The sequence below is a fragment of the Dietzia sp. MNB45 genome, assembly GCF_051994785.1.
Taxonomy (GTDB): domain Bacteria; phylum Actinomycetota; class Actinomycetes; order Mycobacteriales; family Mycobacteriaceae; genus Dietzia; species Dietzia kunjamensis.
The window spans coordinates 618,748-730,260 of record NZ_CP163397.1; the positions used below are offsets into that span (position 1 = coordinate 618,748).

The window sequence follows — 111,513 nt, forward strand, 5'->3', positions numbered from 1 at the left end:
GGTGAACTGCCCGCCGCGGTCACCCGGGGCTGGTTAAGTGAGGCGGATGACAGAGAGCCTGAGTGACAAGACCATCGTGATCGTGGGAGCGGGTCCGGGATTCGGCCGCACGCTCGCCCTGCAGGCCGCCGCACAGGGGGCGACGGTGGTCGTCGCCGCCCGCACGGAGTCGCGGGTCGTCGAGATCGCCGAGGAGGTCCGTGCGGCTGGCGGAAGCGCGATCGCCGCGGCCGTGGACGCCACCGACCCGGAGTCGGTGCGAGCGTTGCGGGAGACGGTGGAGGGTCACACCGATGCGGTGCACGGTCTGGTCTACAGCGCGTTCGCGGTGCCCAGCATGAAGCCGCTCGCGCAGACAGACCACGACCAGATCTCCCGCGGGATCGACCTGTCGGTGCTCGGCGCCCTGCGCACCACGCAGGAGTTCACCCCGCTGCTCGAGGCCGGCGCCGCTCCTGCCACCGGCACCGCTCCCGCCACCGGCACCGCAGCCGGCTCCGCTGCCGCCGCCGACTCCGCCACAGGCGCGGCCCCCGCCAGCGCGTCCGTCGTCATGATGGCCTCAGCGGTGATCCACCACTCCCGCGAGCGCTACGCGGGCTACAAGATCGCCAAGACCGCCCTCGTCGCGCTGGGCCATTCCCTGGCCACCGAGCTCGGCCCGCGGGGCATCCGCGTCAACACCGTGGCGCCCGGGTACATCTACGGCGAGACGCTCAAGGCGTACTTCGAGCACCTGGCCACCAAGTACGGCGGCACGGTCGACGACGTCTACGCCCACACCGCCGAGAAGATGGATCTGCGGCGCCTGCCCTCCGAGCGCGAGATCGTCGACCCGGTGCTGTTCCTGCTCTCCGACGCCGCCTCGGCGGTCACGGGCCAGACCCTTACGGTGGACTGCGGCGAGTTCCACACCTGAACCGGGCGGACCGCACCCCGACGCCGGATCAGGGTCTGAGAATCGGGTCTTTCCCCGATGCGGAGCGGGTGCTCGGGGAGGAGAGTGGAGGTCACCGGGGAGAGGTCCCCGATCCCCCTTTCCCGACGACGACGAGGTGTGACGTCATGACCTACTCCCCAGATTCCGGGCCCAAGCGACTGATGCGGTCGGAGGACCGCTGGATCGGCGGCGTGTGCGGTGGGCTCGCCGACTACTTCGGGCTGGACCCGGCGTTGGTCCGCATCCTGTTCGTTGCCTCGATCCTGCTGCCGGGTCCGCAGCTGCTCATCTACGTGATCCTGTGGTTCGTCATGCCCGATTCCCGTGCCTCGCGAGCCCGCGCCTGAGGGGCCCGTGGCAGGCTGGGGTCATGAGCACTCCAGACACCTCAGCCGCTCCCGGCGAGTACGCCTCCGTCCGCATCGAGAAGGGTGCCCGTCACCCGCACGTCGCCCAGGTGACGCTGATCGGCCCGGGGCGCAACAACGCGATGGGCCCGGACTTCTGGGCCGAGATGCCCCGCGTGATGGCCGAGCTCGACGCCGACCCCGAGGTCCGCGCCGTCGTGCTCGCCGGCGAGGGCCGCAACTTCACGTACGGCCTGGACCTGATGGCGATGATGCCGCAGTTCATGGAGTTCCTGCCCGAGGACACGACCCCGGACGCCTCGCGTAACGAGCGCATCCTGGACTTCGTGGAGAACATGCGCCGCGCCGTCGACGCCGTCGCGTCGGCCAGGACGCCCACCGTCGCCGCGATCCAGGGCCGCTGCATCGGCGGCGGCATGGACCTCATCTCGGCCTGCGACGTCCGCCACGGTTCGGCGGACTCGAGCTACTCGGTCCGCGAGGTCAAGGTGGGCATCGTCGCCGACATGGGCTCGCTGGGGCGGCTGCCGTACATCATCGGCTCCGGGCTGACCCGCGAGCTGGCGCTGACCGGGCGCGACATCGACGCGGAGACCGCGCTGCGCTACGGACTGGTCACGCACGTCGCCGACGACGCCGCCGGCGTTCTGGACTCGGCCCACGCCACGGCCGCCGAGATCGCGGACAACCCGCCGCTGGTGGTCCGCGGCACCCGCGAGGTCCTCAACCGGGCGATCGAGGGGCCGATCTACGAGTCCAACCGCTACGTCGCCACGTGGAACGCCGGCTTCCTGGCCTCGGCGGACATGATGGAGGCCATCGGCTCCACGTTGGAGAAGCGCGAGGCGAGGTACACCGGCCGCTGACCGAGGACCGCCGGCCGCCGGCCGCTGACCGCGCGCCCCACAGAGGAGCCAGCCCCGCCGAGAAGAGTGTTTCGCACATCGCTACTCGGGCGACACGAGCGAAATGCTCTTCTCGGCGTCCCGGCACGGCACGGCACGGCACGGCACGGCACGGCACGGCACGGCACGGCCCGGCACGGCACGGCCCGGCAGGCGGCCGGTGCCGGGCCAGACGGTGTCAGCCGCGGAAGGGCTCGGCCTTCTCCTCGGGGTGCTCGGTGAAGTTCTCGAGGCCCTCGGCGATGAGCTTCTCGCCATGGGCCTTGTCCCGCCACTCGCCCGGGGTGACGTGCTTGCCCGGCTCGAGGTCCTTGTAGTGCAGGAAGAAGTGCTCGATCGCCTTGAGTTCGAAGTCCGGGACGTCGTCGACGTCCTGGATGTGCTCCCAGCGCGGGTCCAGGGCGGGGACGCACAGCAGCTTGTCGTCGCCACCGGCCTCGTCGGACATGGTGTAGACGCCCACGACGCGCGACTTGACGATCACGCCGGGGAAGACGGACTCGTCGAGCAGGACCAGGGCGTCACAGGGGTCACCGTCGTCGGCGAGGGTCTTGTCGATGTAGCCGTAGTCGGCCGGGTAGCCCATCGAGGTGAAGAGGAAACGGTCGAGATAGATCTTGCCGGTCTCGTGGTGGATCTCGTACTTGTTACGCGAACCCTTGGGGATCTCGATGGTCACTTCGACGGTCACGGGCTACCTCACAAATCGTCATTCTCCGGACCCGGGACGGCTCTCCCGGACAATCCGGGCCGATTCTAGTAGGCGGCCCCGGCGCCGGGGGTGGCCGCCGTCACGCGGGCCGCTAGCGTGGGTCCGACGCACGGCAGGCGAGGGTAGCGTCGGCAGCCGCCGGTGGCGACCGGTGGCGGTGACAGTGGAGGCGACAGCGTCCGGGAGGGTGGGCACGAGTGACCGAGCGCGGAGTGTGGCGCGGGCGTGGGCTCGTGTGGCGGGCGGGGGTCGTGTTCGTCGTCGTCGTACTCCTGGTCGCGGGGCTCGTCGCGGCGGCGCTGTTCACCGACGTGGAGGACGACGTCCGCGCGGTCGTCGGCGCCCCCGCGCAGACCACGGCGGAACTGAACCCCGGACTGCACGCGGCGGACGACTCGGCGCCCCTGCCGGACCCCGCCGCCCTCGAGGAGATCCTCGGCCCCCTCGCGGCGTCCCCGGCGGTCGGCGACCTCACCGCCAGCGTGGTCGACGACGCGACCGGACAGGTCCTGTGGGGGCGCCGCCCTCGCGACGCCAAGGTCCCCGCGTCCACGACCAAGCTGCTCACCGCGGTCGCCGCGCTGAGCAGACTGCCCGGCGACACCCGCGTCGACACGGTCCTCGCCCGCGGCGCCGAGCCGGACACGCTCGTCGTGGTCCCCGGCGGCGACCCCACCATGTCCGGCGGCGCCGAGCCCGGTCCGCTCTTCCCCGGCGCGGCCACGCTCACACAGGCCGCCGACGTCGTCCGCGATGCCGGGCTCACCCCGGCGCGCATCGTCGTGGACCCGGGCCCGTACACGGGGCCGCGACTGGGCCCCGGCTGGCCCCCGTCGGAGATCCCGGCCGGCAACATCGCGCCCATCGAGGCGTGGATGCTCGACTCCGGCCGCCTCGACCCGGCTGACGAGTACTCGCCCCGCACGACCGAACCCGCCCTCGCGGCCGGGAGGGCCCTGGCCCGCGAACTGGGCGTGGACCCGGAGCGCGTGCGGGTCGCCTCCGACCCGGTGGAGACGACCGAGGAGCTGGGCAGGGTGTCGTCGGCGGAGCTCACCGATCGCCTCCGCTCGATGCTCGTGCACTCCGACAACGTGCTGGCCGAGGCGATCTGCCGCGAGGTGGCCCTGGACCGCGACCCGGACGGTCCGGCCGACTTCGCCGCCGGGACCGCCGCCGTGCTCGACACGCTCACCGAGCGCGGTCTCGACATGTCCGGGGTGCGCCTGGACGACTGCTCCGGGATGAGCAACGGCAACCGCATCTCGGCGGCCGTCCTCACCGACGTCCTGCGCACCGCCTCCGCGCCCGACGCGACCCGCGAGATGCGCGACCTGCTCGACACCCTGCCCGTGGCCGCCGGGTCGGGGACGCTGGTCGACCGGTTCACCGGCCCCGCCGCCGCCGGCGCCGGCTGGGTGCGCGCCAAGACCGGCACCCTCGCCGGGACGAGCACCCTCGCGGGCTCGGTGACCAGCACCGACGGCCGCACCATGAGCTTCGCCCTGCTGTCCTCCGGCACCGACCCCGCCGTCGCGCGCCCGGTCCTCGACCGGATCGCCGCCGAGATCAGCGCCTGTGGCTGCCGCTGACCCCGCTCGCCGGCACCCCGCCCGGCCCGGTGGGGACCGGCCCGGCCCGGCCTGGACCGGCCCGGCCTGGACCGGCCCGGCCTGGACCGTGCGCGCGGCGCTGCGGGCGTTCCGCCGCGCCCACCCCGAGCTCGGCGACGAGGTGTGCGTCGGACTGTCCGGGGGAGCGGACTCGCTGGCGCTGACCGCCGCGGCCGCCGTCGAGTTCGCCGCCGTGACCGCCCTCGTGGTGGACCACGGTCTGCAGGAGGGGTCGGACGCCGTGGCCCGGGACGCGGCCGCCGCGGCCCGCGGGCTCGGCGCAGAGGCGGAGGTCCTCGTCGTCGTCGTGGATCAGAGGGGTTCCGGCCCCGAGGCCGCCGCCCGCGCGGCGCGCTACACCGCGCTCGACACCGCGCGCCGCGGACGGCCCGTGCTGCTCGCCCACACCCTCGACGACCAGGCCGAGACCGTCCTGCTGGGGCTGGGCCGCGGCTCCGGCGCCCGCTCGCTGCGCGGGATGGCGCCGTGGGACGCACCGTGGGGGCGCCCGCTGCTGGGGGTCCGCGCCGCCGACACCCGCGCCGCGTGCCGCGACCTCGGCCTGGGGTTCTGGGAGGACCCGCACAACACCGACCCGGCGTTCACCCGGGTGCGCCTGCGGCACGAGGTCCTGCCGCTGCTCGAGGACGTGCTGGGTGGCGGTGTCGCGGAGGGGTTGGCGCGCACCGCGTCGCTGTTGGGGGTCGACGACGACGAGCTGGACCGTCTCGCGGCGGCCGTGCCCGTCGGCTCCGATGGCGCTCTGGAGGTGAGCCGATTGGAACCCCTGCCGACGGCCGTGCTGACCCGGGTCCTGCGCCGCTGGCTGCTGGCGCGGGGAGTCACCTCACCCACGTACGCGCACCTGACGGCGGTGGCCGCGCTCGTCACCGACTGGCGCGGGCAGGGCGGGGTGGCGGTCGGTGGCACCGGGCCCGCGGGCGCGGGTGGGGCGGGGCCCTCGGCCAGGTTGGTCGCCCGGCGCCGACGTGGAAAGGTGGTCCTGGAGAACGACCGGGCGAGCGGAGCGGGGACGTAGATGACCACGGACAAGTACGCGGACGAGATCGAATCGGTCCTGCTCGACGAGGAGTCGATCCGCGAGCGGATCGCCGAGATGGCCGCCACCGTCGGCGAGCGCTACGCGGACGTCGAGAAGGAGGTCGTGCTGGTCGCCGTCCTCAAGGGCGCCGCGATCTTCGTCTCCGACTTCGCCCGGGCCCTGCCCATCCCGTCCGAGATGGAGTTCATGGCCGTCAGCTCGTACGGCTCCTCCACCAGTTCCTCCGGTGTGGTGCGGATCCTCAAGGACCTCGACCGCGACATCGCCGACCGTGACGTGATCATCGTCGAGGACATCATCGACTCCGGGCTGACCCTGTCCTGGCTCATGCGCAACCTGCGCACCCGCAACCCGCGGTCGCTGGAGATCGTCACCCTGCTGCGCAAGCCCGACGCGGTGAAGGCGGACCTGGACATCCTCGAGATCGGGTTCGACATCCCCAACGAGTTCGTCGTGGGCTACGGCCTCGACTTCGCCGAGCGCTACCGCGATCTGCCGTACATCGGCAGGCTGCACCCGCGCATGTACTCCTGACGCGAGGACTGCTGGACACGTGTCTGTCTAATTCGTGATCCAGATCACATTCGGCGGTTAGCCTGGCAGCATGTTTCCAGGAACCTTCGCCGCCACCACTCCCGACAAGCCCGCGGCCATCCGCCCGGCGACGGGGGAGCAGATCACGTACGCCGAGCTCGAGGCGCGTTCCGCGCAGCTCGCGCATCTCCTGACCGACGACTGGGGGCTGCGTCCCGGCGACACGATCGCCGTGGTCTCGGACAACACCCTGGAGATGCTGGAGATCTACTGGGGGGCGCTGCGCTGCGGCCTGTACATCGCGGCCATCAACCACCACCTCACTGCGGACGAGTCGTCGTACATCATCGGCGACTGCGGGGCCCGGGCGCTGTTCGTCTCCGCCCCGGTCGCCGACCACGTCGACGTCTCCCCGGAGGCGCATCCGGGCGTGGAGCACCGCGTGGTGTTCGGCGGCGCGCTGGAGGGGTTCGAGGACTACCGGACGCTGCTCGAGGGCAGGTCGACCGAGCCGCCCGCCGACCAGCCCCGCGGCCACGACTTCCTCTACTCCTCCGGCACGACCGGCCGGCCGAAGGGCGTGCGCGTCGACCCGCCCGAAGGGCAGATCGACGAGGTGCCGGACAGCTACACGCCGGTGTTCAGCTTCCTGTACGCCTTCGACGCCGACAGCGTCTACCTGTGCCCGGCACCGCTGTACCACGCGGCCCCGCTGCGGTTCTGCGGCGTGGTCAACTCCGTCGGCGGGACCGTGATCCTCATGGACCGCTTCGACGCGGAGGAGGCGCTGCGGCTCATCCAGGAGTACCGGGTGACGCACTCGCAGTGGGTGCCGACGATGTTCGTGCGCATGCTCAAGCTGCCGGAGGAGACGCGGGCGCGCTACGACGTGTCCAGCATGACCCACGCGATCCACGCCGCCGCGCCGTGCCCGCCCGAGGTCAAACGACGGATGATCGAGTGGTGGGGCCCGGTGATCCACGAGTACTACTCGGCCACCGAGGGCATGGGCATCACGTTCATCAACTCGCAGGAGGCGCTCGAACGCCCCGGTTCGGTGGGTCGCGACGGACTCAAGGGCATCGCGCACATCTGCGACGAGGAGGGCAACGAGGTGCCCACCGGCGAGATCGGCACCATCTACTGGCAGCAGGACGAGGGCACCTTCTCGTACCACGGTGACCCGGAGAAGACGGCGTCCGTCTTCCACCCCGAGCACCCCAACTGGTCCACCTTCGGCGACGTGGGCTACCTCGACGAGGACCGCTTCCTCTACCTCACCGACCGCAAGGCGTTCACCATCATCTCGGGCGGGGTGAACATCTACCCGCAGGAGATCGAGAACGCCCTGGTCCTGCACCCGGCGGTCGAGGACGTCGCCGTGATCGGGATCCCGGACGAGGAAATGGGCGAGAGGGTGCACGCCGTGGTGGTACCGGCCGCCGACCGTGCGGGCGACCCCGGCCTCGCCGACGAGATCCTCGGCGCCCTGCGCGGGCGGATCTCCGACTTCAAGATCCCGCGGGGCCTGGACTTCGTGGACGAACTGCCCCGCACCCCCACCGGCAAGCTGGTCAAGCGCCGGATCGTGCAGCAGTACACGAGCGTCTAGCGAGGGGTATGGACCGGACCTCCGAATTCGAGAGTGAACGACCCCGGCTCGTCCGGATTGCCGCCCGCGTGCTCGGTGACCCGGCGGAGGCGGAGGACGTGGTCCAGCAGGCGTGGCTCCGGCTGGCGCGGGCCGACACCCGGGCGGTCGACTCACTCCCGGCGTGGCTCACCAGCGTCGTGACCCGCCTCTGCCTGGATCGGCTCAAGGCCGTCGTCCCGCCCCCGACGGAGCCCGTCGACGGTCCGGCACCGGATCCGGACCCGTCTGACGAGGTGCTCCTCGTGGATTCGATGGGCGCGGCACTGCACGTCGTGCTCGACCGCCTCGCCCCGGCCGAGCGGGTGGCGTTCGTGTTGCACGAGTCGTTCTCGGTGGACTTCGCCACGATCGCTGATGTGCTGGACTGCTCACCGGCCGCGGCCCGCAAACTCGCGTCGAGGGCGCGAGCGAAGATCGCGGGGGCGGGACCCGGCGTGGAGCAGGCGGACTGGCTCGTCGTCGACGCCTTCCTCGACGCGCGCGCAACGGCGAGTTCGCCCGTCTCCTCGGGCTCCTCGCGCCGGACGTCGTCGTGGTCGGTGACCCGATCGCCGTCGGGCTCGGTACCCCGGTCGGCATCGAGGGGAGCGACGCGGTGGCGGAGTTCTTCGACGGCGCCGCCGCCGCGGCGTTGCCGGTGTTCGTCCACGGGCGGCCGGGCGCGGCCTGGTTCGATCGCGGAGTGGCCCGGGTGGCGTTCGACTTCCGGATCGCCGGCGGCGTGGTCAGCCGCATCGACTTCCGTGCGGACCCGGCCGTGCTCTCCGAGATCCGCCGCCGCAGCGACGGCGAGCCGAGATGAGCGGGGCGGTCACACTTCCGGCCGCCTGCTCGTCATCAGGGTGAGGCGACGCGCTCCGGCGTCGCCCGGACAGGGAGGATCGACCCCATGAAGACCATGACCTGCAAGGACCTGGGTGGGCCCTGCGATCTGCCGCACCGCGGTGACACCGCGGACGACGTGATCAACGCCCAGGACGCCCACCTCAAGGAGCGCGTCGGGGCCGGCGACGACGCCCACGTGCCGGCGCGCGAGGACATGAAGAGCCGGTGGCGGCGGCCGCGGCAGTCACTCGGGTGGTACCGGGACGTCAAGAAGAGGTTCGCCGACCTGCCGGAGGACTGACGCCACGCGGCCCGCCGACCCGCCCCTGCCGGCCGGAGTCAGCGACCGCCGCTCTCGATCACCGCCGCCAGCGCGAGCAGCGTCGCCTCCGAACCGGGCCGCCCGACGAGCTGGACCGAGGTGGGCAGGACCCGGCCGAGGGGGGTGTGGGTGGTGCCGCACGGGACGGACACGGCGGGCCAACCGAGCACGTTGGCCAGCGGGGTGAACGGGGAGAACCTCATCGACGCCCACAATGACCGGCCCCAGGAGCGTCGGTGCCAGTCGGTCGCCTCGGGTGGCACGTCCGCCAGCGACGGGGTGAGCCACACGTCGATCCCCGCCGAGTCCATCGCCCGTTCGACCTCCGCGCGGAGCGTCTCCACGCCACGGTTCCAGCGGGTGTCCCCGTCTCCCGCGCCGCCGCGACGGAAGACCGTCCGGCCGAGCAGTGCGTGGTGCCGGGTGCGTCGCTCCATCGCGGACAGGGGCAGGTTCTCGTCCTCCGCCGCCCGTGCGACGCCGGTGGTCCAGCGCGCGAGATAGAGGACGGGGTCGGTGGGGGAGGGCAGGGTGGTGTCGACGACGACGAGGTCGGCCCCCCGCAGCACCTCCGCGGCCTCCCGGGCCGCGCGCGTCCAGGGGGCGTGGATGCGTACCAGATCGCGGCGCAGCCGGATCGGGCTGGCCACGGACATGCCGATACGCGTCCCGCCGGGGACGGGTCCGACGTCCGCGAGTTCCGGACGACCGGCCATCACCGACAGGGCCAGCGCGACGTCGCCGACGGTCCTGGCCAGCGGACCGGATTCGGCCAGGCCGCCCCAGTTGTCGCCGGCCAGGCGGGTGGGGACGACGCCGGGCCCCGGCTTGATGGTGACGATCCCGCACGCCGCGGCGGGGATGCGCAGGGACCCCATCCCGTCGTCACCCACCGCGAGCGGGACCATGCCCGAGGCCACCGCCGCCGCGGACCCCCCGGAGGACCCGCCGGCGGACAGGGCGAGGTCGCGCGGATTGCGGGTGATGCCGTGGGCGTCGGAATCGGTCATCCCCCAGGCGCACAACTGGGGTGCCGCGGTGATGCCCACCGGCACCGCGCCCGCGGTCAACAGGGGGGCGACGACCGGGTTGTCCAGGGTGACGGTGCTCTTGACGGCCAGCGGTACCCCGGCCAGGGGCAGTGCCGCACGGTCGGCCGGGCTCGCGGCGTCGACGGCGGCCCCGGCCGCGCGGCCGTCCGCTCGCAGCAGGGAGGTGAAGGCGTGCAGCGAGGGGTCGAGGTCGCCCACCCGGTCGAAAGCCGCGTCGAGGGTGGCCAGCGCGCCGACGGCACCGGTGCGTACGGCCTCGGCGGTCTCGGCGGCGGAGAGGGGGTCGGTGGTCACGGCCATGATCGTACGACCCCGGCGGTGTCCGCCCATGGCGATCATCACGGTGGGAGGCCCCGCTCGGCGGGTAGCCTGGGGCGATACCGACGAAGTCGGATGCACGACCGGGCCCGTCGACCGGCTGGGCCGTCCTTCCACACGAGGACCGAATGGAACGCAAGAGCAATACCGTCTTCCGCAACGTCGCGATCGCGGGCGTGATCATCCTGGCGATCGTCGGCTTCTCGTTCTTCACGGGCGATGACCGCGACTACGCCGAGGTCGACACGTCGGTGGCGTTGGCGCAGGTCGACGCGGGGAACGTGAAAGAGGCGCTGATCGAGGACCGGGAGCAGCAGCTCCGGCTCACGCTCGAGACCCCGATCGCCCCGGAGGACGGTGCGGACGAGACCGACAAGCTCCTCGCCAAGTACCCGGAGCGGGCGGCGGACCAGGTCTTCGACCGGGTGGCCGCGGCGGAGCCGGAGAAGTACGACACCGCGGTCAACCAGCAGGGTTTCCTGTCGCAGATGCTCTCGTTCCTGCTGCCGATGCTCATCCTGTTCGGGTTGTTGTTCTACTTCATGTCCCGCATGCAGGGCGGCAAGGGCGGACTGTTCGGCGTGGGCAAGTCGCGCGCCGTGGAGTTCACCAAGGACATGCCCCAGACCACGTTCTCCGACGTCGCGGGCGAGGATGAGGCGGTCGAGGAACTCAACGAGATCAAGGACTTCCTCCAGAACCCGGCGCGCTACGAGCGTCTCGGCGCCAAGATCCCGCGCGGTGTGCTGCTCTACGGCCCGCCCGGAACGGGCAAGACCCTGCTGGCCCGCGCGGTCGCGGGTGAGGCCGGGGTGCCGTTCTACTCGATCTCGGGTTCGGATTTCGTCGAGATGTTCGTCGGTGTCGGCGCCTCGCGGGTGCGCGACCTGTTCGAGAAGGCCAAGCAGAACGCGCCCTGCATCGTGTTCGTCGACGAGATCGACGCGGTGGGTCGGCACCGTGGCTCGGGCACCGGGGGCGGCCACGACGAGCGCGAGCAGACGCTCAACCAGCTCCTCGTCGAGATGGACGGATTCAGCGACCGCGAGACCGTCATCATGATCGCCGCGACCAACCGTCCGGACGTCCTCGACCCGGCGTTGCTGCGGCCGGGCCGTTTCGACCGCCAGGTCCCGGTGACCAATCCCGACCTCAAGGGTCGCGAGGCGATCCTCGCCGTCCACTCCGCGGGCAAGCCGCTGGCCGAGAACGTCAACATGACCTCGCTGGCCAGGCGCACGATCGGGATGTCGGGCGCGGACCTGGCCAACGTGCTCAACGAGGGCGCCCTGCTCGCGGCCCGGCTGGGTCGCGACGAGATCGACATCGACATCCTCGAGGAGGCCACCGACCGGGTGGTGGGCGGACCCCGCCGCAAGCACCGTGTGATCAGCGAGCACGAGAAGAAGGTCACCGCGTACCACGAGTCCGGCCACGCGCTGGCGGCGTGGGCGATGGAGGACCTCGAGCCCGTCCACAAGGTCACCATCCTCGCGCGTGGCCGTACCGGTGGTCACGCACTGGTGGTCCCCGAGGACGACAAGTCCTTGATGACCCGGGCGGACATGATCGCCCGCGTCGTCATGGCGATGGGTGGCCGCGCCGCCGAGGAGTACGTCTTCGGTGAGCCCACCTCGGGCGCCAGCTCGGATATCGAGCAGGCCACCCGGATCGCGCGGACGATGGTCGCCGAGTACGGCATGAGCGCGAAGCTCGGTGCGGTGAAGTACGGCGGCGAGGGCGGGGACCCGTTCCTCGGCCGCGGCGGTTCCGCGGCGGGGGAGTACTCGCCCGAGGTCGCCAAGATCATCGACGACGAGGTGCGCCGCATCATCGACTCCGCCCACACCGAGGCCTGGCAGGTCCTCGAGTCCAACCGCGACATCCTCGACGCGGTCGCGGGCGAGCTCCTCGAGAAGGAGACCCTGCGGCAGGACGACCTCGAGAGGCTGTTCGCCGACGTGGTCAAGCGGCCGCGGATCACCGAGTTCGACGACTTCGGTGGACGCATCCCGTCGGCCCGTCCGCCCATCAAGACCCCGGGGGAACTGGCCAGGGAGCGTGGCGAGCCGTGGCCCCCGCCGGTGACCGATCCGTTCGCCATGCCGGTCCTCCCGGCCGGCCGCGACGCCGAGGACGCCCGTGATCCGGGCGAGGCGGACGGCCCCGGCGACCACGGGGGTGACCGCAACGGCGTGGGCGCCCCTGTGGGGATGCCCGGTGGCGGTTCGGGCCGCGGCGCGACCGCCGGCGGCGGGCAACGTCCGACCGGTATCCCGGCCTACGGCACGCCGCCGCCCCCGGGCTGGTCGGCGCCGGGCTGGCCCCCGCGTCAGCCCGCGCACCACGGTGACCGGGGGCCGAGCGGGGCCGAGACCACCCGCCTGCCGGCCGCGCCGGAGGGCCTGCAGAGCAACGACGGCTCCGAGAGCACCAACGGCTCCGGGACCACCAACGGCAGCGGGAGCACGGACCGATCCGGGAGCGCTGACGGTCCGGAACGGGCCGGTCGGAGCGAGGGGCCGTCCGAGGCCCCGACCCGGGCGTGGTCGGCGGTGGGTGACGGCGGTGACGGCGACGCGTCCGGCGGGTCGACCCGGGGCCCCGTGGACCGCGGTTCGCACCGCCGTGAGGACAAGGACGCCGACTGGCGTGCGCCGTGGGAACGTGAGGACTGACCGCACGGTCGACTCCGTGCGAGAAGAGGAATGAATGACGACGCCTGACCACATACCCGCCGCCGATGCCCGGTCGCTCCCCACGGGGCGGGTCTTCGATGCCGAGCGCGCCGAGGCCGCGGTCCGCGAGCTGTTGATCGCCGTGGGCGAGGACCCGGAGCGCGAGGGGCTGCAGGACACACCCGCGCGGGTGGCCAGGGCCTACCGCGAGGTCTTCTCCGGGCTGTACACCGACCCGTCGGAGGTGCTGTCCAGGACCTTCGACGAGGACCACCGCGAGCTCGTGTTGGTGCGGGACATCCCCATCTACTCGACCTGCGAACACCACCTGGTGCCCTTCCACGGCGTCGCCCACATCGGCTACATCCCGGGACAGTCCGGGGCGGTCACCGGTCTGAGCAAGCTCGCCAGACTGGTGGATCTCTACGCCAAGCGGCCGCAGGTCCAGGAACGGCTCACCAGTCAGGTCGCCGACGCGCTGGTCGACAGGCTCGCACCCTCGGGCGTGCTCGTGGTGATCGAGTGCGAGCACCTGTGCATGTCGATGCGGGGGATCCGGAAGGCGGGGGCGGTCACCACGACCTCGGCCGTCCGCGGCAACATGCGAACCAACGCCTCCACCAGGGCGGAGGCGCTCGGCCTCCTGCGCGGGACGTGAGCGCGCCCGGTCTGCTGCCCCGCCCGGACCGGTGCGCGGTGATGGGCGTCCTCAACGTCACGGCCGACTCCTTCTCCGACGGTGGGCGCCACCTCGCGCATCACGACGCCGTCGCGCACGCTCGGCGCATGGTCTCCGACGGCGCCGACCTCATCGACATCGGTGGGGAGTCCACCCGGCCCGGCGCCCTCCGCGTCGAACAGCCGGACGAGGAGCAGCGGGTCGTCCCGCTGGTCCGTGCGGTGTCCGGCCTCGCGCCGGTCTCGGTGGACACCATGCGCGCCGGGGTGGCGTCGCGTGCCCTCGAGGAGGGCGCGGCGATCGTCAACGACGTCTCGGGCGGGCTCGCCGACCCCGACATGTTGAGGGTCGTGGCCGATCACCGAGCGTCCGTCATCCTCATGCACTGGGTGTCTCCGGACGAGTACCGCGCCGGCGCGGGAGGCCGATCCGACTACGGCGGGGACGTCGTGGGTGCGGTGCGCGACCACCTGGCCCGCCGCGCCGACGCCGCGATCGCCGCGGGGGTCGACGCCGCCGGCATCGTGCTCGACCCGGGCCTCGGCTTCGCCAAGGACGCCGACGACAACTGGGCGCTCCTGCACGGGCTGGACCGACTGATCGAGCTGGGGTTCCCGGTACTCGTCGCCGCGTCCCGCAAACGGTTCCTCGGGTCGCTGCTGCCCGGATCGGACGCCCGGCCGCGTGAGGTGGCGGGCCGCGATCCGGCGACGGCCGCGATCACGTCGCTCTCCGCCGCCGCCGGCGCGTGGGCGGTCCGGGTCCATGACGTGGCCCCCAGTGCGGACGCGGTGCGAGTGGCCGCCGCGTGGGCGGCCGGACGGGCGGGGGTGAACTGATGGCGGATCGCAGCGAACTCGACCGGATCGAACTGCGGGGCCTGAAGGTGCGCGGCACGCACGGGGTCTTCGAGCACGAGAAGCGGGACGGCCAGGACTTCCTGGTCGACCTCGTCCTATGGACCGACTTCACGGCCGCCGCCGCGTCCGACGACCTGGCCGACACCGTCGACTACGGGGCGCTGGCCCTGTTCGCCCGTGATGTGGTGGCCGGACCATCGCTCGACCTGATCGAGACCGTCGCCTCGCGGATCGCCGACGGGATCATGGAGATGGCCCCTGGTGCGGACGCGGTGGAGGTGACCCTGCACAAGCCCCAGGCGCCGATCCCGGCGGAGTTCGCCGACGTCGCCGTCGTGGCCCACCGCTCGCGCGCGGGCGGGAGCGCCGCGGGGGGAGCGCGGTGAGCTGCCGGGCGGTGCTGTCGATCGGCGGCAACCAGGGGGACGCTCTCTCGCTGCTGCGGGGGGTCGTCGACGCCGCGGCCGCGGACGGCATCCTGCGCGCGGTCTCGTCGGTGTACGCCACCCCGCCGTGGGGCGGCGTCGAGCAGGACGACTTCCTCAACGCCGTCCTCGTCGTCGACCATCCCGGTTCCCCGACCGACGTCCTCGAGTGGGGTTTCGCCCGCGAGAGGGCCGCAGGCCGGACCCGCGAGGTGCGCTGGGGTCCGCGCACCCTCGACGTGGACGTGGTGACCGCCGAGCTGGGCGGTGAGCCGGTGGCGTCCGACGACCCGAGGCTCACGCTGCCGCACCCCCGCGCGGCCGAGCGGGCCTTCGTGATGGTCCCGTGGCTGGAGATCGACCCGGCCGCCCGGCTGGACGGGGTGCCGGTCCGGGAGTGTCTCGACGCGCTCGATCCCGGGGACGTCGCCGCGGTGCGCCGGCTGCCCGATCCGTTGGCTCCCGGCGGCCCGGGGGGAGTGACATGACGCGTGTCGCGAAGTCCACCCTCGTCCTGGTGGCGCTCGTCGCGGCGGTGGCCGCCTACGTTCTCACCGGGTCCTTCCTCGGCGCTGTGACCCCGATCGGCTTCGGCTGGGTGACCCTCGTGGCGATCGCGGTGGTCGACGTGCTGCTGTCCCTGCGGATCCGCGCCGCGATCTCCGACGGCGGCGTCGGGCAGGACCGCAGCCAGATGCACCCGCTCACCATCGCCCGCAGCGCCGCTCTCGGACAGGCCTCCGCCGTGCTCGGCGCCGCGGGCGCCGGGGCAGGGGCCGGGCTGACGCTGTACTTCCTGTCACGGCTCGGCGACCTCGCGGTGGCGGGCGCGGAGCTGCCCGCATCAGTCGCTGTCCTGGTGTCCGGCGCGGTGTTGGTGGCGGGGGGACTCTTCCTCGAATCGGCGTGTGAGACGCCCCCCGACGACGACGAGAACGGCGGCCTCGCCGACCCCGCCTGAGGGGCCCGAGCCGGACCGGTCCTCTCATGCCCGCCCCCGTTACTGCAGACACGCGCTGGTTACCCGTGTGACCCGTGATTCTCCGCGTATCATGCGGGGCATGAGTTCCGACGGCGCGATGGACAAGCCCCGGTCAGCTCGCCCCGCGCGAGGCGACGATCGTGGACTGGCGAACATCGCCCTGGGGGTGCTGCTCCTCCTGGCGATCATCGCCACGGTCGTGATGGTCTTCTCCGACAATCCCGTCTGGATGCGCATCGGGACACTCTCCGCACTGTGGGCCGCGTTCATCGGCGCGTTCCTCGTCGCCCGGTACCGGCGGCAGGCCGCCACCGAGGCCGCCCGGGTCCGCGACCTGCACACCGTCTACGAACTGCAGCTCGAGAGGGAGATCTCCGCCCGCCGGGAGCACGAGCTCGTCGTGGAGCGGGACCTGCGGGCCTCGGTGCGCGCCGAGACCAGTGACTCGATCGTCGCACTGCGGCAGGAGATCGCGGCGCTGCGCGAGCAGCTCGGCGCACTGGGCGTCAGTCTCCCCGAGGACCGCTTCGCGGTCGGTGGGCTCGGTCCCGCCGGGCAGCTGGGTGCGGGATCGTCGCTGCCGTCCGTCCCGTCCGAGCGGGTGGCGCCCCGTCGGCGTGCCCCGGGATCGGACTCCGGCCCGGTCGCGGGTCCCCGTTCCGCTTCCGGCGCGACGCGGTCCCCCGCATCATCGGCCTCCGGCGTCGGTCCGGACGTCACCCCGAGCACCGAGCGCACCGAGCGACTGTCCCCGGTCTCCGATCGGGAGTCCCGGTCCGACACGCCGGCGGGGGGCCCCCGTCGCCCGGCGGTGCGCCCCACGTCCGGCGCGCGCGATGCGCGTTCCGCTGCCGGCAGCAGCGCCGCCAGCAGCGCCGCCGGCAGCAGCTCCGGCTTCGGCTCCGGCGCCACCTCGCGACCGGAGGCACGGCCCGAGCCCGCGCGTACGCCCGCGAGTACGAGCACGAGCTCCCGGCCCGCGGCGTCGGCCGTCGAGGGCGCCACGTCGGACAAGACCGCCGCGTCGGGATCCCCGGCGGCGTCCGGGGGCGCGGCCGCGCCCGGCTCCTCGGAGAAGGTCGGCAAGCACGAGTCGCCCACCCCTTCCGAGAAGGCCGGCAAGCACGAGTCGCCCGCCACGGCCGGCGAGACGGCCACGCAGCCGCGGTCGCAGTCGACGCCGGCCCCGGCCACCGAGTCGGCTTCGCCGAGTCGCCACGGCGAGGGCTCGGGTCTGTCGGTGGCAGAACTCATGGCGCGGCTGGGGGAGGGGTCCGAATCCACTTCGGGCCGCCGCCGCCGTCGCGCGGAGGACTGAGCCGCGCCGACGGTGGCGCCGCCCCTCGCACCGGTTGTGTGAAGTACGCCACTCGATGCTGCTCGTGGCCGCAGCCGCGACTAGTCTCGCCTGCGAGATGTCCGGGACCCACCATCAGTGAGTGGGCCTGGAACGGATCGAGCACTGGAGCACCCTGAGATGTCCGACCACGGCGTCACCGGAACACCCCCTGCCCGCCTGTCCATCGGCCTCGTGTCCGCGGGTCGCGTGGGCACCGCTGTGGGCGCCGCGCTCGAGCGGCGGGGACACGTCGTCTCCGCCCTCGTCGCACGCTCGTCGCAGTCGCGGGACCTCGCTGCCCGCCGCCTCCCCGAGGCCCGCATCACCGATCCCGCCGACGCGGCGGCGGCGGGCGAACTCCTCATCCTCGCGGTGCCGGACTCGGCCCTACCCGGGGTCGTGGCCGAGCTCGCCGACGCGAACGCCTTCCGTCCGGGCCACATCGTCGTCCACGTGGCCGGCGCAGTGGGCGCGGAAGTCCTGCGCCCCGCCGCCGACGCCGGTGCCGTGGTCGTCGCCGCGCACCCGGCCATGACCTTCACCGGGGGAGCGGCCGATATCGACCGCATGGAGGGGTGCTCGTGGGCGCTCACCTCCCCGGACGAGATCGGACTGGTCGTCGGCCAGATGCTGGTCATGGAGACCGGTGGCCTACCCGTCACCGTCGCCGAATCCCACCGGGCCCTCTACCACGCGGCCCTCGCGCACGGCGCCAACCACCTCGTCACCCTCGTCAACGACGCCGCCGAGGCGCTCGCCGCGTCGTTCGCCGTCCTGCCCGGGGGCGGAGTCGAGGGCGATCCCGACGGCATGCTCGGGCAGGACGCGGAGGCGCTCGCGCGCCGCACCCTGGAGCCGCTCCTGCGGGCCGCCCTCGACAACGTCCTGGCCTCCGGGGACTCGGCCCTGACCGGTCCGGTGATGCGCGGTGACGCCGTCACGGTCTCCCGCCACCTCGATGCCCTCGAGGACGTCGACGGGGGAATCGCCGCCGGCTACCGGGCGCTCGCGTTGCGCACCGCCGACCGCGTCGGGGCCGGAGCCGACGTGACCGACCTCTTGGCCCCCGACCTCACGGAGCAGCTTCGATGACCCCCGCCACCTTCGCGGTCCGGACCGCGGTCCCCGGTCGCCCGAACACCGGATACAACCGGGGTGAGCTGACCATCCACCACGACCCGTCCTCGCTGCGCGCGGTCACCGAGTCGCTGCGCAAGGTCGGCAAGCAGATCACGTTCGTCCCCACCATGGGCGCCCTCCACGAGGGGCATCTCGCGCTGGTCGAGGCGGCCCGCCGCACGCCGGGGTCGGTCGTGGTGGTGTCGATCTTCGTCAACCCGCTGCAGTTCGGGCCCGGCGAGGACCTCGACGCCTACCCCCGCACCCTCGACGAGGACGTGGCCCGGCTCGCCGACGCCGGCGTGGAACTCGTCTTCGCGCCCAGCGCGGCCGCAATGTACCCGGACGGCCCCCGCACGACGGTGCAGCCCGGCCCGACCGGTGAGATCCTCGACGGGGCCGCGCGACCCGGCCACTTCGCCGGGATGCTCACCGTGGTGAACAAGTTGTTCAACATCGTCTCCCCCCACCAGGCGTTCTTCGGGGAGAAGGACTACCAGCAGTTGGTGCTCATCCGCCAGATGGTGGCGGACCTGGACATGGACGTGCGTGTGGTCGGCGTCCCGACCATCCGGGAGTCGGACGGGCTGGCGATGAGCTCCCGCAACCGCTACCTGTCCGCCGAGGAGCGGGAACTGGCCACCGTCCTCAACGCCGCCCTCGTGGCGGGGACGTTCGCCGCGAAGGGCGGACGCCGGGCCGTCGTCGACGCCGCCCGCGCGGTCCTGGACGAGCGGCCGCAGATCTCGATCGACTACCTCGAGCTGCGCGCCGGGGACCTCGGGGAACCGCCGGAGGAGGGTCCCGGCAGGCTTCTCGTCGCGGCCCGCATCGGGACCACCAGACTCATCGACAACGTCGGCGTGGCGATCGGTACCGGCTTCGTCGCCGCCGCCGAGGCCACCGTCGCCGCCCAACAGGCCGAGATGGCCCGAGACCTCGAGGAAGGCCAGTAGATGCAGCGCACCATGCTCCACTCCAAGATCCACCGTGCCACCGTCACCCAGGCCGACCTGCACTACGTCGGCTCCTGCACGATCGACGCCGACCTCATGGATGCCGCCGACCTGCTCGAGGGCCAGCAGATCGACATCGTCGACATCGACAACGGCGCCCGCCTGACCACCTACGCCATCACCGGCGAGCGCGGCTCCGGCGTGATCAGCATCAACGGCGCCGCCGCCCACCTCGTGCACCCCGGCGACCTGGTCATCATCATCGCCTACGCCCAGATGTCCGACGCCGCGGCGCGGGCCTACTCCCCCCGCGTGGTGTTCGTCGACGGCGACAACCGCATGCTCACCGAGGGCACCGACCCCGCGGACGTGCCCGAGGGCTCGGGTCTGAAGAACCCCCGCGTGCCGGAGCCCGCCGCCGTCTAGGCAGCGCGGACAGAAGATGCTGCTCACCGTCGACGTCGGCAACACCCACATCCGGCTCGGCATCTTCCCCCCGGGCGGCGGGCCGCTCGTGCGCACCTGGAGTATGCGCACGTCACCGGCGGTGACCTCGGACGAACTCGCCCTGACCATCCGCGGCCTGCTGGGGGACTGCTCGCAGCAGCTCACCGGAATCTCCGCGATGTCCGTGGTCCCGTCTGTCACCGGGGAACTGCGCCGGATGGCCGCCGACTACTGGCCGGGACTTCCGGCCGTCGTCGTCGCGCCCGGGGTGAAGACCGGGGTGCCGCTCAAGGTCGACAACCCGCGGGAGGTGGGCTCGGACCGCGTGGTCAACGCGTTGGCCGCCCACACGCTGTTCGAGGGGCCCGTCGTCGTCGTCGACGTCGACACGGCGACCACCGTCGACGCCGTCTCCGCCCGCGGCGAGCTGCTCGGTGGGGCGATCGCGCCCGGCATCGACATCTCCGTCGACGCCCTCGCCGAGCGCGCCGCCGCCCTGCGCAAGATCGAGGTCGTGCGGCCGAAGGGAGCCCTGGGCAAGAACACCGTCGCGGCACTGCAGGCCGGCATCGTGATCGGGTTCGCCGGCCAGATCGACGCACTCGTGGACCGGCTGCGCACCGACGTCCCCGAGCTCGCCGACGCCTCCGTCGTCCTCACGGGGCTGCGCGCGGACGTCGTGGCGGAGGAATCCCGGACCATCACCGACGTCGAGCCCGAACTGGCGCTGGAGGGCCTGCGGTTGGTGTTCGAGCGCAATTCCTGAGCTGAGCAGCTCGCCGAGGTTCTCCCTCACACGCAGGGGCTCCCGCGCATGGACTCTCGCTCGCGCCCCTGTCCGCCGGAAACGCAGCCGCCCGCGGCGATGGCGTCTGGCCTGCACCGCGGGGCGCGCGAGACGCCGTCGAGAGAAGCGACTGTCGGGGGGCGAGCAGGCGGCCGAGCGGATGCCGGGGCCGTGGCTCAGGCCCGCCCGGCCGCCGGACGCGGGAGGGAGGCTGGGCCCGGGGCTCAGGGCTCAGGCCGCTGAGCGGTAGCTGGTCATGGAGACCGAACCCCAGGCGTAGCCCCTGGTGAACGCGTCGAGCGTCTCGCCGGAGCCCGCCGCCATTCCCGCCGTGTACAGCAGCGGCAGGAAGTGGTCCGCCGTGGGCACGGCCAGCCGGGCGTCCGGGTGCTCGGTCAGCGCGAGGGCGTCCTCGGGGCGCGTGGTGAGCAACTCCCGGGCGTGGTCGTCGAACCTGTGGGCCCAGTCGGTGCCCGCGTCGCCGAGCGACGGGTCCACCGCCGCGAGGTTGTGCACCACGTTGCCGCTGGCCAGCACGAGGACGCCCGAATCCCGCAGGGCGGCCAGCCGGGTGCCCAGGTCGAAGTGGTAACCCGCCGGCTTGGACGCGTCCACGGACAACTGGGCCACCGGCACGTCCGCGTCGGGGAACACGTGCGTGAGAACGGACCACGTCCCGTGGTCGAGGCCCCAGGAGTCCTGGTCGGCGCCGACCCAGGTGGGCTTGACGGCTTCGGCCACCTCGTCCACGAGTTCCGGGGCGCCCGCGGCGGGGTACTCGAACTCGTTGAGCTCGCGGGGGAAGCCGTAGAAGTCGTGGATGGTGCGCGGCGCCGACATCGCGGTGACGGCGGTGGCGCCTATGTACCAGTGCGCGGACACGGCCAGTACGGCCCGCGGCCGCTCGGGGAGCGAATCGCCGAGGGCCGCCCACTGGCGCGTCCACTCGTTCTCCTCGAGGGCGTTGAGGGGAACGCCGTGTCCGATGAAGACGGCGGGCTGCCGGGCGGTCGAGGGGGACGGGGCGGTCATGGTTCTCCTTCTCTCACCTACATGATGCATCAACTACCCGGTCGGGCGCCAGCGCCAACTGCCACGCCGGCCCCGGGTGCCCACCCCGTGCGCGAGCGATCCTTGCGGTAGATAGACCGGTCTGTCTACTATGGCCGCATGACAACGCGACGAATGCCCCCGGCCGGTCCGGTGGCCTCCGCGCGCGTCCAGCACAGGTGTCCCCGACCGGCAGGCCCCCGCCACACCCCAGCCGCCCTCACCTCTCCCGGGAGCACCGCATGACCACCAGCTTCAGCACCACCTCCGCCACGGCGGGAACCCCCGCCACGGCGACGTCGTCCAGCACGGGCGCCGCGACCAGCCTCGCCGCCGGCGACTACCCCGCGGCGGTCCGTGCGGGCGCCCTCGTCGTCGACATCCGGTCCCGGGCCCAGCGTGAGCGCCAGGGAGTGCTCGCGGGCGCCGTCGCGGTGGAGGCCCGGCCCGTCGTCGACCTCCTCGACCCCCGATCGGCCGCGCCGCTCGCCGCCGTCACCGACGGCAGGGCGGTCGTCCTCGTCAGCGATGACGGCCTCGACGCCGAACTGTTCGCCCTGGAGCTCCATTCGCGCGGCGTCCGCGGGGTCCGCGCGGTGGACGGCGGCCACGACGCACTCCGGGCCGCCCGGGCGCTGGCCCTGCTCTCCGGGGCCGACCACCTGCTGCGGGAGCGCTCGGCCATCTCGGCACACTGAGCTTGGTCGACCGGGGGCGTCGGCACGCCGGCGCCGGTACGGTCGCACCATGACGGACATCTCCGCGGACCTGCTGGCCGAGATCCTCGACGAGGTGCGGGAGGACGCCTCCGGCGACGTGGTCCCCCACCTCGGCGATTACGAGCACCCCCACCCCGACGCCCTCGCGCTGGCGGTCTGCGACCTGGACGGCCACGTCGTCTCGGCCGGTAATGACGAGACGCTCTTCGACCTGCAGTCCGCGTCCAAACCGTTCGTCTACGCGCTCGCGCTGGACCAGAAGGGCGTCGACGTGGTCGCGAAGCGGATCGGGGTGGAACCCTCCGGGGACCCGTTCAACGAGATCTCCCTCGAGGCCGGCACCGGCCGCGCCCCCAACGCCCTCGTCAACGCCGGCGCGCTGGCCGCGCACGCGCTTGTGGGGGAGGAGGACGACGACGAGGACACCCGTTTCGAACAGATCCGCGTGATGTTCTCCCGCCTCGTGGGCCGGGAGGTCGAGGTCGACCAGCAGATCATCGACATCGAGGCCCGGAGCGCCCACCGGAACCAGGCGCTCGCGCATCTGCTGGCGGAGGAGGGCACCCTGGCCGACGACCCCCACCAGGTGGTGTCCGGGTACGGCCGGCAGTGCGCGATCCGGGTGGACACCCGCGAGCTGGCGCACATGGCCGCGATGTTCGCGGGCGGCGGGCGGCTGCCGGGTGACGGTGAGCAGGTCCTGGGTCGACGGGCGGTGCGCTACGCCAACAGTGTGATGTTCACGTGCGGCATGTACGACGCGGCCGGGGACTGGGTCTACCAGGTGGGTCTGCCCGCCAAGAGCGGCGTCTCGGGGTGCCTGTTCGCCGTGGTGCCCGGCCGGCTCGGGGTGGCCGCGTACTCGCCCCGGTTGGACGAGCACGGCAACAGTGTGCGCGCCGCCGCCGCGATCGAGGCGCTGTCCGACCGACTGGAGCTGCACGTCCTCGACATGGCCTGAGGCCGATGGGTCGCAGCCCACGGGTTCGGTCCCCGGGCCGGTCACGACTATCCTCGACAGTCGTGACCGATTCGACTCCCGCCGCGCCCGGGGCCGCCACCGGTGAGCCCGCCGACGACACCCCTGAGCAGCTGCGCATCCGCCGCGACAAGCGGCAGCGCATCCTCGACTCCGGGGCGCAGGCCTACCCGGTGGAGGTCCCCCGTACCCACGGGCTCGCCGAGATCACCTCGGACCCCCGCTTCCTCGCGCTGGAGCCGGGTGAGGAGACCGACGCCCGGGTCTCGGTGGCGGGCCGGGTCCTGTTCATCCGCAACACCGGCAAGCTGTGCTTCGTGCGCCTGCAGGACGGTCTCGACCCGTCGGCGGACCTGTCCGCCCCGGTGGCGGAGGGGGAGGTGGGACCGCTCACGCCGCAGCTGCAGGTGATGCTCTCGCTGGCAGCCGTCGGCCAGGAGCGGCTCGACGCGTGGAAGCAGGACGTCGACCTGGGTGACCACGTCTCGGTGACCGGCCGGGTCGTCCGGTCCAAGCGCGGTGAGCTGTCCGTCATGGCCGATTCCTGGGTGCTGGCGGCCAAGTCGCTGCGCCCGCTGCCGGTGGCGCACAAGGAGCTGAGCGAGGACACGCGCGTCCGCCAGCGCTACACCGACCTGATCATGCGGGACGCCGCCCGCCGCAACGCCATCACCCGCATCAAGGTGGTCCGCGCCCTGCGTGACGCGCTGGAGAGGCGCGGCTTCCTCGAGGTGGAGACGCCGATGCTGCAGACGCTGCACGGCGGCGCGGCGGCCCGGCCGTTCATCACCCATTCCAACGCGCTCGATCTGGACTTGTACCTGCGCATCGCCCCCGAGCTGTTCCTCAAGCGGTGCGTGGTGGGCGGGATCGAGCGGGTCTTCGAGATCAACCGCAACTTCCGCAACGAGGGCGTGGACTCCTCCCACAGTCCCGAGTTCGCGATGCTCGAGACCTATCAGGCCTACGGGGACTACGACACCTCGGCCACAATGATCCGCGAGGTCATCCAGGAGGTCGCGCACGCGGTGTTCGGCTCCACGACGGTCACGCTCGCCGACGGCACCGAGTACGACCTCGGCGGGCAGTGGCGCGAGATGCGGATGTACCCGTCCCTCAACGAGGCGCTGCGCGCCAAGCACCCCGGGGTGGTGGGGGACGACGACGAGGACCCCGTCACGGTCGACTCGACGGTCGACGAGCTCACCGAACTGGCGGGGAAGGTCGGTCTCGAGGTCCCCAGTGGCCAGGGGTGGCTGCACGGCAAGCTCGTCGAGGAGCTCTGGGAGCACCTGTGCGGCGATCAGCTCGACGGACCGGTCTTCGTGCGGGACTTCCCCGTGGAGACCTCGCCGTTGACCCGCGATCACCGCACCGACCGCGGGGTCACCGAGAAGTGGGACCTGTACGTCCGCGGCTTCGAGCTGGCGACCGGCTACTCGGAGCTCGTCGATCCCGTCATCCAGCGTCAGCGCTTCGAGGACCAGGCACGGCTCGCGGCGGCGGGTGACGACGAGGCGATGGTGCTCGACGAGGAGTTCCTCGCCGCGATGGAGCAGGGCATGCCGCCGACCACCGGGCTCGGGATGGGGATCGACCGACTGCTCATGGCGCTGACCGGCCTGGGCATCCGCGAGACCATCCTGTTCCCGATGGTCAAGCCGCTGCCGCGCGACTGACGGCGGCGGCCGGGTGGGGCTGCGGCCCGGTCGGCGCTCGGGTCGCCGGTCAAGGCGCCCCCGCGCCGGCCGCCCGCCGGTCCCACGCGCTGGCGACCATGTCGCGCAGCGCGCGGGCGTCGATCCGGTCGGGCCTGGTCACGTAGAGGCAGCCCTTTCCGGTCTTGTGGGGGCCGAGACGGTCGAGCAGCTCCGCCTCGCCGGGCCCGCCCAGGAGCCCGTAGAGGGATGTCGCCGACGACCTCGGGCTGAAGCCCACCACGAAGGTGTCGCCCTCCCGGCCGCTGTCGTAGACGTAGTGGCTGTGTCCGTATCCGACGATCGAACCGGCCCACATCGAGGCCGGCTCCCCGGTGATCTCGTCGAACATCGCGAGCAGCCGCAGGCCGTCGTCGACGCGCCGAGCGGTGGGAAGGCCCTCGATCCACTGCCTCGGCGGCGCCCCGGTGGGTAGTAGCGCGGTGTTGTCGTTGCGGCCGGTGGCCGCGGGCCGGGACACGGGGGCGGAGAACGCGAGCCCGGCGGCGGTCAGCGCCTCGCGCAGGACGCCGAGCTGGGACGGTCCGACCCCGTGGAGCGCGAGGACGTCCTTCTCCGGGGTGCCGTCGAGGTGCCGCAGGTCGGTGATTCCCGCGGTGGCCAGGGCGCGCGTCGCCGGGGCCGAGAGCCGTGGCAGCGGCAGCGGGGGACCTGTCATGCCCACGACGCTAGACCGACACGCACGGCCGGGCCAGGTTCAGGTGCACAACGATCGCCCCGCCCCGTGGTCAGAATGCGACGATCTCGTCCCCGACCCTCAGCTGCTCGAAGAAGTGTGCGGCCGCCTGCTGGCCCAGGTGGACGCACCCGTGGGACGGTTCGTCCAGCCGACCCTGGTGGAATGCCATGCCGTCCACGGTGAAGTAGGTCGAGTACGGCATCGGGGAGTCGAAGACCCGGCTGTGGTCGTGGCGCACGTGCCGCAGGATCCGGTGCGCGCCCCGCGCGGTCTCGTAGCCGGGCATGCCGGTGGTCACGGGGACGGGACCGTAGGTGATCTCCCCGTCGTCGACCATCCAGGCCCGCTTGCCGTCGACGTCGACGCACGCCCGGGCGGTCGGTGGGCACCGGGACGGCGCGGGTTCGCCGACGGCGTCCGGGGCGCCGGGACCGTTCCCGAGCAGGATCTGACGCGTCAGTTCGTCCACCTCTCCGGCCTCGACGGGGCCGCCGGCCAGCACGTCGCGGGCGACGAGGTCCACGTCGGTCAGGTGGGCCGGCCGCCCCTGTTCCTCCAGGACCCGGTGGGCGACCGAGCGGACCATCTGCTCGTCGACGGCCACCGGCTGCGGGGGCGCATCGGTCACGATCCGGGTGTCCGTCTCCGTGACACCGGCGGCGTCGGCGGGCGGGGTGGCCGAGGGCGACACCCCGGACGCGGTCCCGGCGGCGGAGGCGCCGAGCAGCGCGGCGGCGCCGAGGGCCAGCAGGCGGACCCGGCCGGTGGTACTACTCCGAGAGGCCATGCCGCGACCCTATCCATTCCCCGCCCGCGGGTCAGCTGGCCCGCGAACTCCCGGACCCCGCTCGGCACCCTCCCGCCGCGGGCCCGTCCGTGGGGACGAGACCGGAACGTGATTGCGAGTCGCCCGTCCGGGCGATCCGGGTGAGCGATAATCCGGGTATGGACACACTCTTATCGCGCGCGGGAGCGGTGGTGGCCGCCGCGCTGATCGCCGTCGGAGGGGCGGCCCCGGTAGCGTCCGCGCAGTTACCGGTCGGCCTCCCGGCAGAGGTGCAGCAGGTGGTGGACCAGGCACAGGCGGGCTCGGCGCAGGCGGAGGAGCAGGTGCGAACCTCGGTGGGCGGCTCGCTCGCCGCCGCCGGCATCACCCCGCCACCCGGCCTCGCCCCGTCCCAGGCCCGCTCACCGCAGCCCGCCCCGCTTCCGCCTCCGGACCCGACCCCGCAGAGCCCGTGCCCGCGTACCGCCGCGGCGTGTGTGGACCTGGACGGGAACCGGACGTGGCTGCAGTCCGGGGAGCGTCTGAGCTACGGGCCGGTGCGGATGTCCCACGGCATGGCCGGTTGGGAGACCCCCAGGGGGACCTATCAGGTCACGCGAAAGGTGCGGCACGAGGTGAGCCGGTTGTTCGACAACGCGCCCATGCCCTACGCGGTGTACTTCGTCGGGGGGATCGCGTTCCACGAGGGCGACCCCACGGTCGAGTCGCACGGCTGCATCCGCCTGGACCAGCCCGCGGCCGCCACCTTCTTCGATCGGCTGCAGGTCGGCGACACGGTGGTGGTCTTCTAGATCACCCGTACTAGATCACCCGCGCGTCCATCGTCCGGTGGCCCGAACCGGGGTCGGGGTGGACGTACTCGGCGGTGAAGGCGGCCCACGCCGACACCGCCGCCACCGTGACGAAGCCCAGGGCCGCCACGTAGGGCCCGAAGGTGACCGACGCGTCCGCCGGCAGGCCGGACAGCATGGGTTCCGCCTCCCCCGTGGAGGCGATGAGGATCCACACGAACGCGAGGTGTCCGACCAGGGCGCCCGCCGCCACCACCGCGGCGGCCAGCGCGAACGCGCCCAGTCGCGTCACCGCGGTCGCCGCCACCAACAGGAGCATTCCCACCAGGCCCAGGTAGAGCACGGGTGCCACGCTGCGGACGTCGATGAGGTCGGTGATCCCCAGCGCGGTGATCTGCTCGCCCCGCCCGGTGCTCAACCAGGGCAGGTAGAGGCTGAGCAGAGCGACGGCCAGGCCTCCGACCTCCACCAGTGCGCAGAGTCGACTCCGTCCGCGGGATATGACCTTGGTCCGGGTGGGGGTCCTCGTGGGGAGGGGGATCCGGTGGGGTGGGGGAGGTGTGTACGCGGCCATGAGGATCGCCTTTCGGCGACGCCGGGCCGCCTGTGTGGTCCTGACCTGATGATATGCCCGAACCGTCAGTGCATCCACCCGATGCGGCGGGCCCGCGTCGGCCGGTGTCGCTCAGTCGCGGAGGTGTCGCCCCGCCTCGACGTCCGGGAAGAGGTAGTCGGCGGCGCGGGCCGCCCATACGGACCCGGCAGCCACGAGGACGAACCCCAGCGCGGCCACGTAGGGGCCGAACGTCACGGATGCGTCGGACGGCAGCCCCGCCAGGATCGGGTCCGCGCTGCCGGTGGAGGAGCCGAGCGTCCACACGAATGCGAGGTGGGCGGCGAGCACGGCCAGCGCCACGATCGCGCTCGCGTAGGCGAAGGCGCCGAGTCGGGTCACCGTGGTCACCGCCACCAGGAAGGACATCAGGACCAGCCCGAGGAAGAGGGCCGGGGCGACGCCGCGGACGTCGATGATCTCGGTGATGCCGATGGCCGTGATCTGTCCGCCCCCGGCGGCGGAGAGCCAGGGGAGGTACAGGCTGAGCAGCGCCGATCCGAGTCCCGCCACCGCGATGAGGGCGCCGATCCGGTTCCGCACGTGCGGGATGAGCCCGTCGGGGGAGGGGGACGTCGCGGAGCGGTCCTCGCGGTGGGGCGCGCGAGGCGTGTACGCGGTCATGTCGATCACCCTTCCGGCACGGATGTGCACTTGTGGTGTACATCACATCCTAGCCCCGGATCGCCCCGGCAACCACCGACGATCACCACCGACGATCACCGCCGCCGGTTCGTCCGGCGGGTCGGCTCCGCGGACATGGGATCCTCCGGCCACGGGTGCCTGGGGTACCGCCCCCGCATCTCCGCGCGCACCCCGGGATAGGCCTCGCGCCAGAAGAACGCCAGGTCCCGCGTCACGGCGAGCGGCCGGCCGGCGGGCGAGAGCAGGTGGACGGTCACGGGCACCCGGCCGTCGCAGACGCGGGGGGAGGTGGTCCAGCCGAAGCACTCCTGCAACTTCACCGCCAGCACCGGCGGGCCATCGGACCCGATCTCGGGGTAGTCGACGCGGTACGACGACGAAGAGGGCACCTGCAGGCGGTCGGGCACCAGCTCGTCGAACCGACCGGCCTCGGGCCAGGGCAGCAGTCGGCGCAGCGCCGGTCCGAGGTCCCGTCCCGCCAGCCGGGAACCGTGGGCGAGGGCGTCGATCTCCGGACCGAGCCAGTCGTCCAGCCGCTCCGCCAGCCCGTCGGCGGACACGTCCGGCCATGGCAGGCCCAGCTCCCGGTGCGCGAGCCCGAGACGGCGCCACAGCCGGACCGCGTCGTCGTCGGGCCCCAGCGCGGCGAGTCCGCCGGCCCGGACCGCCGCCGCCACCGCCCGCCCGGCGGCCGCGGGGGAGGGCCGGACCGGTGTGGAGGAGAGCTCGATCGCGCCGAGCCGCCGGATGCGTCGCCCTGCCACCGAACCACTGTCGAAGACGGCCGTCTCGTCGTCGTCGAGGAGGTGTGACGCCGCACGTTCCGCGGTCGGCCGGTCCACAGCGGCGCCCGCGCGGATCACCGCGCCGGCCTCTCCCGCCGCACGCCCGGAGGCGCGACCGACCTCGGCGACCGCGAGCCATTCGTGGCCCGCCAGCGCGGAACCCGGCGGCACCACTGCGCCGGTCCCGGAGGCGAACGTGTACTGGTCGCCGCGTCGGCGCGCGATGCGGTCCGGGTGGGCGAGCGCCACGACCGTCCCGACGGCGTCCGCCAGCGGGATCCCTCCTCCCGACTGGCCGCGCCCGCCGCTCCCGCGCCCGCCGCTCCCGCGCCCGCCATTCCCGCCCCGGCCGTCGGCCCGACCGTCGGCCCGGCCGGCACCGCGGTCGCCCCGCACGATCCGCTCGAGGCGGCGGACCTCCTGCTCCCACGACGAGGCGTCCGGCGCGCGTCCCGACCGCAGCGCCCGCAGGTCCGCCACCAGGTCACCGCCGGGCGAGCGCCGACCCGAGGCCAACAACGCGACCACCTCGGCGGCCGTCGTCGCCCCGACGAGCCCCGCGCCGTCGAGCAGCGCCCGGGCGTGACGCGGATCGGCCGGCACCCGTGCCAGGTCGCGGCCGCGGTCGGTCACGCGGCCGTCGTCGTCGACCCCGCCCAGGCCGTGCAGCACCCCCTCGGCGCGGGCGATCTCCCCGGACGGCGGCGGATCGGGCAGCGCCAGCCCCTCGCCGCGGGGCGCACCCCAGCAGGCCACATCGAGCGCGAACGTCGTCAGGTCGGACGTCGCGATCGCCGGGGTGCGGTGGTCGGGCAGGTGTGAGTACTCCTGCTCCGTCAGGCAGCGCACCGCCACACCGGGGCCGAGACGGGCGGCCCGTCCCGAGCGTTGGACGCACGAGTCCCGCGACGCCGAGACCGTCACCAGCCCGGTCATGTCCCGCGCGGTGTCCCGGCGCGGTTCACGGCTGAGGCACGCGTCCACCACCAGCCGTACCCCGGGCACCGTCAGCGAGGACTCCGCCAGGTCGGTCGACACCACGATCCGCGGCAGCGCCGTGTCGCCCGCCCCGGTCCGTCTCCCGGAACCCGAGACCGCCCGGTCCTGGGCCGCGGCTTCCAGCCCGCCGTGCAGGGGCAGGACCTCGACCGCGTCGCCCGACCTCACCGACAGCGCGCGCACGACCCGCTCGATCTCGCGCACACCCGGCAGGAATACCAGTGCGTCGACGCCACTCGCGGCGACCTCGCGCGCGGTCACCGCGGCCACGTGGTCGAGGAAGGCGTCGGTGACCCCGCGGGCGTCCAGGCGGGCGGTCGGCGGCGGGGCGTACCGGATCTCCAGGGGGTGCGGTTCCGCGGGGACGTCGACGACCGGCGCCGCGGTGTCCCCGGCCGCGGTCCCGCCGCCGAGCAGCCGGGCGAAGCGCCCTGCCTCCACCGTCGCGGACATCGCCACCACCGGCAGATCGTCGCGCAGCTGCCGCACCTCACACAGCAGTGCGAAGGCCAGGTCGGACTCGACGTCGCGTTCGTGGACCTCGTCGAGCACCACGGCCCCGACACCGGGCAGGTCGGGATCGGCGAGCAGTCGGCGCACCAGCACCCCCGGCGTCACGAACTCGACGAGGGTGTCCCTGCCGACACGCGAGTCCCCACGGACCGTGTAGCCCGCCACGTCACCGGTCCCGGTCCCCGTGAGCGCGGCCAGCCGCCGGGCCGCCGAGCGGGCGGCGACCCGTCGGGGCTGGGTGACGACGACCCGCCCCGACACCGCGTCGGCGACCGCGGGCGGGACGAGTGTCGTCTTGCCGGTGCCGGGTGGTGCCTGGACCACCGCGGTGCCCGACGTGGCGAGGGCGTCCCGCAGGGCGGGCAGGGCCCGGGCGAACGGCAGCCCGCGGCCGATGCGGTCGAGATCGAACGCGCTCACGGCGCCCGGCCGCCGATCGCGTAGCTCATGGCGACGACCCTAGTGGCCGGGGATCCGGCCCGTTGCGGGGCGTTCGCTGACGGCGTACACGATTATGCAATCGATCCCCGACCTGCCGCGTTGAACACTGGTGACGGGCCTCGTGCTGCTCCTGCGGTGCAGAGCGTCAGAACCGGCCACTACAGTGGTGAAAAACCGAGGAATGTGAGGTAGCACGATGTTCGAACGGTTTACCGACCGCGCGCGTCGCGTCGTCGTCCTGGCCCAGGAAGAGGCCAGGATGCTCAACCACAATTACATCGGCACCGAGCACATCCTGCTGGGTCTCATCCATGAGGGCGAGGGAGTGGCCGCCAAGGCCCTCGAGTCCCTCGGGATCTCGCTGGAAGCGGTGCGGAGTCAGGTCGAGGAGATCATCGGCCAGGGCCAGCAAGCGCCCAGCGGGCACATCCCGTTCACGCCGCGGGCCAAGAAGGTCCTGGAGCTGAGCCTGCGCGAGGCGCTGCAGCTCGGCCACAACTACATCGGCACAGAGCACATCCTGCTCGGCCTCATCCGTGAGGGCGAGGGCGTCGCCGCCCAGGTGCTGGTCAAGCTCGGCGCGGACCTCACACGGGTGCGCCAGCAGGTCATCCAGCTGCTGTCCGGGTACCAGGGCAAGGAGGCCGAGGCCTCGGGTACGCCCGCCGGCTCCGGTGGCCGCGAGGCCGGGACCCCGTCGTCGTCGACGGTCCTGGACCAGTTCGGTCGCAACCTCACCCAGGCCGCCATGGAGGGCAAGCTCGACCCGGTCGTCGGTCGCGCCAAGGAGGTGGAGCGCATCATGCAGGTGCTCTCCCGGCGTACCAAGAACAACCCGGTGCTCATCGGTGAGCCCGGCGTGGGCAAGACCGCCGTCGTCGAGGGCCTGGCGCAGGCCATCGTCAACAACGAGGTCCCCGAGACCCTCAAGGACAAGCAGCTGTACTCGCTGGACCTCGGCTCGCTCGTGGCCGGGTCCCGGTACCGCGGTGACTTCGAGGAACGCCTGAAGAAGGTCCTCAAGGAGATCAACCAGCGCGGCGACATCATCCTGTTCATCGACGAGATCCACACCCTCGTCGGGGCCGGTGCCGCCGAGGGCGCGATCGACGCGGCGTCGATCCTCAAGCCCAAGCTGGCCCGCGGTGAGCTGCAGACCATCGGTGCCACCACGCTCGAGGAGTACCGCAAGCACATCGAGAAGGACGCGGCGCTCGAGCGTCGTTTCCAGCCGGTGCAGGTGCCCGAGCCGAGCGTCGAGCTGTCCATCGAGATCCTCAAGGGACTCCGGGACCGCTACGAGGCCCACCACCGGGTCACCATCACGGATTCGGCCCTGGCCGCGGCGGCCCAGCTGGCGGATCGCTACATCAACGACCGCTTCCTGCCGGACAAGGCCATCGACCTCATCGACGAGGCCGGTGCTCGCATGCGCATCAAGCGGATGACCGCGCCGCCGGACCTGCGCGAGTTCGACGAGAAGATCGCCGACGCGCGCCGTGAGAAGGAGTCCGCGATCGACGCGCAGGACTTCGAGAAGGCCGCCGGACTGCGGGACACGGAGAAGAAGCTCATCGCCGAGCGTGCCGAGCGCGAGAAGCAGTGGCGCGCGGGCGACATGGACGTGGCCGCCGTGGTCGACGAGGAGCAGATCGCCGAGATCCTGGGCAACTGGACCGGTATCCCCGTCTTCAAGCTCACCGAGGAGGAGACCACCCGTCTGCTCCGGATGGAGGACGAGCTGCACAAGCGGATCATCGGCCAGGAGGACGCCATCAAGGCGGTCTCGCGGGCGATCCGCCGCACGCGTGCGGGGCTCAAGGACCCCAAGCGTCCCTCGGGCTCGTTCATCTTCGCCGGCCCGTCCGGTGTCGGTAAGACGGAGCTGTCCAAGGCCCTGGCCAACTTCCTGTTCGGCGAGGACGACGCGCTCATCCAGATCGACATGGGTGAGTACCACGACCGCTTCACCGCCTCGCGGCTCTTCGGCGCGCCCCCCGGGTACGTCGGTTACGAGGAGGGTGGCCAGCTCACGGAGAAGGTGCGGCGCAAGCCGTTCTCGGTGGTCCTGTTCGACGAGATCGAGAAGGCCCACTCCGAGATCTACAACACCCTTCTCCAGGTGCTGGAGGACGGCCGTCTCACCGACGGTCAGGGACGCATGGTGGACTTCAAGAACACCGTGCTGATCTTCACCTCGAACCTCGGGACCAGGGACATCTCCAAGGCCGTCGGGATGGGCTTCCAGTCCTCCGACAACACCGAGGACGCCTACGAGCGGATGAAGCAGAAGGTCAACGACGAGCTGAAGAAGCACTTCCGCCCGGAGTTCCTCAACCGCATCGACGAGATCGTCGTGTTCCACCAGCTCACGCAGGAGCAGATCGTCCAGATGGTCGACCTCATGGTCAGCCGTGTCGGCGTGGCGCTCAAGGCCAAGGACATGACCATCGAGGTCACCGACCGGGCCAAGCAGCTGCTGGCCAAGCGGGGCTTCGATCCGGTCCTGGGTGCGCGGCCGCTGCGTCGCACCATCCAGCGCGAGATCGAGGACACGCTCTCGGAGAAGATCCTCTTCGGCGAGGTCGCGGCCGGCGAGCTGGTCACGGTCGACGTCGAGGGCTGGGACGGTGAGTCCGACAAGACCGAGGACGCGAAGTTCACCTTCTCGGGCGCCCCGCGTCCCGACGCCCCCACGGACCGCGAGGGCGAGGAGATCACGGCCAGTGTCGCGCCCACCGGCGAGGCCGGCCCGGGTGACTCGCTGCCGCCGACGTCCGGTGGCTTCGGTGGCGGCTCCACCGGCGGGCCCTCGGGCTCGGGCGGCGGGGCGGCTCCCGCCACCACCTGACCGGACGCCGGTCCGCCCCGAGCGGCTGACGCAGAACCCGAGCGGCTGACGCAGAGAACGACCCCCGCCATGAGGCGGGGGTCGTTCTCGTTCTCCCCGCTCGGGAACGGGGCGGCGGTGTCGGGCGAAGGGTGTCGGGCGAAGGGTGTCAGGCGGAGGGCTTGACGTCCATCACGACGTCGAACTCCAGCAGGTTCGCGCCCTCGGCGACGGGCTTGCCGTGCTCGCCGGCGTGGGCGGCCCGGGCGTCCCCGTCGCGCCACGCGGCAAAGGACTCCTCGTCCTCCCAGGTGGTCACCACGAAGTAGCGGGTCTCGCCGCCGGTGGGGCGCAGCAGCTGGAAACCGAGGAATCCGGGCGAGTTCTCGACGGTGTGCGCCCGCTCGGAGAAGCGGCGCTCGAGCTCGGCGCCGGCCTGCGGCGGGACGTTCAGGGCATTGATCTTCACGACGGCCATGGGCCGAGCCTACCCAGGCGGGCCTACGCGGGAAGTGAGTAGTGCTCGCCGACGCGGACGACGAGCCCGTCGCCGAGCAGCGAGTCCAGTGCCCGGTCGCGCTGGGTCGCGTCGGGCCACACCGCGTCCAGGGCGCTGCGGGCGGCGGTACCGTCGCCGTCGCGCAGGACGTCCAGCAGCAGCCCCCGCACCTGCCGGTCGGTGCCGGCGAACGTCTGCACCTTGCGCCGCGGGCCGTCCCACTCGGGTCGGCCCGCGGCCAGCCACGCGCAGGTGGGGGCGAGGGGGCAGTCGTCGCAGCGGGGGGCCCGGGCAGTGCACACGAGCGCACCGAGCTCCATGACGGCCACGGAGAACGCCACGGCTCGCTCGCGGTCGTCCGGCAGCAGCGCCTCGACGGCGGCCAGGTCGCGTCGCGTCGACGGGGGCCCGGCCTCCGCGGCGCCGTGCACGGCGCGCGCGACGACCCGCCGGACGTTGGTGTCGACCACGGGGACGCGCCGCCCGTACGCGAAGCAGGCGACCGCGCGCGCGGTGTAGTCGCCGACGCCCGGCAGCGCGAGTAGTTGGTCGACGTCGTGGGGGACCCGACCGTCGTGGAGGTCGACGACGGCGAGGGCGCACTCGCGGAGCCGTAGCGCGCGGCGGGGGTAGCCGAGCTTGCCCCACATGCGGATCACGTCGGCCGGGGCGGCGGCGGCGAGTTCCGCGGGGCCGGGCCAGCGGTCGAGCCAGGCCCGCCAGACGGGCTCGACCCGGGCGACGGGCGTCTGCTGGCTCATGACCTCGCAGAGCAGGATCTCCCATGCGCCGACCTGCCCACCGCGCCACGGCAGTGGGCGGCCGGCGCGGGCGAACCAGGAGAGGAGTGCGGAGGTGTCGAGAGAGGTCAACGCGAGTCTTCCTGGGTCGGCGGGGCACAATATGAGCCATGCCTCATACCAACCCGATCAGCGCATGGGCCTCGCTCCGTGACGGCAACCACCGCTTCGTCGATTGCGAGATGCGTCATCCCAGCCAGAATACCCAGCGTCGCGAGCAGCTCGTCGCCGCGCAGCACCCGAAGGCGGTCCTGTTCGGGTGTTCGGACTCCCGGGTGGCGGCCGAGATCATCTTCGATCAGGGGCTCGGTGACCTCTTCGTCATCCGCACGGCCGGCCACATCATCGACACCGCGGTGCTCGGGTCGATCGAGTACGCCGTTCACGTGCTGGACACGCCACTGATCGTGGTCCTCGGTCACGACAGCTGCGGCGCCGTCAAGGCGACGGTGGACGCGCTGGCGACCGGGGAGATCCCGCCCGGCTTCCTCCGGGACGTGGTGGAGAAGGTGTCGCCGTCGATCCTCAACGGGCGTCGCGAGGGGCTCAGCAGCATCGACGATTTCGAGGCGCGCCACGTGCTCGAGACCGGCGAGCTGCTGCAGCAGCGTTCCAAGATTATCAGCGAGCGGATCGACAGCGGCGAGCTCGCGATCGTCGGGGTGACCTACAAGCTCTCCGACGGCCGCGCCTACCTGCGCAGCGTCCTCGGCGATGTGGAGGACGTCGCGCGCGGTCCCGGCGAGGAGATGGTCGCGATCTGACGCCCTCCGGCGGCCCGGCCGCCCGGCGGCCACCCGGTCTGAGGGACACGCCGCGCCGACGGGCAGGTGGGGCACCCGCGCGGCTCTAGAGTTGGACCCGTGCAGGAACCCCAGGGCCCCCTACCGCGCGAAGTCTATGTGCGTCGCCGCGTCGCCGCGGTCGTCGTCGCCGTCGTCGCCGTGGTCGTGGTGGTGCTCGCGCTGTTCCTCGCCTCCCGCGACAGCGGGACCGACACCCAGGAGACCGCCGCGGGCGGGGAGAACGGCACGACCGGGGCCGTCGAGACCTCGGAGACGTCCACCTCCGCGACCACCGAGCGGGACGACGACGGAGGCGCCTCGCGGGGCCGGTGCGCGGACGAGGATCTCCGTCTGGACGTGTGGCCGGCCGAGCCCAACGTGCCCGTGGGCTCCGACGTGCGCTTCTTCGTCAACATCGTCAACGTCTCGGACACCACGTGCGACCGGGACCTGTCGGAGGCGCCGCTGTCGTTCGAGGTCTACCGGCTCGACGACAACTCCAAGGTGTGGTCGAGCATCGACTGCACCACGCCGCGCGAGGAGGACCAGGTCGAGCTGCGCCCCGATGAGCCGGAGCCGCGTCAGATCGACTGGACCGGCCGACGGTCCGCCGAGGGCGCGTGTTCCGAGTCGGACCGGACGCCGGTCGAGGTCGGCGCCTACCAGGTGTACGCACTGGTCGGGAACGTCTTCAGCCCGGCCTCCACCTTCAACGTGGTCGAGGCCCCCGAGTCCTGACCGGGTCCTGACCGGGCCCGCGCCGAGCGATGGGGCGCCGCGGTGGTCGTCAGCCGGTGCCCAGGCCGGTGAGGCGCTGCCGGACGTGGCGGGCCCACAGCGCGCCGACGCCCTCGACGTCGGCGAAGTCCGACTGCTCGGCCGCCAGCAGTGCGGGCACCGATCCGAAACGTTCGACCAGCGCCGTGATCTGCACCGGCCGCAGACGAGGGATGTGCGCGAGCATGCGGTGTCCGCGGGCGGTGACGTGCTCGTCCAGGTCCTCGGGCTCGGCCGGTAGCCCCAGGCAGCGGGCGACGGGCGCGGGCAGGAGCAGGTCGGCGTCGGTCAACGCGGCCAGTCGCTCGAGCCCGGCGGTGACCTGCTCCGGTGTCGGTATCGGGCGTGCATCGCCGTCGACGGCCTCCACGCGGAGGTGGTCCGCGACCAGGCCCCACAGTTCATCGGGGGTGTCGGAGAGCAGCTCCTCGAGCTGCAGGGTGGTCTGGCGCCCGTATTCGCCCATCTCCACCGTGAGCTCGGCGAGTTCGGCGCCCAGGCGTTCGAGCCTGAGCAGGCGCTGGGCCATGGTCACGACGTCGCGCACCGAGGCGTAGTCGCCCATCTCCGCCCGGTCGAGCCGGGCGCGGGCACGGGCGGTGCGGGCGCCGTGCCGCTCCATCGTGGCGACCGTCTGGTCGGCCCGGGCCAGCAGGACCACCGGGTCGGCCAGCACCCGGGCCAGTCCGCCGGCGTAGACGGTCACCGTGGTCATCGACGCCGACACGGCCACCGTGGGGACGCCGGTGTGCAGCGCCGTGCGCTCGGCGGCGCGATGACGGGTGCCCGTCTCGACGGCCGGCAGTGACGGGTCGGGGACCAGGTGGACGTTGGCGCGGGTGATCCGGGAGCCATCGGTGGACAGCACCACGGCGCCGTCCATCTTGCTCAGTTCCCGCAGTCGGGCGGGTGCGAACTCGACGTCGAGGTCGACACCGCCGTCGCAGATGGCCCGGACGGCGGGATCGTCACCGAGCACCACGAGCCCCCCGGTGCCGCTACGGCGGATCCGGTCGAGTGCGTCACGCAGCGGGGTGCCCGGGGCGAGTCGCCGCAGGACGGCCCGCATGTCGGGGTCGACCGGTGAACCGTCGGCCGAGCGGGCGGAGAGGGCGGACGTGTCAGTGCTCCTCGGACTCGCCGGCGTACTCCGTCGGACGGGTGTACTCGCCGGCCTCGACGAGCTCGCCCACGACGGCGGCCTCGGTCTCGATCCGGTCGCCGTTGGAGAAGCTCACGGTGGCGGGCACGGAGCCCCCGACGTCGAGGTCGTCGGCCGAGGGGAGGGTCGCGGTGGTCTGCTCGACACAGACGCCCTCCGGTGCGGGGGCGGGCTCTGCGCCCTCGGTCGCGTCGACGACGATCGTGCAGCCACGCTGCAGCGGCCGGGTCTCGCCGAGCTGGACCGGGGTGCCGTCGATCTCGACCCGGTCGAGGGAGACCGCCTCGCCGAGGCCGTAGCCGGTGAACGAGGCGACGAATCCGACGCGGGCCTCGCCACCGTTCTCGGGGACGACCACCTGCAGGTCGTTGACGTGCAGGTCGCCCGCGGAACCCCGTCCACCGTCGACCGCGGCGACCTGGTTGGCGGTCTGGGAGACCTGGCCGGCGCTGCAGGCCGACGCCCCGAGGGCGGCGCCCACGGCCAGGACTACGAGCGCGGTGCGGCGCAGGCCGGTGTTCGATGAAGTCACGTCAGGCTCCTCGGGGATGGTCGTCTCTCAGGCCGGTCTCATCGTAGTCCACGGCCCGTCCAGACCGGCGTTCCAGTGGCCCCCTCACACCCGTGGGATTCCCTCGTCAGCCTGTACACGTTGCTGACCTGCGCAAACGGAAAACGCCTGCACTGAGGGCGTGCTAAGATAGGGCGGTCGAAAGGGGAAAGCCACTCATGGAGTTCAAGGTCGGCGACACCGTCGTCTACCCGCATCACGGCGCCGCCACCATCCAGGCGATCGAGATGCGGACGGTCAAGGGCACCGAGAAGGAATACCTCGTCCTCAAGGTTTCACAGGGCGACCTCACGGTGAAGGTACCGGCCGAGAACGCCGAGTACGTGGGCGTGCGCGACGTGGTGGACCAGGCGGGCCTGGACAAGGTCTTCGAGGTCCTGCGCACCGAGCACGCGGAGGAGCCCACCAACTGGTCGCGTCGTTACAAGGCCAACGGCGAGAAGCTCGCCTCCGGTGACGTCAACAAGGTCGCCGAGGTCGTGCGCGACCTCTGGCGCCGCGATCTCGATCGTGGCCTGTCCGCGGGCGAGAAGCGCATGCTCGCCAAGGCGCGCCAGGTGCTCGTCGGCGAGCTCGCGCTCGCCGAGCGCTCGGACGAGGAACGCGCTGACGCCCTCCTCGGTGAGGTCCTCGGCTCCGCCGCACCGGCGTGACGCGACCGTCGGAGTGATAGGACACGGTCCGGACGGCCACCCCGCCCCCACGGGCAGGGTGGCCGCCGTCGTTCCCGCGGCCGGTTCCGGGCTCCGGCTCGGCGCGGGACTGCCCAAGGCCTTCGTCGAACTCCACGGCCGGACGATGCTGGAGCGGGCCGTCGCCGGCCTGCTGGACTCGGGGGCCGTCGACGATGTGGTGGTGGTGGTCCCGTCGGACCGCGTCCGGGAAGCCGAGTCGATGCTCGCCCGGCTCCGGGACGATGACCACCTCGTCGTCGTCGCCACCGGCGGCGCGGAGCGCACCGACTCCGTGCGCAACGGGCTCGCGGCGCTGACCGCCACCCACGGTGATGCCGGCGCGGCGGTGTACGACGTCCTGCTGGTGCACGACGCGGCGCGGTGCCTCACCCCCGCCGCACCGACGCGGCGCGTCGTCGAGGCCGTGCGCTCCGGCGAGGTCGCCGTGGTGCCGGTGCTCCCGGTCGTCGACACCGTCAAACAGGTCGACGACGACGGCTACGTCGTGGGCACCCCCGACCGTTCCGGGCTGCGCGCCGTCCAGACACCCCAGGGATTCGCTCCCGACGTCCTGCTCGCCGCCTATGACGCGGCCGGGGACATCGCCACCGACGACGCCGGCCTGGTCGAACGGATCGGGCAGCGGGTCGCGACCGTCGAGGGAGACGCGCTCGCGTTCAAGATCACCACCGCCACCGACCATGCCCGCGCGCTGACGGAACTCGCCGGATCCCGTCCCGGCTCGGCGCCCCCCGTCCCCGCGGGCCGAATCCAGGAGGACCCGTGACCGGACCCGTCATCCCCCGCGTGGGGATCGGCACCGACGCCCACCGCGTGGATCCCGGAAAGCGCTGCATGATGGCGTGTCTGCACTTCCCCGAGGACAACGGGTGCGAGGGGCACTCCGACGGGGACGTGGTCGCCCACTCCCTGGTCGACGCCCTGCTCTCGGCGGCGGGCCTCGGTGACCTCGGCGCGCTGGTGGGCACCGGACGACCCGAGTACGACGACGTCTCGGGCGAGCGCCTGCTGCGGGAAGCGGTGGCCGAGCTGGACGAGCACGGGTGGGTGATCGGCAACGCCGCCGTGCAGATGGTGGGCAACCGGCCCAAGATGGGGCCGCGCCGTGCCGAGGCCGAGCAGCGATTGTCCGAGATCATCGGCGCCCCGGTCTCCGTCTCCGCCACCACCACCGACGGCATGGGCTTCACCGGCCGCGGTGAGGGGGTCTCCGCCGTGGCCACGGCACTGGTGTACCGGGCCTGACGGCCCGACACCGGTAGACTCGGCACCCGTGACGCTCCATCTGTACGACACCGCCGCCCGCTCCCTGAGGGAGTTCACCCCCGTCCGGGAAGGGCACGCGTCCGTCTACCTCTGTGGAGCCACCCCCCAGTCGGTCCCGCACATCGGCCACGTCCGCTCCGGCGTCGCGTTCGACATCCTGCGCCGCTGGCTGCTCGCCAACGGCTACGACGTGGCGTTCGTGCGCAACGTCACCGACATCGACGACAAGATCCTCACCAAGGCCGCCGAGAACGGGCGCCCGTGGTGGGAATGGGCGGCCACCCACGAGCGCGAGTTCACCCGCGCCTACGACGCGCTCGGCGTGCTGCCGCCGTCCACCGAGCCACGCGCGACCGGGCACGTGACCCAGATGATCGACTACATGGAGAGGCTCATCGAGCGGGGTTTCGCGTATCCGGCCGAGGGCAGCGTCTACTTCGACGTCGCCGCCTGGTCGGCCGCGCCCGAGGGCGACTACGGGCACCTGTCCGGACACCGACTCGACGAGGTCGACCAGGGCGAGTCCGCCGACCTGCGCGGTAAGCGCGACACGCGGGACTTCGCCCTCTGGAAGGCCGCCAAGCCCGGCGAGCCCGCCTGGCCCACCCCGTGGGGCGACGGTCGGCCCGGGTGGCACCTCGAGTGCTCGGCCATGGCCACCTGGTATCTCGGCCACACCTTCGACATCCACGGCGGCGGCCTCGACCTGCAGTTCCCGCACCACGAGAACGAGGCGGCCCAGTCCCATGCCGCCGGCGACGGGTTCGCCCGCTTCTGGCTGCACAACGGCTGGGTGACGATGGCCGGCGAGAAGATGAGCAAGTCACTGGGCAACGTGCTCAGCGTGCCCAACATCCTCACCGCCGTCCGCCCCGTGGAACTGCGCTACTACCTCGGAAGTGCGCATTACCGGTCGATGCTGGAATACTCTCCCGAGGCACTGCAGGAGGCGGCCGCGGCCTATCGCCGGATCGAGGCGCTCGTGCACCGGGTGAACGAGGCCATCGGGTCGGGAACGGCACCGGGGGGCGACGTCCCGGTCGGCGAGTGGACCGACGGGTTCGCCGCCGCGATGGACGACGATCTCGGGGTCCCCGCCGCGCTGGCGGAGATCCACGGCCGGGTCCGCGCCGGCAACACCGCGTTGTCGTCGGGGGATCTCGACGCGGCGCTCGCGGCGGCGTCGTCCGTCCGGGCGATGGCCGCGGTGCTGGGCGTCGACCCGCTGGACCCGCAGTGGACCTCCGCCGGGGGTGGGGAGGACGCGGCGTTGGCAGCACTCGATCTCCTCGTGCGCGCAGAACTCGAGGCCCGCGCCGACGCGCGGGCGAACAAGGACTTCGCCACCGCCGACGCCATCCGTGACCGACTGGTCGCGGCGGGTATCGAGGTGGTCGACACCGCGGACGGCCAGAAGTGGTCGCTCGCCAACCGGAAGGACTGACATGGCGGGCAATTCGAGCCGGCGCGGAGCGATCCGCAAATCCGGCACCAAGAAGGGACAGGTCGTCGGCTCCGGCGGCCAGCGCCGTCGCGGGCTCGAGGCGCGCGGCGCCACCCCCAAGGCCGAGGACCGGACCTACCACCCGGCGCACCGCAAGGCCAAGGCCGCGTCGCGCAAGTCGGACGGTGCCCAGCAGCGCCGCCAGTACGCCCAGAAGAAGGCCGACGGGCCCGAACTCGTGGTGGGCCGCAACCCGGTCGTGGAGTGCCTGCGTGCCGGGGTCCCGGCCACGGCGTTGTTCGTGGCCGTGGGGGCCGACAACGACGAGCGGCTCACCGAGGCCGTGCGGTTCGCCGCCGACAAGGGGATCTCGATCCTCGAGGTGCCCCGCCACGATCTCGACCGGATGACCTCCAACGGCATGCACCAGGGGATCGGTCTCCAGGTGCCTCCCTACGAGTACGCCGACCCGGACGACCTCATCCAGAGCGCCATGCACTCCTCGAAGCCGGCCCTGCTGGTGGCGCTCGACAACATCACCGACACGCGCAACCTCGGCGCCGTCATCCGGTCGGTCGCGGCCTTCGGTGGGCACGGCGTGCTGATCCCCGAGCGGCGCAGCGCGTCCATCACCGCGGTGGCGTGGCGCACCTCGGCCGGCGCCGCGGCCCGCCTGCCCGTGGCCAAGGCGACCAACCTCAACCGGACGCTGCTCGACTGGGCCAAGCAGGGCGCGCAGCTCGTCGGCCTGGACGCCGGGGGCGACGTCTCGCTGGACGACTACGACGGCACCGGCCCCACGGTCATCGTCGTGGGCTCCGAGGGCAAGGGCCTGTCCCGCCTCGTCCGCGAGAACTGCGACTCGATCCTGTCCATCCCGATCGCGTCCGAGGTCGAGAGCCTCAACGCCTCGGTGGCGGCGGGCGTGGTGCTCTCGGAGTTCGCGCGGCAGCGGCGCGTCAAGCGCTGACCCGCCGAGGCGGGAGCCCGGTCCGCCCGGCCCGCGGCATCCGCCCGGCCCGCCAGCGCGCTGGTCCGCGGCATCCGCTACCGCCTCTGGCGTCTCGCACACGCGCCTGAACGTTCGCTCGCCGGCATGGCGTCTGGCCTGCCCCGATGCGCGCGCGAGACGCCATGCCGACGAGCGGCTGTGGGCTGGCCGAGCAGGCGCGTGAGCGAGACGCCAGGCGCGGGAGCGGCTGTAGATGCGGGCGCAGGGGCCGTCCCGCGGAGGGTGTCAGGCCCGCGGCCGGCGCGGGGAGCGGCACCGGTCGAACGCCGACCGGGCGTGCTCCCAGGACTCCACCCCGTAGTACAGGTGGCCGGCGATCATGTAGAGCGCGGCGAACCGCTGGTAGGTCCACGCCCGGTCGAGGAAGGTCTCGTCGGCCCGCCCGGTGTAGTGGGCCAGCACGTCCTCGACGAAGCGCGGGCCGTATTCGTACAGCTCGGCGAAGTCGACGGCCGGGTCGCCCAGGCACATGTCGGTGAAGTCGATGAGGCCGATCCTGCCGGGTCCGCCGAGCCTGCCGGGTCCGCCGAGCCTGCCGGGCCCACTGACCCCACCGGCCCCGCCGAGCCCGCCGGCCGCGCCGAGCCCGCCGGCCGCTTGCCCGGCCGCCTGCCCGCGGTCCCAGTACAGGTGTCGGACGTAGACGTCGTTGTGCAGCAGCACCCGCGGTAGCAGGGTGGACTGCAGCGCCCCGACCTCGTCGCAGATCTCCCGGGCCGTGGCCATCTCGGCGTCGGTGAACACCGCCGGCAGGTTGTTGTCCACGATCCCGCGGACGAAGTCCAGGTTCTCCGGCTGGTAGGAGTGGGGCACCCGGTCGATCGGGGGCGCCGAGGTGTCCTGGATGTGCAGCGCGGCCAGCAGCGCGCCGAGTTGGGCGACGAGCGTCGTCCTCTCGGTGGCGGGCAGGCTGTCGAACAGCTCCGGGGTGAGGCGCTGCCCGCGCACCAGCGGGTACCCGGCGAAGCGACCGTGCGCGGGTACGTGGGAGTAGTGGGGGAGCGCGGCGTCGACGCCACCCGCCAGGTGGTCGAGGACCGCGATCTCGGTCGGCAGCTGCGCGAGCGCCTGATCGTCGGCGGGGAACCGGAAGACCAGCTCGCGGTGGCCGTGCGAATCCGGCCCGGAGCACCCGCGGCAGATCATCACGACGTGGTCCCAGCCCTCGTCGATCCGCTCGGCGGAGTCCCAGGTCAGGGTGGGGTAGGCGGCGCGAATGGCCTCGAGTTCGGCGGCATCGTCGGGCGCTACGGCAGCACCGTCCGCCCCGGCACCGTCCGCCCCAGTACCGTCCGGCTCAGCACCGTCCGGCTCAGCACCGTCCGGCCCGGCACCCCCGGTCATCGCCGCACCGCCGCGACACCGCGGCACGCGAGGTAGATGACGAACGAGATGGTGGTGACGAACACCGAGACCGGCACGCCGGGCGCGAGGGAGAGCAGCATCCCCCCGACGGCCGCGATCTCGGCGAACAGGATCGTCAGCCCGATCGCCCGCAACGGGCTGGAGGTGACGGCGGCCGCGGCGGCGGCCGGCGTGATGAGGAGGGACAGGACCAACAGCGCGCCGACGACCTGCACGGCCTGCGCGGCGGCCAGCCCCACGAGCACGGCGAAGACCATGTTGATGGCCCGCACCGGGACGCCCCGCGCCTCGGCGACCTCGGGGTCGGCGGAGGAGAACACGAGCGGCCGGTACAGCACGATCAGCGCGCTCACGATGATGGCCGCGACCACCGCCATCTGCACCAGCCCGTGCTCGGACACACCCACGATCTGCCCGGTGAGCAGGGAGAAGCTCGTCCCCGAGCGGCCGGGGTAGAGATGGATGAACAACACTGCCAGGCCGAGTCCGAACGCCAGCACCACGCCGATGGAGCTGTCGCGTTGGGACGCCCGGGAGCCCATGAGGCCGAACATGAGGGCGGCGATCACCGACCCCACGATCGCACCGAGCCCCAGGTTCAGCCCGAACAACAGGGCGGCGGCGGCACCGGTGAGGGCGAGCTCGCTGGCGCCGTGCACGGAGAACGACATCTGCCGCATCACGATGAACGGCCCGATCGCCCCGGAGAGAAGGCCGAGCAGTGCGATCGCGGCGAGGCCGAAGAGCACGAAGTCCTGCTCCAGCAGGTACGCGGTGGTCTCGGTGTCGGCGATGGACCCGAGGATCTCGAGCAGTCGGTCCATCAGTGCGCTCCATGTCCGTGGTCGTGGCCGCCTGCGGCGTCGTCATCGTGGTGGTGGTGCCCGCTCGACCAGGGTTCGGCGACGAGGTGCTGGGTGTCGCCCACCACGACGATCTGTCCGCGCACGCGCAGGACCTCGACGGGGGAGGAGTACAACTCGGACATGACCTCGGTGGTGAAGACCTCGTCCGGGGTGCCGATGCGGTGCCGGCCGTCGACCAGGTAGACGATCCGGTCGACCATCGGCAGCACCGGGTTGATCTCGTGGGTGACGAACACGACCGCGGTGTCGTGCTCGCGGCGTCGGTGGTCGAGTACGGAGGCGACGGTGCGTTGACCGGTGAGGTCGAGGCTGAGCAGCGGTTCGTCACAGAGCATGACGCACGGGTCGCACGCGATGGCTTGGGCGACCCGTACGCGTTGTTGTTCGCCGCCGGACATCCGGCCGAGTGGCTTGTCGGCGAGCTTTCCGGCCGCGAGCCTGGTGAGGGCGTCGTCGACGATCCGGCGTTTGCCCGCGCGCCGTGACGGCCAACCGGGGCCCCAGCGGGTGCCGTCGATCCCGAGGGACACGAGGTCGCGTCCGCGCAGGGTGATGCCGGGGTCGAAGGCGCGCTGCTGCGGTACGTAGCCGAGGTGGGTGCCGCGGTCGCCGGGGGCGCGTCCGTCGACGAGGACGGTGCCGGAGTCGGGCCGGTGTTCGCCGAGCAGCACCTTGAGCAGGGTGGTCTTGCCGGCGCCGTTGGGTCCGAGGACGGCCACGAACTCGCCGGGGGCGATCTCCAGGTCGAGGTCGCGGATGAGGGTGCGACCGCCGCGGGAGACCGTCACGCCCTGCAGCGAGACGACCGGTCCGGGGCCGGGGGCGCCGCGGGTGTGGCCCCCCGCCGGTTCAGTGGCCACCGTCGCCCACCGGGGTCGCGTCGGCCAGTGCGCCGGAGACGTCGTCGACGATCCCCGTCATCCAGCCGATGTAGTCGGCGCCCTCGGGGAGGGTCTCGGTGAGGTCGACGACGACGAGGTCGGCGTCCTCGGCCGCGTCGCGGACGCGGGCGGTCACGGAGGTCTCGGTCTGGGTGTTGAAGGCCAGGAACGCGACCCGTCGCTCGGCCAGCAGGTCGAGCATGGCGGCGAGGTCGGCGGCGGACGGATCGGTGTCGTCCTCGACGGAGGCGAGGAACCCGCGCGGCGTCAGGTCGGTCAGGTGCGCGGCCTCAAACAGCTGCGCGCCGACCCGCTCGGTCTGGGCGTAGGGGAAGTGTCCGCGGTCGTGGATCTCGTCGAGCCGGGCCTCGAGCGGGGTCAGGGCGTCGGCGAAAGCGCGGGCGTTGTCGCGGTACTGCTCGGCGTTGCCGGAGTCGATCGCGGCGAGTTCCTCGGCTACCCGCTCGGCCACCGCGGCGGCGGTCGGCAGGCTGAACCAGACGTGTTCGTTCTCGGCCGCCTCGTGCGAGTGGTCGCCGTCGGCATGGTCGTCGCTGTCGGCATGGTCCTCCTCCGCGTGGTCGTGCCCGTCCACGGAGGCACCGGTGACCCGCTCGAACTCGTCGACCCCCCGAACGACGGGGACGTCTCCGGCGTTGTCCAGGGCCATGTCCACGAACGCGTCGTAACCGGCACCGTTGTAGACGACCAGGTCGGCGCCCGCGACCGCGGCGGCATCCGCAGGGCTGGCCTCGTAGGAGTGCGGGTCGGCGGCCGGGTCGGAGATCACCGATTCCACCGAGGCGTTGCCGCCGGCGACCTGCTCGGCGATGTCCGCGTAGACGGTCGTCGAGGCGACCACGGTGGGCCCGTCGTCGCCCGCGCCGGCGTCGCCGTCGGTGCCGCAGGCGGTGAGCACGCCCCCGCCCAGGAGGGCGGCCGCGGCGAGGGCCAGCGCGCGGGGCGTGCGGGCGGGGGAGGTGCGGGCGGGTGAGGAGGACGACATCGTGTGGACCACTCTCGTAGTAATGAGAACCGTTGTCGTTAAGTGTAGATCCGCGACGCGGCGCGCGTGCACATCCGGGGGTGTCAGCCCCGCAGATCGGCGAGAGTGTCGAGCAGCTCCACGACGGCGGGGATGTCCGCGACGCGGTGCGCGGCCGCCGTCTCGCCCTCGCCGACCTTGACGCCGACGTCCTGCGGTCGCAGGTGCGCGAAGCCGCGCTCATCGGTGACGTCGTCGCCAATGAACAGCGCCACCTCCGCTCCGGTCTGCTCGACCATCGTCTCGATGGCCGCGCCCTTGCTCGCCTCCCGCACGGCGATCTCCACGACGTTCTTGCCCTCGGTGACGAACACCCCGTCGAGTGTGGCCGGCCCGGCCATCGCCTCGGCCTGCGCACGTTCCCGCTCCGCGGGATCGGCCACCGGGCGGACGTGCAGGACGGCGGCCGTCGGCTTGGTCTCGACGTGCGCCCCGGGGGTGCGGGAGACGATCTCCTCGAGGGCGGACCGCACCCGGGACAGCAGCGCCACCTCGTCGTCGTCGAGGGGGGAGTCGAAACCACCCTCCCACTCCGACCCGTGGCTGCCCACCAGGACCACCGGGGCGTCGGCGCCGCTCACCTCCGCCAGCGCCGCGCGGTTACGGCCGGACAGCAGGGCGACGGTGGTCCGGGGCAGCCCCGCCAGTCTCGCCAGGGCGTCCGCGGCACCGGGGGCGGGCACGGCCTTCGTGGGGTCGTCGACGAACGGGGCGAGCGTGCCGTCGTAGTCGCACGCCACCACGAGGGTGGGGGCGTCGGCGGCGCGGCGCAGCGCCTCGTCCAGGGTCTCGGCGGTGGTCATGGACGTCAGGATAAGCGCGCCGCCCGGACCCGGGCACCGCGAAAGCCCCCGGCGCGTCATGTGACGCGTGTTACGTTAAGGAGACTCAAAGGCTGAAGTCGGGCGTCTGAAGGACGTACCGGTGAGCGCAGAGGATCGGGCACCGGGTGCGCCCAGTGTCCGACCGCGACCGGAAGGTGAGAAGACCATGGCATCATCAGTGCTGAGGACATCCGTACGCCGTCGTCCGATGAGCGTGATCGCCGCCGCCGCGGTGATCGGCCTGGGGCTCACGGGCTGTACATCGACGAATTCCGACGACGACTCGAGCCTGCTGGAGACCCTGCAGGACCGCGGCAGCGTGACGGTCGGCTTCGCCGGCGAGGCGCCCTACTCGTTCCAGGAGAACGGCGAGCTCACCGGCGCCACCGTCGCCCTCCACCGCGAGATCTTCGGGAATCTGGGCATCGACACCGTCGAGGGCGTGAACGCGGACTTCGGTGCCCTCATCCCCGGTCTCCAGGCCAACCGCTTCGACGTGGTCAGCGCGGGCATGTCGATCCTCCCGGAGCGCTGCGAGCAAGCCGCGTTCAGCGAGCCCGAGTTCAACTACACCACCGCCCTCATGGTCGAGGAGGGCAACCCGATGAACCTCACGGACATGCAGTCCGTCGCCGAGAGCGGTGCGCGGCTCGCGACGATGACGGGCGCGATCGAGTCCGACTACGCCTCCGAGCTGGGTATCGACAGCATGCAGGTCGCCACCCCCCAGGACGGGATGGACGCGGTCACCTCCGGGCGCGCCGACGTCTTCGCCCTGACCGGCATCTCGCTGAACTGGATGAAGAACAACAACCCCGACGCCCCCGTCGAGGTGACCGAGTCGTTCGTCGCGGAGATCAACGGCGAGCCGCAGGTCGGCGCGGGCGGTACCGTGTTCCGCACTGACGACCAGGAGCTCCTCGACGCCTACAACGAGGAACTGGCCAAGATCACCTCCGATCCGGAGAAGTACCTCTCCATCGTGGGTGAGTTCGGGTTCACCGAGGGGGAGCTCCCCGACCCCGCGCTGACGACCGCCGACCTCTGCGCCGGCGAGTGACGGTGCACGGAGTCCGGTGACGAACGACCGTGGAAAGTAACATCGAGGCCTTCCTGGAGGCGTGGCCCCGCTTCCAGGAAGGCATCGTCACCACCATCTATCTGACACTGGGAGGTGCGGCGCTGGGCTTCGCCATGGCGCTGGTCCTCGGCGTGGCGGCCGGGTCCCGCCTCATGGTGATCCGCGGGGTGTCGAGGACGATCGTCGAGTTCTTCCGGGGCACCTCGTTGCTGGTGCAGCTGTTCTGGCTGTTCTTCGTGCTGCCGCTGCTCGGCTACGAACTCGATCCGCTCTTCTGCGGGATCCTGGCGCTGGGACTCAACTACGGCGCGTACGCCGCCGAGGTGGTCCGTGGTTCGCTGGCCTCCGTCCCGACCCCGCAGAAGGAGGCCGCGGTCGCCCTGAACTTCTCGCCCTGGCATCGCATGTCCAAGGTCGTCTTCCCGCAGGCGTGGGTGCAGATGATCCCGCCGCTGAACAACCTCCTGGTCCAGCTCCTCAAGGGGAGTGCCCTGGCCAGCTTCATCCTGCTGCAGGACCTGACCTTCCACATCGGGGAGCTGCGCCGGGTGACCGGCGATACGGTGTTCGCCTTCGGCGTCGGGCTGATCCTCTACTTCGTCATCGCGTACGTCCTCACCCTGTTCATGAACCTCCTCGAGGTCCGGGCGAAGTCCCGCCTTGGGGCGGGGCCGTCGCTCCGTGAGGTGCTCAGCCTGCGACCCGAACGGGTCAACGAAGCAGTGGGGGTGGGCCGATGAGCGTCAACTGGAGCTGGGAACGCGCAATCGAGAGCATCCCGATCCTGCTGGAGGGGTTCCGGATCACCCTGCTGGCCACCGTCGTCGGCTTCCTCATCGCGGCGGTGCTGGGTCTGCTCGTCGCGGTGGTGCGTCGCGCCGCGCCCGCCGTGATCACCGTGCCCCTGCGCCTGGTCACCGAGTTCATCCGCCTGACCCCGCTCGTCGTCCAACTGTTGTTCGCGTACTTCCTGCTCCCGCAGTTCACCGGCCTGCAGATCGGTATCGCCGTGATCGGCGTCCACTACGCGACCTATATGGCTGAGGTGTACCGCGCGGGCATCGACGCGGTCCCGACCGGGCAGTGGGAGGCCGCCCGGGCGCTGTCACTCCCCGCGGGGCGCACGTGGCGTGCCGTCGTCCTGCCCCAGGCGATCCGCAACACGGTCCCGGCGCTCGGCAACTACGCGATCTCCCTGTTCAAGGACACCCCGTTCCTGTTCGCGATCACGGTGGTGGAGATGGTGACCGCCGCGCAGCAGTACGGCGCCCGCAACTTCCAGTACCTCGAGCCGATCACCCTCGCCGGGGTGATCTTCCTGCTCGCGAGCTACCCGACCTCGATCCTCATCCGGAGACTGGAGAAGTCCCTTGTCTACTGACCCCAGCACGCCGACGCGGCCGAGCACGCCGACAGGCGGCGAGTCGCCGATGGTGGTGTTCGAGAAGGTGGTCAAGCAGTTCGGCGACCACGTGGTCCTGGACCACCTCGACTTCACCGTGCGGCGGGGCGAGCGGGTCGCGCTGATCGGCCCCAGCGGGTCGGGCAAGACGACGATCCTGCGCCTGCTGATGACCCTCGAGGAGGCGAACGACGGCGTGATCTGGGTGGAGGGCGAACCCCTGACCCACCAATTCAAGGGCGACACGCTGGTCAAGGCCTCCCAGAAGCACCTGCGCGCCGTCCGCTCGAAGATCGGGATGGTGTTCCAGCAGTTCAACCTGTTCCCCAACATGACGGTGCTCGAGAACATCACCGAGGCGCAGATCCACGTCCTGGGGCGGTCCAAGGGGGAGGCGGTGGAGCGGGCACGCGAACTCCTCGACACCGTCGGTCTCGCGGACAAGGAGAACGCCCACCCGACCACGCTGTCGGGCGGGCAGCAGCAGCGGGTCGCCATCGCCCGGGCGCTGGCGATGGATCCCGATATCCTGCTCCTCGACGAGGTCACCTCGGCTCTCGATCCCGAGCTGGTCGCCGACGTGCTCGGGGTGCTGCGGATGATCGCCGAGTCCACCGACATCACGATGCTCATCGTGACCCACGAGATGGGGTTCGCCCGCGACGTGGCCGACCGCGTGCTGGTGTTCGATCAGGGCAAGATCGTGGAGGAGGGTACTCCCGAGGCCATCTTCACCGATCCCAAGCAGGACCGGACACGCACGTTCCTCAAGGCCGTCCTCGAACGGTGACCCGCGCCGTGTGGCGTGACGCTTGACCGTGACCCGGCCGCCTGTAGGATTGTCGACAATCAGACGGTTCCATGGAAGGCGCGCCGATGACCCTGTCGCACACGGCCCTCGAACTGGCCGACGGCTACCGCCGGGGCGAACTCTCCCCGGTCGATGCCGCCGAGGAGGTGCTCACCGCGATCGATCGGGTCGACGGCGAGATCAACGCCTTCTGTCACGTCGATCGTGACGCGACGCTGACGGCCGCGCGGTCGTCCGAGGAGCGGTACCACCGTGGTGAACCGCTGAGCCCGCTGGACGGCGTCCCCACCACGATCAAGGACATCTTCTACACCCGCGGCGTCCCGACGCTCCGGGGTTCCCGGCTCCTGGCCGACAAGCCCGGTGCGTCCGATCCCGCCTCGTGGCCCGACGACGCCCCCGTCACATCGGCGGTCGGTGAGGCCGGGTGCGTGGTGATCGGCAAGACCACCACCCCGGAGTTCGCGTGGAAGGGGGTCACGGACAACACGCTCACCGGGATCACCCGTAATCCGCACGACCCGGGCCTCACCCCGGGCGGATCCAGCGGCGGGGCGGCGGCCGCGGTCGCCGCCGGGCTCGGCCAGCTCGCACTGGGCACCGACGGCGGCGGGTCGGTGCGCATCCCCGCCGCGTTCTGCGGGATCGTGGCGCTCAAGCCCACCTACGGCGTGATCCCCATGTTCCCGTCCAGCCCGTTCGGCACGCTCGCGCACGCCGGGCCGATGACCCGCACGGTCGCCGACACGGCCGCGTTCATGGACACCCTCCTGCGTCCGGACCCCCGCGACTGGTCGGCGGTGCCGGCGCGCGCGACGACCCCCGGTCCGGGCGGGTACCTCGCCGCGGCCGTCGACGGCTCACGCGGGGACCGCCCACTCGAGGGACTGCGCGTCGCGTACAGCCCCGACCTCGGTTTCGGCACCACCGACCCGGAGGTCGAGCGGGAGGTCGGACGCGCGGTCGCCGTACTGGAATCGCTGGGAGCGCGGGTCGAGACGGTCGACCCCGGGATCACCGACCCGGTCGACGCGTTCCACGTCCTGTGGTTCGCCGGACTCGCCGCGGTCCTCGCGCCCCACGGGCCGGGCGCCGTCGACCACGTCGACCCGTCGATGCGCGAGGCGCTGGAGCGGTACCACGACTACTCCGCCGCCGACTATCTCGACGCCGTGGCGGTGCGGATGGCCCTGGGCGCGCGGATGGCCGACTTCCACCAAGCCCACGACATCCTCATCACGCCCACCACGCCGATCGCCGCCTTCGCGGCGGGATCGGACGTGCCGCCGGGCTGGGGCAGTCCCGACTGGACGTCGTGGACGCCGTACACCTATCCGTTCAACATGACCCAGCAGCCGGCGCTGAGCGTCCCCTGCGGGACGACCGACGCGGGCCTCCCGGTGGGGCTGCAGGTGGTGGGTGCGCGGTTCGAGGACCGACTGGTGGTCCGGGTCGGTGCCGCACTCGAAGCCGCGCTCGGTCAGGTCGTGCCCACCCCGCGGGTCCACGCGGCGGAGCGGCCGGGGGACGGTCGGCCGTGATCGACTCGACCGCGGGACTGGAACCCGTCGTCCAGGAGTCGACGCCGTCCCTCATCGCGCGCGCTCTGCGGAGGGGCATCGCGGACGGCTCGCTGGCCCCCGGGACACAACTGGGCGAGGCCGCTCTCGCACGCTCGCTCGGCGTGAGTCGCGGCCCGCTGCGCGAGGCGATGCAGCGGCTCACCCAGGAGGGGTTGCTCGTCTCGCACCGCAATCGCGGACTGTTCGTCGCCGACCTGACGCCCGACGCCGTCGAGGACATGTACCTGCTGCGGACGACCATCGAGACCGGTGCTCTGGAGCGGGTGCTCGATCTGGGTCTGGGGGAGGCCACTGCCGACGCCCTCGACGCGGCCGTCGACGCCATGGCGGCGCTGGCCGACGAACCCCGGTCCGCGGCCATGGTGGCGGCGGATCTGGACTTCCACCACGCGCTGGTGGAGGCCGCGCGGAGCCCGCGGTTGTCGCGGGTGCACGAGACCGTGGTGGTGGAGACGAGTATGTGCCTCCACGCGATGCGCAGCACCTATACCGACGCCGCGTCCAGGCTCACGGAGCACCGCGCGATCGCGGACGCGGTGCGCTCGGGCGACCGACTCCGGGCCCGGACGTTGCTCGTCGACCACATGCGGGACGGGCTGGCCAGGGTCAGCGAGGGCGCGTAGCTCGGGGGACGGCGGTCAGGGCACGGAGCTCAGTGGCTCGACCCGAGGCCGTTCCGCAGTGCCCACGCCACGGCCTGCGGCCGGGTCGTCACCCCTATCTTGCGGTAGGCGTCCCGGATGTAGGACTTCACGGTGTTGATCGACAGGTAGCAGGCCGCGGTGATCTCCTCGTTCGACCGACCCTGGGTGATGAGCGCCAACATCTCCGCCTCCCGGGGGGTCAGGCCCACACCGCCAGTGGGCCACGGCGCGGCCGGCCCGGAGTCCTCCCGGTCGATCACCGTGACGCGCCCACCGGCCGCGATGCGTTCGATCCCGCTGACCAGCTCGTCCCCGATCAGGGACTTGGCGAGAAAACCCCGGGCCCCGGCCGCCAGCGCCTCGTCGACGGCCTTCGGATCGGTGATGAACGAGTAGACCGCCACCGCGCCGATCTGCGGGTCACGGGCGAGTTCGGCGCACCGCTGCTGCCACCCGGGGCCGGAGCCGAAGGTGTCGAACAGGGCGACGTCGACCGGCGTGGCGACGTCGGTCGCGTGATGGGTCGGCACCACGTGCACCCGGTCGGCGTACGGACCCAGCAGGGCCTCCACACCGGCGACGACCAGCGAGTAGTCGTTGACCACCGAGACCCGGACCTTCATGAAGGGACATTAGCAGTTGTGACCCATCCCACCCCTGGGGGTGTGCCGAATCCCCCGGGGACATCGGAAGCTGGACCGGACGGCGAGGGGAACCATGATGCAGACAGCGATGACCAGACTCGACGATCGGTGGGCGTGGGCCGACTCCGGGATGTGCCGCGAGATCCCGGACCTCTTCTACAACTCGGAGGACGAGGCCAAGTCGACGCGGCGCCGCAAGGAGGCCGCCGCCAAGAAGCTCTGCGGGCAGTGTCCCGTCATCGACGCGTGCCGCCAGCACGCGATGGCCCAGCGTGAGCTGTACGGCGTCTGGGGCGGGATGACCGAGGCCGAGCGTCACCGCCGGGCCGGCCGCGTGCGCACCGGCTAGGGGAGCCAGCGGGTCGGCTCGGTTCGGGTCGGCTCAGCGCACGGGGATCGCGACCAACTTGGTCTCGACGAACTCCTCGATCCCGCTGAGCCCGCCCTCGCGCCCCAGCCCGGACTGCTTGATGCCGCCGAACGGGGCGGCCGGGTTGGACACGACGCCGACGTTGATGCCGACCATGCCGGCCTGGAGTCGCTCGGACATGGTCATGGCGCGGTCGAGGTTCTCGGTCATGACGTAGGAGACCAGTCCGAACTCGGTGTCGTTGGCCAGTGCCACCGCCTCGTCGTCGGTGTCGAACGGTACGAGGGCGGCGACGGGGCCGAAGATCTCGGTCGACATCAGCTCGGCGTCCGGGGTGACACCGGTGAGCACGGTGGGCGGGTAGAAGTAGCCGGGGCCCTCCAGGCGCGAACCGCCGGTCAGCACCTCGGCCCCGCGCTCGACGGCGTCGTCGACCAGGTCCACGACCTTGGTGACAGCCTTCTCCTCGACCAGGGGGCCCACGTCGGTGCCGTCGGTCGTGCCGTCGCCCACGGTCAGGGCGGACATCTTCTCGGTCAGGCGCCGACCGAACTCGTCCAGTACCGAGCGGTGCACGAGGATCCGGTTGGCGGACGTGCAGGCCTCGCCCATGTTGCGCATCTTGGCGGCCATCGCCGCGGCGACGGCGGTGTCCATGTCCGCGTCCTCGCAGACCACGAACGGCGCGTTGCCGCCGAGCTCCATGGAGGTGCGCAGCACCCCGCGCGCGCACTGCTCGAGGAGCGTGCGGCCGACGGGCGTGGATCCGGTGAAGGACAGCTTGCGGGCGATGCCGGAGTCGATCCACGGCTCCACCACGCCGCCGGCGTCGGTCGTGCACACCACGTTGAGGACGCCGTCGGGCAGCCCCGCCTCGCGCAGGAGGTCCACCACGTACAGCGAGGTCAGTGGCGTGAGGTTGGCGGGCTTGAAGACCATGGTGCAGCCGGCGGCGATGGCGGGTCCGATCTTGCGGGTGGCCATGGCCAGGGGGAAGTTCCACGGGGTGATGAGGATGCACGGTCCCACGGGCTCGTGGGTGACCATGAGCCGGGTCTTGCCGTCGGGGGAACGGCGGGCGTCGCCGCGGATGCGGCAGGCTTCTTCGGAGAACCAGCGGAAGAACTCGGCGCCGTAGGTCACCTCGCCCTTCGCCTCGGCCAGTGGCTTGCCCATCTCGGTGGTCATGAGCAGCGCCAGCTCGTCGGCGCGCTCGACGATCAGCTCGTAGGCCCGGCGCAGGATCTCGGCCCGCTCGCGGGCGGGGACCGCCGCCCACGACGGCTGGGCGCGACCGGCGGCCTCGATCGCGGCGGCGGCATCACCGGCCCCGCCGTCGGCGATGGTCGCGATCGCGTCACCGGTCGCGGGGTTGACCACGTCGAACGTCGCGCCGGAGGCGGCGTCGCGCCAGGCCCCGTCGACGTGGATGCCGGTCCCGAGGGCACTGATGATGTCGGCTGCGGAGCGGGTCATGTGGGCCTCCTGGTGGGTGCGGGGCGGGGGTCGGGACGGGGGTCGGGGTCGAGCAGTTCGAACAGGTGGCGGCCGGTGCGGCCGGGTCCCGTGGTGGGGTCGCCGGCGCCGAGGTGGTCGACCTGGGTGGCGCACGAGAACCCGTCGGTGAGGACGGGGGCGTCGGTGTCGGCGCGCAGGGCGGGGGCGAGGGCGAGTTCGGCGACGGCCGCGGTGACGGTCTCGTGGCCGGCGGTGAAGCCGAAGTCGCCGGCGACGCCGCAGCAGCCGGTCGCCTCGCGGACCGAGCCCACGCCGAGGGCGGTGAGCGTGGCGCGTTGGACGCGGTTGCCGAAGGTCGCGTACTCGTGACAGTGGGTCTGGACGGTGACGCGGTCCGGGGGCGCGCCGCCGGGCCACGCGGGGGCGCGGCCCTCGGTGGCGAGCCTGCCGAGGTGGTCGGCGGAGGAGCGGACACGGGCGGCCACGCGGCGTGCGGCGTCCGCGTGGGGGGTGTCGGCGAGCAGGCGGGGGAGGTCCTCGCGGAGGGTGGCGGCGCAGGAGGGTTCGACGACGACGACGGGGACCTCCTCCCCGCCCGGCCCGCGGATCGCGTCGAGGCGGCGCGCGGTCGAGGTCATGGTGCGGCGTGCGGCATCGAGTCGGCCGGTGGTGACGTGGGTCAACCCGCAGCACTGGTCGGCTGTGCAGGCGACGGAGGTGTGCGTGCCGCCCAGCACGCGGGCGGCGGCGCCGGCGACCGCGGGGCGCAGTCCGCGGGTGAACGAGTCGAGGAACAGCACGACCTCCGCGGAGGTGCGCCCCGGCTCCGGTTCGCGGACGGTCCACACGCTCTCCGGGACCCGGGCGAGCTCCTCGCGCAGCTGACGGGCGGACGCGAAGCGGGGCAGGGTGCGCTCGGTGCTCAGGCCGCCCATCCGTGCCGCGGCGCGGCCGGCGCGGGTCCCCAGCAGGGCGTTGATGGGCCCGGCCGCGCGGACGGTGCCGCGCAGCCACAGCGGGAGCAGGCCCAGCGAGTAGTGGGCCGTCGGTCGCACTCGACGCGTGTAGCGACGGTGCAGGGCCTCGGACTTGAAGGTGGCCATGTCGACGCCGGTGGGACAGTCCGACGAGCACGCCTTACACGCGAGGCACAGTTCGAGCGACTCCTCCACCGCGGGGTCGTCGATGGGCAGGGTGCCGCGGACCACCTCCTGCAGGACGCGGGCCCGACCGCGGGTGGAGTCCTTCTCGTCCCCGGTGGCCCGGAAGGACGGGCACATCACGCCACCGGAGGTGGTGCGGCAGCGGCCCACGCCGATGCAGGCCTGGACCGGGTGGGCACCGTCCGGCGACGTGAGCAGGCCCAGGTCGCGCCTGCCCACCCCGGTCAGCGCCAGGTCGGCGTCGAGGGGTCGGGTGGCGGTCAGGCCGCCCGGGGCGAGGATCCCCGCCGGGTCCCAGAGTCCGGCGAAGCGGGCGAAGGCGTCCAGCATCTCGGGCGAGTACATCACCGGCAGCAGCTCGGAGCGGGCGCGGCCGTCGCCGTGCTCCCCGGACAGCGACCCGCCGTGCCGCACCACGAGGTGGGCGGCGTCGGTGCAGAACGCGCGCATGATGGCCCGGCCCGCGTCCGAGCGCAGGTCGAAGCTGATGCGGATGTGCATACAGCCCGCCCCGAAGTGCCCGTACATGACGCCCGTGAGCTCGTGCCGGGCAAGCAGGTCGCGGAAGTCGGCGAGGTAGTCGGCGAGCCGCTCGGGGGCGACGGCGGAGTCCTCCCAGCCGGGCCAGGACTCGATGGTCGCGCCCGTCGCCGGATCGGTCAGTCTCGAGCTCAGCCCGGCGCCGTCCTCACGCACGCGCCACAGGTCCGCGCGGGCCACGGGATCGGTCACGACGAGGACCTCGAGAGCGTGGCCGTCCCGCGTCAGCTCGTCGGCCAGTTCGGCCACCCGGGCGTCGAGCCCACGACCGCCGGCGCCGGCCTCGTCGTCGTCGCCCCCGTCGTCGTCACTCCCGTCGTCATCGAGTTCCACGAACAGCCACGCGTGGCCGCGCGGCAGCTCGGCGACCGAGTCGGCGCCGCGGCGCTGCCGCATCGTCGCGACGATCACCTCGTCGATACCCTCTACGGCTGTGGGGCGGTGTCGCAGGATGGCTGGCACGTCCCGCGCAGCGTCCACCACGTCGGCGTACCCCACGACTGCCAGCCCGGTGCGCGCGGAACGGGGGACGGCCCGCACGGTCGCGGCGGTGACGATCGCGCACGTGCCCTCGGAGCCCACGAGGGACCGCGCCACGTCGAAGCCCTCCTCGGGCAGCAGGTGACGCAGGTGGTAGCCGGACACCTGGCGGGGGAGGCGGCCGAGTTCGGTGCGGATGGCGGCCAGGTGGTCGGCGGTCAGGTCCTGCAACCGTGTGGTGAGGTGCTCGGCGCGGGCGGCGGCGGGCGCGTCGGCCGGATCGGTGGCCTCGACGCCGCTGCGGGTGGCGGTGAGGCGCAGTCCGTCGGCGGTGACGATCCGCAGCGCCTCGACGTGGTCGGCGGTCCGGCCGTGGCGCACGGAGTGGTTGCCGCACGCGTCGTTGCCGATCGCGCCGCCCAGGCAGGCGCGGGACTGGCTCGAGGGGTCCGGGGCGAAGGTCAGGCGGTCGCCCGTGGCGGCGTGGACGGCCGCGCGCAGGGCCGTGAGCACGGTGCCGGCCTCGGCGGTGACGGTCCCCGCCGCCTCGTCCACCTCGAGGACCCGGTTCATGTGCCGGGACAGGTCCAGGACCAGGCCGGTGCCGATCGCGTTCCCGGCCATCGACGTGCCGCCGCCACGGGCGGTCGCGGGAACCCCGAGCCGGTGACACACGGCCAGGGAGGTGGCGACCTCGCTCTCCGACCGCGGGAACAGCACGGCGGCGGGCACGACCCGGTAGTTCGAGGCGTCGTAGGAGTACTCGGCGATCCGGCGGGGGTCCGACTCGGGCGCCAGACCCGCGTCCACGAGCGCGCCGACGAGCGCCCGCCCGGGGGCGTCCGGTGCGACGTGGGAGGTCACGCCGCCCCGTCGCACACCCGGTGCACGGCGCGGGTGAAGCGCTCGACACCAGCGTCCACCTCGTCGGCGGTCACCACCAGCGCGGGGATGAGGCGCACGACCGAACCGGTCGGGCCGCAGGTCAGGGTGAGCAAGTCCTCGTCGATGCACGCCTGCTGCACCGCCGCGGCCAGGCGGGCGGCCTCGAGCGCACCGGAGCTGCCGGCGGGCGCGCCTGCGTCGCCGAACTCGACGCCCAGCATGAGCCCGGTCCCGCGGATGTCGCAGATCTCGCCCACGTCGCCGAGGGTACGCCGGAGCGCGTCGAGAAGCTGGGTTCCGCGGGCGGCGGCGTTGTCCACCAGGCCTTCGCGCTCGACCACGCCGAGGGTGGCGACCCCGGCCGCCGCGGCGACCGCGTTGCCGCCGTAGGTGCCGCCCTGCGACCCCGGCCAGGCCTTGGCCATGAGGGCGGAGGGTGCGGCGATCGCGGAGATGGGGAAGCCCGAGGCGATGCCCTTGGCGGTGATGATCATGTCCGGCACGAGCCCGTCGGTGTGCTGGTGACCCCAGAACCGGCCGGTGCGCCCGATGCCGGCCTGGACCTCGTCGAGGATCAGCAGCGCGCCGGTCCGGTCGGCGCGCTCGCGCAGTCCCTCCAGGTAGCGCGGGGGAGTGGCCATGTACCCGCCGTCGCCCAGCACGGGTTCGATGAGGAAGGCCGCGATCTCGCGGGCGTCGACCCGGGTGGCCATGAGGTAGTCGAGCTCGGCCAGCGCGAAGTCGATCGCGTCGTCCTCCGTCCACCCGTGGCGCAGGGCGTGCGGGAACGGGGTCATCACGACTCCACCCATGAGCGGGGAGAACCCGGCGGAGAAGCGGGTGCCCGCGGTGGTGAGGCTGGCGGCGGCGACGGTGCGGCCGTGGAAGCCGCCCTGGACGGTGACGATGTTGGGCCGGCCGGTGGCCATGCGGGCCAGCCGGACCGCGGCCTCGACTGCCTCGGATCCGGAGTTGGCGTAGAAGACCGAGTCGATCCCCTCGGGCAGGTGCTCGCCCAGCTTCTCGGTGAGCTCCAACAGCGGCTGGTGCATGACGGTCGTGTACTGCGCGTGGATGATCTTCCCGCACTGCTCGCGTGCCGCGGCGACCACGGCGGGGTGGCAGTGGCCGGTGCTGGTCACGCCGATGCCGGTCGTGAAGTCCAGGTAGTCGCGGCCGTCGGTGCCGTGGATCCACGAGCCGAGGGCGTGGTCCACCACGACGGGCGTGGCCTGCTTGAGATGGGGCGACAGGTGCGCGGTCATGGGTGCCAGTGTGTGGCGCGCCACGGTCGATTGTCAACAATCCGACGATTCTGGTTCGCGGGAGGGTCGTCGCGTTACGGTGGGGCCATGACGCAGCCGCACCGCGACCTGGGCCACCACGACCCGGGCAACCATGACCCGGGCACCCGGCCGACCGTCGTCGTCCTCACCGCGGACGGCGTCGAGCCCCCCACCACCCTCGCGCTGATCCGCGAGCTCGCCGACGTGCGCGAGTGCACGGCCGACACCCTCGCGCAGGCTCTGCCCGGGGCCGAGATCCTGCTGGTGTGGGACATCTTCTCCGACGCCCTGGCCTCCGCCTGGCACGCCGCCGACGCGCTGCGGTGGGTCCACGTGGCCGCCGCCGGGGTGGACAAGCTCCTCTTCGACGAGCTGCGCGACTCCGACGTGCTGGTCACCAACGCCCGCGGGGTCTTCGACGGGCCGATCGCCGAGTACGTCCTGGCCTGCGTCCTGGCCCACGACAAACGGCTCCACGAGACCGAGGCGCTGCAGCGCGCGGGTCAGTGGCGCCACCGCGAGACCACCCGGGTGGCCGGCCGGCGCGCCCTGGTGGTGGGCACCGGCGGCATCGGACGGGCCACCGCGCGGCTACTGCGGGCGGTCGGGCTCGACGTCAGCGGGGCCGGACGTCGACCGCGCGACGACGACGAGGACTTCGGCCGCGTCCTGGATTCCGCGCACCTGTCCGAGCATCTCGGCGACGTGGACCATCTCGTCATGGTGGCGCCGCTGACCGACGCCACACGGGGGCTGCTCGGCCCCGCGGAACTGGCCGCCCTGCCCGACGGCGCTCACGTGGTGAACGTCGGTCGCGGAGAGCTGGTCGATCAGGAGGCCCTCACGCGCGAGATCGGGACGGGCAGGCTCTCGGCGCACCTGGACGTCCTCGTCGTCGAACCCCTCCCCGACGGTGACGTGCTCTGGACCCTCGACGGCGCGCACATCAGTCCCCACATGTCCGGCGACGTCGTGGGGTGGCGGGACACACTGTCCGGGCAGTTCCTCGACCACCTGCGCACGTGGGTCGGCGGCGGGACCCCCGGCCCGATTGTGGATAAAGGTCGAGGATACGTCAGCGGCTGAGCGGTTGTCCGTGGTCATCTCGACGGATACGGTCGGCTCCGCGAGAGGTGGCACTCCTCGCTTTTCCCGAGTCAGCCGGGGTTTTCAGGCTGAGGAGAGAAAGGAGTCGTAATGACCATTGCCGTAGATGACTACCAGTCCCGCGTGAGCGGGCGACCGGAGATCGTCGAGCGCCGTGACCCCGTCCTGTGGGGACGCAGCGAGGATCCCGAGGTCCTCCAGTTCGGCGAGCGCGGCTACATCCAGCGTGAGGGCGCACTCGACCGGCAGCGGATCGACGCCTGCCTGGCCGAGATCGACCGCATCGGATCCGATCCACAGATGGCCGGCGACCCCCGGATCATCCGCGAGGCCGGCAGCGAGGCCGTCCGTTCGATCTTCGACGTCCACGACCTGAGTGAGGTCGTGTGGGAGGCGGTCGAGCGATCCGGCGCGATCGACCTGGCCCGGCAGATCCTCGGCTCGGACGTCTACGTCCACCAGAGCCGGCTCAACTACAAGCCCGGATTCGCCGGCGGCGCCTTCTACTGGCACTCGGACTTCGAGACCTGGCACGCCGAGGACGGCATGCCCCGGCCGCGTGCGTGCAGCGCCTCCCTGGCGCTCACACCCAACGAGACCTACAACGGGCCCCTGATGATCATGCCGGGCACGCACAAGTACTACGTGCAGTGCGCGGGTGAGACTCCGGAGAACTACTACAAGGAATCGCTCGTCTCGACGTCGCCGAAGATCGGCGTCCCGTCCGAGGAGCACATCTCCGAGATGTACGAGCGCCACGGTCTCGACGTGCTCACGGGCGGGGCGGGATCGATGACGATGTTCGACTGCAACGCCCTGCACGCCTCGGGCGGCAACATCACGCCGCTGCCCCGGGCGAACGTGTTCATCGTGTTCAACAGTGTGGAGAACGAGTTGACCGAGCCGTTCGCGGGCACCCCGCCGCGGCCGGACTTCCTCGCGCGCCGGCCCTGAGCCGGACACCGGTGCCGGGCCCCGCGGGTGCGGGACCCGGCATCGGTGCGCCGGAGTCAGGCGGGGTCCAGGCCGACCTCGCGCGCGCCGTCGGTGAACGCCTCGACGAACGCCTGCAGTGGTCGCCGCCGGGCGTCCCGACGGCGATAGGTGATCGACACCGTCCTGGTGAGCTCGTCGGTCAGGGGAATCACCTCCACGTCCGCGCCGAAGGTGCTCAGCCCGAGGTCGGAGGCCAGGGTGACCCCGAGGCCCGCGGCGACCAGGGACAGCGCCGTGGACTGCTCGCCCGCCTCGTGCCGCACGTCGGGTTCGAACCCCGCCTCGCGACAGGCGATCCGCACCGCGCGACCGAAGTGCGACCGCGGGTGCGCGACGACCCACGGCGCCCCGGAGAGGTCGGCCAGCGACAGTCGGGTCGAGTCCACGAAGCCGCGGGGGACGACCGCGTGCAGTGACTCCCTCGCGATGGGCACCCGCACCAGGTCGGTCACGTCCGCCATCACGTAGCTGGAGTAGTCCAGCACGAACGACAGATCGAGCGAGCCGTCCCGGACCGCGCCGGTGGTGTCCTCCGGGGCGAGCTCCCGGGTCCGCACCACGATGCCCGGGTGGTCGCGCGCCAGGATCCGCATCCCGGCGGGCAGCAGCGTGACGGCCACCGACGCCCACACCCCGGCGGTGAGGTTCGTGCCGACGCCCGCACGGGCCGATTCCATGGCGTGACCGGCGTCCTCCACGGCGGACAGGATCGTCCGCGCGTGCCCGGCCAGTATGAGCCCCGCCTCGGTCAGCGCGAGCCCGCGACCCCGCTTCTCGAACAGCGGGGTCCCCGCCTCCCGCTCGAGCAACGAGAGTTGCTGCGACACGGCCGAGACGGTGTACCCCAGCGCGGCCGCGACCGCGGTGACGGTGCTGCGGCGCTCCAACTCGGCGAGCAGCCGTAGCCGGTGCAGTGACGGCTCCATTCCCCGAGCGTAGGAGCGCGCGGCCGCATCGTGCAGGAAAAGTGAACGGTCAGGTCCACGAAGTCTCGCTGGACCCCCGGGACGCATGCTCGCATGCTGGGGACATCCCCGCCGGACCCGCCGGCGGACGAGGTCGCCGAGGAGGCGAGCACCATGACGTCCATCGAGATCCCGGGCACCACCGGTCATACCGGGTCAGCCCCCCAGACCGTGCCCGCCGCTCCGGAGAGCGCGAGCCGATCGAGCCGTGAGCCCTACCTGCGACTGCACTGGGAGGACGAGGAGACCGGGGCGCGGGGTTACCTCGTGGTCGACACCCTCGTCGGCGGTCTGGCCACCGGCGGGACCCGTATGCGCGCCGGGTGCACTCTCCGCGAGGTCGAGGACCTGGCCCGCGGAATGACCCGCAAGACGGCGGCGTTCGACCTGCCCATCGGCGGGGCCAAGGGCGGCATCGACTTCGACCCCAAGGACCCCCGCGCCATCGACGTGCTCGGCCGGTTCTGCGAGGCCATGCGGCCGTTCCTCGACCGACACTGGGTCACCGCCGAGGATCTGGGCGTCCCGCAGCACCTGATCGACGAGGTGTTCGCCCGACTGGGGATGCGGCAGTCCTATCACGCGGCGATCGAGCGGTCGGCCGATCCCGCCGCCACCGCCGACCGGATCTTCCGCGGGCTGAACGCCGGGGTTCCGGGCGGGCTGCTCGGCGATGTGATCGGTGGCTACGGGGTCGCGCAGGCGTGCCTCGCGGCGGCGTACGTCCGGGGCTGGGACATCGAGCGCACCTCGGTGGCCGTCCAGGGCGTGGGCACGATGGGGGGCGGCGCCGCGTGGTACCTCCACGAGGCCGGCATGCGCGTCGTCGCACTGGCAGACGCCGCCGGCACCCTCTACGACCCGGCGGGACTCGACGTCCCGGCGCTGCTGGCGACCCGCGACCGCTTCGGGGAGATCGACCGCTCGGCCGTCCCCGCCCGGGTGCAGCGGTTGGACCGCGACCGGATCCTCGGCATGGACGTGGACGTGCTCGTGCCCGCCGCCGTCTCGTACGCCATCACCGCGGACAACTGCACCGAGGTCACCGCACCGATCGTGGTCGAGGCGGCCAACGCCGCCACCACGGCCGACGCGGAACTCGACCTCACGGCCCGCGGGATCGCGGTGCTGCCGGACTTCGTCGCCAACGCCGGTGCCGTCGCCTGGGCGTGGTGGTTGATCCTCGGGGAGGTCGACGACCAGCCGGAGAGTTCGTTCCTCCGCCTGGGCCGCGAGATGACCGCCAAGGTCGCCGACCTGCTCACCGGCTGGGATCCGAGCCGGGGCCCGCTGCGGTGGATCGCCGACGTCTCCGGGCCGGTCCGGACGGTGCCGCCGGTCGTCGTGCCCTGACCGCCCCCTACGCAACCGCCCGGGCCCGTCGCCCCTCGACATGGCGTCTCGCGTGCCCCGATGGGCAGGCGAGACGCCATCTTCGGGAGCGGCGGCCGTCTTGGCGGTCAGGCGCGGGAGCGGGACGCCAGCCGCGGGAGCGGATGCGGTGCCGCTCTGGGCGGGTTGTCAGACGGCTGAGTCTCTGCCCTCGCCGATCTCGCCGGGGTCGGAGTCCGAGTCTGTGTCGTGGCCGTTGCCGATCGCGGTGTGCATCCGGGCCCGGCGGGGAGAGTCGTCGCTGCCCAGCAGCAGATCGATGGTGAGACCGAGCCTGGTGGCGACCTCGGCGGCCGACGACCTGCGGGTCAGCCACGACACGAGGTTGGACATCCACACGTCGGAGACGACCCGGGCGATCGAGAGCTGCACCTCGTCCGGGGTGCCCTGGGCCATCGCGCGGGCGAGGATCCGGTCCATGTAGAAGCCGACCTCCTCGACCTCGTTGGCCACGGAGGCGTCGGCGAACATGAAGGCGCGCGTCATCGCCTCGGTGAGGTTCGGGTCGCGCTGCATGGACTTGGTGATCATCTCCACCACGACCTTCATCCGCTCCTGCGCGGTGTCGCCGGGCGGGGCTGACCGCTCGGTGCGCTGGTCGAGCCGACGGAACTCACGGGCGAGCGCCGAGACCAGCAGGTGCACCTTGGACGGGAAGTACCGGTAGAGGGTGCCCACCGCGACCTCGGCCTTCTCGGCGACGGCACGCATCTGCACGGCCTCGTAGCCGCCCTTGGCGGCCAGGGCGAGGGTCGCGTCCAGGATCCGCCGACGGCGCTCGCGTTGCGACGACGTGGTGGGCTCGTCGCTCCGGGCGGCGGGGTCCGGCGCGGCGGCGGAACGGGTCTCGGCTGAGCTCTTGGTCATGGAGGCGAAACCTTCTGCGCTGGTCGGATCGGGTCAACGGGGCATCCCGGCGGGCTGGGGCGGGACCCGAGTGTGCGTCGGGGACCCTTCTGGTGCATTCTAGAACACGATACCTAGAACACGTTCTATTCTGGCGTGGAGCGCGCGGGTCAGCGGGCCCGCGCCGAGTACGGAAATCCCGTCGCGCCCGAGGAGTCCAGCAGTGAGTATCGCCACCACCCCGGATCAGACCGAGATCCAGAACTCGATCAAGGCCTGGGCCAGGTCCGCCGATCCCGTGGCCACGGTACGCGCCCAGGAGGACGATCCGGAAGCCTGGAAGGCAGTGTGGCCCCAGCTCGCCGAGCTCGGACTGTTCGGCGTAGCCATCGCGGAGGAGCACGGTGGCGCCGGCGCCGAGATCGTCGACCTGGCGTGCATGCTCGAGGAGGCCGCGGCGAAAATGGCGCCCGGCCCGGTCCTGTCCACCGCGCTGACCGGTGTCCTGGTCTCGCGCGCAGGCGGAGCCGTCGCCAACGCGCTGGGTGAGACGATCGCCGAGGGCGGCCTGCCCGTCGGGGTGTGCCTGGGCATCGGCACCGCGACCTTGGACGGGTCGGGGGAGATCACGGGCGATCCCGGCGTCGCCTACGGCGGCACCCCCGGCGGAGGGTTGCTGCTGCCCGTCGAGGTGGACGGCACCACCCGCTGGGCGCTGCTCGAGGCGGGCACGGCGGGCGTCACCGTCACCCCGTCGACGCCCTACGACCTCTCGGCGTCGATCGGCCGCGTCCGCCTGGAGGGTGTGACGATCCCGGCCGAGAGGATCCTCGAGGGCATCACCACCGAGCACGTCCACCAGCTGTTCGTCACCCTGGCCGCCGCCGAGGCCGCGGGCGTCGCCGACTACACGCTCGCCACCGCGGTGGACTACGCCAAGATCCGCGAGCAGTTCGGCCGCACCATCGGCTCGTTCCAGTCCATCAAGCACCTCGCGGCCGACATGCTGTGCCGTACCGAGCAGGTGCGCGCGCTGGCGTGGGACGCCGCCGTCGCGGCGGAGGACCTCACCGCCTCCGACTCCGAGCTGCCCGTCGCCGCCGCGGTCGCCGGGGCGCTGGCTTTCGACAACGCCGTGCGCAACTCCCAGGACTGCATCCAGATCCTCGGCGGCATCGGCTTCACCTTCGAGCACGAGGCCCACTTCTACATGCGGCGCGCGAGCGCGTTGCGCCAGATCATCGGCGGCTCCGCCCGCTGGCGGCGCAGCCTGGCCGAGCTGACCCTCGCCGGCCGGCGCCGGCACCTGGACATCGACCTGTCCGAGATCGACGGACTGGACGCCAAGCGCGAGGAGATCCGCGCCCTGGTGGCGAAGGTCGCCGCGGCGGAGGGCGACGAGCGCAAGCAGGCCCTGGCCGACACCGGCCTGTTCATGCCGCACCTGCCCGAGCCGTGGGGCCTGGGCGCGGGCCCGGCCGAGCAGCTGCTCATCGACGAGGAACTCGAGGCCGCCGGCGTCACCCGCCACGACATCACGATCGGCGGCTGGGCGGTGCCGACCATCCTGCAGGCCGCCCCCGAGCACGCCGATCTGCTGGTGCGCGACACCATGGCCGGGAAGATCAGGTGGTGCCAGCTGTTCTCCGAGCCCGGCGCCGGCTCCGACCTCGCCGCCCTGCGCACCACCGCGGAGAAGGTCGACGGCGGCTGGAAGCTCAACGGCCAGAAGGTGTGGACGTCCCTGGCCCGCGAGGCCGACTGGGCGATGTGCCTGGCGCGCACGGACAAGGACGCGCCGAAGCACAAGGGAATCACCTATTTCCTCGTGGACATGCGCTCGGAGGGCATCCGGACCCGGCCGCTGCGGGAGATCACCGGCGAGGCCCTGTTCAACGAGGTCTACCTCGAGGACCTGTTCGTGCCCGACGAGTTCCAGATCGGCACGGTCAACGACGGCTGGAAGATCGCCCGCACCACCCTGGCCAACGAGCGCGTGGCCATGGGCGGTGGCTCGTCGCTCGGCGACGCTGCGGAGGAGATCATCGGGCTGATCAACGCCGCCGGTGTGGCCGACGACGCGCTCGTGCTCGACGAGTTCGGCAAGCACGTCGCCGACGGCGTCGTCGGAAACCTCCTCGACCTGCGCACCGCGCTGCGCAGCCTCGCCGGCTCGGGCCCGGGCGCCGAGTCCTCGGTCCGCAAGATCGTGGGTGTGCGCCACCGTCAGGACATCGCCGAGTTCGGTCTGCAGCTCACCGGCACCGGCGGCGTCGAATTCACCGAGCAGGGACGCAAGTTCCTCATGGTCCGCTGCCTGTCGATCGCCGGTGGCACCGAGCAGGTCCTGCTCAACGTCGTCGGCGAGCGCATCCTCGGCCTGCCCAGGGACTAGTTCGAGCACGTGACCGACCCCCTCCCGATTAAGGACTGACCCCCGTGGACTTCACCCGTACCGAGACCCAGGCCGCCGTCGCCGAGGCGGTGGCCGGCGCACTGTCGACGGCCGCCCCGGCCGAGGAACTGCTCACCGCGCTACCCAGCCGCGGCGTGGACGACGCCGGCTTCGACGAGCGGCTGTGGGCCGCGTTCGCCGAGTCCGGTCTGCTCTCCCTGGGCCTGCCCTCCGCCCTCGGCGGGGACGACCTCACGCCCGCCGACATCGCGGTGGTGCTCGAGGAGGTCGGCCGCGCCGGAGTGGTGATCCCCGTCCTGGAGACCCTGGGCTTCGGCGTGGCGCCGATCGTCGCGCTGGGCACCCCCGACCAGCAGGCCCGGCTTCTCGAGGGCATCGAGGACGGCCGCATCCTCACCGCCGCCGTCGCCGAGCCCGGACGCCCACTGCCGCTCGAGCCCACCGTGCGGCTCGACGGTGGGAAGCTCACCGGGACCGCCACGTCGGTGCGGTACGCGGCCCAGGCCCGTTCGGTCCTCGTGCCGGTGTCCACGTCCGAGGGCGCCGCACTCGTCGTCGTCGCCCCCGACGCCCCGGGCGTCACCCTGACGCCCACCCTCGGCTCCCTGGGGGTGCCCGAGTACGCGATGCGGTTCGAGGCCACCGAGGTCGAGGACGACGACGTCCTGCGCGGCTCGGGATCGGAGCCCGTCCTCGAGGTGTTCCGACGTCTCGTCCTGTCCGCCTGTATCGCGCACGGGGACGGTCTCGTCGCCGGCGCGCTGGACATGACGGCCGGCTACCTCAAGGAGCGTCAGCAGTTCGGCAAGGCCCTGGGGTCGTTCCAGGCGGTCCAGCAGGAGCTCGCGGACGTGTACATCGTCTCGCAGACGCTCCACGTGATCGCGCAGTCGGTGTCCTGGCGGATCTCGGAGGGCCTGGCCGGGTCCGGCGACCGCTACGAGTCCGACCCCACGATCGGCGCCTACTGGCTGGCGGCCGAGGGCCCACGGGCCGTCCAGATCCTGCACCACCTGCACGGCGGCGTGGGCGTGGACGTCACCTACCCCATGTTCCGGTACGCCTCGGCGGTCAAGGACCTGGCCCGGTTCGTCGGCGGCGCACAGCTGCACCTCGACGCGCTCGGTGCCGCGCTCGCCGCGGACCCGGTCGACAGGATCGAGACGGGCGGTGCCGCCCCCGCCGCGGACGCCACCCCGGCCGACCCCGACGGCGCGTTCATCGACCTCACGCCCGAGCAGCGCGCACTCCAGGCAGAGCTGCGCGAGTACTTCTCGACGCTCATCTCGCCGGAGGAGGCGGCGGACATCGCCACCACCCGTCACGGCGACACCTACGCCGAGATCATCACGCGCATGGGCCGCGACGGCTGGCTGGGCGTGGGCTGGCCCGCCGAGTACGGCGGCAAGGGCTTCGGCCACATCGAGCAGCAGATCTTCACCAACGAGGCCACGCGTGCGGACGTGCCGCTGCCGTCGGTGACGCTGCAGACCGTTGGTCCGACCCTGCAGAAGTACGGCAGCGAGGCGCAGAAGGCGAAGTTCCTCCCCGGCATCCTCGACGGGTCGATCCACTTCGCGATCGGCTACTCCGAGCCCGACGCCGGCACCGACCTGGCCGCCCTGCGCACGACCGCGAGGCGTGACGAGGCCACCGGCGACTGGATCATCAACGGTCAGAAGATGTGGACCACCGGCGGCCACCACGCCGACTACATCTGGTTGGCCGCCCGCACCGGGACCCCGGACTCGCGCCATCGCGGGCTGACGATCTTCATCGTCGACACCACCGACCCCGGCTTCTCGTTCACCCCGATCATCACCTGCGACGGCGCCCATCACGTCAACGCCACCTACTACTCGGACGTGCGCGTCCCGGCGGACATGGTGGTGGGCGAGGTCGACGGCGGCTGGAAGATGCTCACCACCCAGCTCAACCACGAGCGCGTCATGCTCGCGCCGTCCGGGCGTCCGGGCGGGTACTACGACGAGCTGGCCGCCTGGGCCCGCGGCACGGGCCCGGACGGGGTCCGCCACCTGGACCGGCCCGAGGTGCGGCGCGGACTCGCGGAGATCTTCGCGATCGTCCGGCTCAACGAGCTGCTCAACTGGAAGGTCTCCTCGATGGGCGAGAACCCGTCGATGGGCGACTCCGCGGCCTCGAAGGTGTTCTCCACCGAGGAGATCCAGCACGTCGGCCGGATCGTCGAGGAGCTGCTCGGCCGTTTCGGCGACCCCACCGATCCCGACACCGCGGCGCTGCAGCGCTGGTTCGACATGATGAACAAGCGCAACGTGGTGATCACCTTCGGCGGCGGTGTCAACGAGGTCATGCGCGAACTGACCTGCATGGGTGGCCTCGGCATGCCACGCACCGCCCGCTAGAGACCATCCCCCTGATCCACCGAGAAGGTACCCATGAGTGACGAGCAGGCCGCCCGTATCCTCGCCGCCGCCGAGGAGGTCCGCGCCGCCGGCGGGAGCGCCCGCCGTGCGGGCCGCGACCCGATCAACACGCCGATGATCCGGAACTGGACCGAGGCGATCGGTGACACCAACCCCATCTACTCCTCCGAGGAGGCCGCACGCGCGGCCGGACACGGCGGACCGGTCGCACCGCCGGCCATGGCGCAGGTGTGGACCATGCGCGGGCTCGGTAAGACCCGTGAGGCCGACGACCCGCTGGGTCGGATGACCGACCTCCTCGACGCCGAGGGCTTCACCTCGGTCGTCGCGACCAACTGCGACTCCACCTACCACCGATACACCCGCCCGGGCGAGGAGGTGACCATCGAGTCCGTCCTGGTGGACGTGCTCGGCCCCAAGACCACGGGCCTGGGGGAGGGCTGGTTCTTCACCACCCGCAACTACTGGCGCGTCGGTGACGAGGTCGTCGCGGAGATGGACTTCCGCATCCTCAAGTTCCGCCCCGCGGCGAAGCCCGCCGAGCCCGAGCCGGCGCCCGCCGACCAGATCGTGGCCAGCTCCGGCTCGGCCACCGACGACCTGGTGGTGGGCAAGGTCCTGCGCCCGTCGGTCTCGCACGACACGCAGTTCTTCTGGGCCGGCGTCGCCGCCCACGAGCTGCGCATCCAGACCCGCGAGGACGGCTCGTTGCAGCACCCGCCCGTCCCGGCGCTGTGGAAGGACAAGTCCGAGCAGACCGACTACGTGGTCTCCTCCGGCCGCGGCACCGTGTACAGCTTCGTGGTCCATCACGCCCCGCGCGTGCCGGGCCGCACCAGGTTCCCGTTCGTCATCGCGCTGGTGGAGCTGGAGGAGGGAGTGCGCATGCTCGGCGAGCTGCGCGACATCGAGCCGGCGGAGGTCCGGATCGGCATGGAGGTCGAGGTGGAGTTCCTCGACATGCCCGGCGACTCCTCCGCCGACGCCGCGTTCGGCACCGAGCCGTGGACGCTGTACGCCTGGCGCCCGGCCGGCGCACGCCCTGTCGACCGTCAGGAATCCGCGGGGTCACCCGCAAGGACCGAAGGGGCCGTCAAGTGAGCGAGCACCGTACCGTCTGTCCGGCCACCCCGCCCGCCGTGGCGGTGGGGGACCGGCTCCCCGAGCTGACCATCGAGGGCACACCGACGTTCATCGTGGCGTCCGCCCTGGCGACGCGGGACTTCCAGGACGTCCACCACGACCGCGACCTGGCCCACGCCAAGGGGTCCAAGGACATCTTCGTCAACATCCTCACCGACACCGGTCTGGTGCAGCGGTTCGTCACCGACTGGGCGGGCCAGCGCGCCCGCATCACGTCCATCAAGCTGCGCCTGGGCGTGCCCTGGTACGCCTACGACTCCCTCACCCTCACCGGCGAGGTGACCGGGGTCGACGCCGACGGGCTGGTCACGCTGAAGATCGTCGGCACCGACTCGCTGGGCGCGCACGTCACCTCCACGGCCACCCTCTACATGAACGGAGACCCGGCCTGATGAGCTCTCTCTCAGACAAGGCGGCGATCGTCGGCATCGGCGCCACGGACTTCTCCAAGGACTCCGGCCGCTCCGAGCTGCGGCTGGCCGCCGAGGCCGTGCAGGCGGCCGTCGCCGACGCCGGGCTGCAGCCCTCGGACGTCGACGGCCTGGTGTCGTTCACCATGGACACCAACACCGAGATCGCGGTGGCCCGGGCCGCCGGGATCGGCAGCCTGAACTTCTTCTCCCGCATCCACTACGGCGGCGGCGCGGCGTGCGCGACCGTGCAGCAGGCCGCGATGGCCGTGGCGACCGGCGTGGCCGAGGTCGTGGTCTGCTACCGCGCGTTCAACGAGCGCTCCGGGATGCGCTTCGGCCAGGTCAACTCGGCGCTGGTGCAGCAGGTCAACTCCTCCGGCACGGACAACGCCTTCTCCTACCCGCACGGCCTGTCCACCCCGGCCGGGTTCGTGGCCATGGTCGCGCAGCGCTACATGCACGAGTACGGCGCCACGAGCGAGGACTTCGGCCGGGTCGCGGTGGTCGACCGCAAGCACGCCGCGGCCAATCCCGCCGCGTTCTTCCACGGCAAGCCGATCACGTTGGCCGACCACCAGAACTCGCGGTACATCGCCGAGCCGCTGCACCTGCTCGACTGCTGCCAGGAGTCCGACGGCGGTCAGGCGATCGTGGTGACCACGCCCGAGCGGGCCCGCGACCTGCCGAACCGGCCGGTGTCGATCGCGGCGGCGGCGTCCGGGTCCGGGCCGGACCAGTACATCATGACCTCGTACTACCGCCCCGAGCTCGCGGGACTGCCGGAGATGGGGATCGTCGGCAACCAGCTCTGGGAGCAGTCCGGGCTGCGGCCCGAGGACATGGACATGGCCGTGCTGTACGACCACTTCACCCCGTACGTGCTCATGCAGCTCGAGGAGCTGGGCTTCTGTGGCCGCGGTGAGGCCAAGGACTTCGTCCGCGAGCCCGGCGCGCTCGAGGTGGGCGGCCGGCTCCCGCTCAACACCCACGGCGGCCAGCTCGGGGAGGCCTACATCCACGGGATGAACGGCATCGCCGAGGGCGTCCGTCAGCTCCGCGGTGACTCGGTCAACCAGGTCCCCGGCGCCGAGAAGCTCGTCGTCACCGCGGGCACCGGCGTGCCCACCTCGGGCCTGGTGCTCACGGTCTGATCAGCCCCGCAGGCAGCCGCGCACGAACGATCCGATGTCCCGCACCGCGATCTTCGCCTCGGGGACGAGGGGGTGGAAGACCTGGAACACGTGGAACTGGTGGGGCCACAGCTGGAACTCGTGACGCACCCCGTGTTCGGCGAAGTTCTCGGCCATCGCCTCGATGCCCCCGCTGAAGATCTCCTCGCCGCCGCACTGGATGAGGAACGGCGGCCAGTCGGGCGAGGGCTCGTAGTTGATGGGGGAGATCGCCGGATCGTCCGTGTCCACACCCGGTGCGTACTGGCGACGACACAGTTCGGCCAGTCCCAGCGCGAGGAAGGGGTCCTTGCGCGCCCGGTCCCGCGCGGTCATGTCGGTGAAGTCCAGGTCGACCCACGGTGAGAGAAGGACGACGCCGGCGGGCATCGCCGCCCCGGTCCGCTCGAGGTGGGCGACCAGCTGCATCGCCAGATTGCCCCCCGCGGAATCTCCGGCGACCACGATGTTCTCGGCCGGGAAGCCCATCTCCAGTAGCCACTCCCACCCGGCGATCGTGTCCTCGGTGGCCGCCGGGTGCGGGTGCTCCGGGGCGAGTCGGTAGTCCGGCAGGAACACGGGGACGCCGGTCTCGCTGGCGATCCTCGACGCCAGGGCCTTGTGCGACCACGGCGATCCGAACGTGAAGCCACCCCCGTGGATGTGGTAGATGACCTTGTCCGAGTCGAAGAAGCGTTTGCGGCCCACCCAGAGGCCGGGCACGGGCCCGTCCCCGGACCAGTCGTTGGTGCTCTCCAGGGCGGCCGCCCGCCCGGCGCCGGAGGTCAGCGCACGCAGGCGGCCGAGCGAGACGTCCGTCGCGGGCATCCTGTCCAGCGCCGGGCGGACGAACATCCGCAGCCCTCCCGCGAGCCCGCGGGACCGCAGAGTGCCCTGCTCGGACGGGCCGTGCAGGGTCGGGCCGCTCCGCCGCGAGGGCCGGTCGGCCTCCCGCGCCGACGAGCGACGGCCATCCTGCGGCACGTCACCCGATCCCGTCGAACGCGGCAGCCGGAGACCGCCGTCGTACGGCGGGCCGGGATTTCTGGACCGTGATCCGCTCATGTTCGCAATGTAGGCCCTCCCCGGCCCCACCGCTGCAGCGACCTGCCGGTGCGGCCGCCTATAGTGAATAGAACCTGTTCCAGCAATCTGAAATCAGCGCAGGTCAGACCCGCGTCTGGACACGAGAACAAGTTCAGGTCACAATGTGAGAGACGACACAGTTAGCCCCCGCGTGCAAAGGACCCGCCCGATGACTGATGCAGCAGCCGACCAGTCCACCGATCCCCTCGCCGGGACCAATCCGGAGATGAACGAGGCCGCCGTCTTCGAGGCCGTGGCCGACAAGATCCCGGACAACCTCCTGCTCACGATGGACGGGGTCGACTACACCTACCGTCAGATCGACGAGCTCGCCAACCGGATGGGTCATCTCCTCAAGGCCCACGGTGCGGAGCCGCAGAGCCATATCGCGCTGTACATGAAGAACAGCGCCGAGCACATGGCGGCCATCGTCGCGGCCATGAAGATCCGGGTGGCCGGGATCAACGTCAACTACCGCTACACCCCGGCCGAGCTGGTCTACCTTTTCAACGACTCGCAGTCGGTCGCCGTCCTGGTCGACGCGGAGTTCGCGGAGACCATGGCCGCCGCCGTGCCCAAGCTCGAGACCGCCCGCACGGTCCTCGTGGTGGGCGGCGTCCCGCAGGTCCTCGCCGACGCCTGCGCCGAGAGCGGCCTCACGGTCGTCGATGTGGACGCCGAGCTGCCGAAGCAGTCCGCGGAGCGCGGCTTCGAGCCGGTCCGCGGCGACGACCACTGGATCGTCTACACCGGTGGTACCACGGGGTTCCCCAAGGGCGTCCAGTGGCACATGTCGGACTACTACTACGCGTGCCTGTCCGGCGGTAACCCGTACGGCGACAAGCGGCACAGCCCGCAGGAGGTCGCCGACAACGTCTCGCCCGAGGGCGGATTCAAGATCGTCATCTCGGCCCCGCTCATGCACGGCGCCGGCCTGTTCACCCTGCTGACCTTCGTCAACCTGGGCGGCCACCTGGTCATGTTCCGCGACTTCGACGCCGAGGTGATCGTGGACGCCACCGCCGAGTACAAGGCCCAGCTGCTGATGTTCGTCGGCGACGGCATGGCGGTCCCGATCACCGACGCACTGCTCGCGGCCAAGGAGACCAAGGACTTCAGCGCCATGTTCATGGTCGCCTCCGGCGGAGGCATCTGGTCCAAGAGCTCCCGCGACCGGCTGATCGAGGCGTTCCCGAACGTCATCATCCGCGACAACTTCGGTGCCTCCGAGACCGGCAACGACGGCGAGATGAACCTCAACGAGCAGGGTGAGATGCTCCTGGCGCCCACCCCGCGCCTCGGGGTGATCGACGAGTCGAACCAGCCCGTCGAGCCCGGATCGGACGAGGTCGGGTACATCGTCCGTCGCGGCCACGTCCCCCTCGGCTACTGGAACGATCCGGAGAAGACCGCCAAGACCTTCCCGGAGGTCGGCGGCCAGCGGGTGGCGGTGCTCGGTGACATGGGGCAGCTCCGCGAGGACGGGACCATCGTCTTCCTGGGGCGCGGCTCGGGCTGCATCAACACCGGTGGCGAGAAGGTGTTCCCGGAGGAGGTCGAGCAGGCGCTCAAGGCGCACCCGGCCGTCCATGACGCGCTGGTCGCCGGTGCTCCCGACGAGCGGTACGGCCAGAAGGTCGCCGCGGTCGTGTCGTTCCGCGAGGGCATGTCGGCCGAGCAGGAGGAGCTCTCGGCGTTCCTGCGCGAGTCCCTGGCGAACTACAAGGTCCCCAAGGTGATCGTCGACGTCCCCGAGATCCGACGCTCGCCCGCGGGCAAGGCCGACTACAAGTGGGCCAAGGAGCGGATCTCGAGCAACTGACGCCTCACGGTGTCGCCCCTGTCGCCCACCCGCCCGACCGGCCGGGTGGGCGACAGGCGTGTCAGTCGGCGGTGAGGATGCGCCGCACCGCGCCCATCGGCACCGCGACCCAGCCGGGTCGGTTCCGCGTCTCGTAGACGACCTCGTACAGCGCCTTGTCGAGCGTGTAGGCCCGTAGCAGCGCACCGGTCTCGCGCGGGTCGGAGTCACTGACCTCGGCGTACCCCGCGCAGAAGGCGTCGACGTTGCGGTCGCGCCACTCGCGGGCCCGGAACCGCAGCTGCCGGTCCTCCACACCGACCAGGGTGTGCTGTGCCGCGTAGTCGAGACTGCGCAGGATGCCGGCCACGTCGCGGGCGGGGGCGTCGGCCACCCGTCGCTCGGCGAGGGGCGCGGCCGGCTCGCCCTCGAAGTCGATGACGATCCACCGGTCCGGGGCCCGCAGCGTCTGGCCGAGGTGCAGGTCGCCGTGGATGCGGTGCACCCGCACCGGGCCAAATCCCGCCACCTCGTCGAAGACCGCCCGGGCCGCGTCGGCGAACTCCGCCAGCTCCGGCACCTCCGCCACCGCCGCATCCAGGCGGGCCCGCATCGACGCCACCAGATCGGTGCCGTCCCGGGTGCTCACCCCGGTCGCCGCCGCCAGGTCCTCGTGCACCTGCGCGACGGCGGCGCCCAGCCGGAAGCTCTCGTCGGCGAAGTCGGTGCCGACCTCCTCGGCGAGCAGGTCGGCCTCGGCGAACAGGTCACGCACGCTCGCCGTGGCCATCGCCCACCCGTCCGCCGCCCCGGCCATGAACTCCTGGGCCATGGCGAGCGTGGTGGGCCCGGCCCCGGTGTCGCCGGCGGCGGTGTCGTCGTCGTCCAACTCCACCCATCCCCGCAGCGCCGCCACCGCCGGGCACTCCCGGTCGGCCAGCGCGGCGTGCAGCTCCACGTCGGGGTTCACGCCCGGCTGGACCAGCCGGAACACCTTGACCATGAGGTCGTCGCCGTACACCAGCGACGAGTTGGACTGCTCACCCTCCAGCAGCCGCCCCCACGTGGGCTCGGGCAGCGTGGCGCCGGGGACCAGTCGGAACCGCAGCCCGCCGACCTCGTCCTGCCCGGCCAGGTGGCGGAGCAGGGACTCGGTGCCGCGGGGGTCGCGCAGTCCGTCGTAGATCACGGGGGAAGCGCCCTCCGGGGTCAACGGGAACGCCCGTCGGTCACCCGGCAACTCGGCCGCGGTCGCGATCGGCACCTGGTAGCGCTGGGGCCGACCGTCCACCTCGAGATCCACCAGCAGGTGCTCGACCAGGACCTCGGGATCGTCCAGGAACACCTCGCGCCGGGTGATCCGCACTCCGGTGAGTTCCAGCCCCTTGCCGGCGAACCACCGCTGCTCGGGTAGCCAGTCGGTGAGCAGTCGGGCGATCGTGTCGTCGTCAACCGGGGAGATACTCATCTCGGTCCCTCCTCCGGGCTGCGCAGCTCGAGCCAGTAGAAGCCGTACCCGGGCAGCGTGAGCTGATACGGGTCGGCGTCGACCTCGGGAAACGGCACCCCGCCGGTGAGCTCGACGGGCTGGCGGCCGGCGTACTCCGCCAGGTCCAGGCGCACCGCCTGCGGGAAGCGCGACAGGTTGTTGACGCACAGGATCACGTCGGTGCCCGTGCCGTCGGAATCCAGCGAGCGCAGGTAGGACAGGATCGACGGATTGGACCCGCCGAGGTCGGTGAACTCGCCCAGCCCGAACGCGGGGTGGTCCTTGCGGACGTGGATCATGCGCCGCGTCCAGTGCAGCAGGCTGGCGGTGGAGTTCATCTGCGCCTCCACGTTGACGCCCTGGTAGCCATACAGGGGGTCCATGATCGCGGGCAGGTACAACCGGCCCGGATCACAGCGGGAGAACCCGGCATTGCGGTCGGGGCTCCACTGCATCGGGGTGCGGACGGCATCGCGGTCGCCGAGCCAGATGTTGTCGCCCATGCCGATCTCGTCGCCGTAGTACAGCATGGGCGAGCCGGGGAGGCTGAGCAGCAGTGCGGTGAACAGCTCGAGCTGGTTGGTGTCGCCGTCGAGCAGCGGGGCCAGACGCCGGCGGATGCCGATGTTGGCCTTCATCCGCGGGTCCTTGGCGTACTCCGCGTACATGTAGTCGCGTTCCTCGTCGGTGACCATCTCGAGCGTGAGCTCGTCGTGGTTGCGCAGGAAGATCGCCCACTGCGCCGACGACGGGATGTCCGGGGTCTGGGCGAGGATCTCGGTGACGGGGAACCGGGACTGCCGCCGCACCGCCATGAAGATCCGAGGCATGAGCGGGAAGTGGAACGCCATGTGGCACTCGTCGCCCACCTCGGACTCGCCGAAGTAGTCCACCACGTCCTCGGGCCACTGGTTGGCCTCGGCCAGCAGCACACGCCCGGGGAACTCCTCCTCGACCACGGCCCGGCACCTGCGCAGGAACTCGTGGGTCTCGGGCAGGTTCTCGCAGTTGGTGCCGTCGCGCTCGAACAGGTAGGGCACCGCGTCCAGGCGGAACCCGTCGATGCCCAGGTCCAGCCAGAAACGCAGGACGTCGATCATCGCTTCCTGGACCTCGGGGTTGTCGTAGTTGAGGTCGGGCTGGTGGGAGAAGAAGCGGTGCCAGTAGAACTGTCCGCGCACCGGGTCGTAGGTCCAGTTGGACGACTCGGTGTCGACGAAGATGATGCGGGCCTCCGGGTACCGCGTGTCGTCGTCGGACCACACGTAGAAGTCGCCGTACGGGCCCGTCGGGTCCGCTCGGGACTCCTGGAACCACGCGTGGGTGTCCGAGGTGTGGTTCATGACCAGGTCGGTGATCACCCGGATACCCCGGCTGTGCGCCTGCTCGAGGAGCTCCACGAAGTCCTCGACGGTGCCGAACTCCGGCAGCACGGTGCGGAAGTCGCGGATGTCGTACCCGCCGTCGCGCAGCGGCGAGTCGTAGAACGGCGGCAGCCACAGGCAGTCCACGCCGAGCCATTCGAGGTAGTCGAGCTTCTCGATGAGCCCGCGCAGGTCGCCGGTGCCGTTGCCGTCGGAATCGTAGAAGGCCCGCACCAGGACCTCGTAGAACACCGCGGACTTGTACCAGTCGTGGTTGATCTCGAGTTCGGTGGCGTGACGGTAGTCGTCCGCGCTGGGCTCGACGACGTGCCCGTCGTCGGTGAGCTCCGGATCGGCCGCACGGGGATCGGCGGGGTGTGACTCGGACTGAAGGCTGGGCTTCGGTGCCATGGGGGCGAGCCTACGGCCCCGTACGATCCGTTGCATGCGGAAAATCGACCCGGCGCGGTGGTATCGGGGCCGGCACGGTCGGCGCGCCCGTGCGCTCGCGGTGCGGCTCGACGGCGACGACGACGAGGTGGTCATCCGACCCTGGGAGCTACGGCTACCCCGGTCGGTCGTCTACGCGGCGGCCCGGTCCAGGGGCCTGGAACCGGTGGGGGGCACGCGGGCACTCGTGCAGCGGGGCCCCTGGCTGGACCCGATGCGGTTCACCCGCGTGGCGGTGCGGCGGTGAGCCCCGGCTGGGTGCTCACGCTCGTGGCGCTGCTCCCGCTCGTCGCGTGGGGGATCGCGGCCTGTGTGGTCGCGGTGCGCCGGTGGCTGCGTCGCCGGGGGGACGAACCGACGCGCCGACTGCGACTGGCCCGGATGCTGGGGACCGCCGACCTCGTCGTCGTCCCCACCTCCGACGTCGACCTGCCCGAGCACACCGTCCTGGAGGTCGCCTCCGACGCGCGGATGCGGCTGGTGGGCTACGAACGCGCCGATACGCCGATGCGTCGCCGGGTCGGGGTGTTCGTGCGGATCGGGAGCGAGCTCGACGTGGTGATCCGGGGTGACCGGGCCCCCCGGTAGCGTTGCGCGCATGCGCATCGGAATGGCTCTCAACTACAGCGGCGGATTCGCCGAGACGGCCGCGGAGGCCGCCGACCTCGAGCGGGCGGGACTGGACATCGCGTTCGTCCCCGAGGCCTACTCGTTCGACGCGGTCAGCCAGCTCGGCTACCTCGCGGCCAAGACGTCCACCATGGAGCTGGCCTCGGGCATCCTGCAGATCTACACCCGCACGCCCACGCTCACCGCGATGACCGCGGCGGGCCTGGACTACGTCTCCGACGGTCGCTTCACCCTCGGCCTGGGCGCCTCCGGACCGCAGGTCGTCGAGGGTTTCCACGGCGTGAAGTACGACGCCCCGCTGGCCCGCACACGCGAGATCATCGAGATCTGCCGGAAGGTGTGGCGCCGCGAGAAGGTCGTCCACGACGGAAAGAAGTACCAGATCCCCCTGCCCGCCGATCAGGGCACCGGCCTGGGCAAGCCGCTCAAGCTCATCAACCACCCGGTGCGCGAGGACATCCCGATCATCCTCGCCGCCCTGGGCCCCAAGAACGTCGAGCTCGCGGCCGAGGTCGCGAACGGCTGGCAGCCGCTCTTCTTCCACCCCGAGAAGGCGCACCTGGCCTGGGGCGACGCGCTGGCCCGCGGCAGCGAGAAGCGCGATGCGTCCCTGGGCGAACTCGAGGTCTACGCGGGGCCGGCGCTGGCGATCTGCGAGGACGACGAGGTCCCCGGCTACCTGGACTTCGTGCGCCCGCACCTGGCCCTCTACATCGGTGGCATGGGTGCGCGCGGCAAGAATTTCTACAACGAGCTCGCCTGCCGCTACGGCTACGAGGCCGAGGCCGCCCGGATCCAGGACCTGTACCTGGACGGCAAGAAGGACGAGGCCGCCGCGGCCGTGCCCGACGAACTGGTCCGCTCGGTCTCTCTGATCGGCCCGGCGGGGTACGTGGCCGAGCGCGTCGAGGCGTTCCGCGAGGCCGGCGCCACCACCCTCACCGTCACCCCGATGGCGCTCGACGCCCCGGGTCGCCTCCGGCTGGTGGAGCAGTTCCGCGAGCTCTGCTGAACCGCTCCACCAGCGCCGGTCAGGCGAGGTCGACCACCACGTTCTTTAGCACGGGGGCGTCGTCGCGCTCGGCGACGGTCGCCGCCACGAGCAGGCGCGATCCCTCCTCCCATACCCGGATGCGCATGGTTTCCCCGGGGAAGAAGATGCCGCCGAAGGTCACGCCGTACCCGCCGACGCGTGCGACGTCACCGCCGAGCACCTGATCCACGACCGCCCGCAGGACCAGGCCGTACGAGCACAGGCCGTGGAGGATCGGGCGGGGGAACCCGGCCGTCTCGGCGAACGCGGGATCGGAGTGCAGCGGGTTGCGGTCGCCGCAGAGGCGGTAGAACAGCGCCTGCTGGGGGAGCGTGGCCACCTCGATCGTGTGGTCGGCCTCCCGCTCGGGGTACTCGACCTTCTCGGAGGTCCCGCGATCGCCGCCGAAGCCACCCTCGCCGCGGGCGAAGATGCCCGAGCGCGAGGTCCACAGCTTCTGACCGTCGGCGGAGACCGTCTCGGACTCCTGGATGATCACCGCGGCCGAGCCCTTGTCCTGGATCTCGGCGATCGTCGTCGTCGTCGTCGCCGTTCCGGCCGCCGGGATGGGCCGGTGCAGTCTCACCGACTGGCTGCCGTGGACGACTTTGGCCAGGTCGATCTCCACGCCCGGGAAGGACACGCGGGGGGCCTCGGTGACGTTCATCGTCGCGGCGACGGTGGCGAACGACGGCAGCACCTTGGGCGCCGTGTCGTGAACGTACTCCAGACCGGTGGTGTCCATCGGGTCGGCGGCGGCGCCCACCGACAGGGCGTAGAGCGCCACGTCGGAGGCGGTCCAGGAGAACTCCTGCGAGGGGAGCTCGGCCCCGAGGGCCTTGTCGAGGTCGATCGGCACGTCAGACTCCCGTCGTGGCGGTGGTGGGGGCGGAGGCCAGCATGTTCTCCACGGCGAGGTAGCCGAAGACCATCGCGGGGCCGATGGTGGCGCCCGGGCCGGCGTAGGTGTGGCCCATGACCGGCGAGGAGGCGTTGCCCGCGGCGTAGAGGCCCTCGATCACGGAGCCGTCCTCGCGCAGGACGCGGCCGTGGACGTCGGTGTTCGCGCCGCCCTTGGTGCCGAGGTCACCGGGCACCATCTTGGCGGCGTAGAACGGCGCCTTGCGGACCGGGCCGAGGCTCGGGTTGGGCTTGTTGGTCGGGTCGCCGTAGTAGTGGTCGTAACCCGACTCGCCGCGGCTGAAGTCCTCGTCGACGCCCTTGTCGGCGAAGCCGTTGAACTTCTCGGCGGTCCGCTCGAGCGCCTCCGCCGGCACGCCGATGAGGTCGGCGAGCTCGGCGAGGGTGTCCGCCTTGTGGAAGTTCTCGGTCTCGAGCCACTTCCTGGGCAGCGGCTGCTTGGCCTGCAGACCGGCGAAGAGGTACCTGTTCTTGTACTCCTGGTCGAAGACGATCCAGGCCGGGACGTTCTCGCCGGGCGTCCCCTCCTGCCCGGCGGGTGCCTGTCCGAACTCGCCGCCGTACATCTTGTGGCCGGCCTCGACGTAGGGCAGCGACTCGTTCATGAACCGCTCACCACGGGAGTTGACCATGAACGAGCACGGCAGCGAGCGCTCGGCCAGCGCGAACCAGGGGCCGCGCGGCAGCAGGATCGTCGGACCCCACCAAGCGTCCTCCATGAAGGACAGTGAGGCGCCGGTCTTCTCCATGTACTCGATTCCCTCACCGGTGTTGGCCGCGGCCCCGACCGTCCACGAGGTGGGGATGGGCTGACGCTGGTACTTGTCGCGCATCTCCTGGTTGTGCTCGAAGCCACCGGACCCGATCACCACACCGAGCCGCGCACGGAGGGTCACCTCCTCGCCGCCGCGGGTGACGGTGATGCCCACGACGCGCTCCTGGGTGCCCGAACCCTCGGTGACCAGGCCGGTCATGGGGGTCTCGAGCCACACCGGAACGCCGGCGTCGAGCAGGCCCTTGCGCATCGCGGCGATGAGCGCGCGACCCATCCCCACCGAGTTTTGCCCGCGCGCCTTGGCGAGGAACATCCGGAGGGCGACCCGGATCGAACGCCTGATGCCCTTGGTGTGCGGACGCTGGAGGAGGTTGAGCCAGCGGTAGTCGGACTGCATCACCACCATGTTGACCGGCGCCTTGGCGTAGCCCGGCTCCAGCTTGTCGGCCTCGGACCCGAGCTGGCGGAGGTCGAACGGCTTGGGCTCGACGGACCGGCCGCCGAGACGCCCACCGGGAGCCTCGGGGTAGTAGTCGGAGTAGTCCTTGACCCACTCCAGCCGCAGGGGGCTGTTGGCGAGGACGAAGTCCAGGACCTCGGGACCGCGGTCGACGTAGGTGTCGATCTTCTCGGGCTCCACCGCGTCGCCGATGATCGAGCGGAGGTACGTGCGGGCCGCCTCCGGGGTGTCCAGGACGCCGTCGCGTCGGAGCACGGAGTTGTTAGGGATCCACACGCCGCCGCCGGAGCGCGCGGTGGAGCCTCCGTAGTGCGGGGCCTTCTCTACGAGGACCACGCTGAGGCCCTTCTTTGTTGCAGCGAGGGCGGCCGTCATGCCTGCTCCACCGCTGCCGACGACGACGACGTCGAATTCCTGGTCTGCCATGTAGAACACGTTATAGAACTGAGCGCCGTGGCGCCAGACGGCCCAGGTAGCATCCCCCTCATGCTCAACGAGGAGACCCGCGCCACACTTGCCCAGCGACTCTGGGACGCCGAGTCGGACGTCGCGCCGATCGCGCCGCTGACCGACGACCATCCTGACATGACCCCGGACGACGCCTTCGAGATCCAGCTGGTCAACATCCGCCGCAGGCTCGATGCCGGCGCGGTGGTGACCGGCCACAAGGTGGGCCTGGCGTCCGAGGCGATGCAGGAGATGATGGGCGTCGACGAGCCCGACTACGGGCATCTGCTCGACACGATGGAATACCCCGAGGGCACCGCGATCGAGGCGGCCCGGTTCTGCTTCCCGCGGGTCGAGGTGGAGGTCGGCTTCATCCTGGGCGCCGACATCCCGCCGGAGGGATGTTGCCAGGAGGAGGCCGCCGCGGCGATCGAGTGGGTCGTCCCCTCGATCGAGTTGATCGACTCCCGCATCCGGGACTGGAAGATCACGCTGCCCGACACGATCGCGGACAACGCCTCGTCGTGTGGCTACGTGGTGGGCGAGCAGCGGGTCCGGCTCGCGGACATCGACGTCGCGGCGATCGACGCGACCCTCTACAAGAACGGCGAGTTCCTCGCGTCCGGGCGTTCCGACGCGGTGCTCGGTAACCCGCTCAACTCGGTCGGGTGGCTCGCGTCGACGGTCGCCAAGTTCGGTGTCCGTCTGCGCAAGGGTGACGTGATCCTGCCGGGCACCGCGATCCGCGCGATGGACGCCGCCCCGGGCGACAGCTTCCGCGCCGAGTTCGCCGGGCTTGGCGACGTCACCATGGACTTCCGCTAGGCGTCCGCGGCCAGCGCGCGACCGGCCGCCGCGGCGACGCGGGTGACCAGCGGCTCGAGCCGGGCCAGGGCGCTCTCGTCCGCCGCGCTGGCGGACAACGCGGCGACTGCCCGCGTCCGGCCGGCGTGTTCCTCGTCGTCGTCGTCGTCGAACACCGGCGCCGCCACGCAGTACAGGCCGGGCGTGAGCTCGGCGCGGTCGATCGCGCGTCTCCTCCGTCGTATCTCGGCGAGCTCCACCGCCAGGGCGTCGGGGGAGGTCACAGTGGTGTCCGTCCACTCGACCAACGGCCCCTGCGCCACGCGCTCGGCCGCTGCCTCGTCGAACGCCAGCATCGCCTTTCCCACCCCTGTGCAGTACGCCGGTAGGCCGCCGCCGATCCGCGACGGCGACGGAATCGGCCGCGGCCCGTGCAACTTGTTGAGGTAGACCACCTCGTCGCCGTGCAGGGTGGCCAGGTGAACGGTCGCGCGCGTGGCCTCGAAGAGGTGCGCGAGGAACGGTGTGAGCACCCGGCGGATCCGCTCGTACGCCGGCGAGACCGGGATCGGGTCCAGCTCGTGCACCAACGGCCCCAGCCGGTAGCGCTGCCCGATCCTCGTCACCGCGTCGTTGCGCTCGAGCGCGACCAGGAGCCGCAGCGTCGTGGATTTGGCCAGCCCGGTCTCGCGCGCGATCTCACTGAGCGTCATCCCTATCCCGCCCGCCGTCACGCGTAGCACCTCGAAGGCGCGGTCGACGGGAGAGGAGGGGGGCTCGGTCATGCGGTGAGTGTAGCGCGCGGGTCGGACACCGGAGGCCGGGCGGATCGAACGCTTGCGCTAACGCCTGCAGTGCCGTACTGTCGAACACACGTTCTAAATCGAGCGCGACGGGGGTGGGGGAATTGTCGACGACGAAGTCACTGTTCGCGGTTCCGGAATCCCTGGGCGGGCTCGACTCGACGGCGGTGAGCGAGGCGGCACGGGCCGCGACCCTGGCGCAGAACCGGGCAGGTGCGACCCGGCTGGAGGCGACAGCGGCCCTGGTCGAGCAGATGTCCCGGGCGGATGAGGTCGGCACGGGCGTCGACCGCACCGAAGGGGTCGCCGGGAGCGGTGGTCGTGCACGTCCGGCATACGCACGGTTGGACCCGCAGTCCAGGGCTCGTGACCATCTCGTGGCGGCCTGTCAGCTCACGTGCTGGCACGCCGCGCGTCTGGTCAACGCCGGGGTCCAGATCCATTCGCGGCTCGCGCGACTGCGGGCCTCGGTGGAGCGCGGGGTCGTTCCCGAACAGCTCGTCATCGACATCGCCTGCAAGCTGGCCGAGGTGCCCGACTCGATCATCTCGGACGTGGAGGACGAGGTCGTGGCGGGCATCGTCGACGACCTGGACGGCGGTGACCGGCCGACTCGCAATTCGGTGGACGGCCGGATCGATGAGGCCGTCGGCCGGCTCGACCCGGAGGGCGCCGAGGATGCCCGGGCCCGGGCGGCGCTCACGCGTACGGTCCGGTTCCGGTCGGGCCGGGACGGGATGGCCTCGATGTGGGCGAAGCTGCCTCTGGCCGATGCGGAGTTGCTGCGGGGACGTATCGAGACCGACGCCCGCGCTGCCTCCGGAGACGGGGTGCCCGGCACGCTGGATCAGCTGCGTGCCGACGCTCTCGCGTCCCTCGCCGTGTACGCCCCGGCGCCCGCCCCGGCCCCGGCGCCCGCCGACGCCGGCGGGACGGACTCCGGCCCGGGGGACGGCGGATCGATCGAGCTGGGTGAGGTCACCGTGGGTGCGGACATGCCCAGGCCGTCGCTCGGTAACGCCGCCGCAGCCGGCCGGCCGATCCGGGTGAGCGTGATCGCCGCGGCCGCGCAGGGGCTGCCCAACCGCGTGGAGTTCGTGCACGGCGCATACAGCAGTTACTCCTGGTTGTGCCAGCAGTTGCTGGAGGGCGACGACGCACGCGTGCGGTTCGAACTCGTCGACCCCGCCCCCGGCGTGCTCGACTCCCCGGAACACGCCCTGCGCTACCTGATCACCCCCGCGATGGCGGAGCGCATCCGCATGCGCGACGGCACCTGCCGCCACCCGGGGTGTTCGGTTCCCGCGGAGGACTGTGACGTGGACCATGTGATCGCGTTCAACACGAAGGACCCCGAACTCGGCGGGCCGACCACCGAGTGGAACCTCGTCTGCCTGTGTCGGAAACACCACCGGGAGAAGACGTTCGGGACCAACGCCTACAGGCCCGGCCCACTCGGCGAGCTGATCATCCTCACCGACACCGGACACCAACACCGCACCAGACCCAAGGGCCCCTTGGCCCGTGCGCGCGACGCCATACGGGAACGCGAGTGGAACGCCTTCGCCGACCGGCTCATCAGCGCAGACGGTCACCTCACGAACCCTCCGGGCGCGGCCCGGGCGCGCGCACGGCCGGCCTGAGTGTCGGCGTGCACCGCCCTGGAGTGCCGCGATTTCACTGAGTGGCACAACCTGTTGTCGCACGAGCCCGCCCGCGCGACACTTCCGTCATGACAGACAAGACCAAGCTCACCGCCGCGATCGTGGGGTCCGGCAACATCGGCACCGACCTCATGTACAAGCTCGAGCGCAGCGAGTACATCGAACCCAAGTGGATGATCGGCATCGACGCCGAGTCCGAGGGCATGAAGCGCGCCGCCGACCACGGCCTCACCTGCATGGCGGGCGGCGCCGACGAACTGCTCACCTCCATCGAAGCCGGTGGCGAGAAGCCCGACCTGCTGTTCGAGGCCACCAGCGCGTACGTGCACAAGGCCTACGCGCCCAAGTACGAAGAGGCCGGCATCATCGCCATCGACCTCACCCCGGCCGCGGTCGGCCCGATGGTCATCCCGCCGGCGAACCTCCACGAGCACGTCGACGCCCCCAACCACAACATGGTCACCTGCGGCGGCCAGGCCACCATCCCGATGGTCCACGCCGTGTCCTCGGTTGTGCCCGTGGAATACGCCGAGATCGTCGCCTCCGTGTCATCCGAGTCGGCCGGCCCGGGCACCCGCGCCAACATCGACGAGTTCACCGAGACCACCAAGCTGGCGATCGAGAAGGTCGGCGGCGCCAAGCGCGGCAAGGCCATCATCATCCTCAACCCGGCCGAGCCGCCGATGATCATGCGCGACACGATCTTCTGCGCCATCCCCGAGGATGCGGACCACGACCTCATCACCACCGCCATCCGCACGCGGGAGAAGGAGATCCAGGAGTACGTGCCGGGTTACCGCCTACTCCAGGAGCCGCAGTTCGACCCTCCCACCGAGATCACCGGCGGTATGGCCCGCGTCGCGATCTTCGTCGAGGTCGAGGGCGCCGGAGACTTCCTGCCGCCGTACGCCGGCAACCTCGACATCATGACCGCCGCCGCCACCAAGGTCGGCGAGGACATCGCCAAGACCAAGCTCGGAGTGTGACAGACATGGATACGACCAACCCGCACAACGCCCACGCCCGCGCCTATAGCGCCGAGCTCGACATCCGCATCACCGACTCCTCGCTCCGCGACGGTTCGCACCACAAGCGGCACCAGTTCTCCGTCGAGGACGTTCGCAACGTCGTCGCCGCGCTTGACGGCGCCGGAGTCCCGGTCATCGAGGTCACGCACGGAGACGGACTCGGCGGCGCGTCGTTCAACTACGGTTTCGCCAAGTCGTACGACCAGGAACTGATCAAGGCGGCGGCCGAGACGGCCACGCAGGCCAAGATCGCGTTCCTCACGCTGCCCGGCCTCGGAATCAAGGACGACATCCTCAAGGCCCGCGACAACGGCGGGTCGATCTGCCGCGTCGCCACCCACTGCACCGAGGCCGACGTCTCGATCCAGCACTTCGGCTACGCCCGCGACCTCGGCCTGGAGACCGTGGGCTTCCTCATGATGAGCCACACCCAGCCGCCGGAGGTGCTCGCGAAGCAGGCCCGGATCATGGCCGACGCCGGCTGCCAGTGCGTCTACATCGTCGACTCGGCGGGGGCGCTCGTCATGGACCAGGTCTCCGACCGCGTCTCGGCTCTCGTCGCCGAGCTCGGTGACGACGCCCAGGTCGGCTTCCACGGCCACGAGAACCTCGACATCGGCGTGGGCAACTCCATCATGGCCATCCGCGCGGGCGCCCAGCAGATCGACGGCTCCACCCGTCGGTTCGGCGCCGGCGCGGGCAACACGCCCGTCGAGGCACTGGTCGGCGTGTGCGACAAGCTCGGCATCACCACCGGCGTCGACTTCTTCAAGATCGCCGACGCCGCGGAGGACGTGGTGCGCCCGCTCATGCCGAGCGAGTGCGTCGTCGACCGCCAGGCCATGATGCTCGGCTACGCCGGCTGCTACTCGTCCTTCATGAAGCACGCCGAGGGCCACGCGCGGCGGTACGACGTGCCGGCCTCGGAGATCCTCCTCCGCGCCGGTGAGCGTCGACTCGTGGGCGGCCAGGAGGACCAGCTCATCGACATCGCGCTGGAGATCCAGAAGGAGCGGGCCAACGCCTGATCCTCCCGGCCTGCAGCCGCGCGCCCCGGATGACCCCCGGAGTGCGCGGCTGCTGGCGGTTCAGGGGGCGGTGTCGCTGCCGTCCGCCCAGGCCACGACCGGGTCGAGGGCCGTCTCGTCGACGAAGTGCAGGGGCTCGCCGGACAACAGCATCCGCGCGGCGGGCGTGTCGGGGGTCCTGCGCAACTGGCGGCGGAGCGCGGCCATGAGGGTGCGGTCGACCCAGTTGAGCCGGGCTGGGTCGAGGTCCCCTCGGACGTGGAAGGTGGTGACGGCCCGGCCGGTGGCGGTGATCAGGCGGGCGGAGAGGGAGCCGCGCCCGGGGTCGTCCGCGGGGGAGAGTGCGACGACGACGAGGGCGACCCGCCCGGGAGCCGAGCGGATAGCCCGGATGATCCGACGTCGCCCGAGGATCCGGGTCGCGTAGACGGGCGCGAGCAGGATCAGCGGGTCGGCGTCGGATGCGGGGGCGAGGTCGGCGAGCTCGACCGCGGGCGCGCCGAGTCGCCTCCCGAGCGCGGTGGCGTAGCGCCGGGTGGAGCCGTACCTGGAGGTGAAGGCGACGACGGGGCTGGTCACGCCACCGAGTCTGCCAGCCCCGGCTGGATTCCGAGCGTGCTCACTCGGAGTACGACACCTCGACGCGGTCGGTCTTGGGGAGGAGTTGGCAGCTCAGGACGTACCCCTCTTCCACTTCTTCGGGGTCGAGGATCCCGTTGTGCATCATCTCGACCTCACCGGACTTGAGGATGCAGGCGCACGCCGAGCACTCGCCCTTCCGGCAGGAGAACGGTGCCTTGATCCCCTTGGAGAGCAGGACGTCGAGGAGCGGGGTCTTGCGGGGCCAGGAGACCTCGTGGACCTCGTCGTCGAGCTCGACGATCGCGGTCGCCGGGCCGGCGCCGTCCTCGTCGGCCGACTCGTCGATGACGATCTCGGCGAACGGATCGCCCTCGATCGAGGAGAACACCTCGGTGTGGATGAGGTGCATGTCGGCGCCCGAGCGGCGGAGCCCGTCCTTGACGGTCTCCATGAACGGCGCCGGTCCGCAGATGTAGGAGTGCCGCTTGGTCGCGACGGGCTGGAGGAGGTTGCCGATCATCTCCGCGGTGGGGATGCCGGAGACCGACTCGAGCCAGTGGAGAACGGTGAGGCGGTCGGGGTTCTCCCGCTGGAGGCGCTGCAGCTCGTCCTTGAAGATGACCGACTTCTCGTCGCGGTTCGCATAAACCATGACGATGTGGCCGGTGCCCTGGGCGAGGGCCGACTTGAGGATCGACATCACGGGGGTCACGCCCGAACCCGCGGCCAGGAGGATGAAGTCTTGGTCGAGATTCTTGGGCGTGAAGATGCCGGACGGGGCGAGCACGTGCATGCTCATACCGGCCTCGGCGTTGTCGCACAGCCAGTTGGACCCGTATCCGTCGATCGTGCGCTTGACGGTCACCTTGAGCCGGGCGTCCTCGGTGGGGGAGCTCGACAGGGAGTAGCAGCGCGCGACGGATCCGGTCCGCTCACTGGGAACTCGCAGGGTGAGGAACTGTCCGGGGGTGTACCGGAAGTCGTCCTCGCAACCGGCGGGGATGTCGAAGACGATCGACTTGGCGTCGGCGGTCTCCTCGATCACCTCGGCGATCGTGAGCTCGCGCACGAAGGAGCCGAGCGGGGGAGTTTCGGTCATAGATCGGGAGCCTATCGCTTGGATACGCGCGGACGGGTTTCTGCGCACTGTCCCAGACGACGGCGACCTCCTCCGGGCTGTTCTCGCCTCGGGGAAGTCGCCGGACGTCGGGGTGTTACTCGGGGACGTAGAGCGGGTTCACCATGTGCTCGTCGTCGGCCGGGTCGACGCCCTCGGCGATGGTCAGCAGACCCTCGGCGTAGGCGTAGCGGATGCTCGCGAGCATCCGGGGGCACGTGTCCTCGCCATCGGGCCGTGCACCACCCTCGCGCCACTCGTTGAGGACTGGGCAGTTACGGTCGCCGCCCTCCGTCCACTGGATCGAGGTGTGCTTCTCGCTGTTCTTGCGCACGGCCACGCTGGTGCCACAACTGCGGCACTCGACGGGCTGGAAGCCGGCCCGCGTGTAGGTCTCGCGATCCAGGTCGGTGTACTCGTGGAGCCGCGCGGCGCGCGCCGGGTCGGTCTCGTCCCAGGTGGGCGCGCGCCGCGAATCGTTCTTCTTGAACATCAGTTCTTCGACGGGGCCGCGCCCGCCTCGCCGGCGACCTCGGCCATGCCGGTGTACTGGGTCTGCTCGTCGGAGATCTCCGCCTCGCCCGCCGCCTGCTTGCGCATGTTCTCGGCGACCTCGCTCTCCCAGTACTGGTTGGCCGCGGTGGTGTCGACCTCGAACTCGAAACGCTCCTGCATCTCGGGCTCGACCTTGTCGCGGTCCACGTAGAACTGCTCGTACCAGCGGCGGAGCTGGTAGACGGGGCCGTCCTCCTCGCAGAGGAGGGGGTTGGCGATCGAGGACTTGCGCTGCCAGATCCGGACGTCCTGGAGGAAGCCCTCGCCGAAGAAGGTCGCGATCTTCGCCGCCATCTTCGCCGACGTCTCGTCGTCGAAGCCCTGCGGCTTCTTCACCGAGAGTCCGTACATGAGCACGAACGAGTTCTGGTCGATCGGGTAGTGGCAGTTGATGAGGATCGCGTCGGTGACGAAGTCGCCGTACATCTGCTTGAGGGGGTTGATCATGTACGCGGGGCCGAAGTACGAGGCCTCGGACTCCAGGAGGGTGTCGCCGTACTTGCCGCCGGACGGGTCGTGGTCCGGACGGCCCTTGGTGTTGAGGTACTGGGTCGCCGTCTGGCCCTCGAAGACGTTCTTGAAGTACGTCGGGAACGCGAAGTGGATGTAGTAGAAGTGGGCCATGTCGACGACGTTGTCGACGATCTCCATGCAGTTGGAGCCCTCGATGACGAGGCGGTTCCACTCCCAGTCGGTCCACTCACCGGTGTCGTACTCGGCGATCACCGGGATGGCGTCCTCCTCGAGGGGCGGGTTGCCCTCGTGGTCGTGCCAGACGAAGACCTGGCCGGACTGGACGTTGGTGATCCACGCGCGGGTCTTGGCGCGCAGGGGTACGCGCTTGGCGTAGGGGATGCCCTTGCACTTGCCGTCGCCACCCCAGCGCCAGTCGTGGAACGGGCACGCGATGTTGCCGTCCTTGATCGAGCCGTCGGACAGGTCGCCGCCCAGGTGGCGGCAGTACGCGTCGAGGACCTTGATCTCGCCCTCGTCGTCGGCCCACACCACGAGCTTGGTGCCGAAGGCGTGGATGGAGTGGGGCTTGCCGTCGGAGAACTCCTTGACGGTGCCGATGCAGTGCCAGCCGCGTGCATATCGATCCCGGGCCTTGCCGGTATCGATCTCGCGGACGGCTCCGGGGGCTGAGCCGGGTGCGGTCATGATTCCTCCTGAGGGGCGTGAGCCGGATGAGAACAGGTTATAGAATGGGCGGGCAGGCCACAACCAGGGTGCGTAAGTGCTGGCACAGGGTGCCAGAAGCTCTTGCCCGGCGGCGGTTGCCTGGTGCAAAACTGTAACGTGTTCTAGTCTAGTCCGCATCACCCCCACGAACGCCAGAGAGGTTCACATGAGCGAGTACGCCTCCCACGAGGTCATCGACCGCATCACGGCTCTGCTGCCCGGTTTCGCCGAGCGGGCCCAGGAGACGGAGGACCTGCGCAAGGTCCATCCCCAGAACATCGCGGAACTCGACGAGGCCGGCTTCTTCAAGCTGTGCCAGCCGGCCCAGTGGGGCGGGTACGAGGCGGACATGGAGACCTTCTACACCGCTGTCAAGACCATCGCGACGGCGTGCCCGTCCACCGGGTGGTGCGCGAGCATCCTCGGCATCCACAACTGGCACCTCGCGCTCTTCCCGCAGCAGGCGCAGGAGGACGTGTGGGGCGAGGACCCGACGGTGCGGATCTCGTCCTCGTACGCGCCGATGGGTGCGGCGAAGAAGACCGCCGACGGGTTGGTGCTCAACGGCAAGTGGTCCTGGTCCTCGGGTTCCGACCACGCCGACTGGGTCTTCGTGGGCGGCCCGGTGCTCGACGACAACGGCAAGATGGTCGACTTCTGCACGTTCCTGGTCGAGAAGTCCCAATACGAGATCCTCGATGTCTGGCACGTCGCCGGGCTCAAGGGCACCGGCTCCAACGACATCCTGGTCAAGGACGCACTCATCCCGGAGCACCGCGTACTGTCCTTCGGTCTCATGGCGGCCACCAAGAGCCCCGGGCTCGAGGTCAACACCAACCCCATCTACAAGATGCCGTGGGGCACCATCCACCCCACCACCATCTCGACGCCGATCGTCGGCATGGCGTTCGGCTGCTACGAGGTGCACCGCGGGCACCAGCGTGAGCGCGTGCGCGCCGCGTTCGGCACCGCGGTCAAGGACGATCCGTTCGCCAAGGTGCGCCTGGCCGAGGCGGCCGGTGACATCGACGCGGCGTGGCTGCAGCTCATGCGCAACGTGCGCGAGGAGCAGGACATCATCACCGCCGGCGGGTACCCGGACATGGAGCTCCGCACGCGCGCCCGCCGCGATCAGGTCCGGGCCACGCAGCGGTCGATCGACGCCATCGGTCTGCTGTTCCAGAACTCCGGGGCCCGCGCCCTGGAGGAGACCTCGCCGATCCAGCGATTCTGGCGGGATGCCAACGCCGGGCGGGTCCACGCCGCCAACGAGGCCACCAAGGCGTACATCATGTATGGGCAGAACGAGTTCGGCGAAAAGGTCACCGACTCGATGGTCTGATCCACCTCACGGATCGAAAGGACTCACAATTATGGCGATCAGCAATTTCGGGTATGTCCGGGTTTTCGCCACGGACATGGCCGCCTGGCACGAGTACGGCACGAAGGTGCTGGGTTTCGTGGAGGGATCGGGCGACGATCCCGAGTCGCTCTACTTCCGCATGGACGATCATCCGCACCGGTGGATCATCGTCCCCGGCGAGGAGGACACGCTCTCCGCGGTGGGCTGGGAGTGTGCGAACGAGGGCGAGTTCGAGGACGTCAAGCGGCGCCTCGACGCGGCCGGTGTGCCCTGGGAGGACGCCCCGGCCGAGGTGGCGCGCGACCGCAAGGTGCGGGGGCTGATCACCTGTCAGGACCCGGCCGGGTTCACGCTGGAGATCTACCACACCATCGCGCTGCAGCACCGTCGCATCCCGACGCCGTACGGGCACGAGTTCGTCACCGGCGACCAGGGTGCGGGCCACATCGTCCTGTCCACCCCGGACGAGACCGCGGCGCTCGAGTTCTACCGTGACGTCCTGGGGTTCACGCTGCGTGACTCGATGAGCCTGCCGCCGGAGATCGTGGGCCGACCGGCCGACGGCGAGCCCGCGTGGCTGCGGTTCCTCGGCTGCAACCCGCGGCACCACTCGCTGGCGTTCACCCCGTTCCCCAACCCGACCGGGATCATCCACCTGATGGTCGAGGTCGGCACCGCGGACGACGTGGGGCTGGCGCTGGACCGGGCGACGCGTAAGAAGGTGAGGATGTCGGCCTCGCTCGGCCGGCACGTCAACGACAAGATGCTGAGCTTCTACATGAAGACGCCCGGAGGCTTCGACTGCGAGTACGGCTGTGAGGGCGTGCAGGTCGAGGACGACGAGAAATGGGTGGCGCGTGAGTCGACGGCCGTGAGCCTGTGGGGCCACGACTTCTCCGTCGGGTTCAAGTAGCCGCCTAGGCTGGGCCTTGCAGACAGTTCGCGAGCCGAAAGTCCAGGGAGGACAACCCACATGAGCAGCACCGACGAGAGCCCGGAGGGCCAGTCCTTCAGCAGCCGTGAACTTCGTGACGCACTGGGGCAGTTCTGTACGGGGATCACCGTCATCACCGCTGTCGAGGACGACAAGCCGGTGGGTTTCGCCTGCCAGTCGTTCTCGGCCCTGTCGCTCGAGCCGCCGTTGGTGCTGTTCTGCCCGATGAAGACCTCGGGTTCGTGGAAGGGGATCGAGAAGGCGGGACGGTTCGTGGTGAACATCCTGTCCGAGGACCAGGAGGACGTCTCCTCGACGTTCGGTCGCCGCGGTGACGACAAGTTCGCGCAGATCGACTGGTCGCCCAGCCCGCTGGGGTCGCCGGTGATCGAGGGCGTCATGGCGTGGCTGGACTGCGAGATCGACCAGGTCCTCGACGGCGGCGATCACTGGATCGTGCTGGGGCGGGTCGACAACCTCGGCCCGACCAAGCGCGACATCCGCCCGTTGCTGTTCTACCGCGGTGCCTACCTCAGCATCGAGGAGGACGTGGTCGACCCGACGCCCGAGCAGGAGGAGTTGGAGAACTTCATCACCTCCGCCGACTCCTACACGTGGCTGTGAGCGGCGTGACGGGACCGCTGGCGGGTGCGCTGGCGGAGGCGGAGGAGATCATCCGCTCGGCGCCGCACGTCCACACCGAGGAGGACGTCGCGGAGGGCCTGGACTACCTGCTGGGGACCATCCGGGGGGCCATCGAGACCGGCCAGCACCGCGGGCGAAGTCACCCACAGCTGTTCCAGGCCACGGGCCCGTACACCAAGATGGGCCTGGACAACCCGGACACGCTGTACTTCTACGCCAACCTCACCGACGGCGCCGAGTACGAGATCGAGGGTCGGCGCGGTACCACCGCGGACCTGTCGTTCCAGGTCATGGCCGGGACGTATTCGGCCGACGAGCGCGCCGCGTCGCACGCGGCGTTCGACGACCGTGCCTTGGAGATCGACGCCGACGGCCGGTATCGCTTCCGATTGGGACCGGCGAGGTACGACGACGACGAGGGCGACGCCGGCTACGTGGTGCTCCACCCGGGATCGTCCATGATCGCGGTCCGCGAGGTGTACTCCGACTGGAGCCGTGAGGAGGCCGGGTCGGCGATCATCCGCAGACTCGACACGGTCGGCACCGCACCGGAGCCGGTGACGCTCGCCGGGCAGGAGAAGTTCTACGCCAAACTCGCCGAGGCGCTCGTCGGGCGGCTGCGGACGTGGCTGGCGTTCCCGGAGTGGTTCTTCGGCGACCAGGCCCGCAACACGCTGAACGAACCGCGGCAGACGCCGGGTGGGCTCACCACGCAGTTCTCGTCCGCGGGCGTCTTCGAGCTCGGTCCGGACGAGGCCATGGTGATCTCTGTGCCCGTCGCCGGGGTGCCCTACCAGGGCTTCCAGCTGGGCAGCATGTGGTACGCCTCGCTGGAGTACGTGCACCATCAGACCAGTCTCACCGCCGACCAGGCGCACGTCACCTCCGACGGACTGATCCATCTGGTGGTCTCCGGGCGCGACCCGGGGCTGGCCAACTGGGTCGAGACGCTGGGCCGCCGCGAGGGCATCATGCAGTTCCGTTGGCAGCGGGTGGGAGATCCCATCACACCGGAGCTGGGCCCCACCGTGAAGGTGGTGCCGTTCGAGCGGCTCGCCGATGAGGTGCCCGGGTACGAGGAGTTGCGGGTGACGCCGGAGCAGTGGCGCGAGCGGATCGCCGCCCGTCAGGACGCGTTCGCCCGGAGGGGGCTCTCATGACCGTCTCGGCCGGAGGCGACACCGACCGTGTGCATGTCGGCACCGTCGAGGACCTGCACGCCAGCGCCTCGCGCACGGTCGGACTCGAGGACTTCGGCGACGGCGAGGACGGGCACCGCGAGGCGCTGGGGATCCTGCTGGACTCCCTGCACTCCGACGCGGGCCTGACCCCGGCCGGCAGCAAGTACTGGCGGTCGGTCCTCAAGAGCGCGCTCACCGCCCGGTTGCTGGCGAACGCGGGATTCTCAGCGGACCCGGCCGGGGCGGAGGTGGCGATCGAGCGTCCCGTCGTCGTCACCGGGTTGCCCCGCACCGGCACCACGGCGCTGCACCGGCTCCTGGGCGCGGACCCCGCCAACCAGGGGCTCGAACTGTGGTTGACCGAGGTGCCGCAGCCGCGGCCGCCGCGCGAGAAGTGGGAGGACGACCCCGCCTACGTCGGTCTACGGGACCTGTACTCCGGCTTCATGGCGGAGAACCCCGACTACGGCGGCGTGCACTACATCTCCGCGGACGACCTCGAGGAGTGCTGGCAGTTGCTGCGGCAGTCGCTCACGTCGGCGTCGTACGAGTGCCTGGCCCGGCTCGACGGCTACTCGCAGTGGCTGGCCGGCGCCGACTGGGTGCCCGCGTACCGGCGGCACAAGCGGAACCTCCAGCTCATCGGGGCGAATGATCCCGAGCGACGCTGGGTGCTCAAGAACCCGAGTCACCTGTTCGCCCTCGACGCGTTGCTCGAGGTCTACCCCGACGCGGTCGTGGTGCAGACGCATCGCGATCCGCGCAAGTCAATGGCGTCGATGTGCTCGCTCGCCCACAAGACCGCCGCGGAATGGTCCACGCGGTTCATCCCGGAGTACATAGGTGAGTCACAGTTGGACTTCTGGGCGCGGGGCGTCGAGACCTTCGACGCCGCCCGCGCGCGGCACGAGGCGGACCCGACGTCACGGGCGACGTTCGTCGACGTCGATCATCATGAGCTGCTGGCAGATCCGGCCGGCGTGGTGGAGCGCGTCTACGCCGCCGTCGGCACGGAGCTGCCGGAGGACGTGCGCGCGGGCGTGGTGGCCGAGAACGACAAGAGCCTGTCCGGCGACCGCGCCCCCGCGCACCGCTACACGCTCGCCGACTACGGACTCAGCGAGGAGCGGATCGCGGAGCGGTTCGCCGGATACCGCGGCCTGGAGCGCTAGAGGTATCTGCGGACCGCGTCGATGATCGTCTCGGTCACGTCCTGCGTGCACACCAGCAGGTCCGGGAACTCGATCTGCTCGGTGTTGTAGACCAGCTCGGAGCCGTCCAGGGCGCTGGCGTGCAGGCCGCGTTGCTGCACCACGCCCACAGTGGCGGCGGAGTCCCACTGGTGGTGACCGCTGGTGTGGATGTACGCGTCGCACTCACCTTCGAGCACGGTGGCGGTCTTGCCGCCGCCGGATCCGAGGTGGACCAGGGAGGCATCGAGCTCCTCGGCGAGTTCCTCGGCGAACGCGGGAGGCTCGGCCTCGGAGACGGCGATGCGCAGGCGGTCGTCCTCGCGGGGCGGCACCAGCGGTCCGGGCCGGGGGCCGCGGATGATCGACGTGGGTTGATAGGTGGTGGCGCCGCGCCCGGTGAGGACCCGGCCGTAGGCGGGCATGGCGATCGCGCACGCGGTGATGCCGCCGACACCCTCGGGGTCCTTCTCCCACAGGGCCACGTGGACGGCCCAGTCGGGGCGGCCCTCGGTCACGTAGGAGCGCACTCCGTCGAGGGGATCGACGAACCACACGCGGTCGGCCTCCAGCCGGGCGCGGGAGTCGGGGTCCCACTCGCCGAACACGAGGTCGCCGGGCCTCGCCACGGCCAGTCGGTCGATGATGACGGACTGCGCCTCGGCCTCCGCGAACGCACCGAGATCCTCCGGCGCCACCCGTGAGACCCGCAGGTCGGTGAGCAGGCGACCGGCCTGGGCCGCGAGGTCCTCGGCCGACCGCTGGTCGTTGGTCCGTCCGTGCGCGGGGAAGGGGCTCATGCGGATGATTCTAGTGGCCCCGGCTACAGCCCCGCCGCGACCTCCAGGGCGGCGAGGAGTTCGTGCGGTTGTCCGAGCAGTTGCGCTGTCCCGTGGGCCCGCTTGAAGTACAGGTGGGCGTCGTACTCCCAGGTGATGCCGACGCCCCCGTGGAGCTGGATCGACTCCCCGGCGATCCACTGCAGGGCCTCGGAACAGTAGACCTTGGCCGCGGCGGCCTCGATCTCCGCCGCGTAGGCCGCCTCGTCGGCGGCGGGCCCGTCGCCGAGTGCCTGCGCCTCGGCGACGGAGGCGGCGGCGGAGTAGGACAGCGACCGGGCGGTCTCGACCTTGACGTACATGTCGGCCATCCGGTGCTTGAGCGCCTGGAACGACCCGATGACCCGGCCGAACTGCTTGCGCTCCTGCGTGTACTGCACGGTGGCGTCCAGCACGGCGCGGGCGGCACCGACCTGCTCGGCCGACAGTGCGGCCCACCCGGCGGCGCGCAGGCGGGGCAGGAAGCTCGGACGGGTGGGGATCGCGGTGGCCGCGGCGCCGTCGAACTCGACGCGCGCCAAGGTGCGGGTGGGGTCCATCACCGGCACGCGGGTCACGGTGACGCCGGCCGCGTCGGCGGGCAACTCGAACAGGCCGACCTCGTCTCCGGCGACCGCCACGACGAGCAGCGTGGCGGCGGTGTCGGCGCCGAGGACGTGATGGGCGGTGCCGGTGAGCGTCGCATTGCCCTGCGCCGTGCCGTCGGCGCGGACCCCCGGGGTGGCCCAGCCGTCGAGCCCGGCCCAGCACAGCGCGGACAGGTCGCCGGCGGCGATTCCGGGCAGGAGGCGGGCATACGCGTCGGCGTCACCGGAGGCGAGCACGGCCTGGGCGGCGAGGACGGCGGACCCGAGCATGGGGGAGGGCGTGAGGCGTCGGCCCAGCTCCTCGCACACCAGGTGGGTCTCCAGCCAGGTGGCCCCGGCGCCGTCGTGCTCCTCGGGGATCGACAGGGCGGCGGCCCCGATCTGGTCGACCAGCGTCGCCCACAGTGCGGGGTCGTACCCGTCGTCGGAGGAGAACGCGGCGCGCACGGCCGCGGAGTCGGACTTCTTCTCCAGAAGCGCGGCCACGGACTGCCGCAACGCGGCCTGCTCCTCGGTATCGACACCGGGGGTGGCGGTCGCCGGGGTGGCGGGCGCGGTCACCGGGTGGCCCCCACGGCCCCCGCGGCCCGGGCAACGCCGCCGCGCAGTGAGTCCAGCACCCGACCGCGGTGGTAGCTCTGGGTGCCCCACGCCGTCTGCAGGGCGCGGGTCTTGGTCAGCCACAGGCCCAGGTCGTGCTCCAGCGTGTAGCCGATCGCGCCGTGCACCTGCAGCGCCGTGCGGGCGGCCAGGTAGGCGGCGTCCGCCACGGCCACGCGGGCGGCGGAGACGTCGCGGACCGCGGCGTCGGGGGCGCCGGGGTTCTCGGCGATCGCCAGGGCTCCGGCCCACAGCAGCGGGCGGGCCATCTCCAGCGCGATCGCGACCTCGGCGAGCTGGTGCTTGAGAGCCTGGTACTCGCCGATGAGTTTGCCGTACTGCTTGCGCTGCGTGGCGTAGTCGACGCTCATGTCGAGCATCGCCTGGCCGAGGCCCTGGAGCTGGGCCGCCGTGCCGAGGGCGCCGTGGTTGACCAGGTCGACGGTGCTCGCCGAGCCCACCCGCGCCCCGCGGGTCGGGGTCGTGACAGTGCGGGCGCGATCGACCGAGCGACGGGTCTCGCCGGCGGAGGCGGTGAACACCTCGTCGTCGTCGACGACCCACAGGTACCCGGCGACGTGGGCGTCGGGGGCGAACGGGGAGACCCCGGGCGCGGCGACGGACGCCAGCGCCCCGCCGGCGATCTCCCCGGCCACGTCCCCGGCGTCGGAGTCCCCGCCGAGGGCGGCGGCGATACGGGGCGCCACCATGACGGTCTCCACGACGGGACCCGGCACCGCGTGGCGGCCCAGGACCTCGAGCGCGGCCACGGCCTCGACCGCGGTGGCGCCGGCGCCGCCGGCGGCCTCGTCGATGAGCAGGGCGGCGGCGCCCGTCTCGGCGACGCGGCCCCACACGGCGGTGCCGGGGGCCGTGTCACCGGCGGCCCACGAGCGGATCACGGTGGGCATGTCGGACTTGGCCAGCAGGGAGTCGATGCTGCCGGCGAAGTCGATGATCTCGGGATCGAGTGCGAACTGCATGTTCAGAAAACCGCCTTCTCAGCCGCGCGGGAGGCCGAGGAGTCGCTCGGCGATGATGTTCTTCTGGACCTCGTTGGTGCCCGCGTAGATGGGGCCGGCGAGGGCGAACAGGTAGCCGTCCATCCACTGCTCACCGGCCAGCTCGCCGGCGGTGCCGAGGACGTCCAGGGCGGTCTCGTGGGTCGCGATGTCCCAGTCCGACCAGAAGACCTTGTTGATCGAGGACTCGAAACCGAGGTTGGCGCCGCCGGTGAGTTTCGTGACCGTGTTCCAGGTGCTCAGCTCGTAGGCGCGCGACCCGATCCACGCGTCCACGACGCGGTCCGCCAGGGACCCACGGGTGCGGTCGTCGAGCTCGGCCTCGGCGGTGCCCCACAGGTCGAGCAGCCGGTCGGTCGTGGCGAGGAACCGTCCGGGGGAGCGCAGCGACAGGCCGCGCTCGTTGTTGGCGGTGGACATGGCCACCTTCCAGCCCTGGTTGACCTCGCCGATCACGCCGGACTCGGCGGGGTTCGCCGGGTCGTCGGGCACGAAGACGTCCTCGAGGAACAGCTCGGCGAAACCGGGCAGGCCGTCGAGCTGGTCGATCGGGCGGACCGTGACGCCCTCGGCCCGCAGGTCGAACATGAAGTAGGTCAGGCCCTTGTGGCGGGGTTCGTCCGGGTCCGTGCGGAACAGGCCGAAGCCCTTGTCGGCGAACGAGGCGCGGGTGGACCACACCTTCTGCCCGTTGAGCACCCAGCCGCCCTCGACGCGCCTGGCGGTCGAGCGCAGGGACGCCAGGTCGGACCCGGCCTCGGGCTCGGACCAGGCCTGCGCCCAGATGTCGTCGGCGCGGGCCATGCGCGGCATGATGTGCGCCAGCTGCTCCGGGGTGGCGTGGTCGAACAGCGTCGGTGCCAGCAGGAAGATGCCGTTCTGGCTCACCCGCAGCGGGGCTCCGGCGCGGAAGTACTCCTCCTCGAAGACCACCCAGTTGACCAGCCCGCAGTCGCGGCCGCCGAACTCCTCGGGCCACGACACGACCGACATGCGGGCGTCGGCCATCGTCGCCTCCCACCGGCGGTGGGCCTCGAAGCCCTCGCGGGTGTCCATGTGGGGCAGCGGCTCGGTGGGCACGTTGGCCTCGAGCCACTGCCGCACCTCGAGCCGGAACTCGCGGGTCGATGCGTCCAGATCCAGATCCACGGCGTCAGTCCTTCTTCTCGCCGGTCGGGGCGGCGCCGCCGGTCGAGCCGGTGTTCGCGCTGTCGCGCATCGAGCGCGCGTCCATACCGCCCAGGGAGGCAGAGAACGAGTCGGTGTCGTCCGGCTCGGCGTTGGCGGAGTGCGCGAACATGTGCCAGCCGAACGCGGTGTCCAGGGAGGTCTGCAACCCCATCTGGTCCTCGTTCGAGTTGATGACCTTCTTGGCCAGCGTCAGACCGAACGCCGGCATGGCCTTGATCTCCTCGGCGATCGAGTCGACCTTGGCCTGCAGCTCCTCGCGGGGCACGACGTGGTTGAGCATTCCCCACTCCAGCGCCTCGGCGGCGCCGAACCTGCGACCGGTGTAGAGGATCTCCTTGGCGCGGCGCGGGCCCAGCACGAAGGCGTGGGCGAAGTACTCGACGCCGGGGATGCCCATCTTCACCACGGGGTCGGAGAAGAAGGCGTCGTCGGAGGCCACGATGAAGTCGCAGATCCACGCCAGCATGAGTCCGCCGGCGATGCACGCGCCGTGCACCTGGGCGATCATCGGCTTGGGGATCTCCCGCCACCGGCGGCACATCTGGACGTAGACCTCGCTCTCGCGGGCCAGGCGTCGGTCGCCGCCGCCGCGGGTGGTGTGGTCCCACCAGAGCGCCGCACGGTTGGGGTACTGGACGTGGTGGTCGCGCTCGGGCGTGCCGATGTCGTGGCCCGCCGAGAAGTGCTTGCCGTTGGCCCGGAGGACGATCACCTTCACCGCATCGTCCTCTACGGCTTTGATGAACGCGTTGTCCAGCGAGTACGTCATCACCGAGTTCTGCGCGTTGCGGAAGTCCGGTCGGTTGAGGGTGACGTACGCGGTGCCGTCGGTGACCTCGTAGGCGACGGGCTGGGTGTCCGGCCCGAGGTCGTCGACCCCGAGGACCGGGGGGATCGGTGCATCGGTCATGAGCTGGGGTTCTCCTTACCTAGCAAGTGCTTGGTTGGTAACTGTACCGGACGGGCGCGGCGAGCCGGATTCAGACGGCTCTCGTCACACCCCGTAACCCCCGTCCACGTCGAGCTTCTGGCCCGAGATGAACCCGGCGCGGTCCGACGCCAGGAACGCGACCGCCTCGGCGATGTCGGCGGCCGTACCGAACCGGCGCAGGGGGATGTTGCCGCGTGTGACCTCCAGCGCGCGCTCGTCGAGGTCGCCGGAGGAGATGAGCCGCTCGGCCATCCCGTCGGTGAGCATCCCCGGGCCCACGCAGTTCACGCGCACGCCGAAGCGCCCCTCCTCGGCGGCCAGGCCCCGGACGAGCTGCTCGACCGCGCCCTTGGGGGCGGCGGACAGTCCGTCGCGCACCGGATAGCGGGTGGTGGCCGCAGTGGTGACGACGACGACGTTGCCCGCCACCGCACGCAGGTGCTCCAGCGCGGGGCGCACGATCGCGAAGAACCCGACCGCGTCGTCCTCGAGCTGTCGACGGAACTCGGACGGTGCGATCCGGGACAGGTGCACCATGGGCACGTGCGGACCGGCGCAGTGGGCCAGCACGCGGATTCCGCCGTGTCGGGAGGCGATCCCGTCGATCACCGAGGCCACCTCGTCGTCGTCGTTCCCGTCGCCGTCACCGTCGGCGTGGCCTGGCGCCAGGCGCACGGCTTCCACCCCCAGTTCCCGCGCCAGGTCCTCGGGCTCGGTCGAGCGGTAGCCGAGGACCAGGGGCGCGTCGGGGAACTCGTCCGCGAGCCGTCGGGCGACCGCTCCGCCGATCCCACCGGAGGCGCCGGTGACCAGGACGGCGCCGGGACTCATCGCAGCTCGGTCTTGACGATCTTGCCCGAGGCGTTGCGCGGAAGGGAGTCGACGAACGCGACCGTGCGCGGCCGCTTGAAGTTGGCCAGGTGCTCGGAGCAGAAGTCCAGCACGTCCTGCTCGGTGAGGGTCGAGCCCTCGCGGCGGACGATGAACGCCTTGCCGACCTCGCCCATCCGATCGTCCGGGACACCGATCACGGCGGTCTCCACCACTCCGTCCAGGCGGGCCAGGGTCTGCTCGATCTCGGCGGGATAGACGTTGAACCCGCCGTTGATGTACATGTCCTTGAGCCGGTCGCTGATGCGCAGGTTGCCGTCGGCGTCGATCTCGCCGACGTCGCCGGTGTGCAGCCAGCCGTCCGGGTCGATGGTCTTGGCCGTGTTCTCGGGGTCGTCGAGGTAGCCCTGCATGACCATCTCGCCGCGGGTGAGGATCTCGCCGTGCTCGCCGATGCGGATCTCCATGCCCGGGTAGGCGCGGCCGCACGTGGTGGACACCGTGACGTCGTCGTCACCGGTGCGGGTGGTGGTGATGAAGCCCATCGTCTCCGTCTGGCCGTACGCGGTGATCACCGTCTCCAGCCCCAGGTCGGACTGCATCCGCTCGATGAGCACCACCGGCACCACCGAGGCGCCGGTCACCGCCACCCGCAGCGACGACAGGTCGTAGTCGACACGGGTGGGGTCGTCGAGCAGTGTCTGGAAGATCGTCGGTGCCCCGGTGAGGATCGTGACCTTCTCGTCCCGGATCAACCGCATGGTCTCGGTGGTCGAGTAGACGGCCAGGGGGACGATCGTCACGCCGAACAGCACGCACGTCAGGAAGCCGGCCTTGTAGCCGAAGCTGTGGAAGAACGGGTTGACGATGAGGTACCCGTCGCGCTCCGTGAGCCCGTTGTTGCCGCCCCACGCGCGCGAACCCGCGACGGTCTGACGGTGCAGGGCCACCACACCCTTGCTCTTGCCGGTGGTACCGGAGGTGAAGAGGATGTCGGCCACGTCGTCCCCGGTCACCGCGTCGGCGCGCGCGTCCCCGGCGGCGAGCAGCTCCTCGGTGGCCAGCGCGCGCAGGTCGTCGAAGTCCACGACGTCGACGCCCCCGGCGGCGCCGGCCCCCGCGGGGACCGTGTCGCCGGCGTCGAGGGGGATGCGCACGATCGTGCGCAGGGAGGTGGCCGCTGCGAGCGGGCCGGCGGCGGCCCCGGTGGCCCCGGTGGCGTCGGTGACCCCGGCGGCGTCGACGAGGTCGACGATCCGCTCGGTGCCGAGGAACGTCCCCGCGACCACGGCCGCCACCGCGTGGGTGCGCTGGATGATCTCCAGTGTCTCGCTCCCGGTGTAGCGCGTGTTCGCGGGGACGACGGTGCCTCCCGCGAACTGCACGCCCAGCGCCGCGACCACCCAGTGGCGGGTGTTGGGCGCCCAGATCACCACGCGGTCACCGGGGGCGAGCCCGCGCGAGACGAGGCCGGCGGCGAACCGGCGGACCTCGTCGAGCAGGTGGGCCCACGTCCAGCGGGTGTCCTGGCCGGGCTGCACGTCGACGATCGCCTCGCGCTCCGGCCACGACCGGGCCGCGCGACGCAGGGCGGCGGGGGTGGTCTCCACGGTGGTGCTCATGGCCTGCACCCTACCAAGCAAGTGCTTGGTTTGGCCGCCGTCAGTACTTGAGCGCTCCCCGGTCGACCGTGAGCTGGACGCCGGAGATCGACCGCGAACCGTCGCCGGCGAGGTAGGAGACCACCTCGGAGACCTCCTCGGGCGGCATGAAGTCGGCGAGCGTGCTCGCGCCGTCCACGCGGGCGTTCTTCAGGGGCATCGGCGAGAAGCTGTGGAGGAACGACGGGAAGCGGCCGAAGAGGTCGGCCATGCCCTCGGGATCGATCATCGGCGTGTCCACCGAGTAGGGGTGGATCGAGTTGACGCGGATGCCGAACTCGCCCACCTCGAGTGCGAGGGCGTTGGTCAACGCCACCAGACCGGCCTTCGAGGCCGAGTAGTGCCCGTTCCCGGGCGTCGCCTTGAGGCCTGCGGACGAGCTGACGATGATGATCGACCCGCCGTTTCCCGCCTCGATCATCGCCGGCACCGCCGCACGGATCGTCCGCCACGTGCCGCTGAGGTTGACGCCGATGACCGTGTCCCAGTCGTCCTCCGGCATCTCCCACAGTCGCCCCCAGCTGAGCACGGCGGCGTTGGCGACCAGGATGTCCAACCGTCCGAAGGTGGAGATCGTGCGGGCGACGAGATCCTGCAGCGCGCCCAGGTCGCGGATGTCGAGGACCGCCGAGATCGCGCGCCGGCCGGTCTCCTCCACGAGGCGGACGGTCTCGGCCAGGTCGTCCGGCGTGGGTGCGGGATAGGTGGCGGACCCGGACACCGGCGCGCAGACGTCGACGACGACGAGGTCGGCGCCCTCCGAGGCGAGGCGGACCGCATGGGCCCGGCCCTGGGCGCGCGCGGCGCCGGTGATGAAGGCGACCTTGCCGGACAGGGGCTGAGAGGGGGGGGTCATGGGCGTCATCCAAACCGATCCCGGCGTGGGCGGAGGGCGGTTCCGGCAAACCAAGCAAGTGCTTGGTAGTGTGGGCGTATGACCGAGAGTTCGGCACCCGAGAAGTGCACGCCCGCGTCGGAGATGACCGACGACGAGTTCGCGGCGGAGTTCCGCACCTGGTTGGATGCCAACCTCGTCGGCGAGTTCGCCGAGATCAAGGGCGTCGGCGGTCCCGGTAGCGAACACGAGTTCTTCCCGCAACGCCTCGCCTGGGAGCGGCACATGGCGGCGGCGGGCTGGACCTGCGTCGGCTGGCCGGTCGAGCACGGCGGGCGCGGCGCATCGCTGAGTCAGCAGGTGCGGTTCCACGAGGAGTACGCCAAGGCCGACGCCCCGGCGCGGGTGTCCCACCTCGGTGAGACGCTCCTCGGCCCGACCCTGATCGCCCACGGGACCCGGGAGCAGAAAGACCGCTTCCTGCCGCGGATCATCGACGTCACCGAACTGTGGGCTCAGGGGTACTCCGAGCCCGGCGCCGGGTCCGACCTGGCCAACGTCTCGACGACCGCCGAACTCGGGGATGACGGCAGGTGGCACCTCAACGGGCAGAAGGTGTGGACCTCGCTCGCGCACCTCAGTCAGTGGGTGTTCGTGGTGGCCCGCACGGAAGCGGGTACGAGCCGGCACAAGGGACTGAGTTTCCTCCTGGTCCCGCTCGACCAGCCGGGTGTGGAGATCCGCCCGATCCAGCAACTGACAGGGACCTCCGAGTTCAACGAGGTCTTCTTCGACGATGCGGTCACCGACGCCGGCATGATCGTGGGGGAGCGGGGCGACGGCTGGAAGGTGGCCATGACCCTGCTCGAGTTCGAGCGGGGGGTCTCCACCCTGGGCCAGCAGGTCGGCTTCGCCCGCGAACTCGACGAGATCGTCGCGATGGCCCGCGCCAACGGCAGCGCCGAGGTGCCCGCCGTGCGCGAGCGCATCACCCGCGCGTGGATCGGGCTCAAGGTGATTCGTGCCCACGCGCTGCGGACCCTCGCCGAGCGCGACTCCTCCGGCGGCAACGCCTCCGCCGCGAAGCTGCTGTGGGCCAACTGGCACCGCGACCTCGGCGAGCTCGCGATGGAGGTGCAGGGGGCACAGTCCCTCACCGGTCCCACCCGCACCTCCGAGGGAGCGCCCAACGACCTCCGCGACCCCGAGAACCTCGAGCTCGCGCAGTGGCAGCGGCTCTTCCTGTTCACCCGCTCCGACACCATCTACGGCGGATCGAACGAGATCCAGCGCAACATCATCTCCGAGCGCGTGCTCGGACTACCCCGAGAGGCAAGGCCGTCATGACCGAGCAGAAATCCCCCCTCGCCGTCGTCCCCGAGGAGACCCCCGGACACGGACTGCTCAAGGGAAAGAAGGTCGTGGTGACCGCGGCGGCCGGGACCGGGATCGGCTTTTCGGCGGCCCGACGCGCGGCGCTCGAGGGCGCCGACGTCCTGGTCTCCGACTTCCACGAACGCCGCATGAACGAGGCCCGCGACGCGCTCGCCGCCGAGTTCCCGGACCAGCAGATCGAGTCGCTGACCTGCAACGTCCAGTCGACCGCCGACGTCGACGCACTGATCGCCGGTGCCGCGGAGAAGCTGGGCCGGATCGACGTGCTCATCAACAACGCCGGACTCGGCGGCGAGACCGAACTCGTCGACATGACCGACGAGGACTGGGACCGGGTCCTGGACATCACCCTGAACGGCACCTTCCGCGCGACGCGCGCGGCGCTGAGGTACTTCCGCGACGCGGAGCACAACGGCGTGATCGTCAACAACGCCTCCGTGCTGGGTTGGCGCGCGCAGCGGGCGCAGGCCCACTACGCCGCGGCCAAGGCCGGCGTCATGGCGCTGACCCGCTGCTCCGCCATCGAGGGTGCCGACTACGGGGTGCGGATCAACGCCATCGCCCCGTCCATCGCCCGCCACAAGTTCCTCGAGAAGTCCGCCTCCGCGGAGCTGCTCGACGAGCTCGCCGCCAAGGAGGCCTTCGGGCGGGCCGCCGACGTGTGGGAGGTCGCCGCGACCATCGCCATGCTCGCAAGCGACTACACGACCTACCTCACGGGCGAGGTCGTCTCCATCTCCTCGCAGCGCGCCTGACGGGCAGCGGCATCAGGCGGTCCGGACCTTCTCCGCCTGCGCTGCGAAGAGCTCGAGGGCGGTGTCCCGGGCCTCGTTGGAGATCGGCCCGTCGGTGCCGGACGCCGTGACGGAGATGCCGAGCCCGCGGACGACGCCCGTGATCATCACGTTCGACGTCCGGATGGACTGCCCCATCATGGTCATCGAGTTGTCCTGGACCACGGCCGCGAAGTCCTCGACCCCCTCCGGGGCGTCGACCTCCAGCAGCGAGTTCTGCGCCTCGGTGATCATCTCCTCGCCCTGGAGCGGGAACGCGACCGTCATGACCGGGCAGTCCTGGATCTGCTGCGCCCGCGCGGCCAGGCCGTCGGTCACCCGGGTCACGGCCACCGCGAACGAGGTGCCCCCGACCTGGCCGGCCTGGATCGCCATCGCGTCCGGCTCCGACTGCGCACCCAGCCCGTCCTGACTGATGTCCGCGCACTGCTCCGGCTCGACGCGGACATCGGACGTGAACGCGCCGAGCGCGTCCATCCCGCCGGCGATCTCATCCGCGGGGACGGGTTGCAGCCCGACCTCCGGGGCGTCCTCGGCGGTGAGGACGAGCTGCTCGACCTTGCCGGGCGGCGGGGTCGACCCCGGATCGGCGGGCTCCGACGACACTGCGGACTCCGACGACGCTGCCGACCCCGCCGGTTCGGCCGACTCGGCCGCGGCGGTGGCGGTGGCGGTGCTGCCCTCGTCGTCGTTCCCCTCCCCGGTCGCGCACGCGCCCAGCCCCAGCGTCAGGCCGAGCACCGCCGACGCCACGAGGGCACGGGTGCGACAGGGGCGGGAGGTCAGTGATGAGGTGGTCCGCATGCGCCGGAGTCTAGCGGCGAGGTGGGCGGGGCGGCGGCGCCTGTGCGCCGCGCCCGGCACCCGCGTGGCAATCCGGGGGACTGCCCCGCGGGCGGTCGGGGGCCTCACTAAGCTGAGTGTCGTCAACCCCCTCGACCATCGGAGATGAAGAATGATTGACCTCAGCGGCGTGCTCGGAGGGCTCGCTGACGACCTGTGGGGATCCGTGGACGGCATCGTTCCGGCCGGATCGGCCGGCAACGTTATCGGTGGCGTGCTCAAGCTGCCCGCAGCCCTGCTCTACGGCTCGTCCAACCTGTTCTGGGGCTTCGGCTCCCACGGCCCCGCCTGATCCGACCGAACGGAGAACACCATGCTCAGTGGCTCACTGCACGACCTCCACGAGACGATCGACGGATCGGTCGACGGCCTCGCTCCCTCCCTGCCGGCCGGCTCCCTCGGCGACATCGTCCACGGGGTCCTCAACATCCCCGGGGCGATCATCGCGACCCTGGAGTACGTCCTCCTGGGTTTCGGTTCCTGACCCGACCGCGCGACAGTGGCCGAGCCCCCGGGCATCTTTCCGGGGGCTCGGTGACGCGGGGGAGGACCGAACCTCTACCTAGCAAGTGCTTGGTTGGTACCCTCGGGGTATGACCAGCACGACCAGACGTGAGGAGCTCCTGTCGATCGCGGCAGGGCTCTTCGCCGAACGCGGCCTGCGTGCGACCACCGTCCGCGACATCGCCGACGCCGCGGGCATCCTCTCGGGGAGCCTCTACCATCACTTCTCGTCAAAAGAGGCGATCGTCGACGAGATCCTCCGCGGGTTCCTCGACGCACTCTTCGGCGAGTACCGTCGGATCGTGGAGGCCGGCCTCGGCCCGCGGGAGACCCTGGAACAGCTGGTCCGCGCCTCGTTCGAGGCCATCCACCGCGACCGCGACGAGGTCGCCATCTACCAGGACGAACTCAAGCACCTGCGCGGCAACCCGCGATTCGACTACCTCCGTGAGCGCAACACCGAGTTCCGCGAGATGTGGACCGACGTGCTCACCCGCGGGATGGAGTCCGGCGACTTCCGCGGTGACCTCGACGTGCGGCTCACCTATCGCTTCCTGCGCGACACGGTGTGGGTCGCCGTGCGGTGGTACCGGCCCGACGACGAGAACGATCACGCGGCCATCGCGGACCAATACCTCAACATCGTGCTCGACGGCCTGGCCGTCGGCTGACCTTCCCATCCCTTCCCGAGGAGACACATGACCAGCGTGACCGGCCGCGAGGCCTACGTTATCGACGCCGTCCGCACGCCTGTCGGCAAGCGCGGCGGCAGCCTGTCCGGACAGCATCCGGCCGACCTGGGCGCGCACGTCATCAAGGCGGTCGTCGAACGCACCGGTATCGACCCGGAGGTCGTCGACGACGTCATCTTCGGCTGCGTCGACACCATCGGCCCCCAGGCCGGCAACATCGCCCGCTCCGCCTGGCTCGCCGCCGCGATGCCCCTGGGCGTCCCGGGCACCACCGTGGACCGACAGTGCGGCTCCAGTCAGCAGGCCATCCACTTCGGCGCACAGGCCATCTGGTCCGGCACCCAGGACGTGATCCTGTTCGGCGGGGTGCAGAACATGAGTGCACTGCCCATCTCGTCGGCCATGCTCGCCGGCCGGGAGTACGGCTTCGACGATCCGTTCACCGGTTCCACCGGCTGGGTCGAGCGCTTCGGCTCCCAGGAGATCTCGCAGTTCAACGGCGCCCAGATGATGGCCGACAAGTGGGACATCTCCCGCCGGGAGATGGAGGAGTGGGCACTGCAGTCCCACGCCCGCGCCCGCGCCGCGATCGCCGAGGGGCGGTTCGCCGGCGAGTACGTGCCGATGGCCGGCCTCGAGGCCGATGAGACCACGCGCGAGACCACCCTGGAGAAGATGGCCTCGCTGCCCGTGCTGGCCGAGGGCGGCTCGCTCACCGCCGCCGTCGCCTCGCAGATCTGTGACGGCGCCTCCGCCGGGCTGCTCGCCTCCGCCGAGGCCGTCGAGAAGTACGGACTGACGCCGCGCGCCCGCATCCACCACCTCACCGTCCGCGGTGACGACCCGGTGATGATGCTCTCCGCGCCCATCCCGGCGACCAAGCACGCGCTGGCCAAGACCGGCCTGACGATCAACGACATCGACGTGGTGGAGATAAA

General features: G+C 71.5%; 108 protein-coding genes and 2 pseudogenes (1 of these 110 only partly in view). 68 read left to right on the forward strand and 42 right to left on the reverse strand.

Annotated elements, in window-relative coordinates:
* Positions 1-46: 46 nt before the first annotated feature.
* The 3 genes from AB5G72_RS03040 (at position 47) to AB5G72_RS03050 (ending at position 2,174) form a co-directional block, all read left to right on the forward strand.
* A complete protein-coding gene (locus tag AB5G72_RS03040; RefSeq protein WP_120284694.1) occupies positions 47-919 on the forward strand; it encodes an SDR family oxidoreductase in 873 nt (290 codons plus the stop codon).
* A 146-nt stretch (positions 920-1,065) separates the two neighbouring features.
* Positions 1,066-1,287, forward strand: a complete 222-nt coding sequence (locus AB5G72_RS03045; RefSeq protein WP_120284692.1) for a PspC domain-containing protein — start codon at positions 1,066-1,068, stop codon at positions 1,285-1,287.
* A gap of 23 nt (positions 1,288-1,310) precedes the next feature.
* On the forward strand, positions 1,311-2,174 hold the full coding sequence (locus AB5G72_RS03050; protein WP_120284690.1) for a crotonase/enoyl-CoA hydratase family protein: 864 nt from the start codon (positions 1,311-1,313) through the stop codon (positions 2,172-2,174).
* 217 nt (positions 2,175-2,391) lie between these two features.
* Here AB5G72_RS03050 and AB5G72_RS03055 read toward each other — a convergent pair whose 3' ends face one another.
* A complete protein-coding gene (locus tag AB5G72_RS03055) occupies positions 2,392-2,904 on the reverse strand; it encodes an inorganic diphosphatase (protein ID WP_067711556.1) in 513 nt (170 codons plus the stop codon).
* 218 nt (positions 2,905-3,122) lie between these two features.
* On the opposite strand from AB5G72_RS03055, the gene dacB reads away from it, so the two are divergent.
* The 7 genes and pseudogenes from dacB (at position 3,123) to AB5G72_RS03090 (ending at position 8,915) form a co-directional block, all read left to right on the forward strand.
* On the forward strand, positions 3,123-4,517 hold the full coding sequence (dacB, locus tag AB5G72_RS03060; protein WP_440220963.1) for a D-alanyl-D-alanine carboxypeptidase/D-alanyl-D-alanine endopeptidase: 1,395 nt from the start codon (positions 3,123-3,125) through the stop codon (positions 4,515-4,517).
* A gap of 88 nt (positions 4,518-4,605) precedes the next feature.
* A complete protein-coding gene (tilS, locus tag AB5G72_RS03065) occupies positions 4,606-5,577 on the forward strand; it encodes a tRNA lysidine(34) synthetase TilS (protein WP_440221458.1) in 972 nt (323 codons plus the stop codon).
* Positions 5,578-6,135: a hypoxanthine phosphoribosyltransferase gene (hpt, locus tag AB5G72_RS03070; protein ID WP_067711558.1), complete on the forward strand. Its 558-nt coding sequence runs from the start codon at positions 5,578-5,580 to the stop codon at positions 6,133-6,135.
* Positions 6,136-6,205: 70 nt separating this feature from the next.
* On the forward strand, positions 6,206-7,747 hold the full coding sequence (locus tag AB5G72_RS03075; protein WP_440220964.1) for an acyl-CoA synthetase: 1,542 nt from the start codon (positions 6,206-6,208) through the stop codon (positions 7,745-7,747).
* Positions 7,748-7,755: 8 nt separating this feature from the next.
* Positions 7,756-8,148, forward strand: a pseudogene (locus AB5G72_RS03080) (sigma factor); the annotation flags it as partial.
* Between the two features lie 173 nt (positions 8,149-8,321).
* Positions 8,322-8,591, forward strand: a complete 270-nt coding sequence (locus AB5G72_RS03085) for a hypothetical protein (protein ID WP_440221539.1) — start codon at positions 8,322-8,324, stop codon at positions 8,589-8,591.
* Positions 8,592-8,678: 87 nt separating this feature from the next.
* On the forward strand, positions 8,679-8,915 hold the full coding sequence (locus AB5G72_RS03090; protein WP_069389306.1) for a DUF1059 domain-containing protein: 237 nt from the start codon (positions 8,679-8,681) through the stop codon (positions 8,913-8,915).
* Between the two features lie 38 nt (positions 8,916-8,953).
* On the opposite strand, the gene AB5G72_RS03095 is transcribed toward AB5G72_RS03090, so the two are convergent.
* Positions 8,954-10,288 (reverse strand): amidase, encoded by a 1,335-nt coding sequence (locus AB5G72_RS03095; RefSeq protein ID WP_440220965.1) that lies wholly within the window; start codon positions 10,286-10,288, stop codon positions 8,954-8,956.
* 146 nt (positions 10,289-10,434) lie between these two features.
* On the opposite strand from AB5G72_RS03095, the gene ftsH reads away from it, so the two are divergent.
* The 11 genes from ftsH to AB5G72_RS03150 all read left to right on the forward strand — a co-directional run bounded on the left by ftsH (position 10,435) and on the right by AB5G72_RS03150 (position 20,557).
* Positions 10,435-12,984 carry an ATP-dependent zinc metalloprotease FtsH gene (gene ftsH / locus AB5G72_RS03100; protein ID WP_440220966.1) on the forward strand — a complete coding sequence of 850 codons (2,550 nt, stop codon included), beginning with the start codon at positions 10,435-10,437 and terminating at the stop codon, positions 12,982-12,984.
* A 34-nt stretch (positions 12,985-13,018) separates the two neighbouring features.
* Complete coding sequence (gene folE, locus AB5G72_RS03105; protein WP_069389722.1) at positions 13,019-13,642, forward strand: GTP cyclohydrolase I FolE; 624 nt, start codon at positions 13,019-13,021, stop codon at positions 13,640-13,642.
* 41 nt (positions 13,643-13,683) lie between these two features.
* On the forward strand, positions 13,684-14,502 hold the full coding sequence (gene folP / locus AB5G72_RS03110; RefSeq protein ID WP_440221459.1) for a dihydropteroate synthase: 819 nt from the start codon (positions 13,684-13,686) through the stop codon (positions 14,500-14,502).
* Entirely contained in the window at positions 14,502-14,909 is a 408-nt protein-coding gene (folB, locus tag AB5G72_RS03115) for a dihydroneopterin aldolase (RefSeq protein ID WP_069389588.1), read from the forward strand. The genes folP and folB overlap by 1 nt, the downstream gene beginning before the upstream one ends.
* On the forward strand, positions 14,906-15,436 hold the full coding sequence (gene folK, locus AB5G72_RS03120) for a 2-amino-4-hydroxy-6-hydroxymethyldihydropteridine diphosphokinase (protein ID WP_268099250.1): 531 nt from the start codon (positions 14,906-14,908) through the stop codon (positions 15,434-15,436). The genes folB and folK overlap by 4 nt, the downstream gene beginning before the upstream one ends.
* Positions 15,433-15,909, forward strand: coding sequence for a DUF3180 domain-containing protein (locus AB5G72_RS03125; RefSeq protein WP_440220967.1), 477 nt, complete (start codon positions 15,433-15,435; stop codon positions 15,907-15,909). The genes folK and AB5G72_RS03125 overlap by 4 nt, the downstream gene beginning before the upstream one ends.
* 100 nt (positions 15,910-16,009) lie before the next feature.
* Positions 16,010-17,248, forward strand: a complete 1,239-nt coding sequence (locus AB5G72_RS03130; protein WP_440220968.1) for a DUF6779 domain-containing protein — start codon at positions 16,010-16,012, stop codon at positions 17,246-17,248.
* 159 nt (positions 17,249-17,407) lie between these two features.
* Entirely contained in the window at positions 17,408-18,361 is a 954-nt protein-coding gene (locus AB5G72_RS03135; protein ID WP_440220969.1) for a Rossmann-like and DUF2520 domain-containing protein, read from the forward strand.
* A complete protein-coding gene (gene panC / locus AB5G72_RS03140; RefSeq protein ID WP_440220970.1) occupies positions 18,358-19,344 on the forward strand; it encodes a pantoate--beta-alanine ligase in 987 nt (328 codons plus the stop codon). The genes AB5G72_RS03135 and panC overlap by 4 nt, the downstream gene beginning before the upstream one ends.
* Positions 19,345-19,770: an aspartate 1-decarboxylase gene (panD, locus tag AB5G72_RS03145; RefSeq protein ID WP_440220971.1), complete on the forward strand. Its 426-nt coding sequence runs from the start codon at positions 19,345-19,347 to the stop codon at positions 19,768-19,770. It begins immediately after the preceding gene.
* A gap of 16 nt (positions 19,771-19,786) precedes the next feature.
* Positions 19,787-20,557, forward strand: coding sequence for a type III pantothenate kinase (locus AB5G72_RS03150; protein ID WP_440220972.1), 771 nt, complete (start codon positions 19,787-19,789; stop codon positions 20,555-20,557).
* A gap of 252 nt (positions 20,558-20,809) precedes the next feature.
* Here AB5G72_RS03150 and ygiD read toward each other — a convergent pair whose 3' ends face one another.
* Positions 20,810-21,610, reverse strand: a complete 801-nt coding sequence (gene ygiD, locus AB5G72_RS03155) for a 4,5-DOPA dioxygenase extradiol (RefSeq protein ID WP_440220973.1) — start codon at positions 21,608-21,610, stop codon at positions 20,810-20,812.
* Positions 21,611-21,870: 260 nt separating this feature from the next.
* Here ygiD and AB5G72_RS03160 point away from each other — a divergent pair, with 260 nt between their 5' ends.
* The 3 genes from AB5G72_RS03160 (at position 21,871) to lysS (ending at position 25,005) form a co-directional block, all read left to right on the forward strand.
* The gene (locus AB5G72_RS03160; RefSeq protein WP_259821977.1) at positions 21,871-22,326 is read left to right on the forward strand and encodes a rhodanese-like domain-containing protein; all 456 of its coding nucleotides are present in this window, start codon (positions 21,871-21,873) and stop codon (positions 22,324-22,326) included.
* Between the two features lie 49 nt (positions 22,327-22,375).
* Positions 22,376-23,308 (forward strand): glutaminase A, encoded by a 933-nt coding sequence (gene glsA, locus AB5G72_RS03165; RefSeq protein WP_440220974.1) that lies wholly within the window; start codon positions 22,376-22,378, stop codon positions 23,306-23,308.
* A 62-nt stretch (positions 23,309-23,370) separates the two neighbouring features.
* The gene (gene lysS, locus AB5G72_RS03170; RefSeq protein WP_440220975.1) at positions 23,371-25,005 is read left to right on the forward strand and encodes a lysine--tRNA ligase; all 1,635 of its coding nucleotides are present in this window, start codon (positions 23,371-23,373) and stop codon (positions 25,003-25,005) included.
* 49 nt (positions 25,006-25,054) lie between these two features.
* Here lysS and AB5G72_RS03175 read toward each other — a convergent pair whose 3' ends face one another.
* On the reverse strand, positions 25,055-25,702 hold the full coding sequence (locus AB5G72_RS03175; RefSeq protein WP_440220976.1) for a DUF1801 domain-containing protein: 648 nt from the start codon (positions 25,700-25,702) through the stop codon (positions 25,055-25,057).
* 70 nt (positions 25,703-25,772) lie between these two features.
* Positions 25,773-26,510 carry a L,D-transpeptidase gene (locus AB5G72_RS03180; protein WP_440220977.1) on the reverse strand — a complete coding sequence of 246 codons (738 nt, stop codon included), beginning with the start codon at positions 26,508-26,510 and terminating at the stop codon, positions 25,773-25,775.
* A gap of 158 nt (positions 26,511-26,668) precedes the next feature.
* Here AB5G72_RS03180 and AB5G72_RS03185 point away from each other — a divergent pair, with 158 nt between their 5' ends.
* Complete coding sequence (locus tag AB5G72_RS03185) at positions 26,669-27,301, forward strand: L,D-transpeptidase (protein WP_440220978.1); 633 nt, start codon at positions 26,669-26,671, stop codon at positions 27,299-27,301.
* Positions 27,302-27,311: 10 nt separating this feature from the next.
* On the opposite strand, the gene AB5G72_RS03190 is transcribed toward AB5G72_RS03185, so the two are convergent.
* The 3 genes from AB5G72_RS03190 to hrpB form a co-directional block, all read right to left on the reverse strand.
* Positions 27,312-27,770, reverse strand: coding sequence for a hypothetical protein (locus AB5G72_RS03190; protein WP_240341235.1), 459 nt, complete (start codon positions 27,768-27,770; stop codon positions 27,312-27,314).
* A gap of 216 nt (positions 27,771-27,986) precedes the next feature.
* The gene (locus AB5G72_RS03195) at positions 27,987-28,538 is read right to left on the reverse strand and encodes a hypothetical protein (protein ID WP_187353871.1); all 552 of its coding nucleotides are present in this window, start codon (positions 28,536-28,538) and stop codon (positions 27,987-27,989) included.
* Between the two features lie 95 nt (positions 28,539-28,633).
* A complete protein-coding gene (gene hrpB / locus AB5G72_RS03200) occupies positions 28,634-31,276 on the reverse strand; it encodes an ATP-dependent helicase HrpB (protein ID WP_440220979.1) in 2,643 nt (880 codons plus the stop codon).
* Positions 31,277-31,493: 217 nt separating this feature from the next.
* Between hrpB and AB5G72_RS03205 the strand changes: the two genes are divergently transcribed.
* Positions 31,494-34,148: an ATP-dependent Clp protease ATP-binding subunit gene (locus AB5G72_RS03205; RefSeq protein WP_067711615.1), complete on the forward strand. Its 2,655-nt coding sequence runs from the start codon at positions 31,494-31,496 to the stop codon at positions 34,146-34,148.
* 148 nt (positions 34,149-34,296) lie between these two features.
* On the opposite strand, the gene AB5G72_RS03210 is transcribed toward AB5G72_RS03205, so the two are convergent.
* Together AB5G72_RS03210 and AB5G72_RS03215 are read right to left on the reverse strand one after the other, a co-directional pair.
* Complete coding sequence (locus AB5G72_RS03210) at positions 34,297-34,605, reverse strand: antibiotic biosynthesis monooxygenase family protein (RefSeq protein ID WP_067711618.1); 309 nt, start codon at positions 34,603-34,605, stop codon at positions 34,297-34,299.
* Positions 34,606-34,628: 23 nt separating this feature from the next.
* A complete protein-coding gene (locus AB5G72_RS03215) occupies positions 34,629-35,498 on the reverse strand; it encodes an A/G-specific adenine glycosylase (RefSeq protein WP_325768488.1) in 870 nt (289 codons plus the stop codon).
* A 38-nt stretch (positions 35,499-35,536) separates the two neighbouring features.
* Here AB5G72_RS03215 and AB5G72_RS03220 point away from each other — a divergent pair, with 38 nt between their 5' ends.
* A complete protein-coding gene (locus AB5G72_RS03220) occupies positions 35,537-36,190 on the forward strand; it encodes a carbonic anhydrase (protein ID WP_120284656.1) in 654 nt (217 codons plus the stop codon).
* Positions 36,191-36,289: 99 nt separating this feature from the next.
* The gene (locus tag AB5G72_RS03225; protein ID WP_185951166.1) at positions 36,290-36,949 is read left to right on the forward strand and encodes a hypothetical protein; all 660 of its coding nucleotides are present in this window, start codon (positions 36,290-36,292) and stop codon (positions 36,947-36,949) included.
* A gap of 49 nt (positions 36,950-36,998) precedes the next feature.
* On the opposite strand, the gene disA is transcribed toward AB5G72_RS03225, so the two are convergent.
* Together disA and AB5G72_RS03235 are read right to left on the reverse strand one after the other, a co-directional pair.
* A complete protein-coding gene (gene disA, locus AB5G72_RS03230) occupies positions 36,999-38,057 on the reverse strand; it encodes a DNA integrity scanning diadenylate cyclase DisA (RefSeq protein ID WP_067711629.1) in 1,059 nt (352 codons plus the stop codon).
* Positions 38,058-38,109: 52 nt separating this feature from the next.
* Entirely contained in the window at positions 38,110-38,682 is a 573-nt protein-coding gene (locus AB5G72_RS03235) for a hypothetical protein (protein WP_440220980.1), read from the reverse strand.
* 197 nt (positions 38,683-38,879) lie between these two features.
* On the opposite strand from AB5G72_RS03235, the gene AB5G72_RS03240 reads away from it, so the two are divergent.
* Genes AB5G72_RS03240 through rlmB form a run of 5 tightly spaced genes read left to right on the forward strand, consistent with a single transcriptional unit; the run spans position 38,880 to position 43,096 of the window.
* Positions 38,880-39,374: a CarD family transcriptional regulator gene (locus tag AB5G72_RS03240; RefSeq protein ID WP_067711635.1), complete on the forward strand. Its 495-nt coding sequence runs from the start codon at positions 38,880-38,882 to the stop codon at positions 39,372-39,374.
* A gap of 58 nt (positions 39,375-39,432) precedes the next feature.
* Positions 39,433-40,182 carry a 2-C-methyl-D-erythritol 4-phosphate cytidylyltransferase gene (gene ispD / locus AB5G72_RS03245; protein ID WP_440220981.1) on the forward strand — a complete coding sequence of 250 codons (750 nt, stop codon included), beginning with the start codon at positions 39,433-39,435 and terminating at the stop codon, positions 40,180-40,182.
* On the forward strand, positions 40,179-40,661 hold the full coding sequence (ispF, locus tag AB5G72_RS03250; RefSeq protein ID WP_067711638.1) for a 2-C-methyl-D-erythritol 2,4-cyclodiphosphate synthase: 483 nt from the start codon (positions 40,179-40,181) through the stop codon (positions 40,659-40,661). The genes ispD and ispF overlap by 4 nt, the downstream gene beginning before the upstream one ends.
* A gap of 28 nt (positions 40,662-40,689) precedes the next feature.
* On the forward strand, positions 40,690-42,126 hold the full coding sequence (gene cysS / locus AB5G72_RS03255) for a cysteine--tRNA ligase (protein ID WP_317470223.1): 1,437 nt from the start codon (positions 40,690-40,692) through the stop codon (positions 42,124-42,126).
* Between the two features lies 1 nt (position 42,127).
* Positions 42,128-43,096 carry a 23S rRNA (guanosine(2251)-2'-O)-methyltransferase RlmB gene (gene rlmB, locus AB5G72_RS03260; protein ID WP_069390413.1) on the forward strand — a complete coding sequence of 323 codons (969 nt, stop codon included), beginning with the start codon at positions 42,128-42,130 and terminating at the stop codon, positions 43,094-43,096.
* A 267-nt stretch (positions 43,097-43,363) separates the two neighbouring features.
* Here rlmB and AB5G72_RS03265 read toward each other — a convergent pair whose 3' ends face one another.
* The 5 genes from AB5G72_RS03265 to otsB form a co-directional block, all read right to left on the reverse strand.
* A complete protein-coding gene (locus AB5G72_RS03265; RefSeq protein WP_440220982.1) occupies positions 43,364-44,482 on the reverse strand; it encodes a phosphotransferase in 1,119 nt (372 codons plus the stop codon).
* A complete protein-coding gene (locus AB5G72_RS03270; RefSeq protein WP_440220983.1) occupies positions 44,479-45,327 on the reverse strand; it encodes a metal ABC transporter permease in 849 nt (282 codons plus the stop codon). Before AB5G72_RS03270 ends, AB5G72_RS03265 begins: the two co-directional genes overlap by 4 nt.
* Positions 45,327-46,229, reverse strand: coding sequence for a metal ABC transporter ATP-binding protein (locus AB5G72_RS03275; RefSeq protein ID WP_154829030.1), 903 nt, complete (start codon positions 46,227-46,229; stop codon positions 45,327-45,329). Before AB5G72_RS03275 ends, AB5G72_RS03270 begins: the two co-directional genes overlap by 1 nt.
* Complete coding sequence (locus AB5G72_RS03280) at positions 46,219-47,256, reverse strand: metal ABC transporter solute-binding protein, Zn/Mn family (protein ID WP_440220984.1); 1,038 nt, start codon at positions 47,254-47,256, stop codon at positions 46,219-46,221. The genes AB5G72_RS03275 and AB5G72_RS03280 overlap by 11 nt, the downstream gene beginning before the upstream one ends.
* Before the next feature lie 83 nt (positions 47,257-47,339).
* A complete protein-coding gene (otsB, locus tag AB5G72_RS03285) occupies positions 47,340-48,098 on the reverse strand; it encodes a trehalose-phosphatase (RefSeq protein WP_440220985.1) in 759 nt (252 codons plus the stop codon).
* A 229-nt stretch (positions 48,099-48,327) separates the two neighbouring features.
* Here otsB and ehuB point away from each other — a divergent pair, with 229 nt between their 5' ends.
* From ehuB to AB5G72_RS03315, 6 genes are all read left to right on the forward strand, one after another.
* On the forward strand, positions 48,328-49,179 hold the full coding sequence (ehuB, locus tag AB5G72_RS03290) for an ectoine/hydroxyectoine ABC transporter substrate-binding protein EhuB (protein WP_205475706.1): 852 nt from the start codon (positions 48,328-48,330) through the stop codon (positions 49,177-49,179).
* Positions 49,180-49,208: 29 nt separating this feature from the next.
* On the forward strand, positions 49,209-49,940 hold the full coding sequence (ehuC, locus tag AB5G72_RS03295) for an ectoine/hydroxyectoine ABC transporter permease subunit EhuC (RefSeq protein ID WP_335672400.1): 732 nt from the start codon (positions 49,209-49,211) through the stop codon (positions 49,938-49,940).
* The gene (gene ehuD / locus AB5G72_RS03300) at positions 49,937-50,581 is read left to right on the forward strand and encodes an ectoine/hydroxyectoine ABC transporter permease subunit EhuD (protein ID WP_440220986.1); all 645 of its coding nucleotides are present in this window, start codon (positions 49,937-49,939) and stop codon (positions 50,579-50,581) included. The genes ehuC and ehuD overlap by 4 nt, the downstream gene beginning before the upstream one ends.
* Positions 50,582-50,630: 49 nt before the next feature.
* Positions 50,631-51,392, forward strand: a complete 762-nt coding sequence (gene ehuA / locus AB5G72_RS03305; RefSeq protein WP_069388850.1) for an ectoine/hydroxyectoine ABC transporter ATP-binding protein EhuA — start codon at positions 50,631-50,633, stop codon at positions 51,390-51,392.
* An 86-nt stretch (positions 51,393-51,478) separates the two neighbouring features.
* The gene (locus AB5G72_RS03310) at positions 51,479-52,954 is read left to right on the forward strand and encodes an amidase (protein ID WP_440220987.1); all 1,476 of its coding nucleotides are present in this window, start codon (positions 51,479-51,481) and stop codon (positions 52,952-52,954) included.
* The gene (locus AB5G72_RS03315; protein ID WP_069388851.1) at positions 52,951-53,619 is read left to right on the forward strand and encodes a GntR family transcriptional regulator; all 669 of its coding nucleotides are present in this window, start codon (positions 52,951-52,953) and stop codon (positions 53,617-53,619) included. Before AB5G72_RS03310 ends, AB5G72_RS03315 begins: the two co-directional genes overlap by 4 nt.
* Before the next feature lie 29 nt (positions 53,620-53,648).
* On the opposite strand, the gene AB5G72_RS03320 is transcribed toward AB5G72_RS03315, so the two are convergent.
* Positions 53,649-54,263, reverse strand: a complete 615-nt coding sequence (locus AB5G72_RS03320; protein WP_440220988.1) for a LuxR C-terminal-related transcriptional regulator — start codon at positions 54,261-54,263, stop codon at positions 53,649-53,651.
* 97 nt (positions 54,264-54,360) lie between these two features.
* On the opposite strand from AB5G72_RS03320, the gene AB5G72_RS03325 reads away from it, so the two are divergent.
* Positions 54,361-54,633, forward strand: coding sequence for a WhiB family transcriptional regulator (locus AB5G72_RS03325; RefSeq protein WP_167507195.1), 273 nt, complete (start codon positions 54,361-54,363; stop codon positions 54,631-54,633).
* Positions 54,634-54,666: 33 nt separating this feature from the next.
* Here AB5G72_RS03325 and AB5G72_RS03330 read toward each other — a convergent pair whose 3' ends face one another.
* Genes AB5G72_RS03330 through AB5G72_RS03340 form a run of 3 tightly spaced genes read right to left on the reverse strand, consistent with a single transcriptional unit; the run spans position 54,667 to position 60,445 of the window.
* On the reverse strand, positions 54,667-56,130 hold the full coding sequence (locus AB5G72_RS03330) for an NAD-dependent succinate-semialdehyde dehydrogenase (RefSeq protein WP_440220989.1): 1,464 nt from the start codon (positions 56,128-56,130) through the stop codon (positions 54,667-54,669).
* The gene (locus AB5G72_RS03335; RefSeq protein WP_440220990.1) at positions 56,127-59,159 is read right to left on the reverse strand and encodes an FAD-binding and (Fe-S)-binding domain-containing protein; all 3,033 of its coding nucleotides are present in this window, start codon (positions 59,157-59,159) and stop codon (positions 56,127-56,129) included. Before AB5G72_RS03335 ends, AB5G72_RS03330 begins: the two co-directional genes overlap by 4 nt.
* Positions 59,156-60,445 carry an aspartate aminotransferase family protein gene (locus AB5G72_RS03340; RefSeq protein ID WP_440220991.1) on the reverse strand — a complete coding sequence of 430 codons (1,290 nt, stop codon included), beginning with the start codon at positions 60,443-60,445 and terminating at the stop codon, positions 59,156-59,158. Before AB5G72_RS03340 ends, AB5G72_RS03335 begins: the two co-directional genes overlap by 4 nt.
* An 87-nt stretch (positions 60,446-60,532) precedes the next feature.
* On the opposite strand from AB5G72_RS03340, the gene AB5G72_RS03345 reads away from it, so the two are divergent.
* Positions 60,533-61,552, forward strand: coding sequence for a D-2-hydroxyacid dehydrogenase (locus AB5G72_RS03345; RefSeq protein WP_440220992.1), 1,020 nt, complete (start codon positions 60,533-60,535; stop codon positions 61,550-61,552).
* Positions 61,553-61,663: 111 nt separating this feature from the next.
* A complete protein-coding gene (gene thpD, locus AB5G72_RS03350) occupies positions 61,664-62,527 on the forward strand; it encodes an ectoine hydroxylase (RefSeq protein ID WP_096906082.1) in 864 nt (287 codons plus the stop codon).
* A gap of 56 nt (positions 62,528-62,583) precedes the next feature.
* Here the strand turns inward: thpD and AB5G72_RS03355 are convergent, their stop codons facing one another.
* Positions 62,584-63,495, reverse strand: a complete 912-nt coding sequence (locus tag AB5G72_RS03355) for a LysR family transcriptional regulator (RefSeq protein ID WP_067711690.1) — start codon at positions 63,493-63,495, stop codon at positions 62,584-62,586.
* A gap of 153 nt (positions 63,496-63,648) precedes the next feature.
* Here AB5G72_RS03355 and AB5G72_RS03360 point away from each other — a divergent pair, with 153 nt between their 5' ends.
* Positions 63,649-64,887: a Glu/Leu/Phe/Val dehydrogenase dimerization domain-containing protein gene (locus AB5G72_RS03360; protein WP_253003705.1), complete on the forward strand. Its 1,239-nt coding sequence runs from the start codon at positions 63,649-63,651 to the stop codon at positions 64,885-64,887.
* A gap of 168 nt (positions 64,888-65,055) precedes the next feature.
* On the opposite strand, the gene kstR is transcribed toward AB5G72_RS03360, so the two are convergent.
* Positions 65,056-65,793 (reverse strand): cholesterol catabolism transcriptional regulator KstR, encoded by a 738-nt coding sequence (gene kstR, locus AB5G72_RS03365; protein ID WP_120284629.1) that lies wholly within the window; start codon positions 65,791-65,793, stop codon positions 65,056-65,058.
* Positions 65,794-65,995: 202 nt separating this feature from the next.
* On the opposite strand from kstR, the gene AB5G72_RS03370 reads away from it, so the two are divergent.
* The 6 genes and pseudogenes from AB5G72_RS03370 (at position 65,996) to AB5G72_RS03395 (ending at position 73,300) form a co-directional block, all read left to right on the forward strand.
* Positions 65,996-68,167 (forward strand): acyl-CoA dehydrogenase family protein, encoded by a 2,172-nt coding sequence (locus AB5G72_RS03370; RefSeq protein ID WP_440220993.1) that lies wholly within the window; start codon positions 65,996-65,998, stop codon positions 68,165-68,167.
* 155 nt (positions 68,168-68,322) lie between these two features.
* Positions 68,323-69,306: pseudogene (locus AB5G72_RS03375) on the forward strand (acyl-CoA dehydrogenase family protein); the annotation flags it as partial.
* Positions 69,307-69,408: 102 nt separating this feature from the next.
* Positions 69,409-70,572 carry an acyl-CoA dehydrogenase family protein gene (locus AB5G72_RS03380; protein ID WP_325768604.1) on the forward strand — a complete coding sequence of 388 codons (1,164 nt, stop codon included), beginning with the start codon at positions 69,409-69,411 and terminating at the stop codon, positions 70,570-70,572.
* Positions 70,573-70,605: 33 nt separating this feature from the next.
* The gene (locus AB5G72_RS03385) at positions 70,606-71,694 is read left to right on the forward strand and encodes a bifunctional MaoC family dehydratase N-terminal/OB-fold nucleic acid binding domain-containing protein (RefSeq protein WP_440220994.1); all 1,089 of its coding nucleotides are present in this window, start codon (positions 70,606-70,608) and stop codon (positions 71,692-71,694) included.
* On the forward strand, positions 71,691-72,128 hold the full coding sequence (locus tag AB5G72_RS03390; RefSeq protein ID WP_440220995.1) for a MaoC family dehydratase: 438 nt from the start codon (positions 71,691-71,693) through the stop codon (positions 72,126-72,128). Before AB5G72_RS03385 ends, AB5G72_RS03390 begins: the two co-directional genes overlap by 4 nt.
* Positions 72,128-73,300, forward strand: a complete 1,173-nt coding sequence (locus AB5G72_RS03395) for a lipid-transfer protein (RefSeq protein WP_120284619.1) — start codon at positions 72,128-72,130, stop codon at positions 73,298-73,300. The genes AB5G72_RS03390 and AB5G72_RS03395 overlap by 1 nt, the downstream gene beginning before the upstream one ends.
* Here AB5G72_RS03395 and AB5G72_RS03400 read toward each other — a convergent pair whose 3' ends face one another.
* On the reverse strand, positions 73,301-74,383 hold the full coding sequence (locus AB5G72_RS03400) for an alpha/beta hydrolase (protein WP_440220996.1): 1,083 nt from the start codon (positions 74,381-74,383) through the stop codon (positions 73,301-73,303).
* Positions 74,384-74,573: 190 nt separating this feature from the next.
* On the opposite strand from AB5G72_RS03400, the gene AB5G72_RS03405 reads away from it, so the two are divergent.
* Positions 74,574-76,226: an AMP-binding protein gene (locus AB5G72_RS03405; RefSeq protein ID WP_440220997.1), complete on the forward strand. Its 1,653-nt coding sequence runs from the start codon at positions 74,574-74,576 to the stop codon at positions 76,224-76,226.
* 61 nt (positions 76,227-76,287) lie between these two features.
* Here the strand turns inward: AB5G72_RS03405 and AB5G72_RS03410 are convergent, their stop codons facing one another.
* A complete protein-coding gene (locus AB5G72_RS03410; RefSeq protein WP_440220998.1) occupies positions 76,288-77,673 on the reverse strand; it encodes a maltokinase N-terminal cap-like domain-containing protein in 1,386 nt (461 codons plus the stop codon).
* Positions 77,670-79,469 (reverse strand): maltose alpha-D-glucosyltransferase, encoded by a 1,800-nt coding sequence (gene treS, locus AB5G72_RS03415; protein ID WP_440220999.1) that lies wholly within the window; start codon positions 79,467-79,469, stop codon positions 77,670-77,672. The genes AB5G72_RS03410 and treS overlap by 4 nt, the downstream gene beginning before the upstream one ends.
* A gap of 34 nt (positions 79,470-79,503) precedes the next feature.
* Between treS and AB5G72_RS03420 the strand changes: the two genes are divergently transcribed.
* From AB5G72_RS03420 to AB5G72_RS03430, 3 genes are read left to right on the forward strand one after another with little or no spacing between them, the layout of a single operon-like run.
* Positions 79,504-79,755, forward strand: coding sequence for a hypothetical protein (locus tag AB5G72_RS03420; protein WP_067711720.1), 252 nt, complete (start codon positions 79,504-79,506; stop codon positions 79,753-79,755).
* Positions 79,752-80,096 (forward strand): hypothetical protein, encoded by a 345-nt coding sequence (locus tag AB5G72_RS03425; RefSeq protein ID WP_440221000.1) that lies wholly within the window; start codon positions 79,752-79,754, stop codon positions 80,094-80,096. Before AB5G72_RS03420 ends, AB5G72_RS03425 begins: the two co-directional genes overlap by 4 nt.
* A 10-nt stretch (positions 80,097-80,106) precedes the next feature.
* The gene (locus AB5G72_RS03430) at positions 80,107-81,150 is read left to right on the forward strand and encodes an LLM class F420-dependent oxidoreductase (protein ID WP_440221001.1); all 1,044 of its coding nucleotides are present in this window, start codon (positions 80,107-80,109) and stop codon (positions 81,148-81,150) included.
* Between the two features lie 19 nt (positions 81,151-81,169).
* On the opposite strand, the gene AB5G72_RS03435 is transcribed toward AB5G72_RS03430, so the two are convergent.
* The gene (locus AB5G72_RS03435; RefSeq protein ID WP_440221002.1) at positions 81,170-82,030 is read right to left on the reverse strand and encodes a MaoC/PaaZ C-terminal domain-containing protein; all 861 of its coding nucleotides are present in this window, start codon (positions 82,028-82,030) and stop codon (positions 81,170-81,172) included.
* Between the two features lies 1 nt (position 82,031).
* Positions 82,032-83,753, reverse strand: a complete 1,722-nt coding sequence (gene kstD / locus AB5G72_RS03440) for a 3-oxosteroid 1-dehydrogenase (RefSeq protein WP_440221003.1) — start codon at positions 83,751-83,753, stop codon at positions 82,032-82,034.
* Between the two features lie 60 nt (positions 83,754-83,813).
* On the opposite strand from kstD, the gene AB5G72_RS03445 reads away from it, so the two are divergent.
* Complete coding sequence (locus AB5G72_RS03445; RefSeq protein ID WP_440221004.1) at positions 83,814-84,599, forward strand: 2-keto-4-pentenoate hydratase; 786 nt, start codon at positions 83,814-83,816, stop codon at positions 84,597-84,599.
* Here the strand turns inward: AB5G72_RS03445 and AB5G72_RS03450 are convergent.
* On the reverse strand, positions 84,596-85,363 hold the full coding sequence (locus AB5G72_RS03450) for an IclR family transcriptional regulator (RefSeq protein ID WP_440221005.1): 768 nt from the start codon (positions 85,361-85,363) through the stop codon (positions 84,596-84,598). The two genes, AB5G72_RS03445 and AB5G72_RS03450, sit on opposite strands and share 4 nt — an antisense overlap.
* Positions 85,364-85,476: 113 nt before the next feature.
* Here AB5G72_RS03450 and AB5G72_RS03455 point away from each other — a divergent pair, with 113 nt between their 5' ends.
* The 3 genes from AB5G72_RS03455 (at position 85,477) to dmpG (ending at position 89,101) form a co-directional block, all read left to right on the forward strand.
* Positions 85,477-87,024, forward strand: coding sequence for an HNH endonuclease (locus tag AB5G72_RS03455; RefSeq protein WP_440221006.1), 1,548 nt, complete (start codon positions 85,477-85,479; stop codon positions 87,022-87,024).
* A gap of 89 nt (positions 87,025-87,113) precedes the next feature.
* The gene (locus AB5G72_RS03460; protein WP_154828967.1) at positions 87,114-88,031 is read left to right on the forward strand and encodes an acetaldehyde dehydrogenase (acetylating); all 918 of its coding nucleotides are present in this window, start codon (positions 87,114-87,116) and stop codon (positions 88,029-88,031) included.
* A 5-nt stretch (positions 88,032-88,036) separates the two neighbouring features.
* Positions 88,037-89,101, forward strand: a complete 1,065-nt coding sequence (gene dmpG, locus AB5G72_RS03465; protein ID WP_440221007.1) for a 4-hydroxy-2-oxovalerate aldolase — start codon at positions 88,037-88,039, stop codon at positions 89,099-89,101.
* A gap of 60 nt (positions 89,102-89,161) precedes the next feature.
* Here dmpG and AB5G72_RS03470 read toward each other — a convergent pair whose 3' ends face one another.
* The 4 genes from AB5G72_RS03470 to AB5G72_RS03485 all read right to left on the reverse strand — a co-directional run bounded on the left by AB5G72_RS03470 (position 89,162) and on the right by AB5G72_RS03485 (position 92,516).
* Entirely contained in the window at positions 89,162-89,680 is a 519-nt protein-coding gene (locus AB5G72_RS03470) for a flavodoxin domain-containing protein (RefSeq protein ID WP_154828965.1), read from the reverse strand.
* Positions 89,681-89,720: 40 nt separating this feature from the next.
* Positions 89,721-90,782 carry a ferredoxin--NADP reductase gene (locus tag AB5G72_RS03475; RefSeq protein WP_259822934.1) on the reverse strand — a complete coding sequence of 354 codons (1,062 nt, stop codon included), beginning with the start codon at positions 90,780-90,782 and terminating at the stop codon, positions 89,721-89,723.
* A gap of 115 nt (positions 90,783-90,897) precedes the next feature.
* Positions 90,898-91,293: a hypothetical protein gene (locus tag AB5G72_RS03480; protein ID WP_067711766.1), complete on the reverse strand. Its 396-nt coding sequence runs from the start codon at positions 91,291-91,293 to the stop codon at positions 90,898-90,900.
* On the reverse strand, positions 91,293-92,516 hold the full coding sequence (locus AB5G72_RS03485; protein ID WP_119192655.1) for a Rieske 2Fe-2S domain-containing protein: 1,224 nt from the start codon (positions 92,514-92,516) through the stop codon (positions 91,293-91,295). The genes AB5G72_RS03480 and AB5G72_RS03485 overlap by 1 nt, the downstream gene beginning before the upstream one ends.
* A gap of 187 nt (positions 92,517-92,703) precedes the next feature.
* Between AB5G72_RS03485 and hsaA the strand changes: the two genes are divergently transcribed.
* From hsaA to AB5G72_RS03510, 5 genes are read left to right on the forward strand one after another with little or no spacing between them, the layout of a single operon-like run.
* A complete protein-coding gene (gene hsaA, locus AB5G72_RS03490; protein ID WP_119192656.1) occupies positions 92,704-93,879 on the forward strand; it encodes a 3-hydroxy-9,10-secoandrosta-1,3,5(10)-triene-9,17-dione monooxygenase oxygenase subunit in 1,176 nt (391 codons plus the stop codon).
* A 31-nt stretch (positions 93,880-93,910) separates the two neighbouring features.
* Entirely contained in the window at positions 93,911-94,813 is a 903-nt protein-coding gene (gene hsaC / locus AB5G72_RS03495; RefSeq protein WP_185951205.1) for an iron-dependent extradiol dioxygenase HsaC, read from the forward strand.
* 60 nt (positions 94,814-94,873) lie between these two features.
* Positions 94,874-95,458 (forward strand): 3-hydroxy-9,10-secoandrosta-1,3,5(10)-triene-9,17-dione monooxygenase reductase subunit, encoded by a 585-nt coding sequence (hsaB, locus tag AB5G72_RS03500; protein WP_132062675.1) that lies wholly within the window; start codon positions 94,874-94,876, stop codon positions 95,456-95,458.
* On the forward strand, positions 95,455-96,639 hold the full coding sequence (locus AB5G72_RS03505; RefSeq protein WP_440221460.1) for a hypothetical protein: 1,185 nt from the start codon (positions 95,455-95,457) through the stop codon (positions 96,637-96,639). The genes hsaB and AB5G72_RS03505 overlap by 4 nt, the downstream gene beginning before the upstream one ends.
* Entirely contained in the window at positions 96,636-97,832 is a 1,197-nt protein-coding gene (locus AB5G72_RS03510; protein WP_185951206.1) for a sulfotransferase, read from the forward strand. The genes AB5G72_RS03505 and AB5G72_RS03510 overlap by 4 nt, the downstream gene beginning before the upstream one ends.
* Here the strand turns inward: AB5G72_RS03510 and AB5G72_RS03515 are convergent.
* The 8 genes from AB5G72_RS03515 to AB5G72_RS03550 form a co-directional block, all read right to left on the reverse strand.
* Positions 97,829-98,650, reverse strand: a complete 822-nt coding sequence (locus AB5G72_RS03515; RefSeq protein ID WP_440221009.1) for an inositol monophosphatase family protein — start codon at positions 98,648-98,650, stop codon at positions 97,829-97,831. The two genes, AB5G72_RS03510 and AB5G72_RS03515, sit on opposite strands and share 4 nt — an antisense overlap.
* A 23-nt stretch (positions 98,651-98,673) precedes the next feature.
* On the reverse strand, positions 98,674-99,837 hold the full coding sequence (locus AB5G72_RS03520; RefSeq protein WP_120284577.1) for an acyl-CoA dehydrogenase family protein: 1,164 nt from the start codon (positions 99,835-99,837) through the stop codon (positions 98,674-98,676).
* Positions 99,834-100,859 (reverse strand): acyl-CoA dehydrogenase family protein, encoded by a 1,026-nt coding sequence (locus AB5G72_RS03525; RefSeq protein ID WP_440221010.1) that lies wholly within the window; start codon positions 100,857-100,859, stop codon positions 99,834-99,836. The genes AB5G72_RS03520 and AB5G72_RS03525 overlap by 4 nt, the downstream gene beginning before the upstream one ends.
* Positions 100,860-100,877: 18 nt before the next feature.
* A complete protein-coding gene (locus tag AB5G72_RS03530; RefSeq protein WP_440221011.1) occupies positions 100,878-102,047 on the reverse strand; it encodes an acyl-CoA dehydrogenase family protein in 1,170 nt (389 codons plus the stop codon).
* Positions 102,048-102,051: 4 nt separating this feature from the next.
* Positions 102,052-102,999, reverse strand: coding sequence for an enoyl-CoA hydratase (locus AB5G72_RS03535; RefSeq protein ID WP_396468017.1), 948 nt, complete (start codon positions 102,997-102,999; stop codon positions 102,052-102,054).
* 84 nt (positions 103,000-103,083) lie between these two features.
* Entirely contained in the window at positions 103,084-103,851 is a 768-nt protein-coding gene (locus tag AB5G72_RS03540; protein ID WP_440221012.1) for an SDR family NAD(P)-dependent oxidoreductase, read from the reverse strand.
* Positions 103,848-105,473, reverse strand: a complete 1,626-nt coding sequence (locus tag AB5G72_RS03545) for an AMP-binding protein (protein ID WP_440221013.1) — start codon at positions 105,471-105,473, stop codon at positions 103,848-103,850. Before AB5G72_RS03545 ends, AB5G72_RS03540 begins: the two co-directional genes overlap by 4 nt.
* A gap of 40 nt (positions 105,474-105,513) precedes the next feature.
* Positions 105,514-106,368: a mycofactocin-coupled SDR family oxidoreductase gene (locus tag AB5G72_RS03550; protein ID WP_440221014.1), complete on the reverse strand. Its 855-nt coding sequence runs from the start codon at positions 106,366-106,368 to the stop codon at positions 105,514-105,516.
* Positions 106,369-106,446: 78 nt separating this feature from the next.
* Here AB5G72_RS03550 and AB5G72_RS03555 point away from each other — a divergent pair, with 78 nt between their 5' ends.
* Together AB5G72_RS03555 and AB5G72_RS03560 are read left to right on the forward strand one after the other, a co-directional pair.
* A complete protein-coding gene (locus AB5G72_RS03555) occupies positions 106,447-107,694 on the forward strand; it encodes an acyl-CoA dehydrogenase family protein (protein WP_440221015.1) in 1,248 nt (415 codons plus the stop codon).
* Entirely contained in the window at positions 107,691-108,497 is an 807-nt protein-coding gene (locus AB5G72_RS03560; protein ID WP_067711807.1) for an SDR family oxidoreductase, read from the forward strand. The genes AB5G72_RS03555 and AB5G72_RS03560 overlap by 4 nt, the downstream gene beginning before the upstream one ends.
* A 12-nt stretch (positions 108,498-108,509) precedes the next feature.
* Here AB5G72_RS03560 and AB5G72_RS03565 read toward each other — a convergent pair whose 3' ends face one another.
* A complete protein-coding gene (locus AB5G72_RS03565; RefSeq protein WP_440221016.1) occupies positions 108,510-109,340 on the reverse strand; it encodes a hypothetical protein in 831 nt (276 codons plus the stop codon).
* A 151-nt stretch (positions 109,341-109,491) separates the two neighbouring features.
* Between AB5G72_RS03565 and AB5G72_RS03570 the strand changes: the two genes are divergently transcribed.
* The 4 genes from AB5G72_RS03570 to AB5G72_RS03585 form a co-directional block, all read left to right on the forward strand.
* A complete protein-coding gene (locus tag AB5G72_RS03570; protein WP_067711812.1) occupies positions 109,492-109,671 on the forward strand; it encodes a hypothetical protein in 180 nt (59 codons plus the stop codon).
* 21 nt (positions 109,672-109,692) lie between these two features.
* The gene (locus AB5G72_RS03575; protein ID WP_440221017.1) at positions 109,693-109,863 is read left to right on the forward strand and encodes a hypothetical protein; all 171 of its coding nucleotides are present in this window, start codon (positions 109,693-109,695) and stop codon (positions 109,861-109,863) included.
* Positions 109,864-109,972: 109 nt separating this feature from the next.
* On the forward strand, positions 109,973-110,554 hold the full coding sequence (locus tag AB5G72_RS03580; protein WP_096906038.1) for a TetR/AcrR family transcriptional regulator: 582 nt from the start codon (positions 109,973-109,975) through the stop codon (positions 110,552-110,554).
* Positions 110,555-110,581: 27 nt separating this feature from the next.
* Positions 110,582-111,513, forward strand: the 5' portion of a protein-coding gene (locus AB5G72_RS03585) for an acetyl-CoA C-acetyltransferase (RefSeq protein WP_440221018.1). 238 nt of this gene lie beyond the right edge of the window; only the first 932 of its 1,170 coding nucleotides appear in the window; it begins with the start codon at positions 110,582-110,584; its stop codon lies off the right edge, out of view.

Bases quoted from the DNA above. Each gene is read 5' to 3' on its own strand.
- AB5G72_RS03040 (WP_120284694.1), top strand. From the start codon at position 47: ATGACAGAGAGCCTGAGTGACAAGACCATCGTGATCGTGGGAGCGGGT.
- AB5G72_RS03045 (WP_120284692.1), top strand. From the start codon at position 1,066: ATGACCTACTCCCCAGATTCCGGGCCCAAGCGACTGATGCGGTCGGAG.
- AB5G72_RS03050 (WP_120284690.1), top strand. From the start codon at position 1,311: ATGAGCACTCCAGACACCTCAGCCGCTCCCGGCGAGTACGCCTCCGTC.
- hpt (WP_067711558.1), top strand. From the start codon at position 5,578: ATGACCACGGACAAGTACGCGGACGAGATCGAATCGGTCCTGCTCGAC.
- AB5G72_RS03075 (WP_440220964.1), top strand. From the start codon at position 6,206: ATGTTTCCAGGAACCTTCGCCGCCACCACTCCCGACAAGCCCGCGGCC.
- AB5G72_RS03090 (WP_069389306.1), top strand. From the start codon at position 8,679: ATGAAGACCATGACCTGCAAGGACCTGGGTGGGCCCTGCGATCTGCCG.
- AB5G72_RS03095 (WP_440220965.1), bottom strand. From the start codon at position 10,288: ATGGCCGTGACCACCGACCCCCTCTCCGCCGCCGAGACCGCCGAGGCC.
- ftsH (WP_440220966.1), top strand. From the start codon at position 10,435: ATGGAACGCAAGAGCAATACCGTCTTCCGCAACGTCGCGATCGCGGGC.
- folE (WP_069389722.1), top strand. From the start codon at position 13,019: ATGACGACGCCTGACCACATACCCGCCGCCGATGCCCGGTCGCTCCCC.
- folP (WP_440221459.1), top strand. From the start codon at position 13,684: ATGGGCGTCCTCAACGTCACGGCCGACTCCTTCTCCGACGGTGGGCGC.
- folB (WP_069389588.1), top strand. From the start codon at position 14,502: ATGGCGGATCGCAGCGAACTCGACCGGATCGAACTGCGGGGCCTGAAG.
- AB5G72_RS03125 (WP_440220967.1), top strand. From the start codon at position 15,433: ATGACGCGTGTCGCGAAGTCCACCCTCGTCCTGGTGGCGCTCGTCGCG.
- AB5G72_RS03130 (WP_440220968.1), top strand. From the start codon at position 16,010: ATGAGTTCCGACGGCGCGATGGACAAGCCCCGGTCAGCTCGCCCCGCG.
- AB5G72_RS03135 (WP_440220969.1), top strand. From the start codon at position 17,408: ATGTCCGACCACGGCGTCACCGGAACACCCCCTGCCCGCCTGTCCATC.
- panC (WP_440220970.1), top strand. From the start codon at position 18,358: ATGACCCCCGCCACCTTCGCGGTCCGGACCGCGGTCCCCGGTCGCCCG.
- panD (WP_440220971.1), top strand. From the start codon at position 19,345: ATGCAGCGCACCATGCTCCACTCCAAGATCCACCGTGCCACCGTCACC.
- AB5G72_RS03150 (WP_440220972.1), top strand. From the start codon at position 19,787: ATGCTGCTCACCGTCGACGTCGGCAACACCCACATCCGGCTCGGCATC.
- ygiD (WP_440220973.1), bottom strand. From the start codon at position 21,610: ATGACCGCCCCGTCCCCCTCGACCGCCCGGCAGCCCGCCGTCTTCATC.
- AB5G72_RS03160 (WP_259821977.1), top strand. From the start codon at position 21,871: ATGACCACCAGCTTCAGCACCACCTCCGCCACGGCGGGAACCCCCGCC.
- glsA (WP_440220974.1), top strand. From the start codon at position 22,376: ATGACGGACATCTCCGCGGACCTGCTGGCCGAGATCCTCGACGAGGTG.
- AB5G72_RS03175 (WP_440220976.1), bottom strand. From the start codon at position 25,702: ATGACAGGTCCCCCGCTGCCGCTGCCACGGCTCTCGGCCCCGGCGACG.
- AB5G72_RS03180 (WP_440220977.1), bottom strand. From the start codon at position 26,510: ATGGCCTCTCGGAGTAGTACCACCGGCCGGGTCCGCCTGCTGGCCCTC.
- AB5G72_RS03185 (WP_440220978.1), top strand. From the start codon at position 26,669: ATGGACACACTCTTATCGCGCGCGGGAGCGGTGGTGGCCGCCGCGCTG.
- AB5G72_RS03195 (WP_187353871.1), bottom strand. From the start codon at position 28,538: ATGACCGCGTACACGCCTCGCGCGCCCCACCGCGAGGACCGCTCCGCG.
- AB5G72_RS03205 (WP_067711615.1), top strand. From the start codon at position 31,494: ATGTTCGAACGGTTTACCGACCGCGCGCGTCGCGTCGTCGTCCTGGCC.
- AB5G72_RS03210 (WP_067711618.1), bottom strand. From the start codon at position 34,605: ATGGCCGTCGTGAAGATCAATGCCCTGAACGTCCCGCCGCAGGCCGGC.
- AB5G72_RS03220 (WP_120284656.1), top strand. From the start codon at position 35,537: ATGCCTCATACCAACCCGATCAGCGCATGGGCCTCGCTCCGTGACGGC.
- disA (WP_067711629.1), bottom strand. From the start codon at position 38,057: ATGCGGGCCGTCCTGCGGCGACTCGCCCCGGGCACCCCGCTGCGTGAC.
- AB5G72_RS03240 (WP_067711635.1), top strand. From the start codon at position 38,880: ATGGAGTTCAAGGTCGGCGACACCGTCGTCTACCCGCATCACGGCGCC.
- rlmB (WP_069390413.1), top strand. From the start codon at position 42,128: ATGGCGGGCAATTCGAGCCGGCGCGGAGCGATCCGCAAATCCGGCACC.
- AB5G72_RS03265 (WP_440220982.1), bottom strand. From the start codon at position 44,482: ATGACCGGGGGTGCCGGGCCGGACGGTGCTGAGCCGGACGGTGCTGAG.
- AB5G72_RS03270 (WP_440220983.1), bottom strand. From the start codon at position 45,327: ATGGACCGACTGCTCGAGATCCTCGGGTCCATCGCCGACACCGAGACC.
- AB5G72_RS03280 (WP_440220984.1), bottom strand. From the start codon at position 47,256: ATGTCGTCCTCCTCACCCGCCCGCACCTCCCCCGCCCGCACGCCCCGC.
- otsB (WP_440220985.1), bottom strand. From the start codon at position 48,098: ATGACCACCGCCGAGACCCTGGACGAGGCGCTGCGCCGCGCCGCCGAC.
- ehuB (WP_205475706.1), top strand. From the start codon at position 48,328: ATGAGCGTGATCGCCGCCGCCGCGGTGATCGGCCTGGGGCTCACGGGC.
- ehuD (WP_440220986.1), top strand. From the start codon at position 49,937: ATGAGCGTCAACTGGAGCTGGGAACGCGCAATCGAGAGCATCCCGATC.
- ehuA (WP_069388850.1), top strand. From the start codon at position 50,631: ATGGTGGTGTTCGAGAAGGTGGTCAAGCAGTTCGGCGACCACGTGGTC.
- AB5G72_RS03310 (WP_440220987.1), top strand. From the start codon at position 51,479: ATGACCCTGTCGCACACGGCCCTCGAACTGGCCGACGGCTACCGCCGG.
- AB5G72_RS03320 (WP_440220988.1), bottom strand. From the start codon at position 54,263: ATGAAGGTCCGGGTCTCGGTGGTCAACGACTACTCGCTGGTCGTCGCC.
- AB5G72_RS03325 (WP_167507195.1), top strand. From the start codon at position 54,361: ATGCAGACAGCGATGACCAGACTCGACGATCGGTGGGCGTGGGCCGAC.
- AB5G72_RS03330 (WP_440220989.1), bottom strand. From the start codon at position 56,130: ATGACCCGCTCCGCAGCCGACATCATCAGTGCCCTCGGGACCGGCATC.
- AB5G72_RS03340 (WP_440220991.1), bottom strand. From the start codon at position 60,445: ATGACCGCGCACCTGTCGCCCCATCTCAAGCAGGCCACGCCCGTCGTG.
- AB5G72_RS03345 (WP_440220992.1), top strand. From the start codon at position 60,533: ATGACGCAGCCGCACCGCGACCTGGGCCACCACGACCCGGGCAACCAT.
- thpD (WP_096906082.1), top strand. From the start codon at position 61,664: ATGACCATTGCCGTAGATGACTACCAGTCCCGCGTGAGCGGGCGACCG.
- AB5G72_RS03355 (WP_067711690.1), bottom strand. From the start codon at position 63,495: ATGGAGCCGTCACTGCACCGGCTACGGCTGCTCGCCGAGTTGGAGCGC.
- AB5G72_RS03360 (WP_253003705.1), top strand. From the start codon at position 63,649: ATGACGTCCATCGAGATCCCGGGCACCACCGGTCATACCGGGTCAGCC.
- kstR (WP_120284629.1), bottom strand. From the start codon at position 65,793: ATGACCAAGAGCTCAGCCGAGACCCGTTCCGCCGCCGCGCCGGACCCC.
- AB5G72_RS03385 (WP_440220994.1), top strand. From the start codon at position 70,606: ATGAGTGACGAGCAGGCCGCCCGTATCCTCGCCGCCGCCGAGGAGGTC.
- AB5G72_RS03395 (WP_120284619.1), top strand. From the start codon at position 72,128: ATGAGCTCTCTCTCAGACAAGGCGGCGATCGTCGGCATCGGCGCCACG.
- AB5G72_RS03400 (WP_440220996.1), bottom strand. From the start codon at position 74,383: ATGAGCGGATCACGGTCCAGAAATCCCGGCCCGCCGTACGACGGCGGT.
- AB5G72_RS03405 (WP_440220997.1), top strand. From the start codon at position 74,574: ATGACTGATGCAGCAGCCGACCAGTCCACCGATCCCCTCGCCGGGACC.
- AB5G72_RS03410 (WP_440220998.1), bottom strand. From the start codon at position 77,673: ATGAGTATCTCCCCGGTTGACGACGACACGATCGCCCGACTGCTCACC.
- treS (WP_440220999.1), bottom strand. From the start codon at position 79,469: ATGGCACCGAAGCCCAGCCTTCAGTCCGAGTCACACCCCGCCGATCCC.
- AB5G72_RS03420 (WP_067711720.1), top strand. From the start codon at position 79,504: ATGCGGAAAATCGACCCGGCGCGGTGGTATCGGGGCCGGCACGGTCGG.
- AB5G72_RS03430 (WP_440221001.1), top strand. From the start codon at position 80,107: ATGCGCATCGGAATGGCTCTCAACTACAGCGGCGGATTCGCCGAGACG.
- kstD (WP_440221003.1), bottom strand. From the start codon at position 83,753: ATGGCAGACCAGGAATTCGACGTCGTCGTCGTCGGCAGCGGTGGAGCA.
- AB5G72_RS03445 (WP_440221004.1), top strand. From the start codon at position 83,814: ATGCTCAACGAGGAGACCCGCGCCACACTTGCCCAGCGACTCTGGGAC.
- AB5G72_RS03450 (WP_440221005.1), bottom strand. From the start codon at position 85,363: ATGACCGAGCCCCCCTCCTCTCCCGTCGACCGCGCCTTCGAGGTGCTA.
- AB5G72_RS03460 (WP_154828967.1), top strand. From the start codon at position 87,114: ATGACAGACAAGACCAAGCTCACCGCCGCGATCGTGGGGTCCGGCAAC.
- dmpG (WP_440221007.1), top strand. From the start codon at position 88,037: ATGGATACGACCAACCCGCACAACGCCCACGCCCGCGCCTATAGCGCC.
- AB5G72_RS03475 (WP_259822934.1), bottom strand. From the start codon at position 90,782: ATGACCGAAACTCCCCCGCTCGGCTCCTTCGTGCGCGAGCTCACGATC.
- AB5G72_RS03480 (WP_067711766.1), bottom strand. From the start codon at position 91,293: ATGTTCAAGAAGAACGATTCGCGGCGCGCGCCCACCTGGGACGAGACC.
- AB5G72_RS03485 (WP_119192655.1), bottom strand. From the start codon at position 92,516: ATGACCGCACCCGGCTCAGCCCCCGGAGCCGTCCGCGAGATCGATACC.
- hsaA (WP_119192656.1), top strand. From the start codon at position 92,704: ATGAGCGAGTACGCCTCCCACGAGGTCATCGACCGCATCACGGCTCTG.
- hsaC (WP_185951205.1), top strand. From the start codon at position 93,911: ATGGCGATCAGCAATTTCGGGTATGTCCGGGTTTTCGCCACGGACATG.
- hsaB (WP_132062675.1), top strand. From the start codon at position 94,874: ATGAGCAGCACCGACGAGAGCCCGGAGGGCCAGTCCTTCAGCAGCCGT.
- AB5G72_RS03510 (WP_185951206.1), top strand. From the start codon at position 96,636: ATGACCGTCTCGGCCGGAGGCGACACCGACCGTGTGCATGTCGGCACC.
- AB5G72_RS03515 (WP_440221009.1), bottom strand. From the start codon at position 98,650: ATGAGCCCCTTCCCCGCGCACGGACGGACCAACGACCAGCGGTCGGCC.
- AB5G72_RS03525 (WP_440221010.1), bottom strand. From the start codon at position 100,859: ATGCAGTTCGCACTCGATCCCGAGATCATCGACTTCGCCGGCAGCATC.
- AB5G72_RS03535 (WP_396468017.1), bottom strand. From the start codon at position 102,999: ATGACCGATGCACCGATCCCCCCGGTCCTCGGGGTCGACGACCTCGGG.
- AB5G72_RS03540 (WP_440221012.1), bottom strand. From the start codon at position 103,851: ATGAGTCCCGGCGCCGTCCTGGTCACCGGCGCCTCCGGTGGGATCGGC.
- AB5G72_RS03545 (WP_440221013.1), bottom strand. From the start codon at position 105,473: ATGAGCACCACCGTGGAGACCACCCCCGCCGCCCTGCGTCGCGCGGCC.
- AB5G72_RS03550 (WP_440221014.1), bottom strand. From the start codon at position 106,368: ATGACCCCCCCCTCTCAGCCCCTGTCCGGCAAGGTCGCCTTCATCACC.
- AB5G72_RS03555 (WP_440221015.1), top strand. From the start codon at position 106,447: ATGACCGAGAGTTCGGCACCCGAGAAGTGCACGCCCGCGTCGGAGATG.
- AB5G72_RS03560 (WP_067711807.1), top strand. From the start codon at position 107,691: ATGACCGAGCAGAAATCCCCCCTCGCCGTCGTCCCCGAGGAGACCCCC.
- AB5G72_RS03565 (WP_440221016.1), bottom strand. From the start codon at position 109,340: ATGCGGACCACCTCATCACTGACCTCCCGCCCCTGTCGCACCCGTGCC.
- AB5G72_RS03570 (WP_067711812.1), top strand. From the start codon at position 109,492: ATGATTGACCTCAGCGGCGTGCTCGGAGGGCTCGCTGACGACCTGTGG.
- AB5G72_RS03575 (WP_440221017.1), top strand. From the start codon at position 109,693: ATGCTCAGTGGCTCACTGCACGACCTCCACGAGACGATCGACGGATCG.
- AB5G72_RS03580 (WP_096906038.1), top strand. From the start codon at position 109,973: ATGACCAGCACGACCAGACGTGAGGAGCTCCTGTCGATCGCGGCAGGG.